This window comes from Pseudogulbenkiania sp. FW507-F1 (assembly GCF_058781125.1).
Genome location: NZ_JBYSWM010000007.1, coordinates 57,672 through 160,548, shown reverse-complemented (window position 1 = coordinate 160,548; position 102,877 = coordinate 57,672). Strand labels below are relative to the sequence as shown.

Sequence of the window (102,877 nt, the reverse complement as noted above, 5' to 3'; positions counted from 1 at the left end):
CTGAAGGGGGAATTTGGCGACGAAAATTCCCCCCCCCCGTCCGCCGGGCGGAACCGGCACCCCCCATTCTCACCAGCCATATAGCAATAGCCCATAACTTCGCCGAAAACGTTATTCCAGACCGTACCTCCGTAAACAACAACGCCCCGCCAGCGGACTGACGGGGCGTTGGAAATACGGAGGGAGAACGATCAGCCGACGTGCGGCGCCAGCGTATGCAGCAACTGCGCCAGCACCTTCGGGCTGCCGGCCACGATGTCGCCGGATTCCAGCCAGCCGTCCTCGCCCTTGAGGTCGGTGACGATGCCGCCGGCTTCCTGCACGATCAGGCTGCCCGCCGCGATGTCCCACGGCTTCAGGTTCAACTCCCAGAAACCATCGACACGGCCGCAAGCCACGTTGCACAGATCGAGCGCGGCCGAGCCCTCGCGGCGCACGCCGGCGGTTTTGCCCAGCACGTCCTTCAACATGCCCAGGTACTGGTCGATGTAGCTCTGGTCGGTCACCGGGAAGCCGGTGGCGATCACGCATTCGTTCATGGCAATGCGCTTGGAAACGCGGATGCGGCGGTCGTTGAGGAAGGCGCCGACGCCGCGCGAGGCGGTGAACAGGTCGTTGCGGTTGGGGTCATACACTACGGCCTGCTGGATTTGACCCTTGTGCATCAGGGCGATCGACACCGAGTATTGCGGGTGGCCGTGCAGGAAGTTGGTGGTGCCGTCGAGCGGGTCGATGATCCACTCGAACTCGGCGTTGCCCAGGCCTTGGGCGCCGGACTCTTCTGCTAGAATCCCATGCTTGGGGTAGGCGTCGAGAATGGTCGAGATGATGGCCTCTTCGGCGGCGCGGTCGATTTCGGAGACGAAATCGTTGTGCTGCTTCTTCTCGACGCGGATGGTGTCGACGTTGTGCGACGCGCGCTGGATGACGCTGGCGGCGCGACGGGCGGCTTTCACCGCGACGTTGAGCATGGGATGCATTGACGGCCTCTAGTAAAGACAACTACCCCGGCCTTCCCGGTAGGGAAAATCGTAGTAGGAAACAATCTGGGTTAAGGAACGAAAAAACCCGGCTCATGGACGGGCTTTTGATAAGCCGTCTATTTTAATGCGAAATGGCGAATGAAGAAACCCGAAGTCCCTGATTTTTTGAAGAACATTCGTGTGGTGCTGGCGCGCCCCAGCCATCCGGGCAATATCGGATCGGCGGCGCGGGCGATGAAGACCATGGGGCTGTCGCGGCTCTACCTGGTCGAGCCCAAGACCTTCCCCAGCCCCGAGGCCGACACGCTGGCCTCCGGCGCGGTCGACCTGTTGCAGCAGGCGGTGGTGGTCGACACGTTGGCCGAAGCCTTGTCCGGCGTCACCGTGGCCTGCGCCCTGACCAGCCGCCGCCGCGAGCTGACCACGCCGCTCTCCACTCCGCGCGAAACCACGCCGGAGCTGGTGGCGCGCGCGCGCGACGGCGAACAAGTGGCGCTGGTGTTCGGCAACGAGACCTTCGGCCTGTCGATCGACGAGGTCGAGCTGTGCAACCGGCTGGTGACCATTCCCGGCAACCCCGAGTATTTCTCGCTCAACCTGGCGATGGCGGTACAGGTGATGACCTACGAGCTGTTCAGCCACACCGGCGTCGACGTCGATTACCTGCGTCCGGAAGGGGAGAGCGCGACGCGCGACGAGGTGGAGGGCTTCTGCGGCCACCTCGACCAGACCCTGGCCGATATCGGCTACTACGAGCGGCGCAACGGCGAGCGCCTGATGCGCCGCCTGCGTACCCTGTTCAACCGCGCCAACCTGCTGCGCGAGGAAATCGACATCCTGCGCGGCTTCCTCAAGCAGGTGCAGCGCGTGGCCCAGCGCGATGACGGCCGCCGCCAGCAGTAGCACTTTCTACCTGCCCTACGCGCACCCGGCGGTGCGCGACCTGGCCTTTCTACTGACGGCGCCGGCGCCGTGGCTGACCGGCGCCGACATTCTGCCCGAGCGCCTGCTGGGCGACGCCGGACCGGGACTGTTGGCCGAACTCGACCGCGCCCCGGCGGCGCTAGTGGCCTGGCTCGCCGCCCGTCCCACCACCCGCCTTGGTCGCTACGCCGAAAACCTGCTGGCGTTCTGGTTCGAGCTCGCGCCGCACATCGAGTGCGTGGCGGCCAATCTGCAGGTGCAGAATGGCGAGCTGCGCACCATTGGCGAATTCGACTTCCTGCTGCGCATCGACGGCGAGCCGTGGCACCTCGAAACCGCCAGCAAGTTCTACCTGATGCTGGGCGAAGGGCGCCATACCCTGGTCGGCCCCAGCCTGCGCGATGCCTGGGCGCTGAAGGCGGCCAAGTTGCAGGATCAGCTCGCGCTGTCGCGCCACGCGGCGGCGCAACCCTTGTTGCCGCCCGGCTTCGTCGGCTGCCGCACCGCGGCCAGGCTGGCGGGCTGGCTGTTCTATCCCCATGCCGTGCTGCTCGAGCCGCCGCTGGCCCCCGACCTCCTCACCGGCTGGGCGCGCCCGCTGCTGGCGCCGTGGCCGCGGCGCTCGCTGGCGTCGCGCTGGGTGTGGCTGCCGCGCTTGCGCTGGCTGGCGCCGGCGCGGGTGGACGAGGCCGAGACGCTGGACGAGGACGCGCTGCGCCGCCACCTGGCGGCGGCAGAGGCGCCACAGCTGGTGGCCGAGGTCTTGCCGTTGGGGGGCGGGGACTGGGAGGAAGTGGCGCGCGGTTTTGTCTGCCCGCCGAACTGGCCGCCGCCGGCGCGACTGGCCGAGTTGCTCGACACGGTGCAGGAACTGACCAATGGCAAGGCGGGAAGCGGGGGGCGCTGAACGCCATTCATGCCGCGGTGGCCGGTGGGCCGCCCGCTGACGCTAGGACCGCGGGGGCGCGGAAGGGCTCAGAACCTGTTTACGATCTGCTGCGCTTCGGCGATACGGCGTTAAAAACGACTTTGGAATGCTCATTTACTACTTGTAAACTCCGCATCCTCAGCTGTTTTTGCCTTGTCTCGCTCTAGCTCGCGAGATCGTAAACAGGTTCTCAGTGGTTCGGCGTCGGGTGGGCGTTGGCGCAGCCGGCGACCAACTGCTTGAGCTGCTCGGGCTGCTCCAGCTGGATGTGCTTGTGGTCCACCGCGATCCAGCCCTGCTGCTGGAACTTGGACAGGGTGCGGCTCACCGTCTCCAGCTTGAGCCCCAGGAAGCTGCCGATCTCCTCGCGGCTCATGCGCAGGATGAAGTCGTTGGCGGCGAAACCGCGTACCGTCAGGCGCTGCGACAGGTTGATGAGGAAGGCGGCCAGCCGTTCCTCCGCCTTCATATTGCCCAGCAGCATCATCACGTTGTGATCGCGCACGATCTCGCGGCTCATCAGCCGGTAGAAGTGGTGTTGCAGCGAGGGAATCTCCAGCGCCAGGTTCTGCATGCGGCTGAACGGCAGCTCGCACACCTCGCTGTCTTCCAGCGCGACGGCGTTGCAGCCGTGCACGTTGGCCGAAATCCCGTCCAGTCCCATCAGTTCGCCCGACATGTGAAAGCCGGTGACCTGCTCGCGCCCGTCCTGGCTGGAGATGCAGGTCTTGAAGAAACCGGTACGTACCGCGTACAGTGACTTGAAGCCCTCGCCGTTGCGAAACAGCGCTTCGCCACGTTTCAGGCGCCGGCTCTGGCGGATCACCGCATCCAGTCGCGTCATTTCCTCACGGTTCAGACCCAGGGGCAGACACAATTCGCGCAGCGTGCAGTTGGAGCAGGAGACCTTGAGGGCTTGCAGGGGAACAACAGTCGAGTCAGTCATGCGGCATGTCCGCTTCTGTTAAGTAAGCCTTGATGTTGGTCAAAGCGTTGGGCCTTGATGTCGGTCAAAGCGTTTCTGGGAGGTTTGCCGCAAATTTACCAGTCCACCACTGGTTTTTCCATCGCGAGACATCATGAACACCACCCACCCACCGTTTTCGCCCACACGTTGCGAGTTCGACCGCGCCCTGATTGCCCGTCTCGACGGCGCCGGCCCGCGTTATACCTCGTACCCGACCGCAGACCGCTTCACCGACGACTTCAGCGCCAAGGACTACCGTCACTGGCTGCAGCAGCGCAAGATCGGCGCCAACAGCCGTCCGATCTCGCTCTACGTGCATCTGCCGTTCTGCAATACCGTGTGCTATTACTGCGGCTGCAACAAGATCATCACCAAGGACAAGAGCCGCGCCGACCGCTACCTCGATTACCTGGAGAAGGAAGTCGGCCTGGTGGCCGACGTGCTGGGGCAGCGCGAAAAAGTGATCCAGCTGCACTTCGGCGGTGGCACCCCGACCTTCCTGTCGGATGAACAGCTGGAACGGCTGATGGGGATACTCCGGACCCGCTTCGAATTCTTGGCGGAGGGAGAATATTCCATTGAGATAGATCCGCGCAAGGTGACGCGCGACACCGTGCTGCATCTGGCGCGCCTGGGCTTCAACCGGATGAGTGTCGGGGTGCAGGATTTCGAGCCGCGCGTGCAGCAGGCGGTCAACCGCATCCAGAGCGAAGAAGAGACGCGCGTGGTGATCGACGCCGCGCGCGAGGCCGGCTTCCGCTCGGTAAGCGTCGATCTGATCTACGGCCTGCCGCTGCAGACCCAGGAGTCGGTGGCGGCCACGGTCGACAAGGTCATCGCCATGGGGCCGGACCGCATCGCGCTCTATAACTACGCCCATCTGCCGACGGTGTTCATGCCGCAGCGGCGCATCAACGAGGCCGACCTGCCGCTGCCGCCGGTCAAGCTCGACATCCTGCAGCACTCGGTGGAACAGCTGGCCGCCGCCGGCTACGTGTTCATCGGCATGGACCACTTCGCCAAGCCGGAGGACGACCTCACCGTGGCGCTGCGCCAGGGCCGGCTGCAGCGCAATTTCCAGGGCTACTCCACGCACGCCGACTGCGACATGATCGGCTTCGGCGTGTCCTCCATCGGCAAGGTCGGCCCCTGTTACAGCCAGAACGAGAAGGATCTCGAGAGCTACTACGCCGCACTCGACGAAAACCGCCTGCCGGTGCTGCGCGGCATGGTGCTGGACGGCGACGACATCCTGCGCCGCTCCATCATCCAGGCGCTGATGTGCCGCTTCGCGCTGTCGGTGGAAGCCATCGAGCAGGTGCACGGCATCAACTTCGCCGAGTACTTTGCCGCCGAGATGCCGGCCATCCGCGAGTTCCAGCAGCAGGGCCTGCTCACTTTCGACGGCGACTTCCTGATGGTTGAGCCCAAAGGCCGCTTCCTGATCCGCAACATCGCCATGGCTTTCGACCGCCACCTGCGCGAGCGCCAGACCAAGGCGCGCTACTCGCGCACCATCTGATCCTTTCCCTTCCCGCCACGGCCGCCTTGCGGTCGTGGCGCGCTCTTGCCGCGGCTCTTCGTTGCGCCGCGACGACGTCGCCCCGTGTCAGCCGATGCGCCGCCACAGCCGCATCGTGCTTTTTCTCCCGACTTCCGCACCGTGCTCTTGCAGCCAGGCCTGCGCCCGCTCGCGCCCGGCGGCAAACAACTGCTGCACCAGGCCGTGATGCGGCGTGAGCTTGCTCAGGCTGTCGAGCGCGCCGGTGGTAGCGTCCGCATCGATATGGTGCAGGCGCAGCTGGCGCAGGTGTCGCTCCAGGCGGCCCAGGCCGAACAGACTTCTGCCGGCTTCGCGCTTGGCGATGGCCAGCCCTTGCAACTCGGTATGCAGCGACGAGCCGAAGCTGATGTCGTTGAGGCGGCGCTCGACCGCGCCGGCACGCCCAGGCGTCTCCTCCCACTGTTGCGGCACCAGCGTCACCAGCACGATATCGCGGGCGCGCCCCTGGTAGGCCAGCGGAAACAGCGGCGGGTTGGCGGTGAGGCCGCCGTCCCAGTAGGCTTCGCCGTCGATGTGTACGGTGTGGTGCAGCTGCGGCAGGCAGGCGGAAGCCAGCAGGTGCTCCACGCTCAGCTCGTGGGCATGGAACAGCTTGAGGCGTCCGCTGTTGACGTGGGTCGCGGCGATGAACAGCTGGATCGGGGTGGTGCGCAGCCGGGCGAAGTCGATGCTGCTGGCGATCAGCTCGCGCAGCGGGTTGTAGTCGAACGGGTTGAGCTGGTCCGAGGTCAGGAAGTGCGACAGCTGCAGCAGCCCTTGCAGCGCCACGGGCGGGGCGTGCGCCGCCGGCCAGGGGTAGAGCGCCGACAGCCGTTGCCAGAACTGTCCCAGCGCCTCGCGCGCGCCGTCGTAACCACCCTCCATCCAGCCGTAGGCCAGCAGCGCCGCGTTCATGGCGCCGGCACTGGCGCCGCTCAGCGCGGCGGGGTGATAGCGGCGTGTTTCCAGCAGCCTGTCCAGTACGCCCCAGGTAAAGGCGCCGTGCGCGCCGCCGCCTTGCAAGGCCAAGGCGATCTCAGTGGTCTTCATGGGTGTTCCCTTTCTCGAAGAAGCCAGCCTGCTACAGGCTAGAGCCGTTCTGTTGCGGGGATGTGTTGCCGGGGAATCTGCAACGCTGGGTGAGAGGTGGCGGGGCCGCTCAGGTGGCCATGGCATGACGCCGACCCGGTTTAGGCAAGCAAACTTCCGGCCATGTTCCGCAGAGGGGGCGATGTGTGGGGGATGCCGGCAGGGCAAAGTACGGCGGCAGACGTGGCCAGGCCGTCCCGGGCGATCGCCGCGGCCCGGTGGCGGGGAGAGCACAGGGCCAGAGCGGCCGATGGAGGGCGGGGAGAGCGGTGTCCAGTGCGGTGTCGCGCGGAGCGGCGCCGTGCCAGCGTCGAACCACCGGATAGGGCGGCGGAGGGCGTTAGGAGACGGTGCCCGGCTCCAGCGGACGGGGCCGGCGGTGCAGGCGGACGATGGCCTCGCCGGTCGGCGCGGCGACGGCGGAGGCCAGCGTGAAGCGGTTGAGCGCCTCGAAGAAGGCGGTGAGGCCGACGTCCAGCGCCGACTTGAGCTGGCAGCCGCTGCGCAGCGCGCAGGGCGGCTCGGCGCAGTCGATCAGGTCACTCATGCCTTCCAGGGTGCGGATGACGTCGCCCAGCCGGTAGTGATCGGCCGGGCGCGCCAGCGCCAGCCCGCCGCCCTTGCCTCGGGTGGTGACCAGCCAGCCCTGCTGCGCCATGAAGTGCACTACCTTGACCAGGTGGTTGCGCGACACGGCGAAGCGCTCGGCGATTTCCGGGATGGTGACCGGGGTGTCGCGTTCGCGGTGGGTCAGGTACATCAATACCCTGAGGCCGAGGTCGGTGAAGCGGGTCAACTGCATGATTCGTTCTGTCTCGAGTGATGCGGGCAGGATACCCCTCCCACCCGCGCGGCACAATCAGCCGGCTATGGTATGCGAGCCGAACACTTCGTAGTGGATGCGCCCGCCGTCCACCCCGGCCGCCAGCAGCCAGTCGCGCTGCGCCAGCATGAACGCCAAGGGGCCGCACAGGTAGTAGTCGGCATCCGGCAGCAGTACCTGCTCGCGCACAGCGCCCAGGTCGACGCGGCCTTGCTGGTCGTAGTCTTCGCCCAGGCGGTCTTCGGCACCCACTTCTTCGTAGAACACCACCTTGCTGACATTGTCGCATTCCGCCGCCAGCTGGTTGACGTGGCGCTTCATGGCGTGCACCGCACCGTTGCGACAGCCGTGGACGAAGGCGACGCGGCGCGGGCTTCGCGTCAGCACCAGATGGTTGAGCATGGCGAGCATCGGCGTCACGCCAACCCCGCCGCTGATCAGCACGACCGGGGTGCTGCGTTCTTCGTGCAGGAAGAAGTCGCCACCCGGCGGGGCCAGTTCGAGCTGGTCGCCTTCGTGCACGGTGTCGTGCAGCAGGTTGGAGATGCGTCCGGCCGGGGTGCTACCGTTGCCGGGTTCGCGCTTGACCGAGATGCGCAGGTAATCCTGGCCCGGTGCGTCCGACAGGCTGTACTGGCGCGGCTGCAGCAACCCCAGTTCCGGCACGAAACGCTTCAGCGTGATGTACTGGCCGGGACGGAAGCCGGGCACCGCGCCCTTGTCGGACGGGGAGAGGTAGAACGAGGTGATCTCACTGCTTTCCGCCACCTTGCGGGTGACGGTGAAGCTGCGCACGCCGGACCAGCCGCCGCGGCTCAGCGCGCCGTCGGTGTAGAGCTGTTGTTCCGCCCCGATCAGCAGGTCGGCAAGCTGGCCGTAGGCCAGGCGCCAGGCTTCCAGCAACTCGTCGCTGGCGGCTTCGCCCAGTACTTCGCTGATCGAGGACAGCAGGTGATGGCCGACGATCGGATAGTGCTCAGCACGGATGCCCAGGCCGACGTGCTTGTGGGCGATGCGCATTACCACCGGCGCCAGGACCGAAGGATCGTCGATGTGTTCGGCGTAGCCCAGTACCGCCAGCGCCAGCGCCTGCTGCTGCTGGCCGGCCTCCTGTTTGGCCTGGTTGAACACGTGCTTGAGTTCCGGGTTGTGGCTGAACATGCGGCGGTAGAAATGGCTGGTCAGGGCGACGCCGTGTTCGCGCAGAACCGGTACGGTGGCTTTGACGAGTTCGCGGTGCTGGCTGCTGAGCATGTGAAGTCCTTATAAGTTGTCAAAAAAATACATCTTATCGGCGATACCTATATCAGCATGTTCTGATACTAGACGCGCCGCCACTAAAGATGTATCAATAGTACATGTTTAAAAAGGGTGCTGTCACCTGGCACGTGCAGCGCCGTCGGCAAAAGGTGCGAATCATGCAACAAGGAATGGAACGTATTGCCCTGGTCACCATGCTGGTGTCGTTGTCGGTGTTCAGCGTCGGGGTCTACACCGCCTATTTCCGCGAAGCGGAGGTGGCGATGCCGCTGCTGATCGCCGCGCACCTGTCGCTGACGGTGGCGGCCGGCCTGTTCAAGGTGGGGGCGGTGGTGCTGATGGCCTGCCGCAAGGCGCGGCGGACGGCGTGACGAGGTTGGCCGAAGGGCTTCGGCCAACCTTGGGGATTTACTGGCGCGCGGTGCGCACGTTGGCCGGCGCCGGCTCTCCGCCATTGCTGCGGAAGGGATTGATGTCGAGGCCGCCGCGCCGGGTATAGCGCGCGTACACGGTGAGTTGCTGCGGCTGGCAGGCGCGCAGCACGTCGGTGAAGATGCGCTCCACGCACTGCTCGTGGAACTCGTTGTGCTGGCGGAAGCCGATCAGGTAGCGCAACAGGCTCTCGCGTTCGATGCGCGGTCCGATGTAATGGATCTGCACGCTGCCCCAGTCTGGCTGGCCGGTCACCAGGCAGTTCGACTTCAGCAGGTTGGAGCACAGCGTCTCGCTGACGATGTGCGACAGATCGGCCGAAAGCCGTGCTGGATCGGGGTGATAGTCGCTGACCTCGATGTCGAGGTCGTCGATGTACTCGCCGGCCAGCTCGTCGATCCGTTCTCGTGCAAAATCCTGCGGACTCGTCAGGCTGACGGCGACCGGGCCACCGGCCGCGCGCGACAAGTCCAGCGCGAGTTGGGCCTGCAATTGCGCCATGCTGTCGAGCCGGGTCTGGTTGTAACTGTTCAGGTAGAGCTTGAACGACTTCGACTCGATCAGGTTCGGGGTGTCGGCCGGGATACGGAAGGTGGCGATCGCCACCTGCGGCTTGCCGCGGGCGTTGAGCCACGACAGCTCGTAGCCGGTCCAGATGTCGACGCCGGCAAACGGCAGCGCCGAGCCGTCCACGCCGATCTCGTCGCGCTTTTGCTGGCGCGGAATCGGGAACAGCAGCTCCGGCGCGTACTGGTCCTGGTACTGCACGGTCTTGCCGAGCGGCGACTGTTCGGGGGTCTTGGTGTTACTCGCCATCGTCTCGTTACTTTCCTTTTCCGGACAGGGCCGGCCTTGGCCCTGTCCTGTTGCTCAGTGCTCGCGGCGCATGAAATCGCTGGGTCGGAAACCCTGCGCGAACAGCAGGCCGAAATACATCGCCACCCCGGCCATGATGATGGCCGACAGCCAGCCCACGCGCTGCCACGAGTGGCCGTGCCAGTTGATTGGCAGCCACAGTGCCGCCACCAGCAGCGCCGCCATGCCGCCCACCGCCACGCCCAGGCGCAGCAGGAAGGAGCGCCAGCCCGGCTGCGGTTCATACACCCCCTGCTTGATCAGCAGGTAGAGCAGCAGCCCAGCGTTGAGGCAGGCGCCCAGCCCGATCGACAGCGCCAGCCCCGCGTGTTTGAGCGGAAACACGAAGGCCAGGTTCATCAGCTGGGTCAGGAACAGGGTGACGATGGCGATCTTCACCGGCGTCTTGATGTTCTGGCGCGCGTAGAAGCCGGGCGCCAGCACCTTCACCAGGATCAGCCCCAACAGGCCGATGGCGTAGGCGATCAGGGCGCGCTGCGTCATCAGCGCGTCGTGCGCCGAGAACTTGCCGTACATGAACAGCGTCGCGATCAAGGGTTGCGACAGTACCGCCAGACCGACCGTGGCCGGCACCGCCAGCAGCAGCGACAGGCGCATGCCCCAGTCCAGCAGCTTGGAGTAGTCGTCGGCGGAATTGTTGGCGGCGTGCTTGGACAGCGACGGCAGCAGGATGGTGCCGAGCGCCACGCCCAGCACCCCGGTGGGGAATTCCATCAGACGGTCGGCGTAGTACATCCACGACACGCTGCCGGAGGCCAGGAAGGAGGCGAAGATGGTGTTGATCACCAGCGAAATCTGTGCGATCGACACGCCGAAAATCGCCGGCCCCATCTGGCGGATGATGCGCCATACCGCGGCGTCTTTCAGCGCCAGGCGCGGCCACGGCAGCATGCCCACCTGCTTCAGGTAGGGCAACTGGTAGGCGAGCTGCAGAATGCCGCCAATGAACACCGCCCACGCCAGCACCAGCACCGGCGGGTGGAAGTAGGGAGCCAGCAGCAGGGCGCACAGGATGAACGAAATATTCAGGAAGGTCGGCGTGAACGCCGGCACCGAGAAGCGGTTCCAGGTGTTGAGCACGCTGCCGGCCAGCGACGACAGCGAAATGAACAGGATATAAGGGAAGGTGATGCGCAGCAGCTCGACGGTCAGGTCGAACTTGCCGGTATCGTTGGCGAAGCCGGGCGCCGAGATCCAGATGATCCACGGCGCGGCCAGCATGCCGAGCGCCGTCACCACCAGCAGCACCAGCGCCAGCATGCCGGACACCGCGGCGAGAAAGTGCCGCGTCTCGTCCTCGCCGCGCTGCTGCTTGTATTCCGCCAGCACCGGCACGAAAGCCTGGGAGAACGCCCCCTCGGCAAACACCCGGCGCAGCAGGTTGGGGAGCTTGAACGCCACGAAGAAGGCGTCGGTGGCAAGCCCGGCGCCGAAGACGCGGGCGATGATGGCGTCGCGGACGAAACCCAGTACGCGCGACACCATGGTCATGCTGCTGACGGTGGCAAGAGCCTTGAGAAGGTTCATTGGGCGGAAAAACCGGTTGGGAGGATTTGCAAGCCGGCTAGTTTACGCGGGACGGATTGCTGTTGCAAAACCAGAGTATAGGGCTTAGAATCGCGGGTTTCAGATTCCGCTCATCAGGAGAAAGTTTCATGGCTAATAGCGCACAAGCTCGCAAGCGTGCACGCCAGGCTCTCAAGCAGCGCGCGCATAACGCCAGCCTGCGTACTGCGTTCCGTACCGCAGTGAAGAAAGTGATCAAGGCTGTTGAAGCCGGTGACAAGGCTGCTGCCAAAGACGTGTTCCAGGCTTCCGTTAAAGTGATCGACCGCATTGCCGACAAGGGCGTGTTCCACAAGAACAAGGCTGCTCGTCACAAGAGCCGTCTGTCCGCCCAGATCAAGGCCATGGCTGCCTGATCCGTCCGCAAGGACAGCGAATATGCAAAGGCCCCGCATCGCGGGGCCTTTTGTTTTTTGGAACCGTCGGCGCCGGCAGGGGGTCATACCTTCTTTTTTTTGCCGATGACGCCCATGTCCATTCTGCGCTGGCTGCCGGGTTTGCCGCTCCTGCTGCCGCTGATGAGCCATGCCGAGAGCGCCGGGGAGGCGCTGGGCCGATGCGCCGCCTTGCCCGCGGCCGAGGCGCGGCTCGCCTGCTTCGACGCTGCCGCCACGGCGGCCCGGCCGCCTGCCGCCGTCCTCGCCACCGCTCCGGCCTTGGCGGAGCCTGCCATAAACACCACCGAAGCAATGCCCGCGCCTGCTGCCATTCCTGCTGCAGCGGAAGAGCGTGCCGAGTCGGTGCCGGAGAGTACGGCGCTGGCCAAGCTGTGGGACCTGGATCAGGACGCTCCGCACCGTACCTTCCTGCTGCGCGGCCACCGGCCCTCGTATTTCCTGCCAGGCTGGTACCAGGTCGCTCCCAACACGGCCCCGTTCACGCCGACGCACGGCGCCACCGCGCAGGATCTCGACCACACCGAAGTCAAGTTCCAGCTCTCGTTCAAGAGCAAGATCTGGCAGAACGTGCTGGGCACGCCGGCCGACCTGTGGTTCGGCTATACCCAGCAGTCGCACTGGCAGCTCTACAACAAGCCGCAGTCGTCGCCGTTTCGCGAAACCGACTACGAGCCCGAAGTCATGGCCAGCCTGCCGGTCGATTGGTCCGTGCTGGGCTGGCGGGTGCGGCTGCTGGGCGCCGGCTTCGTGCATCAGTCCAACGGCCAGAGCGACCCGTTGTCGCGCAGCTGGAACCGGGTGTACGGCATGCTCGGCATGGAGCGCGGTCCGCTGACGCTGACGGCGCGCGTGTGGCAGCGGCTGCCGGAGCCGGTAGAGAGCGACGACAACCCCGACATCCTGCGCTACTACGGCTATGGCGACCTGCAGGCCCAGTATCGCTGGAACGACCATACCCTGGCGGCGCTGGCGCGCTACAACCCGTCGTCCGGCAAGGGGGCGCTGCAACTGGGCTGGACCTTCCCGCTCGCCGGCCGGCTGCGCGGCTACCTGCAGTACTTCAATGGCTACGGCGAGAGCCTGATCGACTACAACCACCGTAACCAGGGCATCGGCTTCGGCCTGATGCTCAACGACTGGGCGCAGGGCTGACGGCGGCGCTCAACCCAGCAGCAGGGCGGCGCTGCGCAGCATTTCGCCTTCCTCGTCGGTGGGAATCATCCAGGCGCTGCGCGGGCTGGCCGACGTCGTCAGGCGGCGCGCTTGCGCCAGGTTGGCCGAAAGATCCAGCTCGAAGCCGAGCCAGGCCAGCTGCTTGACGACGCGGGCGCGGATTTCCGGCGAGCGCTCGCCGATGCCGGCGGTGAAAATCACCGCGTCCAGCCCCTTCATCGCCGCCGCCAGCGCGCCGATTTCCCGGACCACGCGGTAGCAGAACAGCTCGACCGCCTCGCGCGCCGCCGGCACGTGGCTGGCGAGCAGTTCGCGCATGTCCGCCGACAGGCCCGACACCCCCAGCAGGCCCGAGTTCTTGTAAAGCTCGCGCCGCACCTCGGCCACGCCCATGCCCTCGTGCTCCATCCAGTACAGCAGCACTTCGGGATCGAGCGCGCCGGGGCGGGTGCCCATCAGCAGGCCGTCCACCGCGGAAAAGCCCATGCTGCTGGCGACGCTGCGCCCCTGCACCATGGCGCAGGCACTGGCGCCGCTGCCCAGGTGACACACCACCACCTTGGCTTCGGCCAACCCCAGTTCGGGCAGGCGGCGCGCGATGGCAGCGTAGGAGAGGCCGTGAAAACCGTAGCGCCGCACCCCTTCGGCATGCCAGTGGCGGGCGATGCCGAAACGCGTCGCCACCTCCGGCTGGCTGGTGTGGAAGGCGGTGTCGAAGCAGGCGATCTGCAGCAGCCGCTCGTCCAGCGCGGTGAAGGCGTCGATCACCGCCAGGCTCACCGGCTGGTGCAGTGGGGCGAGCGCGACGAATTCCTCCAGTCCGGCGCGCACCTGCGGCGTGAGCCGGACCGGTTCGCTGAAGCGGTTGCCGCCGTGCACCACGCGGTGCACTACCGCCGCGACCGTCATCTGGCGGTCGGCCAGGGCGTTGATCACCGCCGCCACCGCCAGGTCGCGGCCGTTGCCGGCCAGCTCCTGGTGCAGCAGCGGCAGCCCCTTGCCATCGGTCAGCGTCAAGCGCCCGCCGTCCTGGCCGAAGTGCTCCACCAGCCCCTTGACCAACAGGCCGTGGCCGTCGGCGCCGTAGGCGCGGAACTTCAGCGTGGCCGAGCCGGCGTTGATCGCCAGGTGCACTTTCTTCATGCCAGCGGCTCCCGCCTTTGCTTGCCGTGCGCCAGCAGGTTTGCCACCGCAGTGGAGGCGAGCCGGCCGTTGGAGTCGTCGGCGCGGCTGGTCAGCACGATCGGCACGCGCGCGCCCATCACGATCCCGGCGGAGGCGGCGGCGGCGAGGTAGGACAGCTGCTTGGCCAGCATGTTGCCGGATTCCAGGTCGGGCACCAGCAGGATGTCCGGGTCGCCCGCCACCGGCGAGACGATGCCCTTGGTCGCCGCCGCCTCGCGCGAGATGGCATTGTCGAAGGCGAGCGGGCCGTCCAGGATGGCGCCGGTGATCTGGCCGCGGTCGGCCATCTTGCACAGCGCGGCGGCGTCGATGGTGGAGCGCATCTCCGGGTTGATGGTCTCCACCGCCGCCAGGATCGCCACCTTGGGGCAGGCGATGCCCAGGGCATGGCACAGGTCGATGGCGTTCTGGCAGATGTCGCGCTTGGCGGTGAGGTCGGGCTCGATGTTGATCGCCGCGTCGGTGATGAACAGGTAGCGCGGGTAGCTCTCCACCTTCATGATGAACACGTGGCTGATGCGGCGCTCGGTGCGGATGCCGCTGCTGCGCGCCGTGACCTCGGTCATGAATTCGTCGGTGTGCAGGCTGCCCTTCATCAGGATGTCGGCGTAGCCGTCGCGCACCAGCGCCACCGCCTGCTCCGCGGCGGCGTGGCTGTGCGGCACGTCGATGGTCTCGAAGCGCGTCAGGTCGACGCGGAGTTCCTCGGCCAGTTTCTTCAGCTTGGCCTGCGGCGCGATCAGGATCGGCCGGGCGATGCCGTGGTCGGCGCTCTCCACCGCGCCCAAGAGCGCCTCGCGGCTGCACGGATGCGCCACTGCCATCGGCAGCGGCCCGAGCTGCTCGGCTTGTTGCAGGATATCGTCGAAGGCTTGATCGTCATGCGTCATGCTCGGTGTCTCTCTCAGGCCATGATGTGGTAGCCGCCGTCGACATAGAAGGTGTCGCCGGTCAGCGAACGCGCCGCGTCGGAAATCAGGAAGGCGCAGGTCTGGCCGACGTCCTCGATGTCCACCAGGCGGTTCTGCGGCGCGCGCGTGATGGCGTCGTCGATCAGCTGGTCGAAATGGGCGATGCCGGAGGCGGCGCGGGTCTTCAGCGGCCCCGGCGACACCGCGTGCACGCGGATGCCCTGGCTGCCCAGTTCGTGCGCCAGATAGCGCGTGACGCTCTCCAGCGCCGCCTTGACCGGTCCCATGATATTGTAGTTCTGCACCACTTTGTCGGCGCCGTAATAGCTCATGGTGATCAGCGTGCCGCCGTGTTTCATCAGTGGTTCGGCTAGGCGCGCGGTTTCGATGAAGGAATAGCACGATACCTGCATCGCCTGCTGGAAACCGGCCAGCGACACGTCGGTGACGCGCCCGTGCAGATCCTGCATCGGGCAGAAGGCGATGGAGTGGATGACGAAGTCCAGTTCGCCCCACTGCTGGCCGATGGCGTCGAACACCGCGGCGAGCTGGCCCGGCTGTTCCACGTCGAGCGGCAGCACCAGCGGCGACTCCAGCGTGTCTGCCAAGGGGCGTACGTATTTTTCGGCTTTGTCGTTGAGGTAGGTGACGGCGCACTCCGCTCCCAGCGCCTTGAGCACTTTGGCGCAGCCGTAGGCGATGCTGTGCTCGTTGGCGATGCCGATGATCAGGCCTTTCTTGCCGGCGAGCGGTGACTGGATGTTTTTCATGAGCTTCCCTTTTTCCTGCTGACGCGTTCAGACCACAGCTTCGCCGCGTGGGATTGCGGTGGTGTGACGAAACAGTATTTTTGTGTTGCACTGGCAGTCAGATATAATCACCCGTTTGTGAACAGCTGCTTGCGTTGCGGAGGGAATGTCCCCATCTGAGCGGAAGCCAGTACTGGCAAGCGTTCACTGTAGCAAGAAACATGCCGTCTATGCCATTGTCAATGGCAGGTGAAGGAGAGAAACATGCCGATTTATGCATACCGTTGCGATGCCTGTGGGGTTGCCAAGGAACACCTGCAGAAAATGAGCGATGCGCCGATTGCCGCCTGCCCCGAGTGCGGCAGCCCTGACTACCGCAAGCAACTGACGGCGGCCGGGTTCCAGCTCAAGGGTTCGGGCTGGTACGCCACCGATTTCAAGAACGGCAGTTCCTCGGCGCCGGCCGGCGGCCACAGCTGCGGCACCGGCGGCTGCGGTAGCTGCAGTTGATGCCGCGTCTGCAGCTTAATTTCAAGGGGCACCTGGTCACGGGCCTGCTGATCTGGCTCCCGGTGGCGGTGACGCTGTGGGTGCTGAACCTGATCGTCGGCACGCTGGACCAGACCCTGACCCTATTGCCGGAGCACTGGCGTCCGGAAGCCCTGATCGGGTTTCACATACCGGGCCTGGGCGTGCTGCTGTCGGTGTTGATCCTGCTTGGCACGGGCATGCTCGCCGCCAACGTGCTGGGTCAGCGCCTGTTCAGCTTCTGGGATGCACTGATTTCGCGCACCCCGGTGGTGAAGTCGATCTACAGCAGCGTCAAGCAGGTCAGCGACACGCTGCTGTCGGATTCCGGTCAGGCTTTCCGCCAGGCCCTGCTGGTGCAGTTTCCGCACCAGGGCTCCTGGACCGTGGCGTTCCAGACCGGCACCCCGGCCGCCGACGTGGCTTCGCACCTGGACGGTGAGGAATACGTCAGCGTGTACGTGCCGACCACGCCCAACCCGACTTCGGGCTATTTCATCATGGTGCCGAAGAAGGACACGCGCGAGCTCGAGATGAGTGTGGACGCCGCGCTGAAGTACGTGATTTCCATGGGGGTGGTTGCGCCCCCAGGCAAGGACGAATAAGAGCCCATCTCATTAGGCGGCTGCGCCTGTGCATCTTGAGCGCCAGCAGTACTGCGTGCGAATCCATCGCTGAGCAAGGCAAAGATTTGCACACAGTGATTCGCTCAGCGATCAGGAATCCTCATGTACTGCGTGTACATTCCGGTTCCTGAGCGCTGGTGGCACTCAAGCTGCTTTGGCTCGCTCGCCTACTGAAATAGACTCTGGGCCTTGATACCGAATTTTTACGATTCAATTCAGGATATTATGCGAACCAATTACTGCGGGCTGATTGACAAGGCCTATCTCGGCCAGACCGTGACGGTGAAGGGCTGGGTGCATCGTCGTCGCGACCACGGCGGCGTGATTTTCATCGACCTGCGCGACCGTGAGGGTCTGGTGCAGGTGGTGATCGATCCGGATACCCCGGAAGCGTTCAAGACCGCCGACAGCGCGCGCAACGAATTCGTGCTGTCGATCTCCGGCATCGTGCGCGAGCGTCCGGCCGGCACCGCCAACGCCCACCTGGTTTCCGGCGAGATCGAGATCCTGGCCAAGGACATCGAGATACTGAACACGGCCGCCACCCCGCCGTTCCAGATCGACGACGAGAACCTGTCGGAAAACGTGCGTCTGACCCACCGCGTGATCGACCTGCGTCGCCCGGCGATGCAGAAGAACCTGCGCCTGCGCTACCGCGTGGCGATGGGCGTGCGCCAGTACCTCGACCAGCAGGGGTTCATCGACATCGAAACCCCGATGCTGACCCGCTCCACGCCGGAAGGCGCGCGCGACTACCTGGTGCCGTCCCGCGTGCACCCGGGCGAATTCTTCGCGCTGCCGCAGTCGCCGCAGCTGTTCAAGCAGCTGTTGATGGTGGCCGGCTTCGACCGCTACTACCAGATCACCAAGTGCTTCCGCGACGAAGACCTGCGGGCCGACCGTCAGCCCGAATTCACCCAGATCGACCTGGAGACCTCGTTCCTGGACGAGGACCAGATCATGGACATCACCGAAGACATGGCGCGCCAGATCTTCCGCGACGTGATGGACGTGGAACTGGGCGACTTCCCGCGCATGAGCTACGCCGACGCCATGCACTACTACGGCTCCGACAAGCCGGACCTGCGCGTCAGCCTGCAGTTCACCGAACTGACCGACCTGATGAAGACCGAGGAATTCAAGGTGTTCCGCGGTGCCGCCGACCTGCCTAACGGCCGTGTCGTGGCCCTGCGCGTGCCGGGTGGCGCGGCGCTCTCCCGCAAGGAGATTGACGACTACACCCAGTTCGTTGGCATCTACGGCGCCAAGGGGCTGGCCTACATCAAGGTCAACGACAAGAGCAAGATCAGCAACGACGAGAACAGCGGCCTGCAGTCGCCGATCGTGAAGTTCCTGTCGGTGAATGCGCTGAACGAGATCATGGCGCGTACCGCTGCCGACAATGGCGACATCATCTTCTTCGGCGCCGACAAGGCCAAGGTGGTGAACGAGGCGATCGGCGCGCTGCGCATCAAGATCGGCCACGAGCGCGGCCTGGCGGGCGGCTACTTCGTCAAGGAATGGCGTCCGCTGTGGGTGGTCGACTTCCCGATGTTCGAGTACGACGAGGACGACGACCGCTGGACCGCCTGCCACCATCCGTTCACCAGCCCGAAACCAGGCCACGAGGACCTGATGGACAGCAACCCGGGCGCGTGCCTGGCGCGTGCCTACGACATGGTGCTCAACGGCTGGGAAATCGGTGGCGGTTCGGTGCGTATCCACCGCGCCGAGATCCAGGAAAAGGTGTTCGCCGCCCTGAAGATCACGCCGGAAGAACAGCAGAACAAGTTCGGCTTCCTGCTCGACAACCTGAAGTTCGGTGCTCCGCCGCACGGCGGCCTGGCGTTCGGTCTGGACCGTCTGGTCACGCTGATGGCCGGCGCCGAGTCGATCCGCGACGTGATCGCCTTCCCGAAGACCCAGCGCGCGCAGTGTCTGCTGACCAACGCGCCGGGCGCGGTGGACGAGAAGCAGCTGCGCGAACTGAACCTGCGTCTGCGTCAGAAGGCCGAGAGCAAGGCCTGAGCCTGTATCTCACCATGACAAACGGGAGCCTTGGCTCCCGTTTTTTTTTGGTGCTTGCAGCTTGTGCCTGGACGTCGTGCCGGCGTGCCGTGGTCGTCTCAGGCCTGGTGGGCAGGGCGGGCGGCTCGCTCGATCCACAACGGCAGCGAGGCGTAGCCGCTGGCCGGATAGCTCGCCCGCACCGGAGTCTTGCCTGCCACTGTTCCGATTCGCTCCGTTTGACTGAGCAGGGCTTCCATCACGATCCTCAATTCGAGCCGGGCCAGCGGAGCGCCGGGGCAGACATGAATTCCGGCGCCGTAGAGGAGGTTGTCGGCCGGATCGCGGTCAAGTCGGAATTCGTCGGCGTCGCCGAAGACGGTTTCGTCGCGATTGGCCGACGCCCATATCAGAGTGACGCGGTCGCCGGCTTTCAACTGGCAGCCGCCGATTTCCACATCCCGGGTGGCGATCCTGCGGTTGGCGATCAGGGGCGCATGGATGCGCAGGATCTCGTCGATGGCGGCCGGCAACAGCTCTGGCTGCCGTCGTAGCCGCTGCTGCAACTCGGCCCGTTCGGCCAGGTACTGGGTGAGAATCCCGACGCAGGAGGAAATGGTGGACAGCTCGCCGACCGTCCAGTTGCGCACGATGCTGACGATCTCGGCGTCGCTCAGTGTCCGGCCCTGCAGCGTTTCCCCGAGGAGGCGGCGGGTCACGTCATCGGGAGCCTGGTCACCCGCAGCCCGGCGGGCGTCGAGTTGCGCCCGGATGTAGCCGTCGAATTCGAGCGCGACGGCCGCCATGGCCGCGCGATCGGCCGCCAGGGTGGCTGCGCGATTGCGGTGGGTCCAGCGGCGCAGGGGGTCGTGCAGTGCCACCGGCCACCCCATGAAGGCGCACTGGATTTGCAGGGCGAAATCCTCGGCGAATTGGCCCATCAGTTCCACTTCACCCGCCGGCGGCAGCTCGCGCACCAGATCGGCGGCGATACGCCGGCACACCGGCTCGAATCGGGCCATGGCCTCGGGGGCAAAATAAGGTTCGATCAGCATGCGGTAGGCCGAGTGCTCGGGTGGGTCCATGCCATTGGGGATTGAGGGATAGCTGGAAACCGCGTTGCTGAAGGTCTTGGGGTCGGTCAGGGCCTGCATCACATCGTCGTGGCGGAACAGCGACCAGTTCAGGTACTCGCTGTAGGCTACCGGGCAACGATGTCGCATGTCGTCGTAAGCCCGGATTTGGTCCTGGAGGACGGCAGGGGCGCGGGCATCCCAGTCGGGGCTTGGCCGTTGCGCCCCGGCGTCCCGAGGCGGTGTCTGCTTCGTGTTCATGTGATCACCTTTCATTGCTGCGCTGAGTGGCGCCCGTCCGCCCCGACGAGGGAGCGGCATCGTCCATCGTGGAGGACTGGGGCTGCCGTGACAAAGGTCCGGGTAAGGCGCCGGTCGGGCCTGGTTGGCCTCCCGAAACGCGCGCGTCGACGCTGCGTAATGTTGAGTAATTTACTCGGATATTCGGCCGCAGCATTGACGCCGGTCAATGCTGTCCGGATCACTCACGAATTGACCGGCGGTGTTACCAGTGTGACCATCGCTTGCCGTCACTCCGCCAGGATCAGTGCCTCCGAGCAACCCGTCCTTGCTACCCGTGCATGGGGCATCGCTCCGTGCCCGGCGTCCTTTCCTGTCTTCAGGTGTGGACGTCGCGGTGGCCTGTTGCTCATGAGCGGAGGACCCGCCTTGGTGCCACTTGAAAAACCGCCGTGCGGGTACCACAACGATAAGACACCACTACGGTGACCATTATGATTGGCATTCGCTATCGGTATGATATGGAATTCCAATTGGCGGCGACCGTTCACCCTGATTTATAAAACCCCGCATTGACGATGGCCGCCCGCCGCTGGTGGACGGTCCATCCTGTGATGACCTGAAAGGAGCAATTCCATGGCTGTACTGGTAGGCAAACAAGCCCCGTTCTTCGATTGTGCCGAGAAGACCTTCGCCGCGGTTCAAGGCGATGGCCAGATCGTTGAAAACTTCAACTTCAAGAACGCTACCGCCGGCAAATACGCTGTGGTGTTCTTCTACCCGCTGGACTTCACCTTCGTCTGCCCGTCCGAGCTGATCGCCTTCGATCACCGCCTGGAAGAGTTCAAGAAGCGCAACGTGGAAGTGATCGGCGTGTCGATCGACAGCCACTTCACCCACGCCGCCTGGCGCAACACCCCGGTGGACAAGGGCGGCATCGGCGCCGTTGGCTACACCCTGGTGGCCGACATCCAGCACGAACTGTGCAAAGCCTTCGACGTGGAAGCCGACGGTGGCGTGGCGTTCCGCGGTTCCTTCCTGATCGACAAGTCGGGCGTGGTGCAGCACCAGGTGGTGAACAACCTGCCGCTGGGCCGCAACATCGACGAAATGCTGCGCATGGTTGACGCGCTGCAGTTCTTCGAAGAGAACGGCGAAGTGTGCCCGGCCGGCTGGAGCAAGGGCAAGAAGGGTATGCAGGCGAGCCCGGAAGGCGTGGCCGCTTACCTGGCGGAAAACGCCAAGGACCTGTAATCTGCGACGCGGAACACGGACCACGAAAAACCCCGCAGCGTGCTGCGGGGTTTTTTTACGTCCGGGTGCGGTGCCGTGCGCGTGGACGCCCCGCCTCAGGGCGCACCGAGCACGGCGGCGAACTGGGCCAGCCAGGCGGGATGGGCCGGCCAGGCAGGCGCGGTGACCAGGCGGCCGTCGGTGACGGCGGCGGTCATGGCGATCTCCATGTACTCCGCTCCGGCCAGCCGCACTTCGGGGGCGCAGGCCGGGTAGGCCGACACCTTGCGGCCGCGGATGACGTCGGCGGCGGCGAGCAGCTGCGCGCCGTGGCAGATGGCGGCGATCGGTTTGCCGGTGTCGGCGAAGTGGCGTACCAGGCGCAGCACCTGGGCGTCCAGGCGCAGGTATTCCGGGGCGCGGCCGCCGGGCACCAGCAGGGCTTGGTAGTTTGTGGCGTCGATCTGCTCGAAGCTGGCGTTGAGGGTGAAGTTGTGCCCCGGTTTCTCCGAGTAGGTCTGCGCGCCTTCGAAGTCGTGGATCGCGGTCTTGACCTGCTCGCCGGCCTGTTTGCCGGGGCAGACCGCATCGACGGTGTAGCCCATCGCCTGCAGGGCCTGGAACGGGACCATCAGTTCGTAGTCTTCGACGTAGTCGCCGCAGATGATCAGGATGCGCTGTGCCATGTAGTTCTCCTTGGTGAGTGCCGCTCGGGCTTCTTCACTGTAGAAGGTAAAGTACTGCGCCGGGTAGTCGGCGTGGCGGGGCGACTTCACAGGGCCGGTTGGCCGAAGACAGGCTCAGAACCTGTTCACGATCTTGCTGCGCATCCCTGATCGGGGCTCATGTGCTGCTCGGAATCCTCATGTACTTCAGTACATTCTGGTTTCTGCGCTGCTCTTCACCCCACTGAGGGCTGCTCACGACAGATCGTGAACAGGTTCTCAGGACAGCGGCAGCTTGGCTCGCACCGTTTCCATCATGCGCGGCTGCACTTCGGCACGCGGATGGATGCCGTCGGGCTGGAACTTGCTGGGATCGGCCTCGAAGTCGGTCATCAGGCGCGGGACGTAGTGCAACCGGTATTTCCTGGCGAGCGTCTCGTAGACGGCGTGGAACTCGGCTCCGTATTTCGGGCCATAGTTGGGGGGCAGGGTCAGGCCGACCAGCAGCACCTGCGCCTTGCCCTGCCTGGCGAGACGGATCATCTGTTCCAGGTTGTGCTGCATCGCGTCCAGCGGCAGGCCCCTGAGGCCATCGTTGCCGCCCAGTTCCAGCACCACCACGTCGGGGCGGTGGCGCTTGAGCGCGGCGGGCAGGCGCGACAGGCCGCCGGCGGTGGTTTCGCCCGACATACTGGCATTGATCACGCGATGGCGCGGTGCCAGACTGTGTTCCAGCAGTGTCACCCAGCCCTGGCCGGGAGAGAGGCCGTAGCCGGCCGACAGGCTATCGCCGAACACCAGTACCGTCGCCGCCTGCAGCGGCTGGGCCATCAACAACAATGCGATCAGACGCAGATAACTGAACATGCTCACATCCATCGATGACAAGGCGGTTTTGTCCGCCGTGGGGATAGCCAAGCAGGTGGAGTTTCACGGCGAATCGCTGTCCATCCTGCGCTCTGCCAGTCTGACCCTGTACGAGGGCGAAAGTGTCGCCATCGTCGGGGCGTCCGGTTCCGGCAAGTCGACCCTGCTGTCGCTCCTGGCCGGGCTCGATCACCCTTCCGCCGGCGAGGTGGCGCTGTTCGGGCAATCGCTGACCCAGTTGTCCGAGGACGATCGCGCGCGCCTGCGCCGCGACAAGGTCGGCTTCGTGTTCCAGAACTTCCAGCTTATGCCACAACTCACCGCGCTGGAAAACGTCATGCTGCCGCTCGAACTGGCCGGCCGGCGCGACGCGCGCGAGGCGGCCCGCGCCATGCTGGAGCGGGTCGGCCTGGGGCAGCGCCTGCAGCATTATCCGCGGCACCTTTCCGGCGGCGAGCAGCAACGCGTGGCGCTGGCGCGCGCCTTCGTCATCGAGCCCTTGCTGCTGTTCGCCGACGAGCCGACCGGCAACCTCGACCCGGCCACCGGGCGTCAGATCATCGACCTGCTGTTCCAGCTCAACGCCGAGCAGGGCACCGCGCTGGTGCTGGTGACGCACGACAGCGAACTGGCCGGGCGCTGCGACGCCATCTACCGGCTGGTGGACGGCAAACTCAACGGAGCCGGGCGATGACGTTCTGGGGGCGCTGCCTGCTGGCCTGGCGCTTCACCCGTCGCGAACTGGTGGCGGGCGAGCTGACCGTCCTCGGCCTGGCGCTGCTGGTGGCGGTGGCGGCGATGAGCAGCGTGGCCTTCTTCTCCGACCGCGTCGAGCGCGCGCTCACCGACCACGCCAGCCAGCTGCTGGCGGCGGACCTGGTGCTCAACAGCCCGGAGCCGGCGCCGGCGGCGATCCGTGCCGAGGCACAGCGGCGCGGGCTGACGCAGGCCGAAAACATCAGCTTCCCCTCGATGGTGTTCGCCAACGGCCAGGCGGCGCTCGCCACCTACAAGGCGGTCACCGACCGCTACCCGCTGCGCGGCGAGGTCAGCGTCAGGTTGGCCGAAGGCGGGGTGAGAAGCGGGGCATTGCACCCGCTGCCGGGCACCGCCTGGGCCGATGCGCGCCTGATCAGCCGGCTCAAGCTCAAGCTGGGCGATGCGCTCGAGGTGGGCAGCACGCGGCTGACGCTGGCGGGCGAGATCCTGCGCGAGCCGGACGGCACGCTCGACCTCTACAACTTCGTGCCGCGGCTGATGTTCAACCGCGCCGATCTCGCCGCCACCGGGCTGGTGCAGCCGGGCAGCCGCCTGCGCTGGCGGCTGATGCTGGCCGGCGACAGCGCGGCCGTGGCCGGCTTCCGGGTCTGGCTCGAACCACAGCTGAAAAGCGGCATGCGTCTGGAGAGCGTCGAGGAGGCACGCCCCGAGATTCGCACCGCCCTGGAACGGGCGCGCCGCTTCCTCGGCCTGACTGCCATGCTGACGGTGGCCCTGGCCGCCGCCGCGGTGGGCATGGCGGTGCGCCGTTACCTAGCGCGGCACTGGCAGCCGGTGGCGGTATTGCGCTGCCTGGGTCTCAGCGCCAACGAAGTATGGGGCTTGTTTGCCGGGCTGTTCCTGTTGCTGGGGCTGCTGGCCGGTGGGCTCGGCACGCTGGCCGGCTACGCCTTGCAAAGCGGGCTGATGCAGTTGGCCCAGCAGTGGGTCGGCGGCTTGCTGCCGGCCCCCGGACGGCTGCCGTGGCTGAGCGGGCCGCTGTCGGCGCTGGTGTTGCTGCTCGGGCTCGCCTTGCCGCCGCTGCTGAGCTTGCGCCGGGTGCCGCCGCTGGCGGTGCTGCGCGACGAGCTGCGTCCCTCGCCGTCGGGACGGCTCACGCCGCTGGCGGCGGTGGCGGCGCTGCTGGCCCTGACGGCGTGGCAGGTGGGGGATCTGACGCTGGCCGGCTGGTTGTTCGGCGGCCTCGCCGGCTTTCTCGCCGCGGTGGCGCTGGTGGCGTTCGTCGCGGTATGGCTGATGCGCCGCTTGCCCACCGGCGTGGGCGTCGGCTGGCGTTTCGGCATCGCCAACATGGCGCGCCGGCCGTGGCTGGCAGTGATCCAGATCGTGGCGTTGTCGGTCGGCCTGATGGCGCTGTTGACACTGACCGTGGTGCGTGGCGACCTGATCGCCGCCTGGCAGCAGAGCGTGCCGGCGGAGGCCCCCAACAAGTTCGCCATCAACATCCAGCCGGCGCAGATCGAGCCGTTCAGGAGCGCCTTCGTCGGCCACGCCTTGCCGGCGCCGGAACTGGCGCCGATGGTGCGGGCACGGCTCAGCGCCATCAACGACCGCCCGGTGCGGCCGTCGTCCTACGCCTCGGAGCGGGCCCAGCGTCTGGCCGAGCGCGAGTTCAACCTGTCCTGGCGCGCCACCTTGCCCAGCGGCAACCGTGTCAGTGCCGGGGAATGGTGGGGCGCGCATGCGGCACCGCAGTTTTCGGTCGAGCAGGGTCTGGCCGAGACCCTGGGCATCCGCCTGGGAGACACGCTCACCTTCACCCTGGGCGGCACCCCTTACTCGGCCCGCGTCACCAGCCTGCGCAAGGTATCGTGGGACAGCTTCCGCGTGAATTTCTTCGTGGTGGCGCCGCCCGCCTGGTTTGCCGACCAGCCGGCCAGCTACATCACCAGCTTCCGCCTGGCCCCCGCCGACGAGGACTTTATCAACCAGCTGGTGGCGCAGTTTCCCAACGTCACCGTGATCGACGTCAGTGCCATCCTCGCCGAGGTGCGCGCCATGGTCGACCAGCTGTCGCGCGCGATCGAGGCCCTGTTTGTGCTGGCGCTGGCCGCCGGCGTGCTGGTGCTATGGGCGGCGCTGGCCTCGACCCGTGACGAGCGGCTGTTCGACGTCGGCCTGATGCGGGCGCTGGGGGCCTCGCGGCGCCAGGTCCGCAGCGTGGTGCTGGCCGAGCTGATGTGGCTGGGGGCCCTGACCGGGCTGATGGCGGCGCTGGGCGCGACGGCGATCGGCGCCATCGCCGCGGTGAAGCTGTTCAACCTGCCGCTGTTCGTCAACCCCTGGCTGTTGCCGCTCGGGGTGATCAGCGGCATGCTGGTGGTCGGCCTGGCCGGCTGGCCGCTGGTGCGGCGGGTGACGCGCAGCGCGCCGGCGGCGGTGTTGCGTGCGCTGTGAGCAAGAAGGTTGGCCGAAGCCGGTTCGCAAGCCATAAATCAGAAGAGGCCCGTTTTCCGCAAAGGGGGCAGGGCGAGGAGGAGCAGGAATGGATGCTGCGGTAGTGGCGGGAATGGCCAAGTGGCCCAACGTCCCGGCCGTCTATGGCTGGCTCAGGCTCGATGCGCGCGGCCAGTGGTGGCTGCGCGAGGAGCGGCTCGAGCACGCCGTGATGGCCGAATTCTTCAACCGTAACTACAGCCGGGACGCGCACGGCCGCTATTACGTGCAGAACGGTCCGCAGAAGGTGTACGTCGCGCTCGACAAGGCCCCGTTCGTGGCGCGGCTCGAGGGCGAAGGCTGGCGCACCGTGCCTTATACCGAGGACGACCGCTCGCGCACCGTCTACCTGACCCCGGGCGGCGAACTCTATCTGGAAATCGGCGGCGAGCTGGCGCTGGTGGACGACCGCGACCTGCCGGCCATCTGCAGTGCCTTTCCGACGGATTGGGATGGCTTCGCCGCGTGCCTGCCCGCCTCCCTCGAGGTGGCGGGGCAGGTGCTGCCGCTGGTGATGATCGAGCCCGCCGCGCTGCTGGCGCGCTACGGTGTCGACTGCCACCCCGCCGCGCGCTAGCGACGGGGTTTCCTTGTCTCCCGTTCCCGGCCCCCGGCGAGCCAGCCGTGGGGCGTTGAGGCCGTCTGACGTTGCCCGGAGCGGGTTATCGGCTATCGTGAAGTGACTGCCGCCGCGGTCTGTCCCTGACGGTCACCCCGGCGCTTGCCCGCGCCGACTTCTCCCTCGGTCCCCTCATCATCAGGAGCCTGTCCATGTCGCTTTCCATGTACCAAGCCTCGATCCCGGTCCTCATCCGTGGCATCACCAACCTCGCCGCCATCCTTGACAAGGCCGCCGCGCACGCAGCGGCGAAAAATATCGCGCCGGAGGTCTTGCTCAACGCCAGGCTCGCCCCCGATATGTTCCCGCTGGTGCGCCAGGTGCAAAGCGTGTCCGACACCGCCAAGGGGTGTGGTGCGCGCCTCGCCGGGGTCGAGGTGCCGAGTTTCGCCGACACCGAAACCAGCTTCGCCGAACTGGGAGAGCGCCTCGCCAAGACGGTGGCGTTCTTGCAAACCCTGAAGCCGGAACAGGTCGACGGCAGCGAGGAACGGCCGATCACCCTCAAGGTGCGCAGCCAGGAAATCCATTTCACGGGCCAGAACTATCTGCTGGGGTTCGCCCTGCCCAACTTCTATTTTCACTTCACCATCGCTTACGGCATTTTGCGGCACAACGGTGTCGACATCGGCAAGGCGGATTATCTGGGCAGCGTCTGAGGCTGTTTCAAGGCAGAGTACGGGCGCTGCCGGAGGCGTGCCAGTGAGCAGCCTGCAGCCGCGCTGCTCTCTGCCCTGAAGCATCGAGGGGCATTGGTACGGCCCGCCGGGCGTCATCCGTCCGGCGGGCCGTGTGCTTGATCGCGGTTACCGCTACTTCTTGACCCACTGGCCGTCCGCGGAGCGGACGTAGGCCCCCGGCGCGGCCTTCTCGATGGCTTTCTGGCCGGCCAGGGCCGCCACCTGGTCCAGGGTGGCGCCGTTCTTCTTGGCGATGGCGTCGTAGGCGGCGCGCCGCTTGGCGTTGATGTCCGCGGCCAGTTCCACCGCCTGCGGCGTGGCCTTGACCACGCCCAGATAGCCGTTGGGCTGCTCCCCGACCAGCCCCTGCGACTTGGCGCCATCCAGATCCAGTGCCATGGCCAGTGTGCTGCAGACGAGCAGCAGCAGCGCCATCCCTCGTATCGTCGTCTTCATGGCGTGCTCCTAGAACAATGCGCTGTCTTCGCTGATGAGTTTATCGACATCCTTTTCCACCTTGAGGCGAATTTCGTGATCGATCTTCACGTTCAGATTGATCGTGATCGGTTCCTTGGGGGCCTCCAGTGCGACCCGGGGGGTACACGCGGCCAAGGGCAGCAGGGCCAGCAGCCAAACGGGGTTCATGATGAGTCCTCCAACGTCATGTCAGTGAGAACGCTCCGCCGGCTTTCGGTTCAATACCCGGCGGGAGAGTTCATCGCCGATACGCAGGCTGCGTAACAGCTCGAACAGATTTTCCCGATGCGTATAGTTTAGTACGACTGGTTGGCCATTTTGTTGCGGGTTCTGTCCCTTGATGGTCACCGCCGCGTCGAGCCAGCCGTCCGGCGGCATGTCCAGGCGGGCCTGGAAATCGTTGATCGCCAGATGGCCCAGTGTGTCCAGCGCCAGTTGCACCGCGCGGTTGGACTGGCCCATGGCGCCGACGCCGGCGGAGGGCTGGACCTTGAGCACCAGCGGGCCTTCGTTGCGGATCAGGCCCCCCTGCAGCGCCAGGGAGTCTTTCGTCAGCTGCAGCGGCAGCAGGCCGCCCACGCGGCCGGCGAGCTGCACGGTCGGCTCCGGATCGTTTTGCAGGGCGGCCACCTCGGCCAGGTCGATGTGGCTCACCGTCACCGGCTGATACTGCGGCGAGGGCCATTGCAGGCTGGCGGCGTTCATCTGCCCGCCCAGTACCTCGGCGTGGACATCGGCGAGCTGCCAGGTGCTGAGGTCGGATTGCGCCGTGAGGCGGACGTTGCGCACGCGCGTGCCGAGGTCGAGTTCGGCCAGCGTGATCGGGCCGGCGCTGGCCAGCTTCAGGCCCGCCTGACCGAATGCGACATGCGCACTGCCGCTGCCCCCCGTCGCCTGGATGCCGCCCCAGTCGAGCGCGACCCCGGAGGCCGAGAGCGTGCCTTGCATCTGTCCGCTCCCCAGCCACTGCCAGCGTCCCTGGCCGGTGACACGGCCTTGCTGCAGGGTGACCCCAAGGCCGCGACTCATGGCGGGCGACAACGGCGAGCTCAGTTCCAGCGTGCCTTGCACGCCGGTTTTCTTGGCTTGGGCAAGGCGCGTAGCGCTCACGGCGAGTGTGGATTGCCATGCCGGGATACGCAGGCTGGCGCGGCCCTGCATCCCGGCCGCGCTGAGTTGCCCGTCGAGCGGTGGCAGGGTTCCGCGCGTTGCCACGACGCCGTCGGCCTGCAGCCGCAACTCGCCGAAGACGCCTTGTGGGGATAAGCGCAGCGGCGTGCTGGCGCTGACGGCGATCGGCTTGACCAGAGTGCTGCCAATCAGCCCCTTGGCAAGCGTGACGCGGCTGCCACTATCTAAAAACCACCGTCCCTGTTCGCCGTGCCAGGGCAGGACCAACTTCAGCTCGCCGCCCTGAGTGTAGAACGGTAGCCGCGAGCGGCCATCCAGCGTACCTTGCCAGCGCTCTCGTTCGTAGCCGACCTGGAGCGTACCCTGGAGCGGGAACTGGCCATAGTGGCCATCGAACTCGACCGGCGCCGCCCAGCGCGGTGGGCGCAGGGCGGCCACCGGTACGCGCAGCGCCAGCTTGAGGTCGGGACGGCTCAGCGTGAGGCGGGCGGGAGCGCCGCTCAAGCCGCCGGCATCGATACGGCCCTGCCATGTCCCCGCGAGGTCGACGCCGGCGCTGTTGCCGGCGAGGTCGAGCCGTCCTTGCCACTCCCACCGGGCTTGCTGCCAGGACAGGCGGCTGTCGACGGTGTTGACGCGCAGATTCTGGTACTGCACTTCGGCAGTGATGGCGCTGTCGCCGCGCGCGGCCAGCGGCACGGTGAGGGGGCGGGGCCAGCTCAGGCGCAGCGCCCCAGGCAGCTGCAAGCTTGCCGGCAGCAGCTCCAACTGTTGCCGGCTCCAGCGCAGGGGCAGCTCGCCGGCCAGGGCGGGGCCGGTGAGCGTGAGCCGGCCCGGGCCGTGTGCCGCCCCGGCTCCGGCGGTATCGAGTTCGAGGCGTACCTTGCCTTGCGGACCGCTTGCCAGCAGGTCCAGATGCAGCGACTGCACCCCTTGCAGATCGCCACTGGCGTGCAGTCCTTGCCGGGCTTGCAGGCTCCAGTCCGCACCGAGTGCCAGCGGTGCGCCCAGTTCGGCGTCGAGCTGCCAGCGCCGGGCGGCGAGGCGGGCCGATAGCGCCGCGTCGGCGCGTCGGGCCTGACCGGCATAACCCAGCTGCCGACCCTGAGCCTGCAATGATCCTTCCAGACGCTGTTCCTGCCACACGCCCTGGCCGGATACGGCCAGCGTGCCCAGTACCGGCGAGGAGAGGTCGGCTGGCTGTATCTGTCCTTGCAGCGTCCAGCGCCCGGAGCCGCGCTCGTAGAGCGCACGGGCCTGGCTGTGACGGAACTGCACCTGCGCCTGCCAGCGTTGCGCGCGCTGGCTCACCGTCACCGCCAGCGGCGGTAGGCCGGGCAGGGTGAGGGCGTCGATGGCGAGGTCGAGCGGCGGCGTCCAGGGAGGCGGCGCCGGCTCCTGGAATGGTCCGGTGGCGCAGCGCGGCAGGCTCATACGGCTGACATGGAGCGTGAGCGGATACCAGCGCGTGACCCGCAGGCGTTCGCCCTGGGCCTGGACGCAGCCATTTTGCAGCCGCTGCCAGCCGGTCAGTTCCAGCCCGTCCTGCCAGCCCACTTGCTGGGCGCGCACGCCGAGGGCATAGGCGGCCGCCGCCACCGCCAGCAGGAGGCCGAGCGGGAGCAGCGCCAGCACGATCAGCCAGCGATAGCGGTGCAAAGAAGATGTCAGTCCAGAACCAATGCCCATGTACCTCCCATCCGTTGCGGGGTTGGCGAGGGGGAAGAAATTTGAGGCGAGCCGATGCTCACCCTGCTTTTGATGATATACGCGTGGCGACGGTCTGTTGCGTGATTGAGGCCCCATGACTCCGCCACGCCGTTGGGGGGGCAGGAGCGAGCTGCGGTGGACTCAGGCGGCGGTGCCGGAATCCCGCGCGCGCCAGCGGCAAACCCCCACCAGCACGCTGCCGAAGACCAGGTGGGTGAGCAGCGTCACGCCGCCGCGCGAGGCCGAGAACCAGGGAAAGAGCGCGGTGAAACCATACAGGTTGACGCCATAGATGAGCGCCCCGTAGCCGGCGCCGGCAAGGAGCTCGCCGCCCGCCCGCCGACGTCCGGCCAGCAGGCTCACCGGTACGGCGTAGGCGATGGACAGGGCGAAGTGGATCAGTGTCGCCAGCAGCCACACGTCCCCGCGCCACGCCGGCACCGTGGTGAGCACGCCCACTCCCATGACGATGGCGGCCGTCAGGCGCGCGTCGCGCAGCAGGGTCGCCAACAGGGGGACCGACGTCAGCCACCACAGCACCAGCTGCGCCGCGGTGGCGACGCTGCCGGCCACGAGGCCGGCGAGCACCGCCGTGGCGGGCCACGTCCGATGACGACGGGGTGGATGGTGGTGCTGCATGTCCCTCTTTTCCTCGTCCTGGTCGTTCCTGGCGGCCGTCGCAGGAGGCAAACCGGGTTGACCGCTCCGTCCTGGGAGGCGAGGGAGGAGACGGTTTCGACGTCGGACGGGGGAGGGGCTGCGACCGTCGGACGAAATCCGTATCCAGCCCCTTCCTTGCCGACGATGGGCTTAGCCGATGCGCGCCTCGGCACTGCCGACGCCGACGAAGTCGACACGGACCGTGACCGGCAGCCCCACCGGGTGCATGCCGTTCCAGGCCCCAGTCGCCACGATGTCTCCCGCCTGCGCCCCGCCGACGTGGTCGATCCACCACGGCAGGCAGAAGAACAGGTCGTCGAGCGGCGGGCGGCCTTGCGTTTCGGCGCGCACTCCGTCGTTGGCCGAAACACGCACGGTGAGCGCGGCAAAATCGCGCTCGCGCCACTGCGGTATGGCGTCGCCGACGATCAGGCCGCCATTCACCAGGTTGTCGGCCAGGCTCCACAGCGGACCGGCCACCTTGGGGGCGGCCAGCCGGGTGTCGATCAGTTCGATGGCGACGTGGACGCTGGCGATCGCGTCGAGAATCTCGTCGCGGGTGTAGCGCGTGGCGCGCTGCGGCAGGTCGCGGCCGAAGCGCACCGCGATTTCGGCCTCGACCCCCAGGCCAAGAAACGACGCGGCGGGCAAGTGGGCGCCAGAAGAGGCGATGCGGTGCGGAAAGATCGGCGCGGCGGTGGGTTCGGCCTCGCGCGTCGGGGCGCCTGCTTTCCATGCCGTGGGGCGGGCTTGGCCGACCAGGGTCTGCCAGATCGCCCGTTGCGTGGCGTAAGCCTGTTCGCGGCTGGCGGGGCCGGCGTCGGCGGCCACCGTCACGGCGCGATGCTCGCGGTAGGCCTGGAGCAGGGGAGCGGCGAATGTCGTGGTATCCATGCCCGGTATCATAGCGCGGCGGCGGCTGGCGCGGGTCGCCGCGAGGCGTTGCCGAGGGGACGAACTTGCCGCCCCCGGCCCGGTCCCATTCGGGTTCGCGGCGAAACGTGCGCAAGAGGCGGCATGGTATGATTGATGCTTTGCCAAACCTGCCGGACCCGCCGCCGGCCAGTCCATCCAACTTGATCTGAACATGATGCACAAGTTTTTCTTCCGCATGACTGCCACCCTGGCGGCACTGCTCGCGCTGTGGCTCGCCTGGGTGGTGGCCGTGCCGGTTCCGCTGCCCAAGGCGCCCTATAGTATCGCCGTCGGCGCCAACCGCACGCTGGGCCAGGTGGCGCGCGCGCTGGACCAGGACGGCATGATCCGCAACCGCTGGGTGATGGTGGCGCTGATGCGCATCAGCGGCACCGATCGCAAGGTGAAGGCCGGCCTGTACGAATTTTCCCGCCCGGTGGCGATGTGGGAAGTGCTGCGCCGCTTCGCCCAGGGCAATCCGGACCAGGCCAGCGTGACGGCGATCGAGGGCTGGACCTTCCGCCAGTTCCGCCAGGCCCTGGCCAGCGAGCCCGACCTGCAGCACGTCACCGCCAGCTGGAGCGACGAGCAGATCCTGCGCGAAATCGGCGCCAGCGAGGCTCATCCGGAAGGCCTGTTCTTCCCCAGCACCTATTTCTACGTCCCGGGCTCGAGCGATCTCGAGGTCTACCGCCGCGCCTACCGCACCATGCAGCAGCAGCTGGAGAGCATCTGGCTGGCGCGCCGTCCCGACCTGCCGTACGCCTCGCCCTACGAGCTGCTGATCATGGCGAGCCTGGTCGAGAAGGAAACCTCGCGCGAGAGCGACCGGGCGCAGGTGGCGGCGGTGTTCCTCAACCGCCTCAGGATCGGCATGCGCCTGCAGACCGACCCGGCGGTGATCTACGGCATGGGGGCCAGCTACCAGGGCAACATCGGCAAGGCCGGTCTGCGCCGCGACACCCCGTACAACACTTACACCCGCTCCGGCCTGACGCCGACGCCGATCGCGCTGCCGGGGCGCGCCGCGCTCGACGCCGCGGCGCATCCGGCGGACACGCGCGCGCTGTACTTCGTCGCGCGCGGCGACGGCACCACGCATTTCTCCGAAACCCTGGACGAACACAACGGCGCGGTGCGCCAATTCATCCTGAAGAAAGGCTCCTGATGCGGCGCGGAACATTCATCACGCTGGAAGGCGTGGACGGGGCCGGCAAGAGCACCCAGCTCGCGGCGGTGCGCGACTGGTTGGCCGAACAGGGCATCGACGCCGTGTTCACGCGCGAGCCCGGCGGCACGGTGCTGGGCGAGAAGCTGCGCGAACTCTTGCTGGCGGTGGACACCGAGGTGACGCTGGAGACCGAGACGCTGCTGATGTTCGCCGCGCGCCAGGAACACATCGCGCGCGTGATCGAACCGGCGCTGGCCGCCGGCCGCTGGGTGGTGTCCGACCGCTTCACCGACGCCACCTTCGCCTACCAGGGCGGCGGGCGCGGGCTGCCGTTCGCACGCATCGAGGCGCTGGAAGACTGGGTGCAGCAGGGGCTGCAGCCGGACCTGACGCTGCTGTTCGACGTGCCGCTCGACATCGCCGCCCGGCGCATGGCCGGTGGCGAGCGCGTGCTCGACCGTTTCGAGCAGGAGGCGGCCGATTTCCACGCCCGCGTGCGCGCGGCCTACCTGCAGCGTGCTTCGGCCAACCCGCGTATCGCGGTGGTCGACGCCAACCGTTCCCCCGAACAGGTGCGCGCCGAGGTCATGCGCCGCCTCGACGCCGTGCGGGAGCGCCGCTGATGCTCTATCCCTGGCAAGCCGCCGACTGGCAGCGCCTCAACCGCGAACGCGAGCGCCTGCCCAACGCCTGGCTGTTCACCGGCCCCAGCGGCATCGGCAAGCTGGCTTTCGCCGAACATTTGGCGGCCTCGCTGCTGTGCGAATCGCCGCGCCCCGACCACGCTGCCTGCGGCCAGTGCGAGGCCTGCCGCTGGTTCGCCCACGGCAGCCACCCGGACTTCCGCCGGCTCACCCCGCTGGGCGACGACGAGGACGAGGCCAAGGAAGGCAGCAAGCCGACACGCAAGCTGCCGGTGATTAAGATCGAGGCGGTGCGCGAGGTGATCGACTTCGCCCACCTTACCGCGCACCGTGCCGGACGGCGCATCGTGCTGGTGGAGCCGGCCGAGGCGCTCAATCCGGCGGCGGCCAACGCGCTCCTGAAGATCCTCGAGGAGCCGCCCGCCGAGGTGTTGTTCCTGTTGGTGGCGCACGCCCCGCAGCGGCTGCTGCCGACCATCAAGAGCCGCTGCCGCGCCTTTCCGCTGACGGCGCCGACGCAAGGGGAGGCGCTGGCCTGGCTGGACGCCGCCGGGGTGGACAACGCCCGCACCGAGCTGGCGCACCACGGCGGCACGCCGCTGTTCGAGCACGACGCGGCGCTGGCCAAGCTGCGCCAGCAGTTTCTCGACGGCCTGGCGCGGCCGACGCTGGCCGACGCCATTTCGCTCGCCGAGCAGATCGACCGCCACAAGCTGCCGCTGGCTCTGCCGCTGGAGTGGCTGCAGAAGTGGCTGCACGATCTGGCCGGTTTGAGGCTGGCGGGCCAACTCCGCTATTATCCCGATCATCAGGCGGCACTGCAGGCCCTGGCCGAGCGTGCCGATCTCGCCTTGCTGATGGGCTGCTACCAGAGCCTGATTCAGCTGGCCCCGTTCGGTCAGCACACGCTGAACGTACGCTTGCAGCTCGAAGCGCTGTTGATGGACTATCTGAACGTGTTCGCGGCCCGCACGGCCGCGCGCTGAAACCACTGCAAGGAAAGCCCGGCGCATGGAACTGGAGAAAGAGAACGTCGTTACCCGCCCGGACGGCAACCGCCCCGGCGTCATGTCGCTGCACATCAAGGAGCGCGGCGCGCTCTACGCAGCCTACATGCCCTTCCTGCGCAACGGCGGCATCTTCATCCCCACCGGCAAGGCGCTGGCGTTGGGCGAGGAGGTGTTCCTGCTGCTGACGCTGATGGACGACCCGCAGAAGGTGGCGGTGCAAGGCAAGGTGGTGTGGATCACCCCGGCCGGCGCCAACAACAGCCTGGCCCAGGGCGTCGGCGTCGAGTTCGCCGGCAGCGACGAGGGGCGCCAGGCGCGCAGCAAGATCGAGGCCTTGCTGGGCGGTGTGCTCAACTCCACCCGTCCCACCCATACCATGTAAGAACCTGTTCCCGATCTTGCTGCGCGTCCCTGATCGGGGCTCATGCGCTGCTCTTCAACCCGCTGAAGGCCGCTCGCGACAGATCGTGAACAGGTTCGAAGCGGCCCATGCCGCCTAGAGAACATAAGCGCCCGCCCGGCGGGCGCGCAGGATGCAACCATGCTTGTCGATTCGCACTGCCACATCAATTTTCCCGACCTCGCCGCGCGCCTGCCCGAAGTGCTGGCCAACATGCGCCACAACGGCGTCAGCCACGCCCTGGTGATCGGCGTCAGTCGTCCCAAGTACCCCGAGGTGCTGGCGCTGGCCGAGGCGCACGACAACCTGTACGCCACCGTCGGCGTGCATCCGGACGACCCGGACGCCGAGGAGTACAGCGAGGACGAACTGGTCGCGCACGCCGCCCACCCCAAGGTGGTCGGCATCGGCGAGACCGGGCTCGATTACCACTGGTGCCAGGGCGACCTTACCTGGCAGCACGAGCGCTTCCGCACCCACATCCGCGCCGCGCGCCGCGTCGGCCTGCCGCTGGTGATCCACACCCGCGAATCGGCCGCCGACACCGTGAAGCTGATGCGCGAGGAGAACGCCGGCGAGGCGGGCGGGGTGATGCACTGCTTCACCGAGAGCTGGGAGGTGGCGCAGCAGGCGCTCGACCTGGGCTTCTACATCTCCCTGTCCGGCATCGTCACCTTCAAGAACGCGCTGCAGGTGAAGGAAGTGGCGCAGAAGGTGCCGCTCGACCGCTTGCTGGTGGAAACCGATTCGCCCTACCTCGCGCCGGTGCCGTTTCGCGGCAAGACCAATGAACCGGCGTACGTGAAGCATGTCGCAGAACATATCGCCGAACTGCGCGGGCTGAGCTTCGAGGCGGTGGCCCAAGCCACCACCGACAACTTCTTCCGCCTGTTCGCCAAGATTCCGCGGCCGTGACCCGGCGCCTGACCGGCCCCGGCCTTCGGCCAACCCTTTGACCAGTGATTCCAGGAAACAGTCGAAACGAGACAAGGCAGCCCGGCAGGACGGGGTTCTACAAAGCTGAGGCGCAGGCAAAAGAACGCCGCCGCCGCTGTTGTCGTTTCTAGGTGGTACTGGAATGAAAGCGAGTAGTCGTGTCGAGTGTCGAACTGACCGTCCTCGGCTGCGGGTCCAGCTCCGGAACCCCTGCCATCGGCTGTGATTGCCCCACCTGCACCTCGCCTGACCCGAGGAACCGGCGCAGCCGCGCCAGCGCCTACCTGCGTGTCGGCGGCACCGCCTTCCTGATCGACACCGGGCCGGACTTGCGTCACCAGGCGCTGCGCGAGGGCATCACCCGGGTCGACGCGGTGCTCTATACCCACCCGCACGCCGACCACCTCAACGGCATCGACGATCTGCGCGCCTTCTGCTACGTGAAAAAAGGGGCAATCACGCTGTTCGGCAACAGCTTCACGCTGGCCAACGTTCGTTCCCGCTTCGACTACGCGCTGCACGCGCCGTCCAAGGCCTGGGACAAGCCGGTGCTGCTGACCGAGGAAGTGGGCGGGCCGTTCGGGTTCGGCGGCGTGGCGGTGACGCCGATCCCGCTGATGCACGGCAGCTGGCCCTGCCTGGGCTGGCGCATCGGCGACGTGGCCTGGCTCACCGACCTGTCCGACATCCCTGAGCACAGCCTGGAGAAGCTGCAGGGGCTGGAGGTGCTGTTCCTCGACTGCTTGCGACGCGAGCCGTATCCCTCGCACCTGTGCGTGGCCGACTCGCTGCGCTGGGCCGAGCGCATCGGCGCCCGCCGCACCATTCTGATCCACATGACGCACGGCCTGGAGTACCACGCGCTGTCGGCGGAGTGCCCGCCGGGGGTGGAAGTGGGCTACGACGGGCTGAAGGTCAGCGTGCCGCTGGCTTGATCCTCTGCCCTGAAACGCTTCGGCCAACCTTCCCGCTTGGCCGAAGCGTTTGGGGCCCTCACTGCGGCGTCTGTCGCGCCTGGTACAGCAGCATCTCGCTCGCGACGAAGTGCCCGATCAGGGTGCGGTACACCGCCGCGGTGAGTTCCGGGTCGGCGCCCAGCTCGCCCGCCAGCCGCGTCACGCGGCGTATCACCTGATCGACACGCTTGCCGCCCTCGACCTCGGCCGTGCTGTGCTTGAAGCCCGCCGCCTGCTGCACGTACAGTCCGCGCTCGGCGATCAACGCCACCAGCGCCTGGTCGATGCGGTCGATCTGCTCGCGCACCTCGTCCAGGTTCTGGCATTGGTAGATGAAATCCATGGCTACTCTCCTTCGCGATGTGAGTGTTTCGGCGCCGCCGCGCCACCTGCCTTGAGAGGGGCTGTGGCCCGGCCGGTATCGCGGCCGGTGCGACCGCCGCTAGTCGTGCGGCGCTCGGGATCAGTAGTAATTCAATCCCATCGCCCCCTTGACCTCGGCGAGGGTCACGGCCGCCACCTCGCGCGCCTTGCCGGTGCCTTCCTTCAGCAGGGCCAGCACCGCCGCCGGATCGCGGGCGTATTCCTCGCGGCGCCGGCGGATCGGCTCCAGCAGCGCCTGCAGCTTGTCTTCCAGCCGCGCCTTGAGCACCGAGTCGCCCAGCCCGCCGCGGCGGTAGTGCGCCTTCAGCTCGGCCACGGCCGCGGCGTCGTCGTCGAAGGCGTCGAGATAGCTGAACACCACGTTGCCCTCGACCTGGCCCGGATCGTCGACACGCAGGTGGTTGGGGTCGGTGTACATCATCTTCACCGCCTGGCGGATCTCGTCCGGGCTCGCCGACAGCGCCAGCGCGTTGCCGAGCGACTTCGACATCTTCGACTTGCCGTCGATGCCCGGCAGGCGCGCGCCGTGCTCCGGCACCACGGCGCGCGTCTCCACCAGCAGCTCCTGGCCGACGCTGGCGTTGAAGCGGCGCACGATCTCGTTGGTCTGTTCGATCATCGGCACCTGGTCGGCGCCCACCGGCACCACGGTGGCCTTGAAGGCGGTGATGTCGGCGGCCTGCGCCGCCGGGTAGGTCAGGAAACCGGCCGGGATGTCGCGCTCGAAGCCACGCTGCTTGATCTCATCCTTGATGGTCGGGTTGCGCTCCAGCCGCGCCACCGTCACCAGGTTGAGGTAGTAGGACGCCAGTTCGGACAGTTCCGGCACCAGGCTCTGGATGAAGATGGTGCTCTTGGCGGGGTCGATGCCGACGGCGAGGTAGTCGAGCGCCACCTGCAGCACGTTGTCGCGCACCTTGAGGTAGTTGCCCATGTTGTCGGTCAGCGCCTGGGCGTCGGCCAGCAGCAGGAACTGGGTGCAATGCTCCTGCAACAGGACGCGGTTACGCAGCGAGCCGACGTAATGACCCAGGTGCAACGGGCCGGTAGTACGGTCGCCGGTGAGGATGACGTCGTTCGGGCTGATGCTGTCGAGATTCATGCTGTGCTCCACTAGGGTTCAGGGAGACTGCCAGCAAGGAGGGGGTGGAAAACGAAAACCCCGGAGCGCCTGCTGGCAGCTCCGGGGTTTTCGGGTGTACGCAACCGCGGTGCCGCCTAGGACAGGCGCCACCAACCAAACGAGAAAGCGATTGCGAACGAGGTATTCATGTTTTTCATCAAACCATGCACTCGGCGGCGGAGTCAAGTCGGATGTATCACGGGCCTTTTCAGTCGGTGGGCGGGCCAAAGCAGGTTGAATGTCGACGGGGTGCTGGAACCGGAATCTACATGAAGTACATGAGGATTCCGCAGCGTTTTGAGCAAATCGCTGCGTGCCAATCTTCGATTGGTTCAGCGATAGATTGGCACGCAGTCCCGCCGGCATTCGAGAGGCGAAGGCGCCGCCGCCTAGTGGGCAGGCTCTAGAACCGCCGCGCCAGGGTGGCCTTGTGCATGATGGTCGAGGCGATCTCCTCGATCGACTTGTGCGTGGTGCTGATGAACGGGATGGCGTGGTGACGGAACATCGATTCCGCCTCGTTCACCTCGGAGCGGCAGTTCTCGATGCTGGCGTACTTGGAGTCGGGGCGGCGCTCGGAGCGGATGTGGTGCAGGCGCGCCGGGTCGATGGTCAGGCCGAAGATCTTCTGGCGGAACGGCAGCAGCATCTTGGGCAGCGTCGGGCTGCCCAGGTCTTCCGGGGTCAACGGGTAGTTGGCCGCCTTGATGCCGTACTGCAGCGCGAGATACAGGCAGGTCGGGGTCTTGCCCGAGCGCGACACGCCGACCAGGATCACGTCGGCCTCGTGCAGGTCCTTCAGCTTCACCCCGTCGTCGTGGTTGAGCGAGTAGTTCACCGCCTCGATGCGGTGATCGTACTGCGACTCGTTCATCATGCCGTGCGCCTTGCCCACCGACAGCGTGGCCTTCTGGTGCAGTTCCGCCTCCAGTTCGCCGATGAAGGCCTCGAAGAAGTCGATCACCAGCGCATGGTCGACGCGCAGCGCCTGGCGTACCTCGGCGTTGACGATGCTGGTGAACACCACCGGCTTCTGGTGATCGTCGGCGGTACGCTGGCGGATCATCTCGGCCACTTCCTGTGCCTTTTCCACCGTGTCGACGAAGGGGATGGTCTCGCGCTTGAATTCGATGGTGTCAAACTGCGTCAGCAAGGTGTTGCCCAGGGCCTCGGCGGTGATGCCGGTGCGGTCGGAAACGAAAATGGCGGAGCGGAGGTGTGGCATGAATGCACCTGTCGAAAAAAATGGCGGAGAGTCGTGGGGCGATTATACCCGTCCCGCCGCCGCCGTCAGCGTTCTCACCGCGCAGCCCGGCGGCAAGGGGGCTAATCTCCCGCCCCGTTTGGCTTTACAGTAGTGTTAACACTACATGACAAAAGGCTTTTTCCCGCCGGGCGGGTGCGATGGTGCCAGAACGGCGGGATGGAAGTCCTTGATTAAGGGCAAATCCTTACCTTGTGCAATGCAAAAGACGCTACGCAAGCTGGGCGTTAATCGGCTAGAATGCGGCTTTCTATCGTCTCCAATCCAATACAGGAAGTGAAGTGATGGCAGAGAACTACGTCATCTGGTTCGAGAAGCTGCGCATGACCGACGTTGAACAGGTAGGTGGCAAGAATGCCTCCCTGGGCGAAATGATCAGTCAGCTGGCTAACTCGGGTGTCCGTGTACCCGGCGGTTTCGCCACGACGGCGGATGCCTATCGTGATTTCCTGCAGCACAACGGCCTGGCCGAGCGCATCAGCGCCGCGCTGGCCAAGCTGGATATCGACGACGTGACCGAACTGGCCCGCGTCGGCAAGGAAATCCGCCAGTGGATTATCGATACCCCGTTCCCTGCCAAGCTTGATGCCGACATCAAGGAAGCCTGGGACAAGATGGTGGCCGATTCCGGCGGCGCCGACATCTCGGTAGCCGTGCGCTCCTCCGCCACCGCGGAAGACCTGCCGGACGCCTCGTTCGCCGGTCAACAGGAAACCTTCCTGAACATCCGTGGCCTGGACAACGTCAAGGAAGCCATGAAGCACGTCTTCGCTTCCCTGTACAACGACCGCGCCATCTCCTACCGCGTGCACAAGGGCTTCGCCCATGACGTAGTGGCTCTGTCGGCCGGCGTGCAGCGTATGGTGCGTTCCGACTCCGGCGCCGCCGGCGTGATGTTCACCATCGATACCGAATCCGGTTTCGAAGACGTGGTCTTCATCACCGCTTCCTACGGCCTCGGCGAGACCGTGGTGCAAGGCGCCGTGAACCCGGACGAATTCTACGTTCACAAGCCGACCCTGAAGGCTGGCCGTCCGGCCATCCTGCGCAAGACCCTGGGCTCCAAGCTGATCAAGATGGAGTTCACCGACGCCTCGCAAGCCGGCCGTTCGGTCAAGACCGTCAACGTCGAACCGGCGCTGTGCAAGCAGTTCTCCATCAGCGACGCCGAAGTGGAAGAGCTGGCCCAGTACGCGCTGATCATCGAGAAGCACTACGGCCGCCCGATGGATATCGAGTGGGGCCGTGACGGCACCGACGGCAAGCTGTACATCCTGCAGGCCCGTCCGGAAACCGTGAAGTCGCAGGAAGACCGCAAGGACACCCTGCGCCGCTTCCGCCTGAAGACCAAGTCCACCGTGCTGTGCGAAGGCCGCGCCATCGGCCAGAAGATCGGCCAGGGCACCGTGCGCCTGATCAAGGACGCGTCCGAGATGGACACCGTCAAGGCCGGCGACGTGCTGGTGACCGACATGACCGACCCGGATTGGGAACCGGTGATGAAGCGTGCCGCCGCCATCGTGACCAACCGTGGTGGCCGTACCTGCCACGCCGCCATCATCGCGCGCGAACTGGGCATCCCTGCCGTGGTCGGCTGTGGCGATGCCACCGACGTGCTGCGTGACGGCATGCAGGTGACCGTGTCCTGCGCCGAAGGCGACACCGGCAACATCTATGATGGCCTGCTCGAAGTCGAGATCATCGACCTCGAACTGGACAAGATGCCGGAATCCCCGGTCAAGATCATGATGAACGTCGGCAACCCGGAACTGGCCTTCGACTTCGCGCAGCTGCCGAACGAAGGTGTGGGCCTGGCGCGCATGGAGTTCGTGATCAACCGCCAGATCGGCATCCACCCGAAAGCGCTGCTCGAGTTCGACACGCTGCCGGCCGAGCTGAAAGCCACCATCACCGACCGCATCGCCGGCTACAAGAGCCCGGTCGACTTCTACGTCGACAAGATCGCCGAAGGCGTGTCGACGCTGGCGGCCGCGTTCTACCCGAAAAAGGTCATCGTGCGCATGTCCGACTTCAAGTCGAACGAGTACGCCAACCTGATCGGCGGCCAGATGTACGAGCCGCACGAAGAGAACCCGATGCTGGGCTTCCGTGGTGCCGCGCGCTATGTGGCCGAATCGTTCCGCGACTGCTTCGAGCTGGAATGCCGCGCCATCAAGAAAGTGCGCGACGTGATGGGCCTCACCAACGTGGAAGTGATGATCCCGTTCGTGCGCACCCTGGCCGAAGCTGAAAAAGTGATCGAGATCCTGGCCGCCAACGGCCTGAAGCGTGGCGACAACGGCCTGCGCCTGATCATGATGTGCGAACTGCCGACCAACGCGGTACTGGCCGAGCGCTTCCTGGAGCACTTCGACGGTTTCTCCATCGGCTCCAACGACATGACTCAGCTCACCCTGGGCGTGGACCGCGACTCCGGCGGCCCGATCGCCTCGACCTTCGACGAGCGCAACGACGCCGTGAAGGCCATGCTGCACATGGCGATCCAGGCTTGCCGCAAGCTGAACAAGTACGTCGGCATCTGCGGCCAGGGCCCGTCCGATCATCCGGACTTCGCCAAGTGGCTGGTGGAAGAGGGCATCGAGACCATCTCGCTGAACCCGGACACCGTGGTCGAGACCTGGATTTACCTGGCCAAGGAACTGAACGCCTGAGTCGTCGCCCGTCGATGACCCACAAAACCGCCCCTCGAGGGCGGTTTTTCTTTGTCCCCCGCGCCAGAAGGTGCACAGGCTGGGCCTGGGCTTCCGCGTTGGCGAGCGTGATCGACCGGGCATGGTTGGCGGGAGGGATTCGAATCGTCCTGCATTTGTCGTTGCGGACGCTATGCTGAAGTTGTGCCCGCCTGACGGGCTTTCCTCATCACCCAGGAGAACAGCATGAGCAAGCATGTCTACAAGATGGTGGAACTGGTCGGTTCCTCCTCCGAGGGCTGCGATGATGCCATTCGCACCGCCATCGCCAAGGCCGGCGCCACGCTCAAGCATATCGACTGGTTCGAGGTGCTGGAAACGCGCGGCCATGTCGTCGACGGAGCCATCGCCCACTGGCAGGTCACGATCAAGGTCGGGTTCCGCGTCGAGGACTGAAGCTCGGGCGCACAAACTGCCCTCTGTGGCGCTGTCAGGTCTGGACTTAGCTTCACCAAGGCCTGCTTTTTTCGCCTTGAGGCAGGCCATTGGTCAGGCCGGTGTGGTGGATAACATCGCCGCTAGGGATGGGCTCCGTCCTCGCCCAGGAAGGCGCGCAGGCGCGGCACCACCCTCTGCAGGAAGGCTTCGTATTTCTTCGGCATCGGATGGCGGTAGGGATAGACCAGGAACACCGGCCAGCCGGAGGTGCGCCAGCCGGGCAGCACGGGGCAGAGCTCGCCGCGCGCGAGCTGCGGGCTGACCACGTACTGCGGCAACAGGCCGATGCCCACGCCGGCACAGGCGGCGTTGGCGATCACGGCGTACTGGTCGCACAGCAGCGTCGGCCGGATGGCGAGCGAAACGAACTGGCCGTCCTTTTCCAGCCGCCAGTCGAGGCCGGTTTCGTTGTAGCTGTTGTGCAGCAGCTGGTGTTTGAGCAAGTCATCCGGCGTCTGCGGCATGCCGGCCCGCTCCAGATAGGCCGGCGCGGCGTACAGCTCTTCCCAGACCAAACCGATCGATTTGGCCACCAGCCGGTCGTCGTGCACCGCCCGGGTGCGCAGGCAGAAGTCGAGGCCGGCCTCCACCGGGTCCTGCAGCCGGTTCTCGGCCACCAGCTCCATTTCCAGCGCGGGGTGGAGCTCGGCCAGCTCGCCCAAGAGCGGCGCCAGCAGGTACTGCGCGAACGACATGGTCGAGCTGACGCGCAGTGGGCCGCCGATGGCGCCCTGGGCTTCCTCGATGTCCGGCCGCACCTTGTCGAGCATGCTGCGTAGCTGCGCGGCGTGGCAGGCCAGGCGGCGCCCGGCCTCGGTCAGCGCCACGCGGCGGGTGTTGCGCAGCACCAGCACCGTCCCCAGATCGTGCTCCAGATCCTTTACCAGTTGGCTGATCCGGCTCTTGGCGCAGCCGATGGCCTCGGCCGCCGCGGTGAAGCTGCCGAGGCGCGCCAGGGCATCGAAGGCGAGCAGGGCGTCCGGGGAGGGGATGTGCGAGGTTGTTTTCATGTCAGAACAATGTGTTGCTGTTACCGCTATTTTTACTAGTTTAACGGCTGTCTATGCTTTATGCATGGCTACTTTCTGAACAGTGAGGGCATCCTGTTCCGGGCTGTTCCCTGTGCGATCAGGGCCGGCCAGCGACCGATTTCTTCTGTGGCACCGGTTTCGCTGCGGCCTTCCGGCTGGCAGCGCCGGTGTGCCCTGCTCGAGCTGCACCTGCCGCCGTCGTCCGCGACAGAGCAGCGGGTATGCCGTCTACGTTCGACAATCGCCAGCCGTCTTTGCGACAATACACTTGTCTATTCAACTCGGCCACCTCAGCCTGGTGGCCGCTTTTGTCATTCTTCAAGGACCGTCATGCTGCCGTACCTGGCCCTGTCGCTCGCCATGCTGTTGTGGGCAAGCTCGTTCATCGCGCTGAAATACGTGTTTTCGGTATTCGACCCGATGGTGGTGCTGTTTGCCCGCATGGTGATCGCCACGCTTTGCCTGCTGCCGCTGATGCTGCGTCCCGGCGTACGACGGCGTTATCAGCAAGGCGACTGGAAGTGGCTTGCCGCGCTGGCGCTGGCCGAACCCTGCCTGTACTTCCTGCTCGAGGCGCGCGCGCTGGTGTATACCAGTGCCTCGCAGGCCGGGCTGATCACCGCCACGCTGCCGCTGTTGACCTCGCTTGGCGCTTTGCTGTTTCTCAAGGAACGGCTGGGGCGTACGGTCTGGCTGGGCATCGCGGTATCGTTCGCAGGTGTGTTGTGGCTGACGCTGACCGGCGAGCAGAGCGCCGACGCACCGAACCCCCTGCTCGGCAACGCGCTGGAGTTCCTGGCGATGGTGTGCGCCACCGGTTATATCCTGATCGCCAAGAAGCTGTCGGTACGCTACTCGGCGCTGGTGATCACCGCGGCGCAGACCGTGCTCGGCATGCTGTGGTTCGGCGCGCTGCTGTTCACGCCGTGGGTGACGCTGCCGCAGACCTTGCCACTGTGGCCGAGCCTGTGGGTGCTGTACCTGGGGGCGGGGATCACGCTCGGCGCCTACGGGCTCTATACCTGGTCGGTGAGCCGGGTGCCGGTGGCGATGGCGGGGGCCTTCGTCAACCTGATCCCGGTGTTCACGGTGCTGCTGGCCTGGATCATCCTGGGGGAGACGCTGTCGGCTCAGCAGCAGCTCGCCTGCCTGCTGGTGTTCGGCGGGGTGCTGATCAGCCAGCGCAAGCCGGGGGCGAGCGTCCAAACCACGCAGGCTTGATTCGCCACGCGGCGGGTCGCTACAGTTCGGCATGACAAAACGCTGAACAAGGAAACCCGCTTCATGACTCGAACCGTTTCGCTGACGGCCCGCCTGCTGGCTGGCGGCCTGGCGCTGCTGATTGGCACGGCCCAGGCCGCCGAATCGCCCTCCATCGCTCCCCAGGCCGCGCCGGTATCCGTCTACGCCGACGAACATGGCCACGGTTCCGAGCTGGCCCAGGTGAAGGGAGCGGTCGACGCCATTATCAACGCCAACCTGCGCTACATGCGGACGCACGCGCCGGGCTACTTCGAGCGCTTCGCCGACAAGCAGACGCCGCGCGCCACGGTGATTACCTGCTCCGATTCGCGGGTGCAGGCGGACGCCTTCTCCGCCGACGCCGTCAACGACCTGTTCATGGTGCGCGACATCGGCAACCAGCTCGCCGCCGCCGAGGGCTCGGTGGAGTACGGCGTGCGCCATCTGCACACGCCGCTGCTGCTGATCGTCGGCCATGCCGTGTGCGGTGCGGTGAAGGCGGCCTCCGGCGACTATTCCGGCATCGAGCCGGCCATCGCCAAGGAACTCGCCACCATCAACATTCCCAAAGGGATCGACGTCACCGACGGCGTGCTGCTCAACGTCAACAACCAGGTGGACGCCGCGCTGCTGAAGTTCGCGGGCGAGGTGGAGTCGGGCAAGCTATCGGTGATCGGCGCCTTCTATGACTTCCGCAACGATCTGCGCCAGGGCTACGGCAAGCTGGTGATCACCAACATCAACGGCGAGACCGATCCGGCGCGCATCCGCGATCTCGTCAATAGCGGCCGCTTCTTCCAGCTCGGCGCGGCGCAGCCGTAATGGCCCCTTGCTCTCCCGACGACACGCCCGGCTGCAGGCCGGGTTTTTTCATGTCAGCGCTAGCGCCGCCTCCAGCCGGATGGCGAGTTCCGCCGCCTGCTGTTGCAGCGCTTCGACGAAGTGTTCGGCCAACTGCGAGGAGGGGCGGTGCTCCGGGCGCACCACGCTGACGGTGAACGGAATCGAGACCGTGAAGCGGCGCATGGCGAGGCCATGCCCGGCGTAGTCGAGCGCGGTGAGCGGGTTGACCACGGCCACGCCGAGCCCGGCGCGCACCATGGCGCACACCGAGGCGGCGCTGTGCGTCTCCACCACCAGGCGGCGCTCGATGCCGGCCTGGCCGAACAGGCTGTCGAGCTGCTGGCGGTAGGGGTCGGTGGCGGAGAGACTGATGAAGTTCTGGCCCGCCAGGTCGGCCGGAGCGAGCGCCGTCCTGGCCAGCAGGGGATGGCCGTCCGGCAGTACGCACACCTCGTCGGCGCGCATCAGCGGGGCGATGCGGGTGCCGGCCGGGGCGGTGCCATGCTCGGTCAGGCCCAGGTCGTGGCGCTGCGCCGACAGCCATTCTTCCAGCAGCGGCGACTCCTGCGGCACGATGGAGAGGCTGACCTCGGGGTAGACCGCGAGGAAGCGCCGGCACACCTCGGGCAACAGCGATTGCGAGAACGCCGGCAGGCAGGCAATGGAGAGCTGGCCCTGCTGGAACTGGCGGATCGAGGCGGCGGTGTTGCGGATGCGCTCCAGCCCGAAGTAGGAGCGCTGCACTTCCTCGAACAGCATCAGCGCCTGCGCCGTGGGTTGCAGCCGGCCGCGCACGCGGTCGAACAGGGTCAGGCCGGTCAGCGTTTCCAGCCGCGCCAGCTCGCGGCTGACGGTGGGTTGCGAGGTGTGCAACAAGTCGGCGGCGCCGGTGACGCTGCCGGAGGTCATCACGGCCCAGAAGATTTCGATGTGGCGCAGGCTGAGGGACATGGGGTAGCGTGGTGGTAGTGGATCAATCCATATCGTACATGAATGGATATGGTGAAAAACGATATTTTATGAAATGGCATCGCTCGGGCATGATGGCGGGTATGTTCCGGCACCCCATGCCGCTTCTTGACTGACCGCGCCGCGCTGCACCGTGGCCCAGGAGCTTTTTCGAATGACTATCCGCAATCCCGAGCTGCTCAATGCCGTCGCCCGCCAGTACGGCACCCCGGTGTGGCTCTACGACGCCGCAGTGATCCGCGAGCGCATCGCCCAGCTGCGCGCCTTCGACGTGATCCGCTTCGCGCAGAAGGCCTGCTCCAACACCCATATCCTGCGCCTGATGCGCGAGCAGGGCGTGGTGGTGGATGCGGTGTCGCTGGGCGAGATCGAACGCGCCCTGGCCGCCGGCTTCTCTGGCCGCGGCGACGAGCCGTCCGGCATCGTGCTGACCGCCGACCTGCTCGACCAGGCCACGCTGGCGCGCGTGGTGGCGGAGCAGATTCCGGTCAACGCCGGTTCCATCGACATGCTGCGCCAGTTGGGCGCGGCATCGCCGGGCCATCGCGTCTGGCTGCGCATCAACCCGGGTTTCGGCCACGGCCACAGCAACAAGACCAATACCGGCGGCGAAAACAGCAAGCACGGCATCTGGCACGAGCAGCTGCCGGACGCGCTGCAGGTGATCCGTGAACATGGCCTCACCCTGGTCGGCCTGCACATGCACATCGGTTCCGGCGTGGACTACGGCCACCTGCAGCAGGTGTGCGGCGCCATGGTCGATCTGGTGGCCGGCATGGGCCACGACCTCGAGGCGATCTCGGCCGGCGGCGGGCTGTCGATCCCGTATCGCGACGGCGATGCGCGCATCGATACCGCGCACTACTTCGGGCTGTGGGACGCGGCGCGCAAGGAGATCGAGGCCAAGCTGGGCCATCCGGTGCGCCTCGAGATCGAGCCAGGCCGCTTCCTGGTGGCCGAGTCCGGCGCCCTGCTGGCCGAGGTGCGCGCGGTCAAGGACATGGGCAACCGCCACTTCGTGCTGGTGGACGCCGGCTTCAACGACCTGATGCGGCCGTCGATGTACGGCAGCTACCATGGCATCTCGCTGGTCGCGCAGGGCCGGCCGCAGCCGGCGGACGACGCGCTGGTGCCTACCGTGGTGGCCGGGCCGCTGTGCGAATCGGGTGACGTGTTCACCCAGGAAGACGGCGGCGTGGTGGTGACGCGCGATCTGCCGCCGTGCCAGGTGGGCGACTACCTGCTGTTCCACGACACCGGCGCTTACGGCGCGTCGATGTCCTCCAACTACAACAGCCGCCCGCTGTTGCCGGAGGTGCTGATCGACGGCGATGCGGTACGCCTGATCCGCCGCCGCCAGACCATGGCGGAGCTGTTGGCGCTGGAAGCGGTGTAAGAACCTGCTCATGGTCTTGCTGCGCGTCCCTGATCGGGGCTCATGTGCACTGCGTGCGAATCTATTGATTCGCTCAGCGATCAGAAATCCTCATGGACTCATGTCCATTCCGGTTTCTGCGCTGCTCTTCACCCCGCTGAGGGCCGCTCGCGACAGACCCTGAACAGGTTCCCAAGCCCTGCGCGTTTTCCACAAAAAAGCCGTGCCCCCTGGGGGGGGCACGGCTTTTTTGATTCTGCGCTCGGCTTTCGGCCAACCTCTTTGCGCGGGCTACTGCAGTTCCTTCAGCAGCTCCTTCACCCGCACCACGCGCAGGCCGACGTCGTCGACTTTGACCTCGACGCGCAGCTTGTCCTGGCCGGCCAGCTTGTAGTTCTTCTTGCTCTGGATCAGCGTGATGATCTTCATCGGGTCGATCGGCGGGTTCTTGACGAAGCTGAGCTGGATGCCCGCCTCGCTGGCGTCGAGCTTCTGCACCCCGAGCCGGCGCGCCGCCAGGCGCAGGCGGTGGCTGTCGACCAGGGTCTTGACGGTCTGCGGCGGCAGGCCGAAACGGTCGATCAGTTCCTCGTGGATGGCGTCGATGTCGGCTTCGCTCTCGCAGCTGGCGAGCCGCTTGTACAGCACCAGCCGCTCGTGCACGTCCGGGCAGTAGGCGTCGGGCAGCAGCGCCGGGCTGTGTAGGTTGATCTCGGTGGTGACGCCCAAGGGCGCGTCGAGGTCCGGCGTCTTGCCTTTCTTCAGATCGCGCACCGCCTGCTTCAGCATCTCGGTGAACAGTGCGAAGCCGACTTCCTGCATCTCGCCCGACTGGCCCTCGCCCAGCACCTCGCCGGCGCCGCGGATTTCCAGGTCGTGCATCGCCAGGTAGAAGCCGGCGCCCAGTTCCTCGGACAGCTGGATCGCCTCCAGCCGCTTCTGCGCGTCGCGCGTCATGCCGTCCGGCGTCAGCAGGTAGGCGTAGGCCTGGTGGTGCGAGCGGCCGACGCGGCCGCGCAACTGGTGCAGCTGGGCCAGGCCGAACTTGTCGGCGCGGTTGATCAGGATGGTGTTGGCGTTGGGGATGTCGATGCCGGTTTCGATGATGGTCGAGCACAGCAGCAGATTGAAGCGCTGCTGGAGGAAGTCGCGCATCACCTGCTCCAGCTCGCGCTCGCGCAGCTGGCCGTGCGCCACGCCGATGCGCGCCTCGGGCAGCAGTTCGGCCAGTTTCTCCTGCATGTTCTGGATGGTGTCGACCTCGTTGTGCAGGAAGAACACCTGGCCGCCGCGCTTCAGCTCGCGCAGCACCGCCTCGCGGATCACGCCGTTGGCGAGCGGCGAGATGAAGGTCTTCACCGCCAGGCGGCGGCTCGGCGCGGTGGTGATGGCGGAGAAGTCGCGCAATCCTTCCAGCGCCATCGACAGCGTGCGCGGGATCGGCGTCGCGGTCAGCGTCAGCACGTCGACGTTGGCGCGCAGGCGCTTGAGCTGTTCCTTCTGGCGCACGCCGAAGCGGTGCTCCTCGTCGATGATGACGAGGCCCAGGTTCTTGAACTGCACGTCCGGCTGCACCAGCTTGTGGGTGCCGATGACGATGTCCACCGTGCCTTCGGCCAACCCTGCGAGCGCCGCCTTGCTTTCCTTGGCGCTCCTGAAGCGGGACAGCTCGGCGATCTTCACCGGCCAGTCGGCGAAGCGGTCGGAGAAATTCTGGAAGTGCTGTTCGGCCAACAGCGTGGTCGGCACCAGCACCGCCACCTGCTTGCCGCCCAGCACCGCGACGAAGGCGGCGCGCAACGCCACCTCGGTCTTGCCGAAGCCGACGTCGCCGCACACCAGGCGATCCATCGGCTTGCCCGAGCACATGTCGGCGATCACCGCCTCGATGGCGCTGGCCTGGTCCGGGGTCTCCTCGAAGCCGAAACCGGCGGCGAAGGCGTCGTAGTCGTGGTGGTTGAGCGAAAAGGCATGCCCCTCGCGCGCGGCGCGCTGGGCGTACAGGTTCAGGAGTTCCGCGGCGGTGTCGCGCGCCTTCTCGGCGGCCTTCTTCTTGGCCTTGTCCCAGGCCGGGCTGCCGAGGCGGTGCAGCGTCAGCTGCTCGGTGGCGCCGCCGGCATAGCGGCTGATCAGCTGCAGCTGGCTCACCGGCACGTAGAGCTTGGCGCCGTCGGCGTACTCCAGCTGCATCAGCTCGGTCTCGCCTTCGCCCAGGTCCATCGACACCAGGCCGAGGTAGCGTCCGATGCCGTGCTGCTCGTGCACCACCGGGTCGCCGACCTTGACCTCGGCCAGGTCGCGCAGCATGGCGTCGGAGCCGGCACGGGCGCGCGCCCGGCGCGTGTGGCTGCGGGCCACGTGCTGATAGAGCTCGCTCTCGGTGACGATGGCGAGCTGCGATTCGGCCACGGCGAAGCCGCTGAACAGTGGCGCCACGGTGAGCGCCAGCTTCATCGTGCCGCCGGCAAATTCCGCCCAGTTGTCGACCGGCACCGGCTTGATGCCGTTCTCGCTGAGGAACTGGTACATGGTCTCGCGCCGCCCCAGGCTCTCGGCGGAGAGCAGCACGCGGCCGGGGTGGCCCGCCAGGAAGTCGGCCAACTTCTGCAAGGGGTTGTCGGTGCGGCGCTCCACCGCCAGTGGCGGCAGGCCGGACGGGGCGGGCTCGGCCGGGCACTCGAAGCGCGGATAGGGCTTGAGCGCGGCCATCAGTTCGTCCGGGCGCAGCACGATCTCGGCCGGCGCCAGCACCGGGCGCTCGGTGTCGCCGCGCGCCATCTGGTGGCGCTCCTGGACCTCGCGCCAGAAGGTGTCGGCCGCCCCCGCCACGTCGCGGTGGGTCACCACCAGCGCGTCCTGGCCGAGGTAGTCGAACAGCGTCGAGGTGGTATCGAAGAACAGCGGCAGGAAGTACTCGATGCCGGCCGGCGACATCCCGGCGCTGACGTCGCGGTAGATGCGGCTCTTGGACGGGTCCCCCTCCATGCGCTCGCGGTAGTGCTGGCGGAAGGCGGTGATGCCGGCTTCGTCGCTGGGGTACTCGCGCGCCGGCAGCAGGCGGATCTCCGGCACCGGGTACAGCGTGCGCTGGCTGTCCGGGTCGAAGGTGCGCAGGGAGTCGATCTCGTCGTCGAACAGATCGATGCGGTAGGGCAGCGCCGAGCCCATCGGGAACAGGTCGATCAGCCCGCCGCGGATCGAGAACTCGCCCGGCGCCATCACCTGGGTGACGTGGGCGTAGCCGGCGGTGACCAGGTCGGCGCGCAGCTGGTCGGCATCGAGCCGGGTCTTGGCCTTGAGGAAGAAGGTGCGTCCCAGCAGGTAGCCCACCGGGGCCAGCCGCGTCATCGCGGTGGAGACCGGCGCGATCACCACGTCGCACTCGCGCTGGCGGATCTGCCACAGCGTGGCCAGGCGCTCGCTGACCAGATCGGCGTGCGGCGAGAAATGATCGTAGGGCAGGGTTTCCCAGTCCGGCAGCAGCGCCACGCGGCAGTCCGGGGCGAAGAACGGGATTTCCGCCTTCAGCCGTTGTGCGCTCTGGGCGTCGGCCGCCAGTACCAGGACCAGCCGGCCCTGGCCGGCGAGACGGGCGAACAGGGCGGCGTCCAGGCCCTCGGGCAGGGGGGGGAGTCGGGTCTTCTGGCCGGCCGGCGGCAGCGGGGGAGGTGTGGTCAACATACGACTTCACAAGAAGGGGACTCGCGGTATTATACCAGCCTGTCATCCCGTACAGCCGGGCGCCATGCGAGGACGACACGACGATAACAACAGAACCCAGGGCCCGCCGGGACGGCGGCTCGCGACAAAGGATTTATGGTGAACAGAAAGGAGTGGCTGGCTTCCTGCCTGGCGCTGCTGGTATTTCTTCCCTCGCTGCTGCTGTGGCCGCACGCCGCCACCTCCGCGCCGGGGCCGGCCAGTTTCATTCCGCACGGCCTGTTCCTGCTGTGGGCGGTGCGCCATCCCGCCCGTTCCGTCTGGTTGTGGCCGCTGCTGGCCTGGGGGCTGGCGAGCCAGTGGGCCGGGCCGCTGTGGGCCGGCGGGCTGGCGCTGTCGCTCTATCTGGTGGCCGGGGCCGCCCGGCTCGCCGGCATCCACCACGCCCGGCTGACCCTGAACTCGCTCTCGTCGCTGCTGCGGCTGCTGTCGTCGCTACTGCTGGCGCCGGCCGCGGCGGCGGCGCTGTTGCTGTGGGGTGTGCCGGCATTTTCCGGTGTCGGGTTGCCGCTGGCTCAGGCCCTGCTGCAATACGGGGCGCTCGCCCTGGCGCTGGTGCTGTGCGTGCCGGCCGCGTTCGCCGGGGTCGAATACAGCCGGCGCCGCTACCTCGAGTTGCTGCTCATCGCGCTGGTGACGGTGTCGCTGTTGGCCGCCGTGTTCGTTGCCGGCCACGTGTCCCTGGTGCCCATCCATCTCTTGCTCTACCCCTGCCTGTTGTGGGCGGCCTGCCGCGCCGGCATCGGCGGCGCGACGCTGCTGGGGCTGCTGATCCTGGTGCTGGCGGCGTTCCTCGACGGGCCGTCGTTCCAGCCCGTCCCCCTGCCGGCCAACGGCATCGTGCTGAACCTGGCGCTGGTGTTGTCGGCACAGCTGGTGGCGACGCAGTCGGAAGCGGCGGTACGCCGCATCCGGCAGCTGCAGGACTCGCTGGCGCGTTTCGAAGCCTGGCTGCGGAACAGCCCCAACGTGATGTCGCTGAAGGACCTGGAGGGGCGTTACCTGCTGGTCAACCGCGCCTACTCGCGGGCGCTGGGCAAGGCCCCGGCCGAGCTGATCGGCAAGAAGAGCGCCGATTTCCTGCCGCCGGAGGAGGCGCGGGCGACGGCCGAGCAGGACCGTCAGGTGCTGAGCGCGCTGGAGTCGCGCCAGTACGAGCAGACGCTGACGCTGGACGGCTTGCCCGGCGATTTCCTGGTGACCAAGTTTCCGCTGTTCGACGCCGACGGCCTGCCGGCCGGCATCGGCTGCATCGCCACCGACATTACCCAGAGCAAGCGCGAGCGGCAGGCCAAGCAGGAGGCGGAAAACCGTTATCACGCCCTGATCGAGCAGTCGCTGGTCGGTATCTACATCCTGCAGGACGAGTGCCTGGCCTACGTCAACGACAAGCTGGCGGAGATGCTCGGCTACCCGGGCGAGGAATTGCAGGGGGAGCGGATCGAGACGGTGCTGGCGCACGAGGAGCGCCAGCGGCTGCGTCAGCAGATCACCCAGCGCCTGAGCGAGAACATCTCCATCATGCACTTCTCGGCGCGGCTGGTGCGAAAGGACGGCCAGTTGCTGGACGTGGAAATCCACAGCCGGCTGTTCGAGTATCGCGGCCGCGCGGCCATCATCGGCGTGGTGGTCGACATCTCCGACCGGGTGCAGGCCGACGCCAACCAGAAGCTCGCCAGCAAGGTGTTCGAGAACGCCGCCGAGGGCATCCTGATCACCGGGGCCGACTACCGCATCATCGCGGTGAACCAGGCCTTCACCCGCATCACCGGCTATCAGTCGGAGCAGGTCATCGGGCGCGTGTCGCGCATCTTCCGCGACAATACCAGCTGGAGCGTGGCGATGCTGGACGGGCTGGCGCGGCACGGCCACTGGCAGGGCGAGATGCTGGACCGGCGCCGCTCGCACGAGTGGTACCCGGCCGAGCTGTCGATCTCGGCGGTGCGCGACGACGCCGGCGCGATCACCAACTACGTCGGCGTGTTCGCCGACATCACGGTGCGCAAGCAGGCCGAGGAGCGGCTGCAGTTCCTCGCCAACCACGACCCGCTGACGCGCCTGCCCAACCGCAGCTGGCTGATCGCGTGCCTGGAAGACCGCATCCAGCAGATCGCCAGTTCCGGGCAGCAAGTGGCGGTGATGTTCCTCGACCTCGACCGTTTCAAACTGATCAACGACTCCTTCGGCCACCAGACCGGCGACGAGCTGCTGCGCGAGACCGCCAGCCGCCTGGAGCAGGTGGTGGGGGGGCGCGGCCAGATCGCCCGCCTCGGCGGTGACGAGTTCACGCTGCTGGTCAGCCATTTCGCCTCGCAGGCCACCTTGTCGACGTTGGCCGAAGACATCCTGGCGGTGCTGGCGCAGCCCTTGTGGCTGGAGGGGCAGGAGCTGATCGTCACCGGCAGCCTCGGCATCAGCGTCTACCCCCACGACGGCAGCGACGCCCGCACCCTGCTCAAGAACGCCGACGTGGCGATGTACCGTGCCAAGGAGGCCGGCAAGAACACCTACCAGTTCTTCGCCGCCGAGATGAACGCCCAGGCGATCGAACGGCTGCAGTTGGAACGCGGTTTGCGCCAGGCGCTCGAGCGCGGCGAATTCGAGCTCCACTTCCAGCCCATCGTGGCGGCGGCGACGTATCGCCTGGAGGCGCTCGAGGTGCTGCTGCGCTGGCGCCACCCCGAGCTGGGGCTGGTGTCGCCGGTACGTTTCATCCCGTTGGCCGAGGAGACCGGCCTGATCCGCCCGATCGGCGACTGGGTCATCCGCCAGGCCTGCCGCCAACTGGCCGAGTGGGATTGCCTGGGCCTGCACGTGCCGCGCCTGGCGATCAACCTGTCGGCGCGCCAGTTCGAGCAGCAGGGGCTGATCGTGCAGGTGGCCGGCGCGCTGGCCGAGGCCGGCATCGCCGCCGGCCGGCTGGAACTGGAAATGACCGAGAGCATGGTGATGCAGAACCCGAGCGAGGCGGTATCGCTGCTGGGCGAGCTCAAGGCGCTCGGGGTGCGGCTGTCGATCGACGATTTCGGCACCGGCTACTCGTCGCTGTCCTACCTCAAGCGCTTCCCGCTCGACACGCTGAAGATCGACCGCTCCTTCATCGAGGGGTTGCCGGGCGACGGCGACAACGCGGCGATCGCCGAGGCGATCCTGGCGATGGCGCGCAAGCTGTCGTTCAGCGTGGTGGCCGAGGGGGTGGAAACCGAGGCGCAGGCGGCTTTCCTCTGCGCCAAGGGCTGCCAGCTGCTGCAGGGCTACCTGTTCAGCCGGCCGCTGCCGGCGGCAGAGCTGCCGGCCTTCCTGCAGCAGCGAAGCCCGCAGCCACTGACGGTCGGCCGCAGTGCGATAGTGCGCTGAGGCGCGGCGATGGCGGTACAATAGCCGCCATTTCCGTTTTCAGGCTTTTCCCTCATGAGCAACAAGCGCCTCATCCACGGCTTCCACGCCGTCAACGCCCGGCTGTGGCAGAACCCCAAGAGCCTGCTCGAGATCTGGCTCGCCGGCGGCCGTCAGGACGCCCGCGCCCAGGCGGTGCTCGACAAGGCCGCGGCGGAAAACATCAAGCTGCACATTGTCGACAAGGCGCGCCTGGACAGCATGAGCGGCAACGCGCGCCACCAGGGCGTGGTGGCGATGATCGACGCCAGCCGCAGCTACGTCAGTCTGGACGACGTGCTGGAAAACCTGTCCGAACCGCCGCTGCTGTTGATCCTGGACGGCGTCACCGACCCGCACAACCTCGGCGCCTGCCTGCGCGTCGCCGACGCCATGGGCGCGCACGCGGTGATCGCGCCCAAGGACCGCTCCGCCACGCTGAACGCCACCGTCTCCAAGGTGGCCTGCGGCGCCGCCGAAGTGGTGCCCTACATCACCGTCACCAACCTGGCGCGCACCCTGCGCGACCTCAAGGACGCCGGGGTGTGGATCGCCGGCACCACCATGGAGGCCGACACCGACCTCTACCACTTCGACGCCGCCGGTCCGCTGGCCTGGGTGATGGGCTCGGAAGGCGAGGGCATGCGCCGCCTGACGCGCGAGCATTGCGACGTGCTGGTGTCGATTCCGATGTTCGGCAGCGTCGAGAGCCTCAACGTCTCGGTGTCGTCCGGCATGGTGCTGTCCGAGAGCCGGCGCCAGCGCGTGCTGAAGGGCGAGGCCAAGGGCTGAGCCTGCTCCCGCCCGGCCTTCGACACCCCCGCCTTGCGCGGGGGTGTTTCGTTTCGGCCAACGTTGAGCGGCGTGCCGCTTCCCCGGAACTTTTTGTGTTGGCGCGGTATCTTTCAAAATACCCTGTAGGGGTATATGATTCGAGAGAACCGAGAAGGAGAACCGCATGCACCGTCGTCGTTTCCTGGAGTTGTCGCTGGGGCTGGCCGCCCTGCCGCTGATCGTGCGCCAGGCCTGGGCCGCCACGCCGCCCGCCATGCCGGGCATGGACCATGGCGCGCATGCCGGCCATGACATGGCCGCGATGGCAGGCGATGCCGGCGTCACGCTGCCCGAAGGGCGGCCGCTGCCGCCGCTGCAGCGGCTCGTCAATCGTGGCGGCGCCGGACGCGTGAGCGGCGAATTGGTCGTCGCGCCGATCAAGCTGCCGCTGCTGCCGGGGCGCCAGCCGACCACGTTCTGGGCCTACAACGGCAGCGTGCCGGGGCCGCTGATCGAAGCCTACGAGGGGGACACGGTCGAGATCGCCTTCACCAACCGGCTCGCCCAGCCCACCACCATCCACTGGCACGGCATGCCGGTGCCGGCCGAGCAGGACGGCAACCCGCACGACCCGGTGCCGCCGGGGGCTTCGCGCCACTACCGTTTCACCCTGCCCAAGGGCTCGGCCGGCACCTACTGGTACCACCCGCACCCGCACGGCTACACCGGGCAGCAGGCCTACATGGGGCTGGCCGGGACCTTCATCGTGCGTCGTCGCGACGACCCGCTGGCGCACTTGCCCGAACAGTTGCTGGTGCTGTCCGACCTCAAGCTGGATGGCGACGGTAGCATCGCTGCCAACTCGATGGCCGACCATCACGACGGCCGTGAAGGCCAGTTCGTGCTGGTCAACGGCGCGCTTCGGCCAACCCTGGCGCTGGCCGAGGGCGAACGCCAGCGCTGGCGCCTGTGGAACGCCACCAGCGCGCGCATCCTGAAGATCGCGCTGCCGGCGCACGAGGTGCACCTGGTCGGCACCGACGGCGGGGCCATCGTTTCGCCGCGCCGCATCGAGCACCTGCTGCTGTCGCCGGGCGAGCGCGCCGAGCTGGTGGTGACCGGGCGTTTCGGCACCGGCCAGACGCCCGGCCTGGTGGCGCTGCCGTACGCGCGAGGCAAGGCGATGCACCCGGAGCAGGACACGGTGCTGCCGCTCATGACGCTGAGCCGTCACGGCCGCCGTGCCAGTGCCCCGTTGCCGGCCCGTCTCGCCGAGGTGCCGGTGCTGCCGGCGCCGGCCGTGAAGCGGCGCGTGGAGTTCTCCGAGAACATGGCCGATCCGAAGGCGATGTTCCTGATCAACGGCAAGACCTACGACATGGCGCGCATCGATTTCGAAGGCAAGGTCGGCCAGGTGGAAGAGTGGGAGATCGTCGGCAACGCCCACATGGACCACCCCTTCCACCTGCACGGCACGCAGTTCCAGGTGCTGGCGCGCACCGAGGACGGCCAGTGGCGTGACGAGCCGTTCCTGGCCTGGCACGACGTGGTCAACGTCGCCGCCGGCGAGAGCGTGCGGCTGCGCTTCCGCCAGGATATGCCCGGCCTGCGCATGTTCCACTGCCACATTCTCGAGCACGAGGACCAGGGCATGATGGGGCAGCTGCTGGTGCGCGCCTGAGTAGCCGCCGGCCTAAACTGATAACAGGGGGCGCCCTTTGACCAGGGCGCCGGATACGTCACAATGCCGGATTGCCTTTCCCTCCGAGGAGTCGTCATGCAGCAGTGCTGTGACCATGAACCCCCGGGCAGCGACAAGCTGGTCGTGCAGCCCAACAAGAGCGCCTTGCTCAAGCGCCTGGCGCGGATCGAAGGGCAGGTGCGCGGCATCAGCGGCATGATCGACGGCGACCGCTACTGCGTCGACGTACTGACCCAGATCGCCGCGGTGAAGTCGGCGCTCGACGCGGTGTCGCTGCAACTGTTGGAAAACCACATGAAGGGCTGCGTGGCGCAGGCGCTGCGCGCCGGCGACGCCACCGGCGTGGTGACCGAGCTGATCGACGTGGTGAAGAAGGTGCGCTGATTCCAAAAAGCATTAGGAACGCGAACGCGAAGGCAAGTGAGCGGGGCCGCAGACAGTACAGATAGTGCGGCCAGTGCTCGCTGAGCGAATCTCTGCGATAGATTCGCACGCGGTCCGCGCAACGCCGCCGCCAAAGTTATCGTGTCTAAGGCGCATTGGAATGACGCCGCCCAGGGCGGCGGGAGGTAAACATGGACAGGCTGGTGCGCGCGCTCATGCTCGCGCTGTGGTGCGGGCCGCTCGTCACGGTGGCGGCGCCGATTCCGTTCAGCGTTTTCATCCGGCTCGATACCGGCATGAGCGAGGCCGAGGTGCTCGAGCTCACCGGGCCGCCCGACTACGTCAGCGACGGCGGCTCGGTCCGTTACCGCACGCGGCATGGCTTTGCCTGGGGCGACCGCAAGTCCATGACCTGGTACGCGGATGGCGTCGAGCCGCATACCACCACCATCACCTTCCGCAACGGGCGGGTGAGCGATATCGAACGCTACAAGAAATTCTGAGAAAGGAAGCTTCATGGAAAAAATCATCCTGCACGTCGAGGGCATGACCTGCAACGGTTGCGCCAACAGCATCAAGAACGCCCTGGGTCAGCTGGAAGGGGTGCGCCAGGTGGAAGTGGACCTGGCGAGCGGCAAGGTCGAAGTGTTGTGCGACGCCGGCATGCCGACGCGCGGCATGCTGGCCGAGGCGGTGAGCGATGCCGGCTACGACGTGGTCGGCTGAGCGCTTGTGAATAAATCTGCTGCGCGCTCCAATCCCGGCCCTGCGATACTCGCCGTACCATTTGTACGGCTGCGCTTCTCAAGCCGGCCTTGGGTCGCTCGCGACGATTTCTTTCACAAGCGCCGCCCATGATTTGATCGTTTCGGCAACGACGCCACAGCCGCTGGCCCAAATCCATGGGGCGGCGGCTGTTTTTCGTTGCCCTGTCCGGTAAAGGTGCGTAGAATTCTGCGGTTCTCAACCCTTGCCTTTCTGCTACCGCATGGCGGAAAGGCTTTATAGCCACAAGGAGTTCACATGCGTCATTACGAAATCGTGTTCATCGTCCATCCGGACCAGAGCGAACAGGTTCCGGCCATGATCGAGCGCTACAAGGGCATGGTTCTGGCCGCCGAAGGCAAGATCCATCGTCTGGAAGACTGGGGCCGCCGTCAACTGGCTTACCCGATCCAGAAGCTGCACAAGGCTCACTACGTTCTGATGAACGTCGAGTGCCAAGCAGAGACCCTGGCCGAGATCGAACACGCGTTCAAATTCAACGACGCCGTTCTGCGCCACCTGACCATCAAGCTGGACCGCGCCGTGACCGAAGCGTCCCCGATGATGAAGGACGAGAAGGCCAAGAATCTGCTGGAACCGCAACAGCCGGCCGCCGAGGCTGAAGTCGCTGCCTGATCGCGACTCCACCTTGCAGAACCAGCTGGTACTGACCGCCGCTGTCGAACGCGAAGACGCCCTGAGATACACCCCCGCCGGCCTGCCGGTGCTGGAAATGTGGCTCAGGCATCAGTCCCGGCAGCGTGAAGCGGGGTTCGAAAGGGATGTGAATTGCGAAGTGCAGGCACTCCTGATCGGCGAAGCGGCCCGGAAGTTTTCCGGCAGTCTGGCAGGCAAGATGGTCACCGTCAGCGGTTTCCTCAGCCAGCGCAGCCTGCGCAACCCGCGGTTAGTACTGCATATCGAACACGTTGAATTTGTAAAAGGTTAGTCAAAATGGCTCGTCAACTCTTCAAGCGCAAGAAGTTCTGCCGTTTCACGGCAGAAGGCATCAAGGAAATCGACTACAAATCCGTTGATCTCCTGAAGGATTTCATCGCCGAAAACGGCAAGATCATCCCGTCCCGCATCACCGGTACCAAGGCCCGTTATCAGCGTCAGCTGACCACCGCGATCAAGCGCGCGCGTTTCCTGGCCTTCCTGCCGTACACCGACCAACACTAAGCCGGGAAAGGATACGACAAGATGCAAATCATTCTGCTCGAAAAAGTGGCCAACCTGGGTCAACTGGGTGACGTGGTTAAGGTCAAGGACGGTTACGCTCGTAACTTCCTGATCCCGCAGGGCAAGGCCAAGCGTGCCAACGCCGCCAACCTGGAAGCTTTCGAAGCTCGCCGCGCCGAACTGGAAGCCAAGCAAGCCGAAATCCTGGCCGACGCTCAGGCTCGTGCCGAGAAGCTGACCGACGCTACCATCACCATCGCCCAGAAGGCCGGTGTGGATGGCCGTCTGTTCGGCTCCGTAACCAACGTCGACATCGCTGAAGCCGTGACCGCCTTCGGCGTGCCGGTGAAGCGTTTCGAAGTTCGCCTGCCGAACGGCCAGCTGAAGGCCATCGGTGAATACGACCTGGAAGTCGCCCTGCACCACGACGTGGTTGTGGCGATCAAGGTTGTCGTGGTACCGGAAGCCTGATTCCCGGTTATACCGGAATCGTTAAAAAGCCCGCACATGTGCGGGCTTTTTTCATGCTTGCGCGAGGGGCGCCGTAGCTCATTCGCCCTGCAGCACGAGGCGCGCCTTGAGGCCGGGGGCGCCGCCTTCGGCGATGGCCAGCAGGCGGTCGATATTGGGGTGCTTGCCGGGGTTGAGGCGGGCGTCGGCGGTGTGCTCGGCGTAGAGCGCCAGCCCTTCTGCCGCCGCGGTGTGGTCGATGTGGCCGAAGCGCTGCACCAGCGCGTAGTAGACCTTGACCGAGCCGGCGGTACCGGGCTGGTTTTCCAGGCGGGCCTGCGGTTCGTCGTGTTCGTCGAGCAGCACCAGTGCGGCGATGCCGGCGGTGTCGGGCAGAGTAGCCAGAATGTCCTTGAAGCTGGCGGATGTGGTCATTGCGTTTTCCTTGATGTCATCGGGGTGTCGGGGCGCTCGCTGCTGGCGCCAGCCCTGTCGGCGCTCAGCATGCCTCGAGTGGGATTTCGGCGGTAGTTTACCATCGTGTTGGCAGCAACCGTTTCGCTGCGGACTCTGCTCCGGAGGCGGTGCTGGGCGGTCAGTGAAGTCGTGGGCCGTGGGCTCGTGGCAGCGTGTCGGTCGCCGTCAGCACATGGCCGCAGGGCGTTGAAGAAAGGACTGACGCGCTGGGGATGCCTTGGCCGGCCGTTTACAGATGTCCTGGCACGATTTTTGCTGAATAGGCTGTGGTTATCCAGCGTGCCGCCGCTTCGATGCGGGGTAAAGGGGAGGGTTGCACCTGTTTGGCGCCTTTTCCTGCGTCGTTATGGTGATGAATGCACCATGGTAGTGCATGCAGCAGAGCCAAGTCTGCACTTCTGCTCGACAGGGCCGGAAGTGGAAGTAATAGAGGAGAACTAGAACGGCTCAGCCGTCATCTCGAGAAAGACAAGGTTGGCCGAAGCCGCTTCGGCCAACCTTTCGTTTTTTCTGGCCCGCCGTCTCGTCCCGAATGACCTTTCCGCCTCAGGGTTGTACGCCCTGCAGATAGCGCTTGCTCATGCTGCGGAACAGCTCGGAGCCGGCTTCGCGCAGCATTTCGAACAGCACCATCTCGCGGCTCACCAGCACCGCGCCGGCGTCGCGCATGCGTTGCAGGCCGAGTTCGAGATCGCGCGCCGAGCGGCTCGTCACCGCGTCCGCCACCACGAACACCTGTTTTCCCGCCGCCAGCAATTCCAGCACCGTCTGCAGCACGCAGACGTGGGTTTCCATGCCGCACACGATAACCTGGTCGCGCGTCAGCAGCGTCTCCGGCAGGCAGTCGCCGGCGACGCAGGAGAAATGCCGCTTCGCCACCACGGGGGCGGCGGGGGCGGCCGCCAGCAGTTCCGGCACGGTGTGGCCGAGGCCCTGCGGATACTGTTCGGAAAACACCACCGGCAGGCCGGTATCGTGGGCCACGCTGAGCAGCCAGCGCACCCGTGCCACCACCCCGTCGGGATCGATCACCGCCGGCACCAGTTTCTGCTGGATGTCCACCACCAGCAGCGTGGCCTTGTCGCGTTGCATCAGCATGGTCGTCTCCTTTTCCCGAAGTGTCAGCCGTGAGCCTAGCAGCCGTGCCGCGCTGGCGGCAAGACCGCACCGGACCAAGGGCTATCCCTTGATGGGCCGAAGGATGAAATGTGGCACCATCGCGTTCATCGACACGATAGAACGCGTGCGGGCGCTGGCGGTCCGCTACGCAGGAGGAGACAGGGCCATGTTGCAGGGAGCGTATCGCGAGTTTCACCACCGCTTGCAGGAGCAGATCGAGCCGCGGCGGATCTACACCGATCCGCTCTCCACGCTGGCCTACGGCACCGACGCCTCCTGCTACCGGCTGACGCCCAAGATCGTGGTCAAGACCCAGTCCGAGGCCGAGGTGCAGGCCATCCTGGCGCTGGCGGCGGAACTCGCGCTGCCCGTCACCTTCCGCGCCGCCGGCACCTCGCTCTCCGGCCAGGCGGTCAGCGACTCGATCCTGGTGGTGGCGAGCTACGGCTGGAAGGGGCTGGAGGTGCTGGAGAACGGCGCGGCGATCCGCCTGCAGCCGGGCGTGGTCGGCGCCGCCGCCAACGCCGCGCTGGCGCCGTTCGGACGCAAGATCGGCCCGGACCCGGCGACCATCAACTCCGCCATGATCGGCGGCATCGTCAACAACAACTCCAGCGGCATGTGCTGCGGCACGGCGCAGAACAGCTACCAGACGCTGCGCGCGATCCGCGTGGTGCTGGCCGACGGCAGCGTGCTCGACACCGCCGACGCCGCCAGCGTGGCGGCGTTCCGCGCCAGCCACGCCGGCCTGCTTGGGCAACTGGCGGCGCTCGCGGCGCGGGTGCGGGGCGACGCCGAACTGGCCGCCCGCATCCGCCGCAAGTACAAGATGAAGAACACCACCGGCTACAGTCTCAATGCCCTGGTGGACTTCGCCGACCCGCTCGACATCCTTACCCACCTCATCGTCGGCAGCGAGGGCACGCTGGCCTTCGTCTCTGAGGTGACCTACCACACCGTGGTGGAGCACCCGCACAAGGCCTCGGCCCTGGTGTTCTACCCCACCATCAAGGCCGCCTGCGACGCGGTGCAGGTGCTGGCGCAGCACAAGGACGTGGTGGCGGCGGCGGAGCTGCTGGACCGCGCCAGCCTGCGCTCGGTGGAGAACAAGGCCGGCGTGCCGGCGCTGATCAAGACGCTGTCGGAGGACGCCGCGGCGATCCTGATCGAGACCCGCGCCGCCGACCCGGCCGCGCTGGCCGCCAACACCGCGGCGATCGCCGGCTTCATCGGCCACATCGACACCCTGACCGGGGTGGCCTTCACCGACGTCGTCAGCGAGTACACCCAGCTGTGGAACATCCGCAAGGGCATGTTCCCCAGCGTCGGGGCGATGCGCGCCGCCGAGACCACAGTGATCATCGAGGACGTGGCGTTTCCGATCGAGCACCTGGCCGAAGGCACGCTGGCCCTGCAGGCGCTGTTCAAACAGTTCCACTACGACGAGGCGATCATCTTCGGCCACGCCCTGGAGGGCAACCTGCACTTCGTGTTCACCCCCAACTTCTCCGGCGCCGAAGAAGTCGCGCGCTACGAGGCCTTCATCGAAGCGGTGTGCCGGCTGGTGGCGGTGGACTACGAGGGTGCGGTCAAGGCCGAGCACGGCACCGGCCGCAACATGGCGCCGTTCGTGGAGATGGAATGGGGGCCGGTGGCGTACCGCGTGATGCAGGAGATCAAGGCGATCTTCGACCCGCAGGGCATTCTCAACCCGGACGTGATCCTGACCAGCGACGCGCTGCTGCACGTCAAGGACCTCAAGCCGATCCCGGTGGTCGACGCGCTGGTCGACAAGTGCATCGAGTGCGGCTTCTGCGAAGTGATGTGCCCGAGCCGCGCCATCACCCTGACGCCGCGCCAGCGCATCGTCGCCAACCGCGAGATGGCGGCGCTGCGCAGCGCCGGGGACGCGCCGGACCGCCTGGCCGAGCTGGAAGCGCTGTACCAGTACGCCGGCGACGACACCTGCACCACCTGTGGCCTGTGCGAAACCGCCTGCCCGGTCGGCATCAACACCGGCAAGCTGACCACGCAGATCCGCCAGGGCCACCAGAGCGACACCGGCTGGGCGGCGGCAAACTGGCTGGCCGGACACTACGATAGCGCCACGCGCGGGGCGCGGCTCGGCCTCAAACTGCTCGATGCGACCCACGCCGTGGCCGGCGACGCCGCCACCGGCGCCGTGATGCGCGGCCTGCGCCGCGTGTTCGGCCGGCGTGTGCCGCACTGGACACCCTACTTCCCGCGCGCGGCGGCCAAGCCGCGCCTGGGCGCCGGCGCCGCCGGCAGCGCGCGCAAGGTGGTGTACCTGCCGTCCTGCCTCACCCGCACTTTCTCCCCGTCCACCGCCATGCCCGACCCGCGCCCGCTCAACGAGGTGGTGGCCTCGGTGCTGGGCAAGGCGGGCTACCAGCTGCTCTATCCGGCGGGCTTGGACAATCTGTGCTGTGGCACGCCGTTCAAGTCGAAGGGGGCGCTGGACGCCGCCACCGCCAAGCTGGCCGAGCTCAAGGCGGCGCTGTTGGCGGCGAGCGACAACGGCCGCTGGCCGGTGATCGTCGACAACGGCGTGTGTACCGCAGCGATGCTGGAGGGCATCCAGGACGCGCGCCTGCGCATCGTCGACGTCACCACCTTCATCGAGACCGAGGCCGCCGCCCACCTGCACTTCACCCCGCTCGACGAGCACGTGGCGCTGCACGTGGTGTGCTCGATGAAGAAGCTGGGCCAGGGCGCGACGCTCAACGCGCTGGCGCGGCGCTGCTCGAGCCGGGTCACCGAGCCCGCCGGCATCACCTGCTGTGGTTTCGCCGGCGACAAGGGCTTCACCTATCCGGAACTGAACGCCTCGGCGCTGACCGGGCTGAAGGAGCAGGTGGGCGGCTGCTGCGGCGGCTTCTCCACCAGCGCCACCTGCGAGATCGGGCTGTCGGAACACGCCGGCATTCCCTACCAGCACCTGATGTACCTGGTGGACCGCGCCACGCGCCGCCCCGGCTGAGCGCGCCGAGAGCCTGGTACCAGCCGCCTGCGGGCGGCTTTTTCGTGCCCTCCGCGCGCGGGACCCGTCCTGGCTGGGCGGGACGCGGTTTTTATGTCATGGTCGAACGCCGGGCTGGCGCGGCGCGACCCGCGGCGTTGCCCGCTGTTCCCTTCTCGAGGAGATCCCATGAGCTACCCCATCCGCCGTGCCGACGTCGCCGACGCCCCCGCCTTGCAGGCCCTGTTCAGCTGTCCCTCGGTGGTGCGCAATTCGCTGCAGCTGCCGTATCCCTCGCTGTCGCACTGGCAGACGCGCCTGGCCGAGCTGCCGGACAGTACGCACGCGCTGGTGGCGTGTGACGCGGAGAACCGTGCCATCGCCTATGGCGCTGTGATGCGCCCGCCGCAGCTGCGCCGCGCCCACACCGCCTCGCTGGCGCTGGCGGTGCACGAAGACTGGCAAGGCAAAGGGGTGGGGCGCGGGTTGCTGGGGGCGCTGCTGGAGTACGCCGACAACTGGCTGGGACTGACCCGGCTCGAACTGCACGTCTATGCCGACAACGAGCGCGCCATCGCGCTGTACCGGCAGCTGGGGTTCGAGGAGGAGGGGCGCCTGCGTGCCGATTCGTTCCGCGACGGCGAGTTCGTCGACGGCCTGCTGATGGCTCGCCTGCGCGGTCCTCTGTGTGGGCGTAGCTGAGGCGCCAGCGGCCAGCACCGGGCCCTCGGGGAAAACCGTCCGCCCCAGCGCCCGAGGCACAAAAAAAGCGCCATCGAACCGTGGCGCCAATACTGACGGAGGAGAAAGACAGGAGGTCAGCGCTTGCCGAAATGGTAGGGCGACAGGCGATAGAACGGGTTCATCGGATGGTAGCCGGCGTAGGCCTTGCGCTGCTCGGCAAAGCGCGCCCGCAGCATGCCGCCGAGGAAGGCCAGCGCGCCGCCCAGCATCGGCAGCAGCAGGAAATAGAGCAGGCAGATAGCGATCAGGGTACGCATGGCAGGGTTCCTTCGATTGACTGGATACATTGTTCCAGCTCGACGCGCCAGAGTCGTTCACGATCAGGACATTGTTATTGTGCATTGCGACATTTTTTCCGGGCGGCCCGGCGTGACCATGAAAAAACCCGCCTCGTTGCCGGGGCGGGTTGGCGTTGTCAGGTTGGCTGAAGCTGCTGTTACAGGTCCTGTCCCTCGACAATGCCGTCGTGGGTGGCGGCGTGGCGCGGCAGGATCAGGTTCAGCACAATCGCCAGCAGCGAGCACAAGCCGACACCGGCCAGCCCGAACGAGCCCAGCTTGATCTCCAGGCCGCCGATACCGGCGGTCAGCACCACCGAGATGATCACCAGGTTGCGCGGCTCCATCAGGTCGACCTTGGCTTCGATCAGCGTCTTCAGGCCGATCGAGGCGATGGTGCCGAACAGCAGCACCATGATGCCGCCCATCACCGGCATCGGGATCGACTGCAGCAGCGCGTTGAACTTGCCGAAGAACGCCATGGCGATGGCGAACAGCGCCGCCCAGGTCATCACCACCGGGTTGAAGTTGCGCGTGATCATCACCGCGCCGGTCACCTCGGCGTAAGTCGTCACCGGAGGCCCGCCGATCAGGCCGGCCAGGCACACGCCCAGGCCGTCGCCCGACAGCGTGCGGTGCAGCCCCGGGCTCTTGGTGTAGTCACGGCCGGTGACGCCGCCGATCGCCATCACGCCGCCGATGTGCTCGATGGCCGGGGCGATCGCCACCGGCAGCATGAACAGCGCCGCCGCCCAGTTCACCTCCGGGCTGTGGAATTGCGGCACGGCGAACCACGGCGCGTTGGCCAGCTTGGCGAAGTCGACCACGCCCAGCAGCGCGGCGACGATGTAGCCGACGGTGACGCCGGCCAGGATCGGCACCAGCTTGAACATGCCGCGCGCGAAGATCGACACCACGATGGTGGTGGCGAGCGATACCGCGGCCAGCAGCAGCGAGGTCTCGTACGGCATCACCTGCTGGCCGCCGGCGCGGCCCATCGCCATGTTCGACGCGGCGTTCGCCACCGAGAGGCCGATGATCATGATCACCGGGCCGATCACCACCGGTGGCAGCAGGCGGTTGACCAGCGCCATGCCGCGCCATTTGACGATGGCGGCGAACACGAAATACATGAAGCCGGCGCAGAACAGGCCAAACATGGTGGCGCCCATGCCCCAGGTCTGCATCGAATAGATGATCGGGCCGATGAAGGCGAACGAGGAGCCGAGGAAGATCGGCACCTGGCGGCCGGTGCACAGCTGGAACAGCAGGGTGCCGACGCCGGCGCCGAGCAGGGCCATGGCCGGATTGAGGCCGGTCAGTAGCGGGACCAAAACCAGTGCGCCGAAGGCGACGAACAGGATCTGGGCACCCGAGACGGCCAGTTTTACATGCTGGAACATGATGGATTTTTCCTTGTTATGCAAATAGCGCGGCAGTCGCGCCGGGTGTCAGACGGTGCAGTACATGACAGCCTGGGCGATGATGTTGTTCTGGTCCGCGGCGAGCCGGCTGTGCCGGCGGAATTCGCGCACCATCTCCTGCACCCGCTGGTAGGTCTCGTAGTTGGGACGAGCCTGGTAGGCGATGTCGATGCCGAGTTTGGCGGCCAGCTTCTTGATGGTGGTCGGCTTGATGCACACCTGCCGCTCGGGATCGCTGTAGGCCAGAAAGCAGGTCACCACCGGCCATTTCGCCGCATTGGCCCTCGGGTCGTGCCGGCACAGCGTCAGGACATCGACGAAAGCCTCGAAGTGCTCGGGCGAAAAATGGTGCAGCACGTCGTTGAGCGCCGCCACGAAAGGCAGGTGAACCTCGCCATACCCCAGGTAATGGCGGAACGCCATCTTCTCGAAGGTGCTGACGGTACTACAGCGGCCGATGATCTGGCGGCAGCACTCGATGACGGCGGCCGTGCTACCGGTGGAGATGGCCCGCTGTAGCACGGTTTCGGTCAGCCCTTCCCGGCACAGGCGGATCACAACGTCGATACTGCGGTGCTTCTTGCCCAGTGCGAGCCAGTCAGGGTCGCTCAGGGCACCGGGAAAACGCAGCAGGAAGTCGTGATCAATCTGTTTGAACGCGTCCATGCGTCGCCTTTCGTCGTGGGGCCGGAGAGAGCAGACCGCACCTGGCCTGCCACGCGGCGCTGGCGGGCCATCGGTGCGTCAGCCGTGCTTGGTGCCGAAGATCTTGTCGCCGGCGTCGCCCAGGCCGGGGATGATGTAGCCGTGCTCGTTGAGGTGGCTGTCCAGCGAGGCGGCGACGATCTGCACGTCGGGATGGGCCTCGTTCACCACCTTCACGCCTTCCGGTGCCGCCACCATCACCACCGCCTTGATCTGCTTGCAGCCCTTGCGCTTCAACAGGTCGATGGTGGCGACCATCGAGCCGCCGGTGGCCAGCATCGGGTCGATGATGATGGCGATGCGCTCGTCGAGACTGTCGACGAACTTGTCGAAGTAGGGCACCGGTTCCAGCGTTTCCTCGTTGCGGTACAGCCCGACCACGCTGATCTTGGCCGACGGCACCAGGTCGAGCACGCCGTCGAGCATGCCGAGGCCGGCGCGCAGGATCGGTACCACGGTGACCTTCTTGCCCTTGATCTGCTGCACCTCGATCGGACCGCACCAGCCCTCGATGGTGACGGTTTCCAGCTCGAAATCGCGGGTGGCCTCGTAGGCCAGCAGACGCGCCAGTTCCTGGGTCAGCTGGCGGAATTTCATGGTGCTGATGGCGCCTTCGCGCAGCAGCCCGAGCTTGTGCTGTACCAGCGGGTGGTGCACTACGGTGATGTTCATGCGGCTTCCTTCGCTCGTGAAAAAACAGCCGGGTCGTCCCGTTTCGGGATACCGGCTGTTTGGCATTGTGTCCGTGAACGGCAGGGTCGCTGTCGTTCACGCGGGATTAAACGGGTGTTTACACCATGACGCGATTTTAGCCCTTTTCCCACTGGTAAATCCACGGCAACAAGCCTTCCGCAGGCAGCGGGGCCGAGCACAGGTAGCCTTGCACCGCATCGCAGCCCAGTTCGCTTAGGAGCGCCAGGTCGGCGCTCTCCTCGATCCCCATGGCTACCGTGAACAGGCCGTGCCGCTGCGCCAGGAGCAGGTTCTCCTGCAGGATGGCGCGCAGGTGAGGATTGCTGCCGGCGCCGTGCACGAAGGCGCGGTCGATCTTCATCGTCGAGAAGTGCTCGCCGTTGAGGCGCGTCGCCAGGCCGCTGCCGATGCCGTATTCGTCGACGGCCACGCCGAAACCGCGCTCACGCAGCTGGCCGAGCTGCGGTTCGGCCAACTCCCAGTGCTGGCGCAGGGTGTTTTCCGACAGCTCAAGGATCAGGCTGGAGGACGGCAGGCCGGCGATGCGGCACTTGCTTTCCAGCAGCCCCGGCAGGTTGTGGTCGGTGAGCGACAGGGCGGACAGGTTGATCGACACCGTGAGCTTCCGGCCGTGATCGAGCCAGTCGCGGCAGGCGTACAGCGACTTTTCCAGGATCAGTTCGGTCAGTTCGCGGATCATGCCGCGCTCTTCCATGATCGGCACGAAGGTCACCGGCGACAGCACCCCCAGTGCGGGATGGCGCCAGCGCGCCAGGGCCTCGACCCCGAGCACCTTGCGCGAACGCAGCTCGACCACCGGCTGGAAGTAGGGCACCAGCTGGTCGTTGACCAGCGCCCGCCAGATTTCGTCGATGGACATGGCGCTGGCAGACATCAGGCGCTCGGTGGTGTCGTCTTGATAGGGCAGAAATTCGTCAGTCATGGCGTCGGGCGATGCGGGAGGCACATACAAGCTTTTCATTATATGACGAATGAAAAACCCTGTCTGGTGCGGGCAACAAAAAACCCGGCGCGGCGACCGGGTTGTGGCGTCTCAGGCGCATGGTCACGCCTGGGCGATATCCTTCAGCAGTTCCTGCAGTTCGCCGGACTGGAACATCTCGTACATGATATCCGAGCCGCCGATGAATTCACCCTTGACGTAGAGCTGCGGAATGGTCGGCCAGTTGGAGAAGTCCTTGATGCCCTGGCGGATTTCCGGATTCTGCAGCACGTCGACGGTCATAAAGTCGTCCACGCCGCAGGCCTTGACGATCTGCACGGCGCGCGCGGAGAAGCCGCACTGCGGGAACTGGGCCGAGCCCTTCATGAACAGTACGACCGGGCTGCTGCTTACGGTTTGCTTGATGGTTTCCTGGATATCCATGGATGGCAGAATCCTTGCGTTGGTTGAGGCTGGCGCTCCGGAACAGGCAACCCTGTCTGGCGACGCAATACCCGAGCGTTTCAATAGGTTATTTTACGGTCCAGCTGGCGGCGGGTCAATTTGCGCGCGGACACGGCGCTCATCTTGTCGCCCCGGCGGCGGCATGAACCCTTCCGACAACTGATGGTACAGCGCGGGACTGATGCGGGCGCTGATGAAGCGTGCCAGCACGCAGGCCGCCATCAGGCTGATCACCATGCCATGGTTGTCGATCATTTCCATCATGATGATGGCCGAGGTGAGCGGCGCCTGCGTCACCGCGGCGAGGAAGCTCGCCATGCACAGCGCGATGATGACGTGCTGGCCGGCGAGCGGAAAGAACCAGCTCGCCAGGTCGTTGCCGATGCCGGCGCCGACCGCCAGCGAGGGGGCGAAGATGCCGCCCGGCACGCCCATGAAGTAGGTGACCAGGGTGGCGCCGAAGCGCAGCAGCGGGGCGTGCCAGGGCAGGGTGGCGCTGCCGTCGATCAGGTGCGAGGTGGCGGCGTAGCCGCTGCCGAACGAGCTGCCGCCGCTCAGCCAGCCCATCAGCGCCAACAGCAGCCCGCACAGTCCGGCGAAGCGCACCGGGTGGACGGCGCGCCAGCGCCACAGGCGGCTCCCGGCGTAGCGTTGCGGCCACAGCATGGCACGGCTGAACAGCGCGCCCAGCAGGCCGCAGCCAATGCCGCAGACGATGATCGGCGTGACGATGGCGCTGCTCAGCGCCGGGATGTGCAGCGAGCCGAAGTAGCTGTAATTGCCCAGCAGCGAGATCGCCATCAGGCCGGAGAGGATGATGGTGGACAGCAGCACGCCGCTGGTGCGCGACTCGAGGCGCCGCCCCATTTCCTCCACCGCGAACACGATCCCCGCCAGCGGGGTATTGAAGGCGGCGGCGATGCCGGCGGAACTGCCCGCCAGGATCAGGTCCTGCGGCCGGATGGCGCGGCCGTGCGGCAGCCAGCGGTGCGCGGCGTGCATGATGCTGGCCGCCACTTGCACCGACGGCCCTTCGCGCCCGGCCGAGATGCCGCCCAGCAAGCCGAAACAGCCGACCAGGATCTTGCCCAGGGCGATGCGCAGCGAAACCAGCTGGTGTACCGGCTGGCGCTCGCTGCTCAGGCGGATCGCGGCGATAGCCTGCGGAATGCCGCTGCCCTGGCTGCCGGGGAAGTAGCGCCGGGTCAGCCACACCGCCAGCATCGGCACCAGCACCGGCAGCAGCCAGGCGCACAGCGGGTTGAACGCCACCAGGCGCAGGAAGGCGTGCTGGGCTTGTTCGGACAGCACCGCGAAGCCCGCCACCACCAGCCCGGCCAGCGCGGCGGTGAGCCAGAGGGTGAGGCGGGTGCGCCAGCGGAAGTGGTTGATCAGGTCGTGCAGCAGCACCAGGCGGCGGTCGCGGCGGCGCCATTGGGGGGCGATGTATGACATGGTGGTCGAATAACGCAGGCCGCCTCGCGGGCGGCCTGTTGTCGGGCGGGTGGATGAAAACCTATATCAGGGTTTCATCATAGACTCACGGCTTTTGTTTGGCCAGCACGGCGGCGAAGAAGCCGTCGGTGTTGTGACGGTCCGGACGCAGCGCCAGGTAGTCGCCCATCTCCAGCGGAATCTTCTGTTCCGCCAGCACGTCCGACACCGGCACCAGCGTGAAGTCGGGGTGCTCGGCCAGGAAGGCTTCGACGATGGCCTGGTTTTCCTGCGGCAACAGGCTGCAGGTGGCGTAGACCAGGCGCCCGCCGGCCTTCACCAGGCGGCTCGCCGAGGCGAGGATGGAGGCCTGCTTGGCGTTGAGTTCGGCCACGCTCTCCGGGCTCTGGCGGAATTTCAGGTCGGGGTTGCGGCGCAAGGTGCCGAGGCCGGAGCAGGGGGCGTCCACCAGCACCCGGTCGGCCTTGCCGGCCAGGCGCTTGACGCGGGTGTCGTTCTCGTGCGCGATCAGCTGCGGATGCACGTTGGACAGGCCGGAGCGGGCCTGGCGCGGCTTGAAGTTGGCGAGGCGCTTTTCCGACACGTCGAAGGCGTAGAGGCGGCCGGTGGAGGCCATCTGTGCGCCCAACAGCAGCGTCTTGCCGCCGGCGCCGGCGCAGAAGTCCACCACCATCTCGCCGCGGCGCGCGCCGGTGATCAGGCCCAGGAGCTGGCTGCCTTCATCCTGCACCTCGATGCTGCCGTCCTTGAACAGCGGGTGGCGGTTGAGCGCCGGCTTGCCCTTGAGGCGGATGCCGATGGGCGAAAACGGCGTCGGTTCGGCCTCGAAACCGTCGCGGCGCAAGGCCAGCAGGGCGTCGTCGCGCTTCATCTTCAGGGTGTTGACGCGCAGGTCGAGCGGCGCGCCCTCGATCATGCCGCGCCCCAGCGCGATGATCTGTTCCGGGGTGTCTTCGGCCAACCTTTCGATCACCCAGGCCGGCAGTTCGGCCTGCACAGCCAGTTCGTCCGGCAGCGCCTTGCCCTTGAGCTCGGCCACCCAGTTGCGTTCCTCTTCCTTCAGGCTGCCGCCGAATTCCTTCAGGTTGAGCCCGCGCACGCGCGCCAGCGTGGCCAGCGCCAGACGGCGCGGGGTGGGCTTCTGCGGTGCGATCACCGCCTTGAGCTGGCTGAAGCGGCGCAGGCAGGCGAAGGCGGTTTCGGCGATGACGTGGCGGTCGTTGGCGCCGAGATTGGCGTGCTCGCGGAAGTAGGCGCTCAGCACGGCGTCGGCGGGACGGTCGAAACGGACCATCTTGCCGAGCACGGTTTCGATGTGGAAGAGCTGGGTCTGGTTGATCATCGTGGTTCCGTTAGGGGTTTTCCGACAGAGACCAGACGGTCTTGCCGTTGATGTCGATGCGGCGGGCGCGCTGGTCCAGTGTCTTGTCCTTGTCGATGCGCAGGATGCGCACCGGCAGGTTGGCAAAGTCCGGCGCCAGCCAGAATTCGGTCACGTCGTCGCCGTTCTTGGCGCGGAACACGACCACGCGCAGCGTGCCGTGGTCGGGCGGGTAGCGGGTTTCGCCAGCCGGCGCCAGCGGGTAGTCGTACACCTTCTTGCCGGTGGTGATGCGTTGTTGCGGCGGCAACAGGCTGCCGCCGGTCAGCGCCAGCTGGTAGCCCAGGCTCAGGATGTCCTGCGTGCCCGGGGCGAGTTCGGCCTGCTTGTCGCCGTGGTCGCCGTAGGCGAGGGTGTTGGCGCTCCAGTCGAAGCGCGCCGATTCGCGTTCGCTGTCGCCGCGCCAGGCCTGGTAGGCGAGCGGAGTCAGCCCGCGCTTGCCGACGCTGCCGCGCGACTGGTAGCGCAGGTGGGGGCCGATGATCGGCGTCAGGCGCGCGTCCAGGGTGTAGTTGGCGCCGCTGCGTTGCCAACTGATCTCGCCGTGGCCGGCCATTAGGCTGCCGTAGTAGATCTGGTAGTCGACGCGCGAGTTGTCGGGAAAGTGGCGCGTCTTGGCGGCGCCCTTGGCTTCCAGAGCGCTGCTGTCGTCGGCTTGCGGCGGCGGTGCGGCGGGTTCGCTGTTGCCGTTGGCCTGCTGCTCCGCCGGCGGCGCGGCCGGGCTGGGCTCGGTGGTGGCCGGCGCGTCTTTGGCGGCGGGGGCTTCCGTGGCGGCGGCCAGCATGTCTTTGGCCGCTGGGGGCGCTTCGGCGACGGGGGCGGATGCGGCATCGGCGCGGTGCGCGACGCGGGCGCGGTGGTGGCGCTTGACGCCCGGGGTGTGCGCGGCCGGGACGGCCACCAGCCCGCTGGACGGGGCCGCGGCCGGCACGGGGCCGGCTTCCGGGGCCAGCGTCATCGCCTGCATCGCCACCGACAAGGGCTGCAGCTTGGCCGGTTCCGGCAGGCTCGCCGCGTGCGGCAGATGGCCTGACAGCAGCACGCCCAGGTGCAGCAGCAGCGAAAGCGCCAGCGCCAGCAGCAGGGGACGGTAGAGTCGCATGGCTATTCGAGCGGCGTGGGAGGCAGGACGTTCCCGCCAAGCGCCATGGCTCAGTTCAGGGAGGGCGAAATCAGCCATTGTCCGGCGTCCTGGGCGCGGCCTTTGACGCGGCCGTCGACGATGGCCAGCTCACCGGCGACGAAGCGGCGCACCGCCTCCGGGTACAGCTGGTGCTCGATCTTCAGCACGCGTGCGGCCAGAGTGTCCTCGCTGTCGTCGTCCAGCACCGGCACCACGCCCTGCGCCACGATCGGACCGTGGTCGAGATCGGCGGTGACGAAGTGCACGGTGCAGCCGGCCACCTTGCAGCCCATGTCGATGGCGCGCTGGTGGGTGTGCAGGCCGGTGAACGAGGGCAGCAGCGAGGGGTGGATGTTCAGCATGCGGCCTTCGTAACGGCGCGTGAAATCCGGGGTCAAAATGCGCATGAAGCCGGCCAGCACCACCAGGTCCGGGGCGTAGCCGTCGATCAGCTCGGCCAGCGCGGCATCGAACGCCTCGCGGCTGGCGAAGGCCTTGTGGTCGAGCGCGGCGGTGGGCACCCCGCGTTCGGCGGCCCAGGCGAGACCCGCGGCGTCGGGGCGGTTGCTGATCACCGCGGCGATGTTGGCAGCGGGAATCTGCGCCTCGACGATGGCCTGCATGTTGGAGCCGCGCCCGGAAATCAGGATGACGATGTTTTTCATGGTGCTTGAACGTGGGCAAGCGTCCTTGCCGCAGTCAGTCTACCAAAGACAAACGCCGCCAGCCCGTCAGCCAGCGGCGTTGTGTTTCAAACGGGGACACTCAGTTTACCTGGGTCTGGTGCTCGTCGCCGTTACGCGCGCGGATCACGCCGATGCGCGATACCGTTTCGCCCTGCTCGGTCAGGATGGCCGCGGCCTGGTCGGCGTCGGCGGCATCCACGATCACCACCATGCCGATGCCGCAGTTGAAGGTGCGGTACATTTCCTGGGCGTCGACATTGCCTTCGGCCTGCAGCCACTGGAACAGCTTCGGCAGCTCCCAGCTCTTGGCGTCGATCTGCGCCACGGTGTTTTCCGGCAACACGCGCGGCGTGTTCTCGGTGATGCCGCCGCCGGTGATGTGCGCCATGCCCTTGACGTTGAGCTGCTGCATCAGCGCCAAGAGCGGCTTCACGTAGATGCGGGTCGGGGCGATGATGGCTTCGCGCAGGGTCTTGCCGCCGTCGAACTCGGCGTCCAGGTCCGGCTGGGCGCGCTCGATGATCTTGCGCACCAGGCTGTAGCCGTTGGAGTGCACGCCGTTGGATTTCAGGCCCAGCACCACGTCGCCCGGCTTGATGTCGCGGCCGGTGATGACCTTGCTCTTTTCCACCACGCCGACGGCGAAACCGGCCAGGTCGTATTCGCCCAACGGGTACATGCCCGGCATCTCGGCGGTCTCACCGCCGATCAGCGCGCAACCGGCCTGCTCGCAACCCGCGGCGATGCCCTTGATCACGTCGGTGGCCTGGGGAACGTCGAGCTTGCCGCAGGCGAAGTAGTCGAGGAAGAACAGTGGCTCGGCACCCTGCACCAGGATGTCGTTGACGCTCATCGCCACCAGGTCGATGCCGACGGTGTCGTGCTTGTTCCAGTCGAAGGCGAGCTTGAGCTTGGTGCCGACGCCGTCGGTGCCGGAAACCAGCACCGGTTCCTGGTATTTCTTGGAGATTTCCACCAGTGCGCCGAAACCGCCGAGGCCGCCGAGGACTTCCGGGCGCATGGTGCGCTTGGCGAACGGCTTGATGTTTTCGACGAGCGCGTCGCCGGCGTCGATGTCGACGCCGGCATCACGGTAACTGAGGGACGTGGTGTTCAAGGTCAGCTCACTTTCTGTTCATAATCTTGCTGCGCGGCCCGGGTCTGGGCTGCTGCGCCGTGCGACAGCCTCATTGACCGGTTCAGTCAATTCCGGCGTCTGTGCTCTTCCCCCCGCGGGGCCCGCGCACAGAGGAGTCCGAGTCGGCGCCAGGCGCCGGTTTCAGCTCCCGGGAGGCGCTCGCCGGGTGAAACAAACCGATTGGGGTATCCGCCGGCAACGGGTTTTCCGGTCGCGGGCGAAAAAAAGCGCCTGTATTTTAACCGAATTTTGCCGGGAACGCTGCTGTGCCGCCGCTTTTTTGCCGTCGCGGACGCGCTGGGGCGTTGCGAGTGTGGCCTGCGGGTTTCGCGACCCCGTCGGATCAGCGTAAAATCAGGCTTTTGACGACTTGCAGCCTATTTCAGCAAGCGAGCGAGCCAAAGCAGGTTGAGTGCTGCCAGCGCACAGGAACCGGAATGTACATGAAGTACATGAGGATTCCGAGCACTGCCGGCGCTCGAGATGCGAAGGCGCAGCCGCCTGATGAAATGGGCTACTTAATTCCGGCCCTGCGCTTATTTTGGACCAGCTGATTCTCGATCTCACGCCCACACCGCTTCCCGCCTTCGACAATTTCGTCGCCGAACGCAACCGGGAAGTGATCACGGCGCTCACCCATCCGGGCGACGAGCGGTTCATCTACCTCTGGGGCGAACCGGGTAGTGGCAAGACCCACCTGCTGCAGGCCTGGATCGCCCACGCCGAGACGCTGGGGCGCGCCTCGATCTACCTCGACGGCCAGCGCGAGCACCTGCCGGACTTCGCGCGCGAAGCCAGCTTCATCGCCGTCGACCACGTCGACGACCTGGCGCCGGACGACCAGATCACGCTGTTCTCGTTCTACAACTCGCTGAAAGAGGGCGGCGAGAGCCGCCTCTTGATGGCCGGGCGCCTGCCGCCGATGGCGCTGGCGGTGCGCGACGACCTGCGTACCCGCCTGGGCTGGGGATTGGTGTTCGAGGTCAAGCCGCTGTCCGACGCCGACAAGCTGGCGGCCTTGCACGCCCACGCCGCCGAGCGCCAGCTGGCGATTCCCGACGACGTGTTCCGCTACCTGCTCACGCACTGGCGGCGCGACCTCTCCAGCCTGATCGGCATGCTCGATCTGCTCGACCGTTACTCGCTGGCGCTACGCCGTCCGATCACTGTGCCGCTGGTCAAGAATATCCTTCACACCGCCCCGACGGAACCATGAACCTCGCCCTTTTCGATCTCGACAACACCCTCATCGCCGGCGACTCCGATACCGAGTGGCCGAAATTCCTGATCAAGCGCGGCCTGCTCGACCCCGAGCACCACGCGCGTCAGAACGACTACTTCTACGAACAGTACAAGGCCGGCACGCTCGACATCTACGAATTCCTCGACTTCCAGCTGCAGCCTCTGACGCGCTTCAGCCGCGAGGAACTGGCCGCGCTGCACGCCGACTATCTGGAAGAGCACATCAAGCCGATCATCCCGCTGAAGGCGCGCGAACTCCTGGCCGCGCATGAGGCGCAGGGCGACGTGGTGCTGATCATCACCGCCACCAACCGCTTCATTACCGGGCCGATCGCCGCCGAACTGGGCGTCGAGCACCTCATCGCGGTGGAACTGGAAGTGGACGAGAACGGCCACTACACCGGCAAGCCCACCGGCGTGCCGAGCTACCAGGACGGCAAGATCACCCGCCTCAACGACTGGCTCGCCCAGCGCGGCGAAACGCTGGCGAGCTACGACCAGAGCTTCTTCTACAGCGACTCGCGCAACGACATCCCGCTGTTGTCCATCGTCAGCCACCCGGTGGCGGTCGACCCGGACGCCACGCTGCGCGCGCACGCCGAGGAAAAGGGCTGGCCGGTAATCACGCTACGCGACTGAGCATAAGGCGGCTGCTCCTGCGCGTCTCGAGCCGACGTTAGGATGGGTGGAGGCAGTCGCTGCGGTAACCCATCAGTTGAGCGATGGGTTTCGCCTTGCTCCGCCCATCCTGCGTTTGGGGTCGCACTCCAACTGCTGTGACTCGCGCCGCGGCCGGAACCGTTTGTAAGATTAAGGCCGGGTAACCGGCCTTTTTTACGCCCTCCGTTTGCGCTTCGCCAGGCCAACCTTCAAGAGAAAGAACGAGACCCATGGACAAGCTGGAATCCTTCCTCACCCGCGCCGAAGCCCTGCTGGCGCGCCTCGAGCCGCTGCTGCCGCCAGCCCGCCCCGAGCCGGACTGGAGCGCCCGGGCCTTCCGCTGGCGCCGCCAGGGCATGGCGGGCTGGCTCGAAGCGCTGCCCGCGCCACATAGCGTGCGCCTCTCCGACCTTACCCACATCGACCGCCAACTCGCCCAGCTGGTGCGCAACACGCGCCAGTTCATCGAGCGCCGCCCAGCCAACAACGTGCTGTTGTCCGGCGCGCGCGGAACCGGCAAGTCGTCGCTGATCAAGGCGCTGCTACCGGAGTTCGCCGAGCAGGGGCTGCGCCTGATCGAGGTCGACAAGGACCACCTCGCCGACCTCGCCCAGATCGTCGACCTGGTGGCCACCCGTTCCGAGCGTTTCATCCTGTTCTGCGACGACCTGTCGTTCGAGGAAGGCGACGACGGCTACAAGGCGCTCAAGACCGCGCTCGACGGCGGCCTGGCGCGCCGTGCCGACAACCTCTTGGTGTACGCCACCTCCAACCGCCGCCACCTGCTGCCGGAGCGCATGAGCGAAAACCGCCAGACGCAGCAACACGACGGCGAAATCCACCCCGGCGAGGCGGTGGAGGAGAAGGTGTCGCTGTCCGACCGCTTCGGGCTGTGGCTGTCGTTCTACCCCTTCGACCAGCGCGCCTACCTCGCGGCGGTGGGGCAGTGGCTGCAGCACTTCGGGCTGGCGATGGACGCCGAGGCCGAGCGTGCGGCGCTGCAGTGGAGCCTGACGCGGGGCAGCCGTTCCGGACGGGTGGCATGGCAGTTTGCCTGCGACTGGGCGGGGCGCGGGGAGGAAGAGCGGCGGGCGGAGTAATAGCCCTCGTTGATTGACATTTTAGGATTGCATCCTTTTCTTATGACATTAAGGGTTTGCCGGTCCCGCCCGGCTGGCGGGCAAGGAGGCTTTGCGTGGCCAAAGCCCCCTTGCATCCCCAAAGGCCACCCCGACAAGCCGCCCTTCGGGTTCCCTCGCAAAACGCTTTGGCAAGGCGCGGCTGGAACTAGCCGGGCGCTAACGTCGCCCGGCGTCGAATAGCCAGCCTCTTAAAACCTTGCCAAAGCGTTTTACTCGGCGGCTTGTGAGGGGCGCTGGTCACGGTGGTGCGGTCATGGTGTCCCAGCAGTTGGGAGTTTTGGCCAACTTTGTGAGTGTCTAGAGTGCGTTGGTCGGTAGCTAGGGTTGGCCCTCTTGATCCCCGCCGGGCGCAAGCTGGCTGGCAAGGTTTTAAGCTGGCGGCTGTTTGAGCCATTCGACGCTGCGAATGGCGAGTTCCGCCAGCGCCTTGCCAGACGGCTTGTGACCGGGAACCCGAAGGGCGGGGATCGTGGGGGTGGCCTTGGGATTGTCAAGGGAATTGGCCACTCAATTCCCTTGACCCGCCTGCCGGGCGGGACCGGCAAGCCCAGCCAATCAGCCGCCTTCAAAAAGGTCTGCCTGCATTTAACGAGGCAATGCTGGGCTTCACTGTGTTCAGCCCAACCTACCCAGCCGCCCGGCAATAGCTATGCACCACCACTCCCGACGGAAACACTCGACTGTCCGTCAGCCGCAACACCGTCTTGTCGGGCGAGTCGGGAAACAGCCGCCGGCCGCTGCCGAGAAGCACCGGAAAGATCATGATGCGGTACTCGTCGACGAGATCGTGCGCCATCAGCGTGTGCACCAGCATTCGGCTGCCGATCACCAGCATCGGTCCACCCTCTTGCTGCTGGAGCCGGGCGATTTCCCCGGCGACGTCGCCGCCGATCACGTGGGCGTTGTTCCACTGTGGATCGCGCAGCGTGGTGGAGACGACGTGCTTGGGCATGGCGTTCATCTTGTCGGCGAACTGCTGCATCTCGCTGCGCTGCTCGGCCACTCGCTCCAGGTCCGGGTCGGCGCCGTGGCCGGGCTGCGAGCGTTGCGGCCAAGCCGCGGCGAATGATTCGTAGGTGATCCGCCCGATCAGCAGCGATTCGGCCTCGAGCACTTCGTCGAGCTTGTAGCGCAGCTGCTCGGGGCCCATGAAGTCGCGCACCCAGCCGCTGTGCGGGTGGCCGGGTTCGCCGCCGGGGGCTTCCATGACGCCGTCCAGCGTGACGAACTCGGATACGATGATCTTTCGCATGAGGGCTCCTTTTCGCGCCCGCCGCGAAGGCGTGGGCGCTTTTGATCGTCGCGCTCGCGTGGGCCAGGGACTGACCTGGCGTCAGCGCGGGGTGTCCGTGACGACCCGGTAGCTGAGGTGCGTGGCGAGCGGGGAGTGGCTCACCGCCGTCTGCTCGACCCGGAGCTGCTCAGGCGTGAGCGGCTCGAACAGCCGCGCTCCACCGCCGAGAAGCACCGGCGCGAGGTGCAGGGTGAACTCGTCGACGAGGCCGGCGGCGAGGTACTGGCGGATGGTGTCCGCACCGCCGGAGATGCGCACGTCCTTGCCGGCGGCGGCGGTGCGCGCCTGGGCGAGGGCGCTGTCGATGCCGTCGGTGACGAAGTAGAAGGTGGTGCCACCGGGCCGCACCCACGGTTCGCGCGCGGTGTGCGTCAGCACGAACACCGGGGCGCGGAACGGCGCGTTCTCGGGCCAGCCGACTTCGCCTTCGTCGAACATGCGCCGGCCCAGCACGTAGGCGCCGGCGCGCTCGAACACGTGATGCACCAGCGCGTCGTCGGGCGAGCGCTCGCCGCCGCCGCTGCCGAGGCGTTCGTGGAAGGTGGCAGTCTGGAACATCCACTGGTGCAGCCCGAGACCGCCGTCGCCCAGCGGGTTGTGCGGGTGGGCATGGGGCCCGGCGATGTAGCCGTCGAGCGAGACGGCAACGTCGAAGAATACTTTGCTCATGGGGCGGTCTCCTGCGGCGCGGTTCGGCCATCGTTCAGCCTATGCCACGGCGGCGGCTTCGGCCAACCTTTCCGTGTGCGGCCTCGACCGAGCGGAGAATCCTGCTAGAACCGGTACTTATCCGCCCCGTCCGACACAAAGCCGCCCCGACGCGCTATCATTCCGGCCATCCATCGCTTTCCGGTTCCCCCATGCAGTCCGATCACAAAATTATTCCCGTCGTCGCCGGCGCGCTGATGCGCCCGGACGGCTCGTTCATGCTCGGCAGCCGTCCCGAAGGCAAGCCCTACGCCGGTTACTGGGAGTTTCCCGGCGGCAAGGTCGAGCCGGGCGAGGCGCCGTTCGCGGCGCTGGTGCGTGAGTTCCACGAGGAGATGGGCATCACCGTCACCCACGCCACGCCGTGGCTGACCAAGGTGCATCACTACGAGCACGCCTCGGTGCACCTGACCTTCTACCGCATCTGGGCCTGGGACGGCACGCCGCAGCCGCACGAGGAGCAGGACTTCGCCTGGCAGCAGCCGGGGCACTACACCGTGGGGCCGATGCTGCCGGCCAACGGGCCGATCCTGAAGTCGCTGGAGCTGCCGGACGTGTACGCCATCAGCTGCGCGCACGAGATCGGCGTCGAGGCCTTCCTAGAGGCGCTGGAAGCGCGCCCCGAACTGCAACTGATCCAGCTGCGCGAGCCACAGCTGGGGCGCGACGAACTGGCGGCGCTGGCCGAGCGTGTAGCGGCCATCGTGCACCCGCGCGGCGGCAAGGTCGTGGTCAACGCCGACCCGGCCTGGCTGGCCGGCTGGCCGGTGGACGGCGTGCACCTGAACGGCAAGAGGTTGGCCGAAGCCACGGCGCGGCCGGCGTTCGCTTGGGTGGGGGCGTCGGTGCACTCGACCGCGGAATTGAACCAAGCCGCCGGGCTGGGGCTGGACTACGCCCTGCTGGGCCACGTCAAGGCCACCGCCAGCCATCCGGGCGCGGCGCCGCTGGGCTGGGACGGCTTCGAGTGCCGGCTGGCCGGCGGCACGCCGCTGCCGGTGTACGCGCTAGGTGGCCTGAGCGCCGCCGATCTGATCGATGCCCGCGCGCACGGCGCGCACGGCGTGGCGCTGATGCGAGGGGCGTGGCGATGACCCGCACCCAGCTGAAGTGGGCCACCATCGGCGTGGCGCTGGTGTTGCTGGGCGCGGTGAAGTTCGCGCTGATCAGCTGGTACCTGAGCCGTCCGGCGGAGGCGGCGGTGCAGGAGGTGGCGTGCGACCCGGCCCAGAGCAGCTGCCGTCTGCCCAACGGCATGCAGCTGCAGTTCGCCAGCCCGGCCAAATCGGGGCAGCCGTTCCAGATCCGCCTCACCGGGGCGGCCAAGGAGGCGCCGGGAGCCGAGTTCAGCATGCGCGACATGGACATGGGCTTCAACCGCTATCGCTTCGTGGCCGCGCCGGGCGGCTGGCAGGCGCGCGTGACGCTGCCGATGTGCGTGAGCCAGCGCCAGGACTGGATCATGACGCTGGAGGTGGAGGGGCAGCGTTATCGCCTGCCGTTCCAGACATCGTGAGAGCTTAAGGCGTAGCAGGGGGTAATGCGCAGTGCCGTAACCCACCGTCAGCGCGTGATGGGTTGCGTTACGCTTCATTCACCCTACATAGACAAAAACGGGCCGTCTGGCCCGTTTTTCTTTTCCGACTCGGACAACTCAGCGCAGCAGGAAGTCCAGCACCAGTCCGGCGAAGATCGCCGCGCCGACGCGGTTGTTGTCGAGGAAGGACTTGAAGCAGCGCTGGCGGCCGCGGCCGCGGATGGCTGCTGGCCCTCAATAGCACCGCCACCCCCTGCCCGGCAGGGTAGGTGATGCCGAGTCGGCCTCCTGACCCTCCTGTGCCATGAGTACTACGGAAAAATGCCAATGTATTTATTGGGCCAAGAGTGAAATAATGCGCGTCTTTATAACCCTAAGGATGTTTGCCATGAAGAAAATTTGGGTCGCCGTAATGCTGATGGTTTCTGCATCTTGTGCGAATGCCTTACCCTCTGCGGAGTTTCGCCTATGTGTGCAAAGGGCTGGCAGCAAGGATGTACAGCGCTCAGTATGTTATCAGCAGGAAATGGCTGTGCAGGATGCCCGACTAAACCGCGCTTACCAGGCGGTGATAAAAGGAAGCTCGTCTGTTGACAAAGTGGCATTACGTCAACATCAGCGCAGCTGGATACGGCAACGTGATAACGAATGCAAGGAAGAACTGGGTGGTGAGACAGTGATCAATTCCCGCTGTGTCATGGAAAAAACAGACCAGCGTGCCGATGAGCTGGAAAGTAAGCTTTCATACTGAGGGAGAATGAACAAAATCGTAGAGGGTGACGTCGGCGAGTTGATGTACCCGGGCGGTCCGTGCATGCTCGGCAGCCATATATTTAGGTACAGGTCCTTCGCATGGAAGTACACCGTGGGGCTGATGATGCCGGCTAGTGGCCGATCCTGACGTCGTTGAAACTGCCGTATATGTATGCTGCCAGCTGCGTGTACGAAATCGATGTCGAGGCCTTCCTTGAGGTGCGAACGGCGAGGTCTGAATTGGTACTGGTTCAGCTGCGCGAGCCACTGCTCGGCGGAGACGAGCTGACCGTGCTGGCCGACTTGACTCCTCACCTTCCAACAAAAACGGGCCGTCTGGCCCGTTTTCCTTTTCCGACTCGGACAACTCAGCGCAGCAGGAAGTCCAGCACCAGCCCGGCAAAGATGGCCGCGCCGACGCGGTTGTTGTCGAGGAAGGACTTGAAGCAGCGCTGGCGGTCGCGGCCGCGGATGGCGAAGTACTGCTGCACCATCAGCAGCGCGGAAACCGCCAGCCCGGCGTAGTAGGCGGCGCCCAGGTGTGCCTCCTGACCCACCAGCACCATCAGCGCCAGGAACACGGCGTGGCACAGCATCACCGCCGCCACGTCGTAGTCGCCGAAGGTGATGGCCGAGGTCTTGATGCCGATCTTGAGGTCGTCCGGCTTGTCGGTGATGGCGTATTCGGTGTCGTAGGCCAGGGTCCAGAAGGTATTGGCCAGCAGCAGCAGCCAGGCGATCATCGGCACGTGACCGGTGAGCGCGGCGAAGGCCATCGGGATGCCGAAGGAGAAGGCGATGCCCAGATACGCCTGCGGAATCGGCAGAAAGCGCTTGGTGAACGGGTAGCTGCCGGCGAGGAACACCGCCGGCACGCTCAAGAGCAGCGTCAGCGGGTTGAGCGGCAGCACCAGCAGCAGGGAGATCAGCGACAGCCCGGCGGCCAGCAGCAGCGCCTCCTTCTTGCTCACGGCGCCGCGCGCGAACGGGCGCGCCTTGGTGCGTTCCACCTTGCCGTCGAAGTCGCGGTCGGCGTAGTCGTTGATGACGCAGCCGGCCGAGCGCATCAGGAAGGTGCCGGCGATGAAGATCGTCACCACCAGGGCGTCGGGGCGGCCGTTGCCGGCCAGCCACAGCCCCCATAGCGTCGGCCACAGCAACAGCAGGGTGCCGATCGGCTTGTCGATGCGCATCAGCTGGCTGTAGACGGTGAAGCGGTCGGCGAGGCGGGCGTTCATGGCAGGAATCTCTCCAGTGCCGGCAGGAACAGCTCGCACACGATCAGCGGGGTGTTTGCCAGCAGGAAGCGCGAGCGGCGCGCGGGGTAAAGGTTGGCCGAAGCCGGGTCGTGCGCCTGCGCCAGCGCGAACAGCGGGTGGGAGGCGTCGATCTCGCGGTAGGCCAGCGGCTCGCGCACGATGCCGGCGTGGCCGCCGAACAGGGTGAAGCCGAGCGAGCGGCTGCCGCGTTGCAGGATCGGGTGCCAGGCCGGGCAGGCGAGGCGGGTGACGCTGCGCGCCACCACCACCGGGGTGTCGTCCAGCGTCAGTGCCACGTGACGGGCGTAGAGCGCGGCGCCGGCGGGCAGCCCGAGCAGTTCCACCTCGTCGGCGTGGACGCGGTCGTCGCCCTGCGCCAGCACGCGGACGGCGAAAGCGTGGCCGCAGTGCATCAGCCGCTCGGTGAGCGAGCCGGGCTCGGTCAGGCAGCTCGACAGGGCCGGCGGCAGGGAGGGGGGCGTGGCAGCCCAAGCGGTATCCGGAAGCATGGCGCGCATTATGCCAAAGCCGCCGAACGCTGTCCTGTTTCCGCCTGCGGCACGGCACGTGGTGTCGCGTGCGAGGGTTAACCCGCGGTCGTGCAGACGCGGTGATTTTGTTATGGTGGAAGGCCCGTCGCGGGAGCCGGCGGCGCCTGGCGTCTTGGGCGCTCCGGGAGGGGCGGAAGCGCGTTCCCGGCTGACGCGGTGCAGATTGCTCGGTGGGCACCGGCCCCCCGCAGTGTCTCTGCGCCCCGGCGGCTTCGGCCCGCTCGCCTGCCGGAGTGGGCGTTACCTCTGTTGACCTTGATTGGATCGAATCGTGATCGAAACCCTGATCTGGCTGATCGGCTACCAGCTCGCCGGCGAGCTGATCTGTCGCAGCCTGGCCTTGCCGCTGCCCGGTGCCGTACTCGGCATGCTGCTGCTGTTTCTGACGCTGTGCGCGAAGAAGGGCATCCCCGTCAGCCTGAACACGCACGTGCCGCAGCTGCTCGGCCATTTCTCGCTGCTGTTCATCCCGGCCTGCGCCGGCGTGATCGTCTACTGGTCGTTGCTGACGGCACACGGCTGGTCGCTGCTGGCGACGCTCGCCGGCGCCACGCTGATCACGCTGCTGGTGCCGGCGGTGCTGCTCAAGCTGCTGCTGGCGCGCCGGCGGCGGGGGGGCGCGGCATGAACGTCACCCCGGCATTGGAATGGCTGCGCGGCTCGCCGCTGCTCGGCCTCGGCCTGACGCTGGCCGCCTACCGCCTGGCGCTGTGGCTCAACCGTCGCGCCCATGGCCATCCGCTCACCAACAGCGTGCTGATCGGCAGCCTGCTGGTGATCGCGGTGCTGCTGGGCTGCGGCATCTCGCCGGCCGAGTACATGAAGGGGGCGCAGTTCATCCAGCTGTTGCTGGGCCCGGCCACGGTGGGGCTGGCGATTCCGCTCTACCACAATCTGTCGCGGCTCAAGCGCGCCGCACTGCCGTTGTCGCTGACCCTGCTCGCCGGCAGCCTTACCGGCATCCTCAGTGCGGTGGGACTCGGCGCGGCGTTCGGCTTGCCGCACGAAATCCTGCTGTCGCTGATGCCGCGCGCGGTGACCACGCCGATCGCCATCGGCATCGCCGAGCACATCGGCGGCATCCCGGCGCTGGCGGTGACCTTCGTCATCGTTTCCGGCATCTTCGGGGCGGTCGTCGTCAAGCCGCTGTTCTCCCGGCTGCGCCTCGACGACGATCTGGTGATGGGCGTGGCCACCGGCATCGCGGCGCACGGCATCGGAACCGCGCGCGTGTTCCTGCTGTCGGAAACGGCGGGCGCCTTCGCCGGCCTGGCGATGGGCCTGAACGGGCTGGTGACGGCGGTGCTGGTGCCGATCGTGCTCGGCTTCATGCACCTTTAAGCGCGTTGACACCAAGCTGACATCCGGTCTGGTTACACTGCCCGTCTGCCTGCCCCGGCGCTATGCTGGAACGGGGCGATAACGACAAGGAGCGAGGAGGACGACATGGACCTGATTTTGTGGCGCCACGCCGAGGCCGAAGACGGCGCGGACGATCTGGCGCGGCGCCTGACGCGCAAGGGGCAGCAGCAGGCGCACCTGATGGCGGCCTGGCTGCGCGTGCGCCTGCCGCGCGAATTCACCCTGCTGGCGTCGGAGGCGCGCCGCTCGCAGCAGACCGCCGCCTTCCTGATGAAGAGTTACGAAGTGCTGCCCGAGATCAATCCCGACGCTTCGCCGGAGAGCGTGCTCGAGGCGGCCGGCTGGCCCGAGCCGGGCAAGACCGTGGTCGTGGTCGGGCACCAGCCCTACCTCGGCCGGTTGGCGGCACAGCTGATGTCGGGCCAGCCCGACCTGTGGAGCGTGAAGAAGGGGGCGATCTGGTGGCTCAACCACCGCGAGCGCCACGGTTTCGAGTCGGTGCGGCTCAAGGTCATGATGACGCCGGGCATGCTGACCAGCAGCGAGTAGGTTCCGCTCCGGTTCGGGCATGAACACAGGGCAGCGTCGTGCGACGCTGCCCTGTGTTCATATTGCGGCGCGGCTCAGGCCACGGTTTCGGCGAGGCGGGCGCGCAGGCGGCGCGCCACCGCCACCATGTGCGCCAGCGCCGCTTCCACTTCCGGCCAGCCGCGCGTCTTCAGGCCGCAGTCGGGGTTGACCCACAGCCGCTCGGCCGGGATCACCGCCAGCGCCTTCTCCAGCAGGGTCTCGATCTCCTGCTCGCCCGGCACGCGCGGGCTGTGGATGTCGTACACCCCCGGCCCGATCTCGTTGGGGTAGGCGAAGTCGCCGAAGGCGCTCAAGAGCTCCATGTCGGAGCGCGAGGTCTCGATGGTGATGACGTCGGCGTCCATCGCGGCGATCGCGGGCAGGATGTCGTTGAACTCCGAATAGCACATGTGGGTGTGGATCTGCGTGGCGTCGTCGAGACCGGCGCAGCAGAGCCGGAACGCCGCGCTGGCCCAGGCCAGGTACGCCGGCCACTCGACGCGCTTCAGCGGCAGGCCCTCGCGGTAGGCCGGCTCGTCGATCTGGATCACGCGGATGCCGGCGTTTTCCAGCTCGAGCACCTCGTCGTTCAAGGCCAGCGCGATCTGTCGGCACACCTCGCTACGCGGCAGGTCGTCGCGCACGAACGACCACTGCAGCATCGTCACCGGGCCGGTCAGCATGCCCTTGAGCGGGCGCGAGGTCAGGCTCTGCGCGTACACCGCCCAACGCACCGTCATCGCGGCGGGGCGTTCGACGTCGCCGTAGATGATCGGCGGCTTGACGCAGCGGCTGCCGTAGCTCTGCACCCAGCCGTAGCGGGTGAAGGCGTAGCCGGAAAGCTGCTCGCCGAAATATTCCACCATGTCGTTGCGCTCCGCTTCGCCGTGCACCAGCACGTCGAGGCCGAGCGCTTCCTGGCGGCGGATGGCGAGTTCAATCTCGCGGCGCATCGCCGCGTCGTAGCCGGCGGCCTCCAGCTCGCCTTGCTTGAAGGCGGCGCGCGCGGCGCGTATCGCGGCGGTCTGCGGGAATGAGCCGATGGTGGTGGTGGGCAGCAGGGGCAGGTCGAGCCAGGCGCGCTGCGCGGCGGCGCGTTGCGGGTAGGGGCGGTGGCGCTGGTCGCCGCCGCCGGCGAGCGCCGCCAGCCGTGCCTGCACCGTCGGGCGGTGGATGCGCGGGCTGGCGCGGCGCGAGGACTGGGCGTGGTCGCTGCCGGCCAGTTCCGGCGCGATGGCGTCGCGGCCGTCGAGCAGGCCGCGCTTCAGCAGCTTCAGCTCGTTGAGTTTCTGCACCGCGAAGGCGAGCCAGGTCTTCACCTCGACGTCGAGCGCGAGTTCCTGCGCCAGGTCCACCGGGCAATGCAGCAGCGAGCAGTTCGGCGCCAGCCACAGCCGTTCTCCCAGTCGTGCCCGTGCCGCTTCGAGCGGCATCAGCAGGGCGTTGAGGTCGGCGCGCCACACGTTGCGCCCGTCGATCACCCCGGCGGACAGCACCTTGTCCGCGGGCCAGTCGGCGAGGAAGGCGTCGAGCTGCTGCGGGGCGCGCGCCAGGTCGAGGTGCAGCCCGGCCACCGGCAGGGCTTTCAGCAGCTCGGCGTGCTCGGCCACGCTGCCGAAGTAGCTCGCCAGCAGCAGTTTCACCGGGGCTTCGGCCAACCTTTGATAGCTCGGCGCGAACGCGGCGAGCCAGTCGGGCGGCAGGTCGAGCGCCAGGATCGGCTCGTCGAGCTGCACCCACTCGGCGCCGGCGGCGGCCAGCGCGGCCAGCAGCTCGCGGTAGCACTCGAGCAGCGCCGGCAGCAGGCGCAGGCGGTCGAACGCGGCGCCCTTGACCTTGCCCAGCCACAGCAGGGTCAGCGGCCCCAGCAGCACCGGCTTCGCCTTGAGGCCGAGCGCCTGCGCCTCGCCCAGCTGCGCCAGCAGCGCCGCCGGGTTGGCCGAAAACGCCGTGCCTGCATGCCATTCCGGTACCAGGTAGTGGTAGTTGGTGTCGAACCACTTGGTCATCTCCAGCGCCGGCTGGTGGGCGTTGCCGCGTCCCAGCTCGAAGTACTGCGCGGTGGTGAGGGCGGCGGCGTCGAAGCCGAAGCGCGCGGGCAGGGCGCCCACCAGGATCTGCGCGTCGAGCACGTGGTCGTACAGCGCAAAGTCGCCGACTGGCGCCAGCTCGACGCCGGCGCCCTTCTGCAGCAGCCAGTGGCGCTGGCGCAGCTCGCGCGCGCCCTTGAGCAGTGCGGCCTCGTCGATGGCCTGCTGCCAGTAGCTTTCCTGCAGTTGCTTTAGTTCGCGCCGGGCGCCGATACGCGGGAAGCCGAGCAGATGGATAGTAGTCATGGCAATGCTCCTGTGGAGCCTGCTCCATTAGGCGGCTGCGCCTTCACATCTTGAGCGCCGGCAGTGCTCGGGTCCTCATGGACTACGTGTCCATTCCGGTTCCTGTGCGCTGGCGGCGCTCAAGCTGTTTTGGCTCGCTCGCCTACTGAAGCAGGCTTGTCATCGATTGGGAAGGCAAAGGCGGAATCGAAAATCGTTGGAGCCAAGCATGAGCGGTTTTTCTGTATGATACAAACTCATTATTTTGACGTTTTGTATCGATTTCATTCATGAACAACAGTGCCCTGGAAATCCGCCATCTCAAGACCCTGCTGGCGTTGGCCGAAACCGGCAGCGTGTCGCAGGCGGCGCGGCGCGTGTTCCTGACGCAGTCGGCGCTGTCGCACCAGCTCAAGCAGCTTGAAGAGCACTACGGCCTGGCTTTGTTCGAGCGCAAGAGCCAGCCGCTGCGCTTCACCCTGGCCGGCGAGCGGCTGCTTACGCTGGCGCGCGAGCTGGTGGGCAAGGTGGCGGCGGCGGAGCGCGACCTGGTGCGGCTGCGCCAGGGAGAGGCGGGGGAGTTGCGCGTGGCGGTGGAGTGTCACACCTGTTTCGACTGGCTGATGCCGGCGATGGATACCTTCCGCCAGCACTGGCCGGCGGTCGAGCTCGACATCGTGTCGGGCTTTCATGCCGACCCGGTCGGCTTGCTGCTGACGCAGCGCGCCGACCTCGCCATCGTCTCCGAGGCCGAGGCGCAGCCCGGCATCGTGCACCAGCCGCTGTTCGCCTACGAGATGGTGGTGATCATGGCGCGCGACCATCCGCTCGCCGAGCGGCGCAGCTGGTCGGCCGCGGACTTCGCCGGCGAGACGCTGATCAGCTACCCGGTGCCGGACGACATGCTGGAGCTGGTGCGCAAGGTGCTGGCACCGGCCGGCGTCAACCCGGCGCGCCGCACCAGCGAACTCACCATCGCCATCATCCAGCTGGTGGCGAGCCGGCGCGGCGTGGCGGCGCTGCCGTTCTGGGCAGTCAAGCCCTACCTCGAGCGCGGCTACGTGGTGGCGCGGCCGATCGGTGCGGCCGGGCTCAACAGCGAACTCTACGCCGCGCTGCGCGAGGACGACGCCCAGAGCGCCTACATGCAGGACTTCCTCGCCACGGTGCGCGAAACCAGCTTCGCCACGCTACCGGGGCTGACGGTGTTGTAGTCTGCCTGGCAAACAAAACCGCCCGCGGTACTGACGGCGGGCGGTGAGGGGAAACTTCCCATTGCGGGGTCGGGATGGGCGAGGGCGCTCAGCCGTGGTTCATTTCCTCGCCGTGTGCCGCTTCCATGCCCAGCTCCTGGATCTTGCGCGTCAGCGTGTTGCGGCCCCAGCCCAGCAGGTGCGCCGCCTCCACCTTGCGCCCGCCGGTGTGCGCCAGGCCGCTGCGGATGCAGGTCTCCTCGAAGCGCCGCGTCAGATCGTCGATGATGCCGATCTCGCCGGCGCGCAGGCGGCGCGCCACCTCGTCGGCCAGGCCCTTCATCCAGTCGCCGCCGAACACCGTGGCCGGGCCGGCCACGCCCTCGGCGCCGGCTTCCAGCACCGGGTGCAGCGCCGGGTCGCGGATGTCGGCCGGCAGGTCGCTCAGCTCCACCGTCTGCCCCGGCGCCATCACGGTGATCCACTGGCATAGGTTTTCCAGCTGGCGCACGTTGCCGGGGAAGGGGTAATGGCGTACCAGTTCCATCGCCGCGTCCGACAGGCGCTTCGGCTCCACCCCCAGGTTCTTGGCGCTGCGCAACAGGAAGTAGCGCGTCAGGATCGGGATATCCTCGCTGCGCTCGCGCATCGGCGGCAGGCGCAGGCGGATCACGTTCAGGCGATGGAACAGGTCCTCGCGGAACTGGCCGCTCTTGACCCGCTCCTCCAGGTTCTGGTGCGTCGCCGCGATCACGCGCACGTTGGCCTTGATCGGGGTGTGGCCGCCGACGCGGTAGAAGTGCCCGTCGGACAGCACGCGCAGCAGGCGCGTCTGCAGCTCGATCGGCATGTCGCCGATCTCGTCGAGAAACAGCGTGCCGCCCTCGGCCTCCTCGAAGCGGCCGCGGCGCGACGCCAGCGCGCCGGTGAAGGCGCCCTTCTCGTGGCCGAACAGCTCCGACTCCAGCAGGTCTTTCGGGATCGCGGCGGTGTTGAGCGCGATGAACGGCTTGCTGGCGCGCACCGAATGACGGTGCAGCGCCTCGGCCACGCGTTCCTTGCCGGTGCCCGATTCGCCGGTGATCAGCACCGTCACGCTCGACTGGCTCAAGCGGCCGATGGCGCGGAACACGTCCTGCATCGCCGGGGCCTGGCCCAGCAGGGCCGGCATCTCCTCCTCGCCGTTCGGCGCCTCGGAGGGGCCGCGCGTCTCCGCCAGCGCCCGCTCGATCAGCGCGGTCGCCTGGTCGACGTCGAACGGCTTGGGCAGGTACTCGAAGGCGCCCCCCTGGAAGGCCGCCACCGCCGAATCGAGGTCGGAGTGCGCGGTCATGATGATGACCGGAATCTCGGGATGTTCCAGCTTGACCCGCGACAGGAACTTCAGCCCGTCGGTGCCGGGCATGCGGATGTCGCTGATGATGACGCGCGGGCTGGCGTCGTACAGCGCGTTGAGCGCATCGTCGGCGCTGGCGAAACTCTCGAAGCCGATGCCGCCGCGTGCCAGGGCCTTTTCCAGGACCCAGCGGATCGCCTTGTCATCGTCAATGATCCAGACCGGGTTTGTATGCATGGTGTCCCTCTCGGTGTTGTAGAGCTGCCAACAAACCCCTCTTGGCGTTGTTGCGCTCGCGTGCGAATCTTTGATTCGCTCAGCAAACTCTTGCCGTACTGCTTGTACTGTCTGCGGCCGCGCGCCTAGCCAAGACTGCTGCGCGGGGGTTTGTTGGCCGCTCTTGAGTGTGAGCAGCGGTCGGGCTAGGTGCCCAGCGGCAGCATCACGGTGAAACAGGTGCAGCCCGGGCGGGACTCGAACTCGATGCTGCCGCCGTGCTGGTGGACGAAGGCCTGCGCCAGCGTCAGACCGAGGCCGGTGCCCTCGGCGCGCCCGGTGACCAGCGGGTAGAAAATGTGGTCGCGGATCTCTTCCGGGATGCCCGGGCCGTTGTCGATGATCTGCAATTTCAGTGCCAGGGTGTAGCGCTTGCGCGCCAGCGTGACCTGGCGCGCCACGCGCGTGCGCAGGATGATCTCGCCCTTGCCCTTCATCGCCTGGATGGCGTTGCGGGTGATGTTGAGCACCACCTGGATCAGTTGTTCCTTGTCCGCCACCAGCGTCGGCAGGCTGATGTCGTAGTCGCGCCAGATGATCAGCCCCTGCGGGTATTCGGCCAGCACGATGCTGCGCACCCGCTCCAGCACCTCGTGGATGTTGATCTCGCTCGAGACGTGACGGCGATGCGGCGCCAGCAGGCGGTCCACCAGCGACTGCAGCCTGAGCGCCTCTTCCTTGATGACTTCGGTGTATTCCTTGAGATCGTCGCGCTCGCCCAGCTCGTGCTCCAGCAGTTGCGCCGCACCGCGGATGCCGCCCAGCGGGTTCTTGATCTCGTGCGCCAGGTTGCGGATCAGTTCGCGGTTGGCCTGCTGCTGCAGCAGCAGCCGTTCTTCGTTGGCGATTTTCAGTTGCTGGTCGAGCGGGCGCAGCTCCACCAGCGCGCGCGAACCGTCGTTGTCGATCGGCGTGATCGACAGGGCGACGTGCAGCGGCTGCTCGTTGTGCAGCAGTTTCAGTTCGAGGTCGTGTTCGATGAAACTGACGTTGTTCTTGAACGCGGTATCCAGCGCCTGCTTCAGCGCTGCACTGTTTTGGAACAGTCCGGTCAGTTGATGGCGCAGCAGTTCGCGCCGTCCCAGTGCCAACAGGTTTTCACTGGCGGGATTGACGTAGTCGAGCGAACCGTCGGTCCGCACGATCAGCACCGGGGTGTCGAGCAGTTCGAGCCCGGCAAAGCTGGATGGTGTCATGGAAATCCGGTCGTGAAGAGTGTGTCCGCTATCCGTATAGCAATATCCACGCCAGCGCTGCAAGCGGACCCAAGCCTCTTTACCGGAATGCTATGCCTTATTTTGGTGCATTGGAAGCGGACTGCCCCAACTCGCGCCGCAAGGCTTCCACGTTCTTCTGGTGCTCGGTGACCTGGTTCTGCAGTTGCTGCACCCGGTCGAGGTATTTCTGGTAGTTGCGCTCGTTGCCAAGCCGGGTGGCCCGGCCTTCCTCCAGCGCCTTCTGGGCCTCGGCCAGCGCCTTCTGCTCGTTGGCCAGCTCCTGTTCCAGGATCTTGCGCCGGCCGTTGTCGCGCTGCTGCTGGGTGGCGTTGTCGACGTTGGGATAGCGGCCGCTGCTGAAGGGCGGCGTGCTGGGAGTGGTGGACGGCGCCGAGCTGCTCGACTTCGCCTCCTCGCTCGAATACGTCGACAACGGCGACAGTTTCACCGGCACGCCGCCTTTCATCGGGGTATTCGAGAAGGTGACGTGACCGCTGGGGTCGACGTACTTGTAGATGGTCTGCGCCTGCGCCAGGCTGCACGCCAGCAACAGGCCGAAAATCATGGTCTTCATGGGTGGGGGGAAACCTGCATGGTCTATCCTGATAGGTGATTTCATCATAAGCAAATCCGCGTCATCCGTCACATGGGGATAAGCCGGCGCCCGCCGGCGGGCCGTGCAGCTGGGCAGAAAAACAAAAAACGGCAGCCGAGGCTGCCGTTCGATTCGGGTACGGGCCGTGAATTACAGGCTGTAGTACATCGAGAATTCCACCGGGTGGGTGGTCATGCGGGTCAGGTTCACTTCCTGCATCTTCAGTTCGATGTAAGCGTCGATCCACTCGTTGGAGAACACGCCACCACGGGTCAGGAACTCACGGTCGGCGTCCAGCGCGGCCAGGGCTTCGTCGAGCGAGGCGCACACGGTCGGGATCAGCTTGTCTTCTTCCGGCGGCAGATCGTACAGGTTCTTGTCGGCGGCATCGCCCGGGTGAATCTTGTTCTGGATGCCGTCCAGACCGGCCATCATCAGCGCGGCAAAGCACAGGTACGGGTTGGCCAACGGATCCGGGAAGCGGGCTTCGATACGACGGCCTTTCGGGCTGGCCACGTGCGGGATACGGATCGAGGCGGAGCGGTTCTTGGCGGAGTAGGCCAGCTTCACCGGCGCTTCGTAGTGCGGAACCAGACGCTTGTACGAGTTGGTGCCCGGGTTGGTGATGGCGTTCAGCGCCTTGGCGTGCTTGATGATGCCGCCGATGTAGTACAGGGCGGTTTCGGACAGGCCGGCATAGCCGTCACCGGCGAACAGGTTCACGCCGTCTTTCCAGATCGACTGGTGCACGTGCATGCCCGAGCCGTTGTCGCCGACGATCGGCTTCGGCATGAAGGTGGCGGTCTTGCCGTAGCTGTGGGCCACGTTGTGCACCACGTACTTCAGGATCTGGGTCCAGTCGGCACGCTGGGTCAGGGTGCTGAACTTGGTGCCGATTTCGTTCTGGCCGGCGGTAGCCACTTCGTGGTGGTGCACTTCGACCGGCACGCCCAGTTCTTCCAGCAGCAGCACCATGGCGGAACGCAGGTCTTGCGAGGAGTCGACCGGCGGAACCGGGAAGTAGCCGCCCTTCACGCCCGGACGGTGGCCCATGTTGCCGCCTTCGAACTGTTCGGCGGACGCCCAGGCAGCTTCTTCAGCCTGGATCTTGACGTGGCAGCCGGACATGTCGGCGCCCCAGGTCACGGAGTCGAACACGAAGAATTCCGGTTCCGGACCGAAGTAGGCGGTGTCACCGATGCCGGAAGCCTTCAGGTAGGCTTCTGCGCGCTTGGCGATGGAGCGCGGGCAGCGGTCGTAGCCCTTGCCGTCGGCCGGGTCGATCACGTCGCAGGACATGAACACGGTCGGCTCGTCGTAGAACGGGTCGATCTTGGCCGTGGCCGGGTCGGCCATCAGCAGCATGTCGGAAGCCTGGATACCTTTCCAGCCGGCGATCGAGGAGCCATCGAAAGCGTGGCCGTGCTCGAACCACTCTTCGCCGTCATCGAGAACGACGTGGGCCGGGATGGAAACGTGCTGCTCTTTACCGCGGGTATCGGTAAAGCGAAGATCTACAAATTTGACGTCGTTGTCCTTGATCAGTTTCAAAACGTCTGCAACCGCCATGGTGTTCTCCTGTTGGGCTACGTGCATCAGAGTATGCGTTGTACTAAGGGTTTGCGACTAAAACTAGCAGGAAGCGTGCCAGCCCGTTCCGGCGGGCTTGCCCATTGTGGCACAAGCCTCGCCGGACTTGCACGTGCCATGGCAGGCTCCGGTTTGGTGCGTCACATTATTGCCATGCTCGATATTGGTGCATTCGGCATGGTTTGCGCCGGAGCGGGGCTTTCCCGATAATCACTGTAAACAAATAATGTAATCCCCTTGCAAGGAGAGTGATGATGAGCAAGATCAACGAGATTCTGCACCGGGCCGGCGAGCGCGGCAGTTCCCAAGGGTTGCCTTATGCCGGCGCGGTGACGCCGGACGAGGCGTATGAACTGTTGCAGGGCATTCCCGAAGCGGTGCTGGTCGACGTGCGCAGCCAGGCCGAATGGCAGTTCGTCGGCGTGGTGCCCGACGCGCTGCGCATCGAATTGCGCAGCTTTCCCGGCATGGTGCCCAACCCGAATTTTGCCAATCAGCTGATGCAGCAGGTGGACAAGGAGAAGGTCGTGCTGTTCCTGTGCCGTTCCGGAGCCCGCTCCGACGAAGCCGCGCGCCTGGCCACGGCGTCGGGCTACGCCACGGTTTACAACGTGCTGGAAGGATTCGAGGGCGACAAGGACGCCGAGCAGCACCGCGGCCGGATCAATGGTTGGAAAGGGCGTGGTTTGCCCTGGATTCAGGGATAAATGGTTGATGTTTGTCGGGCTTCGCGGCAAAGTGCAGAGTTGAAAGAATTACCATTAATGACGTCGCCGCGCGCTGCAAGCGTATTGGCCGTCGTTGAGCAATATCGAGAAAGCAGAATCATGACCGACCGTTACGCCGTCATCGGCAACCCCATCTCCCACAGTCAGTCTCCGTTCATCCATACGGAGTTCGCCCGCGCCTGCCAGCTCGACATCCAGTACGAGAAGCTGTTCGCCGAACTCGACAAGTTCGATCAGGTCGTCGCCGAGTTCGTCGCGGCGGGCGGCAAGGGCATGAACGTCACCCTACCGTTCAAGGGCAACGCCTATCGCATGGCAACCGAACTGACCGCGCGCGCGCGCGCCGCTGAGGCGGTGAACACCCTGACCTTCCGCGACGGCAAGGTCTACGGCGACAACACCGACGGCGTCGGCCTGGTGCGCGACATCGTCGAAAACCTCGACTTCCCGATCGCCGGTCAGCGCGTGCTGATCCTGGGCGCGGGTGGCGCGGTGCGCGGTGTGCTGGCGCCGATCCTGGAGCAGAAGCCGGCCGCGCTGACCATCGCCAACCGCACCCTGATCAAGGCCGAGGCGCTGGCGCACCAGTTTGCCGCCTGGGGCGAGATCAACGCCACCGGATATGAAGGACTGGAAGGCAAGACCTTCGACCTGGTGATCAATGCCACCTCGACCAGCCTCAGCAACGAGCTGCCGCCGGTCCCGTACGGCGTGTTCACCGCCCGCACTCTGGCCTACGACATGGTTTACAGCAAGGGCCTGACGCCGTTCCTGAAGCGCGCCCAGTCGGAAAACGCCGGCATGCTGGCCGACGGCCTGGGCATGCTGGTCGAGCAGGCCGCCGAATCGTTCTCGATCTGGCACGGCGTGCAGCCGGAAACCCGCAAGGTCACCAACATGCTGCGAGACGTGCTGGCCTGATGCGTCTCCTGCTCAAGATCGGGGCGGCCCTGGTGGCCGCCCTTGTGCTGTATAACCTGTGGATTTTCGGGCACGTGCTGTACTGGCGCACCAACAACCCGTCCGCCAGCGCCTTCATGAACGAGCAGCTGGCGCGCCTGCAGGAAGAGAACCCGGACGCCGAGCTGCACCACAAGTGGGTGCCGTATCAGCGCATTTCGGCCAACCTCAAGCGCGCCATCATCGCCGCCGAGGACGCCAAGTTCGTCGACCACGAGGGCTTCGACTGGGACGGCATCGAGAGTGCCTTCGAGAAGAACATGAAACGGGGCAAGATTGTCGCCGGCGGCTCGACCATCAGCCAGCAGCTGGCCAAGAACCTGTTCCTGTCCGGACACAAGACTCCCTGGCGCAAGCTGGAAGAAGCCGTCATCACGGTGATGCTGGAAGCGGTGATGGACAAGCGGCGTATCTTCGAGATCTACCTCAACGTGATCGAATGGGGTAACGGGGTGTTCGGCGCCGAGGCGGCTTCCCGCTACTACTACCGCACCGGAGCCAGCAACCTGTCCGCGTCGCAAGCCGCCAGGCTGGCCGCCATGGTGCCGAATCCGCGCTATTACGACGAGCACCGCGGAGCGCGCGGCCTGGCGCGCAAGGCGCATATCATCCAGCGCCGCCTTTCCTACGCCGAATTGCCCTGATCCGGCGTGTTTTCCCCGGGTTTCCGGCTGGAACCCGGGGCCTTCACGTGCTAGAATCCCGCCTTTCTTTTCGTTTGGCCGTGCCGCGCACGGCATTAACGCATGGACTTACCCAGTTATCCTGTAACGAAATCCCGTTACTCTATTATCGAATAATCCCCGCCTTCAGGACCGCAGTGCGCGTGCACTTCCGCTGAGGCGGAAGGAGGCGTGCATGACGGTTGTCGAAAAGAAACAACCCACTGATCGTCTGCAGGAAAACCTGAGCCAGGTGCAGCGCCTGATCGAGCGCCACCGGCTGGTCGAAGACTTGGTCCATCGCCAGGAGATGGAAAAGCACGACCTGGTCGAGAACCTGGTTCACAAGCAGAACCTGGTCGAACTGCAGCACAAGCTGAGCCAGCTCCACCCCGCCGACGTCGCCCACATTCTGGAGGCGCTGCCGCTCGAAGACCGTTTGCTGGTATGGGATCTGGTCAAGGCCGAGCAAGACGGCGAAATCCTGCTGGAAGTCTCCGACGCGGTGCGGGAAACCCTCATCGAGTCGATGGAGCAGCACGAGCTGGTGGCCGCCGCCGAGCAGCTCGACACCGACGAACTGGCCGATCTTGCCGCCGACCTGCCGCGCCAGGTGGTGTACGAGGTCATGGGCAGCCTCGACGAGCAGGAGCGTGCCCAACTGCAGTCCGCGCTGTCCTACGACGAGGACCGGGTCGGCGCGCTGATGGACTTCGAGCTGGTCAAGATCCGCGCCGACGTCAGTTGCGAGGTGGTGCTGCGTTATCTGCGCCGTTTCGACGAACTGCCGTCGCACACCGACAAGATCTTCGTGACCGACGAGGAGGGCGTGCTCAAGGGCGTGCTGCCGGTGCGCAAGCTGCTGGTCGCCGACCCGGACGCCCAGGTGCAGGAGGTGATGGCTACCGAGGTGGTAACCTTCCATCCCGAGGAAGAGGCCGCCGACGCCGCGCTGGCGTTCGAACGCTACGACCTGGTGACGGCGCCGGTGATCGACGACAAGGGCCTGCTGATCGGCCGTCTGACCGTGGACGAGATGGTCGACGTGATCCGCGAAGAGTCGGAAAGCGAAGTGCTCAACCTGGCTGGTCTGAAGGAAGAGGAAGACCTGTTCGCCCCGGTGATCGACTCGGTGAAGAACCGCTGGGCCTGGCTGGCGATCAACCTGTGCACCGCTTTCGTCGCCTCGCGCGTGATCGGCGCCTTCGAGGGCTCCATCCAGAAGATCGTCGCGCTGGCCGCGCTGATGCCGATCATCGCCGGCATCGGCGGCAACTCCGGCAACCAGACCATCACCATGATCGTGCGCGCTTTGGCCATGGGGCAGTTGCAACCCGGGCAGGCGGCGCGGCTGTGGCGCAAGGAGCTGGGTGTCAGTGCCATGAACGGGCTGGTGTGGGGCAGCGTGTTGGGCCTGCTGGCTTGGGCCCTGTACGGCAACCTGGCGCTGGGCTTGGTGATGGTGGCGGCGACCACCCTCAACCTGATGTTGGCCGCGACCATGGGGGTGTATATCCCGCTGACCATGGAAAAACTCGGCAAGGACCCGGCGGTCGGCTCCAGCGTGATGATCACGGCCTGCACCGACTCCGGCGGGTTCTTCATCTTCCTCGGTCTGGCGACCCTGTTGCTGCTGTAAGCCATCATGACCATCGACGAAGCCCTGCGCCGTTATCCCTTGCCGCGACTGGAGTCGCGTCTGCTGCTGATGCAGGTCACCGGTTTCACCCCGGCCAAGCTGGTCGGCTATCCCGAGCTGGAGCTGAGCCCGGTGCAGGAGGTGGCCTTTGTCGCGCTGGCCGAACGGCGTCTGAGCGGCGAGCCGATCGCCTACCTGCTGGGCGAGCGCGAATTCTACGGCCGTCTGTTCCTGGTCTCGCCGGCAGTGCTGATCCCGCGTCCGGAAACCGAGCACCTGGTCGAGGCGGCACTGGCCAGGGTTGGCCGAAGCCCGGCACAGGTGGTCGATCTGGGGTGCGGATCCGGTGCGATCGCGGTGACGCTGGCGCTGGAGGCACCGCAGTGGCAGGTGAGCGCGGTGGACGTGTCCGACGCCGCGCTGGCGATCGCGCGTCAGAACGCGGCGCGGCTGACGGCACCGGTGACGTTCTTCCAGGGTAGCTGGTATGCTCCGCTGCCTCCGGCCGCAGTCTTCGACCTGATCGTATCCAACCCGCCCTACATCGCCGCGGCAGATCACCATCTGGAGCAAGGCGATGTGCGCTTCGAACCGCGCCTGGCGTTGACCGACGAAAACGACGGGCTGAGCTGCCTGCGCGAAATCGCCCGCGGCGCTCCGGAGCGGCTGGTGCCGGGCGGCTGGCTGATGGTCGAGCACGGCTACGACCAGGGCGACGCCGTGCGTGCGCTGTTCCACGCCGTCGGTCTGGCCGAGGTCGAGACCCTGCCCGATCTGGCGGGGCTCGACCGGGTGACGCTGGGGCGCAAGGCAACCTGATGATGCCGCGGGCCTGCCGCCTGTGGCCGCTGCTGCTCGTGCTGCCGGCCGCCATACTGGCACTGTGGCCCGACTGGAACCAGCACCTCTTCCTGTTTTTGCACCAATCGGCCCGCCGGCTGCCGGGGGCGTTCTGGCGTCTCTCCAGCGTTTTCGGCGACTGGAAAACCGTGATCGCGTTGTTGCTGCCGCTCGCCTGGCGTCAGCCTCAGCGCTTGCCGGCACTGATCGCAGGGTCATTCTTGGCGATTCTCCTGGCGATCTTGCTCAAGGCTTTCTTCGCGGTACCGCGCCCGCCGCTGGTTCTGCCGGCAGGGGCGGTGCAGTTGCTGGATGCCTTGCCCCGCAACGGGTCCTTTCCTTCCGGTCATGCCATGGCGTCGGCGTTGCTGGCAACGGCCTGGAGCGCCGACCCGAAGGCGGGGCGCTGGAGCACGGCATTGCTGATCGTGGCTGCGGCGCTGGTCGGATGGTCGCGCCTTGCGATCGGCGTGCACTGGCCGCTCGATGTGCTGGCCGGGGCATTGCTGGGCTGGGGGGCGATGCTGCTGGCGCTGCACCATGCCTGGCCGCAAGGATGGCCGGCGAGGGTGACGGAACGGCTGCTGCTGGTGCTGAGCGGGCTATTGCTGCTGGTGATGGCGTTTGCGGCCGTGCGAGGTTGGCCGAAGCATCATGAGGAATACGAGGTGAGGCTGGCGATCGGAACCGGCGTCGCCCTGCTGGGCTTGCTCCGGTTCCGGCGCTGAAGCAGGCGGCATGAAGGCCGCCCGGGATCAGTGGTGGTGGCCGTGTTCGCCGTGGGCGTGGCCGTGGCTGACTTCGTCGGCGCTGGCGGCGCGGATTTCCACCACCTTGGCGACGAAGCGGATGGTCAGGCCGGCCAGCGGGTGATTGGCATCGACCACGGCCTTGCCGTCGGCGATGTCGGTGACACGGAACAGCAGAACATCGCCGGTTTCCGGATCGTCGGCCTCGAACATCATGCCCACTTCGACGTCGGCCGGGAACACGTCCAGCGGTTCGACGCGGACCAGCTCTTCTTCCGGCGTGCCGAAGGCATCATCCGGCTCCATCTTCACGTCGATGGAGTCGCCGACCACCTTGCCTTGCAGTGCCTCTTCCACCAGCGGGAAGATGCCGTCGTAGCCACCGTGCAGATAGCTGATGGGCTCCTCGGTTTTGTCGAGGAGGGTATTGTCAGCGTCGAACATCTCATAGTGGAGGGTAACGACGGTATTTTTGGCGATTTGCATGAGAGTTGTCCGTGCAATAAATAGATAAATTCGACAGGCGCGGAACGCCTAGCGTTCCCTGCGCCTGCAGCAAACAGATGCTGGGCGGTACCGCCTGAAGCGTATTGTAAACCATTGCAGCACCCGCTAACCGAGAAACTGCCATGACTCCCCTGAGCCTCCTGGGCGGCATCACGCCCGAACAATTCCTGAAAGAATACTGGCACAAGAAGCCCCTGTTGATCCGTGGCGCGCTCAAGGAGGTCGGACCGCACGTCGATTTCGACTGGCTGGCCGAACTGGCCATGCAGGACGATGTC

101 protein-coding genes (1 of these 101 running past the window's edge) are annotated in these 102,877 nt (G+C 66.4%); 54 read left to right on the top strand and 47 right to left on the bottom strand.

Going from position 1 to position 102,877, the window contains the following annotated elements:
- Window positions 1-191 precede the first annotated feature (191 nt).
- A complete protein-coding gene (locus tag AC3WG5_RS06750) occupies window positions 192-980 on the bottom strand; it encodes an inositol monophosphatase family protein (RefSeq protein ID WP_294864450.1) in 789 nt (262 codons plus the stop codon).
- Between the two features lie 141 nt (window positions 981-1,121).
- Here AC3WG5_RS06750 and AC3WG5_RS06745 point away from each other — a divergent pair, with 141 nt between their 5' ends.
- Both AC3WG5_RS06745 and AC3WG5_RS06740 read left to right on the top strand, forming a co-directional pair.
- On the top strand, window positions 1,122-1,886 hold the full coding sequence (locus AC3WG5_RS06745; RefSeq protein WP_492568213.1) for an RNA methyltransferase: 765 nt from the start codon (window positions 1,122-1,124) through the stop codon (window positions 1,884-1,886).
- Window positions 1,864-2,814: a DUF1853 family protein gene (locus AC3WG5_RS06740; protein WP_492568212.1), complete on the top strand. Its 951-nt coding sequence runs from the start codon at window positions 1,864-1,866 to the stop codon at window positions 2,812-2,814. Before AC3WG5_RS06745 ends, AC3WG5_RS06740 begins: the two co-directional genes overlap by 23 nt.
- A 211-nt stretch (window positions 2,815-3,025) precedes the next feature.
- On the opposite strand, the gene fnr is transcribed toward AC3WG5_RS06740, so the two are convergent.
- Window positions 3,026-3,781 carry a fumarate/nitrate reduction transcriptional regulator Fnr gene (gene fnr, locus AC3WG5_RS06735; protein WP_008953367.1) on the bottom strand — a complete coding sequence of 252 codons (756 nt, stop codon included), beginning with the start codon at window positions 3,779-3,781 and terminating at the stop codon, window positions 3,026-3,028.
- A gap of 133 nt (window positions 3,782-3,914) precedes the next feature.
- On the opposite strand from fnr, the gene hemN reads away from it, so the two are divergent.
- A complete protein-coding gene (gene hemN / locus AC3WG5_RS06730; RefSeq protein ID WP_492568211.1) occupies window positions 3,915-5,324 on the top strand; it encodes an oxygen-independent coproporphyrinogen III oxidase in 1,410 nt (469 codons plus the stop codon).
- Window positions 5,325-5,411: 87 nt separating this feature from the next.
- Here hemN and AC3WG5_RS06725 read toward each other — a convergent pair whose 3' ends face one another.
- The 3 genes from AC3WG5_RS06725 to hmpA form a co-directional block, all read right to left on the bottom strand.
- Entirely contained in the window at window positions 5,412-6,395 is a 984-nt protein-coding gene (locus AC3WG5_RS06725) for a patatin-like phospholipase family protein (RefSeq protein WP_482583228.1), read from the bottom strand.
- A gap of 379 nt (window positions 6,396-6,774) precedes the next feature.
- The gene (locus AC3WG5_RS06720; RefSeq protein WP_008953364.1) at window positions 6,775-7,236 is read right to left on the bottom strand and encodes an RrF2 family transcriptional regulator; all 462 of its coding nucleotides are present in this window, start codon (window positions 7,234-7,236) and stop codon (window positions 6,775-6,777) included.
- Window positions 7,237-7,293: 57 nt separating this feature from the next.
- On the bottom strand, window positions 7,294-8,511 hold the full coding sequence (gene hmpA, locus AC3WG5_RS06715; protein WP_482583227.1) for an NO-inducible flavohemoprotein: 1,218 nt from the start codon (window positions 8,509-8,511) through the stop codon (window positions 7,294-7,296).
- A 164-nt stretch (window positions 8,512-8,675) separates the two neighbouring features.
- Here hmpA and AC3WG5_RS06710 point away from each other — a divergent pair, with 164 nt between their 5' ends.
- Window positions 8,676-8,888, top strand: coding sequence for a hypothetical protein (locus AC3WG5_RS06710; protein ID WP_008953362.1), 213 nt, complete (start codon window positions 8,676-8,678; stop codon window positions 8,886-8,888).
- A gap of 37 nt (window positions 8,889-8,925) precedes the next feature.
- On the opposite strand, the gene queF is transcribed toward AC3WG5_RS06710, so the two are convergent.
- On the bottom strand, window positions 8,926-9,765 hold the full coding sequence (gene queF / locus AC3WG5_RS06705; protein WP_482583226.1) for an NADPH-dependent 7-cyano-7-deazaguanine reductase QueF: 840 nt from the start codon (window positions 9,763-9,765) through the stop codon (window positions 8,926-8,928).
- Window positions 9,766-9,819: 54 nt separating this feature from the next.
- A complete protein-coding gene (gene murJ, locus AC3WG5_RS06700; protein WP_492568210.1) occupies window positions 9,820-11,352 on the bottom strand; it encodes a murein biosynthesis integral membrane protein MurJ in 1,533 nt (510 codons plus the stop codon).
- Between the two features lie 128 nt (window positions 11,353-11,480).
- Between murJ and rpsT the strand changes: the two genes are divergently transcribed.
- On the top strand, window positions 11,481-11,747 hold the full coding sequence (gene rpsT / locus AC3WG5_RS06695) for a 30S ribosomal protein S20 (protein ID WP_008953359.1): 267 nt from the start codon (window positions 11,481-11,483) through the stop codon (window positions 11,745-11,747).
- A 114-nt stretch (window positions 11,748-11,861) separates the two neighbouring features.
- Window positions 11,862-12,941, top strand: coding sequence for a phospholipase A (locus AC3WG5_RS06690; protein ID WP_482583224.1), 1,080 nt, complete (start codon window positions 11,862-11,864; stop codon window positions 12,939-12,941).
- 9 nt (window positions 12,942-12,950) lie between these two features.
- On the opposite strand, the gene AC3WG5_RS06685 is transcribed toward AC3WG5_RS06690, so the two are convergent.
- The 3 genes from AC3WG5_RS06685 to fabI are packed head-to-tail and all read right to left on the bottom strand — an operon-like array spanning window position 12,951 to window position 15,828.
- Window positions 12,951-14,105 (bottom strand): acetate/propionate family kinase, encoded by a 1,155-nt coding sequence (locus tag AC3WG5_RS06685; RefSeq protein WP_482583223.1) that lies wholly within the window; start codon window positions 14,103-14,105, stop codon window positions 12,951-12,953.
- Complete coding sequence (locus AC3WG5_RS06680; protein WP_482583222.1) at window positions 14,102-15,037, bottom strand: phosphate acetyltransferase; 936 nt, start codon at window positions 15,035-15,037, stop codon at window positions 14,102-14,104. The genes AC3WG5_RS06685 and AC3WG5_RS06680 overlap by 4 nt, the downstream gene beginning before the upstream one ends.
- A gap of 14 nt (window positions 15,038-15,051) precedes the next feature.
- The gene (gene fabI, locus AC3WG5_RS06675; RefSeq protein ID WP_492568209.1) at window positions 15,052-15,828 is read right to left on the bottom strand and encodes an enoyl-ACP reductase FabI; all 777 of its coding nucleotides are present in this window, start codon (window positions 15,826-15,828) and stop codon (window positions 15,052-15,054) included.
- A 243-nt stretch (window positions 15,829-16,071) separates the two neighbouring features.
- Here fabI and AC3WG5_RS06670 point away from each other — a divergent pair, with 243 nt between their 5' ends.
- From AC3WG5_RS06670 to aspS, 3 genes are all read left to right on the top strand, one after another.
- Window positions 16,072-16,317 carry an FmdB family zinc ribbon protein gene (locus tag AC3WG5_RS06670; RefSeq protein WP_008953354.1) on the top strand — a complete coding sequence of 82 codons (246 nt, stop codon included), beginning with the start codon at window positions 16,072-16,074 and terminating at the stop codon, window positions 16,315-16,317.
- Window positions 16,317-16,940: a DUF502 domain-containing protein gene (locus AC3WG5_RS06665; protein WP_008953353.1), complete on the top strand. Its 624-nt coding sequence runs from the start codon at window positions 16,317-16,319 to the stop codon at window positions 16,938-16,940. The genes AC3WG5_RS06670 and AC3WG5_RS06665 overlap by 1 nt, the downstream gene beginning before the upstream one ends.
- A 246-nt stretch (window positions 16,941-17,186) precedes the next feature.
- Window positions 17,187-18,989, top strand: coding sequence for an aspartate--tRNA ligase (gene aspS, locus AC3WG5_RS06660; RefSeq protein WP_008953352.1), 1,803 nt, complete (start codon window positions 17,187-17,189; stop codon window positions 18,987-18,989).
- A 98-nt stretch (window positions 18,990-19,087) separates the two neighbouring features.
- On the opposite strand, the gene AC3WG5_RS06655 is transcribed toward aspS, so the two are convergent.
- Window positions 19,088-20,302, bottom strand: coding sequence for a cytochrome P450 (locus tag AC3WG5_RS06655; RefSeq protein ID WP_492568208.1), 1,215 nt, complete (start codon window positions 20,300-20,302; stop codon window positions 19,088-19,090).
- Window positions 20,303-20,917: 615 nt separating this feature from the next.
- Between AC3WG5_RS06655 and AC3WG5_RS06650 the strand changes: the two genes are divergently transcribed.
- A complete protein-coding gene (locus AC3WG5_RS06650; RefSeq protein WP_014086044.1) occupies window positions 20,918-21,535 on the top strand; it encodes a peroxiredoxin in 618 nt (205 codons plus the stop codon).
- Window positions 21,536-21,630: 95 nt separating this feature from the next.
- On the opposite strand, the gene AC3WG5_RS06645 is transcribed toward AC3WG5_RS06650, so the two are convergent.
- Together AC3WG5_RS06645 and AC3WG5_RS06640 are read right to left on the bottom strand one after the other, a co-directional pair.
- Entirely contained in the window at window positions 21,631-22,290 is a 660-nt protein-coding gene (locus tag AC3WG5_RS06645) for a DJ-1/PfpI family protein (protein WP_492568207.1), read from the bottom strand.
- 168 nt (window positions 22,291-22,458) lie between these two features.
- A complete protein-coding gene (locus AC3WG5_RS06640; RefSeq protein WP_492568206.1) occupies window positions 22,459-23,046 on the bottom strand; it encodes an arylesterase in 588 nt (195 codons plus the stop codon).
- On the opposite strand from AC3WG5_RS06640, the gene AC3WG5_RS06635 reads away from it, so the two are divergent.
- From AC3WG5_RS06635 to AC3WG5_RS06620, 4 genes are all read left to right on the top strand, one after another.
- Window positions 23,045-23,740, top strand: coding sequence for an ABC transporter ATP-binding protein (locus AC3WG5_RS06635; protein ID WP_014086047.1), 696 nt, complete (start codon window positions 23,045-23,047; stop codon window positions 23,738-23,740). The genes AC3WG5_RS06640 and AC3WG5_RS06635 overlap by 2 nt on opposite strands.
- Complete coding sequence (locus AC3WG5_RS06630) at window positions 23,737-26,223, top strand: ABC transporter permease (protein ID WP_492568205.1); 2,487 nt, start codon at window positions 23,737-23,739, stop codon at window positions 26,221-26,223. The genes AC3WG5_RS06635 and AC3WG5_RS06630 overlap by 4 nt, the downstream gene beginning before the upstream one ends.
- An 88-nt stretch (window positions 26,224-26,311) precedes the next feature.
- A complete protein-coding gene (locus tag AC3WG5_RS06625; protein WP_492568204.1) occupies window positions 26,312-26,839 on the top strand; it encodes a DUF2946 family protein in 528 nt (175 codons plus the stop codon).
- 194 nt (window positions 26,840-27,033) lie between these two features.
- The gene (locus AC3WG5_RS06620) at window positions 27,034-27,540 is read left to right on the top strand and encodes a DUF1993 domain-containing protein (protein ID WP_492568203.1); all 507 of its coding nucleotides are present in this window, start codon (window positions 27,034-27,036) and stop codon (window positions 27,538-27,540) included.
- A gap of 153 nt (window positions 27,541-27,693) precedes the next feature.
- Here the strand turns inward: AC3WG5_RS06620 and AC3WG5_RS06615 are convergent, their stop codons facing one another.
- From AC3WG5_RS06615 to AC3WG5_RS06595, 5 genes are all read right to left on the bottom strand, one after another.
- Window positions 27,694-28,017: a YdbL family probable chaperone protein gene (locus AC3WG5_RS06615; protein WP_008953343.1), complete on the bottom strand. Its 324-nt coding sequence runs from the start codon at window positions 28,015-28,017 to the stop codon at window positions 27,694-27,696.
- 9 nt (window positions 28,018-28,026) lie between these two features.
- A complete protein-coding gene (locus tag AC3WG5_RS06610; RefSeq protein WP_008953342.1) occupies window positions 28,027-28,206 on the bottom strand; it encodes a YnbE family lipoprotein in 180 nt (59 codons plus the stop codon).
- A 21-nt stretch (window positions 28,207-28,227) separates the two neighbouring features.
- Complete coding sequence (locus tag AC3WG5_RS06605) at window positions 28,228-30,858, bottom strand: intermembrane phospholipid transport YdbH family protein (RefSeq protein WP_492568202.1); 2,631 nt, start codon at window positions 30,856-30,858, stop codon at window positions 28,228-28,230.
- Between the two features lie 162 nt (window positions 30,859-31,020).
- The gene (locus AC3WG5_RS06600) at window positions 31,021-31,569 is read right to left on the bottom strand and encodes a hypothetical protein (RefSeq protein ID WP_492568201.1); all 549 of its coding nucleotides are present in this window, start codon (window positions 31,567-31,569) and stop codon (window positions 31,021-31,023) included.
- A gap of 120 nt (window positions 31,570-31,689) precedes the next feature.
- Complete coding sequence (locus AC3WG5_RS06595; RefSeq protein WP_492568200.1) at window positions 31,690-32,433, bottom strand: 2-keto-4-pentenoate hydratase; 744 nt, start codon at window positions 32,431-32,433, stop codon at window positions 31,690-31,692.
- Between the two features lie 193 nt (window positions 32,434-32,626).
- Here AC3WG5_RS06595 and mltG point away from each other — a divergent pair, with 193 nt between their 5' ends.
- The 6 genes from mltG (at window position 32,627) to AC3WG5_RS06565 (ending at window position 37,550) form a co-directional block, all read left to right on the top strand.
- Complete coding sequence (gene mltG / locus AC3WG5_RS06590; RefSeq protein ID WP_294867386.1) at window positions 32,627-33,622, top strand: endolytic transglycosylase MltG; 996 nt, start codon at window positions 32,627-32,629, stop codon at window positions 33,620-33,622.
- Window positions 33,622-34,248, top strand: a complete 627-nt coding sequence (gene tmk, locus AC3WG5_RS06585) for a dTMP kinase (protein ID WP_482583210.1) — start codon at window positions 33,622-33,624, stop codon at window positions 34,246-34,248. Before mltG ends, tmk begins: the two co-directional genes overlap by 1 nt.
- Window positions 34,248-35,255 (top strand): DNA polymerase III subunit delta', encoded by a 1,008-nt coding sequence (locus AC3WG5_RS06580; RefSeq protein ID WP_492568199.1) that lies wholly within the window; start codon window positions 34,248-34,250, stop codon window positions 35,253-35,255. The genes tmk and AC3WG5_RS06580 overlap by 1 nt, the downstream gene beginning before the upstream one ends.
- Window positions 35,256-35,280: 25 nt before the next feature.
- Window positions 35,281-35,661, top strand: a complete 381-nt coding sequence (locus tag AC3WG5_RS06575; RefSeq protein ID WP_008953335.1) for a PilZ domain-containing protein — start codon at window positions 35,281-35,283, stop codon at window positions 35,659-35,661.
- Between the two features lie 159 nt (window positions 35,662-35,820).
- On the top strand, window positions 35,821-36,594 hold the full coding sequence (locus AC3WG5_RS06570) for a TatD family hydrolase (protein ID WP_482583208.1): 774 nt from the start codon (window positions 35,821-35,823) through the stop codon (window positions 36,592-36,594).
- 179 nt (window positions 36,595-36,773) lie between these two features.
- Window positions 36,774-37,550, top strand: a complete 777-nt coding sequence (locus AC3WG5_RS06565) for an MBL fold metallo-hydrolase (protein ID WP_492568198.1) — start codon at window positions 36,774-36,776, stop codon at window positions 37,548-37,550.
- A gap of 58 nt (window positions 37,551-37,608) precedes the next feature.
- On the opposite strand, the gene AC3WG5_RS06560 is transcribed toward AC3WG5_RS06565, so the two are convergent.
- The 3 genes from AC3WG5_RS06560 to ppsR form a co-directional block, all read right to left on the bottom strand.
- Window positions 37,609-37,914, bottom strand: a complete 306-nt coding sequence (locus AC3WG5_RS06560) for a chorismate mutase (RefSeq protein ID WP_492568197.1) — start codon at window positions 37,912-37,914, stop codon at window positions 37,609-37,611.
- A gap of 120 nt (window positions 37,915-38,034) precedes the next feature.
- Window positions 38,035-39,057: a tryptophan--tRNA ligase gene (trpS, locus tag AC3WG5_RS06555; protein WP_492568196.1), complete on the bottom strand. Its 1,023-nt coding sequence runs from the start codon at window positions 39,055-39,057 to the stop codon at window positions 38,035-38,037.
- A gap of 424 nt (window positions 39,058-39,481) precedes the next feature.
- Window positions 39,482-40,303: a posphoenolpyruvate synthetase regulatory kinase/phosphorylase PpsR gene (gene ppsR / locus AC3WG5_RS06550; RefSeq protein ID WP_482583205.1), complete on the bottom strand. Its 822-nt coding sequence runs from the start codon at window positions 40,301-40,303 to the stop codon at window positions 39,482-39,484.
- Between the two features lie 323 nt (window positions 40,304-40,626).
- On the opposite strand from ppsR, the gene ppsA reads away from it, so the two are divergent.
- Together ppsA and AC3WG5_RS06540 are read left to right on the top strand one after the other, a co-directional pair.
- Window positions 40,627-43,014, top strand: a complete 2,388-nt coding sequence (ppsA, locus tag AC3WG5_RS06545) for a phosphoenolpyruvate synthase (protein ID WP_014086061.1) — start codon at window positions 40,627-40,629, stop codon at window positions 43,012-43,014.
- A 225-nt stretch (window positions 43,015-43,239) separates the two neighbouring features.
- Window positions 43,240-43,449, top strand: coding sequence for a dodecin (locus AC3WG5_RS06540; protein WP_008953327.1), 210 nt, complete (start codon window positions 43,240-43,242; stop codon window positions 43,447-43,449).
- Between the two features lie 122 nt (window positions 43,450-43,571).
- Here the strand turns inward: AC3WG5_RS06540 and AC3WG5_RS06535 are convergent, their stop codons facing one another.
- Complete coding sequence (locus tag AC3WG5_RS06535) at window positions 43,572-44,501, bottom strand: LysR family transcriptional regulator (RefSeq protein ID WP_492568195.1); 930 nt, start codon at window positions 44,499-44,501, stop codon at window positions 43,572-43,574.
- Window positions 44,502-44,852: 351 nt separating this feature from the next.
- Here AC3WG5_RS06535 and AC3WG5_RS06530 point away from each other — a divergent pair, with 351 nt between their 5' ends.
- Window positions 44,853-45,743, top strand: coding sequence for a DMT family transporter (locus tag AC3WG5_RS06530; protein ID WP_492568194.1), 891 nt, complete (start codon window positions 44,853-44,855; stop codon window positions 45,741-45,743).
- 63 nt (window positions 45,744-45,806) lie between these two features.
- Window positions 45,807-46,586 carry a carbonic anhydrase gene (locus tag AC3WG5_RS06525; RefSeq protein WP_492568193.1) on the top strand — a complete coding sequence of 260 codons (780 nt, stop codon included), beginning with the start codon at window positions 45,807-45,809 and terminating at the stop codon, window positions 46,584-46,586.
- 48 nt (window positions 46,587-46,634) lie between these two features.
- Here the strand turns inward: AC3WG5_RS06525 and AC3WG5_RS06520 are convergent, their stop codons facing one another.
- Window positions 46,635-47,558, bottom strand: coding sequence for a LysR family transcriptional regulator (locus AC3WG5_RS06520; protein ID WP_492568192.1), 924 nt, complete (start codon window positions 47,556-47,558; stop codon window positions 46,635-46,637).
- Window positions 47,559-47,730: 172 nt separating this feature from the next.
- Between AC3WG5_RS06520 and lysA the strand changes: the two genes are divergently transcribed.
- Window positions 47,731-48,972 (top strand): diaminopimelate decarboxylase, encoded by a 1,242-nt coding sequence (gene lysA / locus AC3WG5_RS06515; protein ID WP_492568191.1) that lies wholly within the window; start codon window positions 47,731-47,733, stop codon window positions 48,970-48,972.
- A gap of 270 nt (window positions 48,973-49,242) precedes the next feature.
- Here lysA and mfd read toward each other — a convergent pair whose 3' ends face one another.
- A complete protein-coding gene (gene mfd, locus AC3WG5_RS06510) occupies window positions 49,243-52,632 on the bottom strand; it encodes a transcription-repair coupling factor (protein WP_492568190.1) in 3,390 nt (1,129 codons plus the stop codon).
- 135 nt (window positions 52,633-52,767) lie between these two features.
- Here mfd and AC3WG5_RS06505 point away from each other — a divergent pair, with 135 nt between their 5' ends.
- The 10 genes from AC3WG5_RS06505 to rplI all read left to right on the top strand — a co-directional run bounded on the left by AC3WG5_RS06505 (window position 52,768) and on the right by rplI (window position 61,324).
- Window positions 52,768-56,028 carry a sensor domain-containing protein gene (locus AC3WG5_RS06505; protein ID WP_492568189.1) on the top strand — a complete coding sequence of 1,087 codons (3,261 nt, stop codon included), beginning with the start codon at window positions 52,768-52,770 and terminating at the stop codon, window positions 56,026-56,028.
- Between the two features lie 54 nt (window positions 56,029-56,082).
- Window positions 56,083-56,838 (top strand): 23S rRNA (guanosine(2251)-2'-O)-methyltransferase RlmB, encoded by a 756-nt coding sequence (gene rlmB, locus AC3WG5_RS06500; protein WP_014086069.1) that lies wholly within the window; start codon window positions 56,083-56,085, stop codon window positions 56,836-56,838.
- Between the two features lie 166 nt (window positions 56,839-57,004).
- On the top strand, window positions 57,005-58,501 hold the full coding sequence (locus AC3WG5_RS06495) for a multicopper oxidase family protein (protein ID WP_492568188.1): 1,497 nt from the start codon (window positions 57,005-57,007) through the stop codon (window positions 58,499-58,501).
- Between the two features lie 96 nt (window positions 58,502-58,597).
- Window positions 58,598-58,906, top strand: a complete 309-nt coding sequence (locus tag AC3WG5_RS06490; protein WP_008953317.1) for a metal-sensitive transcriptional regulator — start codon at window positions 58,598-58,600, stop codon at window positions 58,904-58,906.
- 191 nt (window positions 58,907-59,097) lie between these two features.
- Entirely contained in the window at window positions 59,098-59,409 is a 312-nt protein-coding gene (locus tag AC3WG5_RS06485) for a hypothetical protein (RefSeq protein ID WP_482583195.1), read from the top strand.
- A gap of 13 nt (window positions 59,410-59,422) precedes the next feature.
- On the top strand, window positions 59,423-59,632 hold the full coding sequence (locus AC3WG5_RS06480) for a heavy-metal-associated domain-containing protein (RefSeq protein ID WP_008953315.1): 210 nt from the start codon (window positions 59,423-59,425) through the stop codon (window positions 59,630-59,632).
- A 297-nt stretch (window positions 59,633-59,929) separates the two neighbouring features.
- Entirely contained in the window at window positions 59,930-60,307 is a 378-nt protein-coding gene (rpsF, locus tag AC3WG5_RS06475) for a 30S ribosomal protein S6 (RefSeq protein ID WP_008953314.1), read from the top strand.
- A 13-nt stretch (window positions 60,308-60,320) separates the two neighbouring features.
- Complete coding sequence (gene priB, locus AC3WG5_RS06470) at window positions 60,321-60,620, top strand: primosomal replication protein N (RefSeq protein WP_492568187.1); 300 nt, start codon at window positions 60,321-60,323, stop codon at window positions 60,618-60,620.
- A 5-nt stretch (window positions 60,621-60,625) separates the two neighbouring features.
- Window positions 60,626-60,853: a 30S ribosomal protein S18 gene (gene rpsR, locus AC3WG5_RS06465; protein ID WP_008953312.1), complete on the top strand. Its 228-nt coding sequence runs from the start codon at window positions 60,626-60,628 to the stop codon at window positions 60,851-60,853.
- A gap of 21 nt (window positions 60,854-60,874) precedes the next feature.
- On the top strand, window positions 60,875-61,324 hold the full coding sequence (rplI, locus tag AC3WG5_RS06460; RefSeq protein WP_008953311.1) for a 50S ribosomal protein L9: 450 nt from the start codon (window positions 60,875-60,877) through the stop codon (window positions 61,322-61,324).
- 78 nt (window positions 61,325-61,402) lie between these two features.
- Here rplI and AC3WG5_RS06455 read toward each other — a convergent pair whose 3' ends face one another.
- Together AC3WG5_RS06455 and AC3WG5_RS06450 are read right to left on the bottom strand one after the other, a co-directional pair.
- Complete coding sequence (locus tag AC3WG5_RS06455) at window positions 61,403-61,738, bottom strand: DUF2322 family protein (protein WP_492568186.1); 336 nt, start codon at window positions 61,736-61,738, stop codon at window positions 61,403-61,405.
- A gap of 588 nt (window positions 61,739-62,326) precedes the next feature.
- A complete protein-coding gene (locus AC3WG5_RS06450) occupies window positions 62,327-62,878 on the bottom strand; it encodes a hydrolase (RefSeq protein ID WP_492568185.1) in 552 nt (183 codons plus the stop codon).
- A gap of 187 nt (window positions 62,879-63,065) precedes the next feature.
- Here AC3WG5_RS06450 and AC3WG5_RS06445 point away from each other — a divergent pair, with 187 nt between their 5' ends.
- Window positions 63,066-65,900: an FAD-binding and (Fe-S)-binding domain-containing protein gene (locus AC3WG5_RS06445; RefSeq protein WP_492568184.1), complete on the top strand. Its 2,835-nt coding sequence runs from the start codon at window positions 63,066-63,068 to the stop codon at window positions 65,898-65,900.
- A gap of 168 nt (window positions 65,901-66,068) precedes the next feature.
- The gene (locus tag AC3WG5_RS06440) at window positions 66,069-66,581 is read left to right on the top strand and encodes a GNAT family N-acetyltransferase (RefSeq protein WP_492568183.1); all 513 of its coding nucleotides are present in this window, start codon (window positions 66,069-66,071) and stop codon (window positions 66,579-66,581) included.
- Between the two features lie 116 nt (window positions 66,582-66,697).
- Here the strand turns inward: AC3WG5_RS06440 and AC3WG5_RS06435 are convergent, their stop codons facing one another.
- The 11 genes from AC3WG5_RS06435 to purM form a co-directional block, all read right to left on the bottom strand.
- Window positions 66,698-66,880, bottom strand: a complete 183-nt coding sequence (locus AC3WG5_RS06435) for a hypothetical protein (RefSeq protein WP_492568182.1) — start codon at window positions 66,878-66,880, stop codon at window positions 66,698-66,700.
- A gap of 179 nt (window positions 66,881-67,059) precedes the next feature.
- The gene (locus AC3WG5_RS06430; protein ID WP_294866389.1) at window positions 67,060-68,304 is read right to left on the bottom strand and encodes a uracil-xanthine permease family protein; all 1,245 of its coding nucleotides are present in this window, start codon (window positions 68,302-68,304) and stop codon (window positions 67,060-67,062) included.
- Between the two features lie 48 nt (window positions 68,305-68,352).
- Window positions 68,353-68,991, bottom strand: coding sequence for a hypothetical protein (locus AC3WG5_RS06425; protein WP_492568181.1), 639 nt, complete (start codon window positions 68,989-68,991; stop codon window positions 68,353-68,355).
- Between the two features lie 78 nt (window positions 68,992-69,069).
- On the bottom strand, window positions 69,070-69,702 hold the full coding sequence (gene upp, locus AC3WG5_RS06420; RefSeq protein ID WP_008953303.1) for a uracil phosphoribosyltransferase: 633 nt from the start codon (window positions 69,700-69,702) through the stop codon (window positions 69,070-69,072).
- Between the two features lie 136 nt (window positions 69,703-69,838).
- Window positions 69,839-70,666: an EAL domain-containing protein gene (locus AC3WG5_RS06415; RefSeq protein WP_492568180.1), complete on the bottom strand. Its 828-nt coding sequence runs from the start codon at window positions 70,664-70,666 to the stop codon at window positions 69,839-69,841.
- Window positions 70,667-70,789: 123 nt separating this feature from the next.
- Complete coding sequence (gene grxD, locus AC3WG5_RS06410; RefSeq protein WP_294866383.1) at window positions 70,790-71,110, bottom strand: Grx4 family monothiol glutaredoxin; 321 nt, start codon at window positions 71,108-71,110, stop codon at window positions 70,790-70,792.
- A 93-nt stretch (window positions 71,111-71,203) separates the two neighbouring features.
- Window positions 71,204-72,586, bottom strand: a complete 1,383-nt coding sequence (locus AC3WG5_RS06405) for a chloride channel protein (RefSeq protein ID WP_492568179.1) — start codon at window positions 72,584-72,586, stop codon at window positions 71,204-71,206.
- A gap of 85 nt (window positions 72,587-72,671) precedes the next feature.
- Window positions 72,672-73,925 (bottom strand): RsmB/NOP family class I SAM-dependent RNA methyltransferase, encoded by a 1,254-nt coding sequence (locus AC3WG5_RS06400; protein WP_492568216.1) that lies wholly within the window; start codon window positions 73,923-73,925, stop codon window positions 72,672-72,674.
- Window positions 73,926-73,938: 13 nt separating this feature from the next.
- Window positions 73,939-75,069, bottom strand: a complete 1,131-nt coding sequence (locus AC3WG5_RS06395) for a DUF3108 domain-containing protein (protein ID WP_492568178.1) — start codon at window positions 75,067-75,069, stop codon at window positions 73,939-73,941.
- A 50-nt stretch (window positions 75,070-75,119) separates the two neighbouring features.
- A complete protein-coding gene (gene purN, locus AC3WG5_RS06390; protein ID WP_492568177.1) occupies window positions 75,120-75,755 on the bottom strand; it encodes a phosphoribosylglycinamide formyltransferase in 636 nt (211 codons plus the stop codon).
- Between the two features lie 100 nt (window positions 75,756-75,855).
- The gene (purM, locus tag AC3WG5_RS06385; protein WP_492568176.1) at window positions 75,856-76,893 is read right to left on the bottom strand and encodes a phosphoribosylformylglycinamidine cyclo-ligase; all 1,038 of its coding nucleotides are present in this window, start codon (window positions 76,891-76,893) and stop codon (window positions 75,856-75,858) included.
- A 562-nt stretch (window positions 76,894-77,455) separates the two neighbouring features.
- Here purM and hda point away from each other — a divergent pair.
- The 3 genes from hda (at window position 77,456) to AC3WG5_RS06370 (ending at window position 79,916) form a co-directional block, all read left to right on the top strand.
- Window positions 77,456-78,130 (top strand): DnaA regulatory inactivator Hda, encoded by a 675-nt coding sequence (gene hda / locus AC3WG5_RS06380; RefSeq protein ID WP_041702815.1) that lies wholly within the window; start codon window positions 77,456-77,458, stop codon window positions 78,128-78,130.
- Window positions 78,127-78,795 (top strand): histidinol-phosphatase, encoded by a 669-nt coding sequence (locus AC3WG5_RS06375; protein WP_482583187.1) that lies wholly within the window; start codon window positions 78,127-78,129, stop codon window positions 78,793-78,795. Before hda ends, AC3WG5_RS06375 begins: the two co-directional genes overlap by 4 nt.
- Before the next feature lie 251 nt (window positions 78,796-79,046).
- Window positions 79,047-79,916 carry an ATP-binding protein gene (locus AC3WG5_RS06370; protein ID WP_008953293.1) on the top strand — a complete coding sequence of 290 codons (870 nt, stop codon included), beginning with the start codon at window positions 79,047-79,049 and terminating at the stop codon, window positions 79,914-79,916.
- Between the two features lie 667 nt (window positions 79,917-80,583).
- On the opposite strand, the gene AC3WG5_RS06365 is transcribed toward AC3WG5_RS06370, so the two are convergent.
- Together AC3WG5_RS06365 and AC3WG5_RS06360 are read right to left on the bottom strand one after the other, a co-directional pair.
- The gene (locus AC3WG5_RS06365; RefSeq protein ID WP_492568175.1) at window positions 80,584-81,210 is read right to left on the bottom strand and encodes a dihydrofolate reductase family protein; all 627 of its coding nucleotides are present in this window, start codon (window positions 81,208-81,210) and stop codon (window positions 80,584-80,586) included.
- Between the two features lie 81 nt (window positions 81,211-81,291).
- On the bottom strand, window positions 81,292-81,921 hold the full coding sequence (locus AC3WG5_RS06360; protein WP_492568174.1) for a dihydrofolate reductase family protein: 630 nt from the start codon (window positions 81,919-81,921) through the stop codon (window positions 81,292-81,294).
- Between the two features lie 191 nt (window positions 81,922-82,112).
- Between AC3WG5_RS06360 and AC3WG5_RS06355 the strand changes: the two genes are divergently transcribed.
- The 3 genes from AC3WG5_RS06355 to AC3WG5_RS06345 all read left to right on the top strand — a co-directional run bounded on the left by AC3WG5_RS06355 (window position 82,113) and on the right by AC3WG5_RS06345 (window position 84,248).
- Window positions 82,113-83,054: a Nudix family hydrolase gene (locus AC3WG5_RS06355; protein ID WP_492568173.1), complete on the top strand. Its 942-nt coding sequence runs from the start codon at window positions 82,113-82,115 to the stop codon at window positions 83,052-83,054.
- On the top strand, window positions 83,051-83,476 hold the full coding sequence (locus AC3WG5_RS06350) for a hypothetical protein (protein ID WP_492568172.1): 426 nt from the start codon (window positions 83,051-83,053) through the stop codon (window positions 83,474-83,476). Before AC3WG5_RS06355 ends, AC3WG5_RS06350 begins: the two co-directional genes overlap by 4 nt.
- Window positions 83,477-83,885: 409 nt before the next feature.
- Window positions 83,886-84,248 (top strand): lysozyme inhibitor LprI family protein, encoded by a 363-nt coding sequence (locus AC3WG5_RS06345; protein ID WP_492568171.1) that lies wholly within the window; start codon window positions 83,886-83,888, stop codon window positions 84,246-84,248.
- Between the two features lie 370 nt (window positions 84,249-84,618).
- On the opposite strand, the gene ubiA is transcribed toward AC3WG5_RS06345, so the two are convergent.
- Complete coding sequence (ubiA, locus tag AC3WG5_RS06340; RefSeq protein ID WP_482583181.1) at window positions 84,619-85,488, bottom strand: 4-hydroxybenzoate octaprenyltransferase; 870 nt, start codon at window positions 85,486-85,488, stop codon at window positions 84,619-84,621.
- Entirely contained in the window at window positions 85,485-86,018 is a 534-nt protein-coding gene (locus AC3WG5_RS06335; RefSeq protein WP_232503521.1) for a chorismate--pyruvate lyase family protein, read from the bottom strand. Before AC3WG5_RS06335 ends, ubiA begins: the two co-directional genes overlap by 4 nt.
- Before the next feature lie 313 nt (window positions 86,019-86,331).
- Between AC3WG5_RS06335 and AC3WG5_RS06330 the strand changes: the two genes are divergently transcribed.
- The 3 genes from AC3WG5_RS06330 to AC3WG5_RS06320 all read left to right on the top strand — a co-directional run bounded on the left by AC3WG5_RS06330 (window position 86,332) and on the right by AC3WG5_RS06320 (window position 87,971).
- Window positions 86,332-86,688, top strand: a complete 357-nt coding sequence (locus AC3WG5_RS06330) for a CidA/LrgA family protein (RefSeq protein WP_294866363.1) — start codon at window positions 86,332-86,334, stop codon at window positions 86,686-86,688.
- Window positions 86,685-87,401, top strand: coding sequence for an LrgB family protein (locus AC3WG5_RS06325; protein WP_492568170.1), 717 nt, complete (start codon window positions 86,685-86,687; stop codon window positions 87,399-87,401). The genes AC3WG5_RS06330 and AC3WG5_RS06325 overlap by 4 nt, the downstream gene beginning before the upstream one ends.
- A gap of 105 nt (window positions 87,402-87,506) precedes the next feature.
- A complete protein-coding gene (locus AC3WG5_RS06320) occupies window positions 87,507-87,971 on the top strand; it encodes a SixA phosphatase family protein (RefSeq protein WP_008953283.1) in 465 nt (154 codons plus the stop codon).
- Window positions 87,972-88,045: 74 nt separating this feature from the next.
- Here AC3WG5_RS06320 and metE read toward each other — a convergent pair whose 3' ends face one another.
- Window positions 88,046-90,328 carry a 5-methyltetrahydropteroyltriglutamate--homocysteine S-methyltransferase gene (metE, locus tag AC3WG5_RS06315; RefSeq protein ID WP_492568169.1) on the bottom strand — a complete coding sequence of 761 codons (2,283 nt, stop codon included), beginning with the start codon at window positions 90,326-90,328 and terminating at the stop codon, window positions 88,046-88,048.
- Between the two features lie 269 nt (window positions 90,329-90,597).
- Between metE and AC3WG5_RS06310 the strand changes: the two genes are divergently transcribed.
- On the top strand, window positions 90,598-91,521 hold the full coding sequence (locus AC3WG5_RS06310; protein WP_492568168.1) for a LysR family transcriptional regulator: 924 nt from the start codon (window positions 90,598-90,600) through the stop codon (window positions 91,519-91,521).
- Window positions 91,522-91,609: 88 nt separating this feature from the next.
- On the opposite strand, the gene ntrC is transcribed toward AC3WG5_RS06310, so the two are convergent.
- The 4 genes from ntrC to glnA form a co-directional block, all read right to left on the bottom strand.
- Window positions 91,610-93,073 carry a nitrogen regulation protein NR(I) gene (ntrC, locus tag AC3WG5_RS06305; RefSeq protein WP_492568167.1) on the bottom strand — a complete coding sequence of 488 codons (1,464 nt, stop codon included), beginning with the start codon at window positions 93,071-93,073 and terminating at the stop codon, window positions 91,610-91,612.
- A 185-nt stretch (window positions 93,074-93,258) separates the two neighbouring features.
- Window positions 93,259-94,308: a nitrogen regulation protein NR(II) gene (glnL, locus tag AC3WG5_RS06300; protein ID WP_008953279.1), complete on the bottom strand. Its 1,050-nt coding sequence runs from the start codon at window positions 94,306-94,308 to the stop codon at window positions 93,259-93,261.
- Window positions 94,309-94,405: 97 nt separating this feature from the next.
- Window positions 94,406-94,903, bottom strand: coding sequence for a DUF4124 domain-containing protein (locus AC3WG5_RS06295; protein ID WP_482583175.1), 498 nt, complete (start codon window positions 94,901-94,903; stop codon window positions 94,406-94,408).
- Window positions 94,904-95,074: 171 nt separating this feature from the next.
- Window positions 95,075-96,493: a glutamate--ammonia ligase gene (glnA, locus tag AC3WG5_RS06290; protein WP_482583174.1), complete on the bottom strand. Its 1,419-nt coding sequence runs from the start codon at window positions 96,491-96,493 to the stop codon at window positions 95,075-95,077.
- 272 nt (window positions 96,494-96,765) lie between these two features.
- On the opposite strand from glnA, the gene AC3WG5_RS06285 reads away from it, so the two are divergent.
- The 6 genes from AC3WG5_RS06285 (at window position 96,766) to AC3WG5_RS06260 (ending at window position 102,071) form a co-directional block, all read left to right on the top strand.
- Window positions 96,766-97,221, top strand: coding sequence for a rhodanese-like domain-containing protein (locus AC3WG5_RS06285; protein ID WP_367180146.1), 456 nt, complete (start codon window positions 96,766-96,768; stop codon window positions 97,219-97,221).
- 120 nt (window positions 97,222-97,341) lie between these two features.
- Window positions 97,342-98,163, top strand: coding sequence for a shikimate dehydrogenase (aroE, locus tag AC3WG5_RS06280; protein ID WP_492568166.1), 822 nt, complete (start codon window positions 97,342-97,344; stop codon window positions 98,161-98,163).
- Complete coding sequence (gene mtgA / locus AC3WG5_RS06275; RefSeq protein ID WP_014086103.1) at window positions 98,163-98,846, top strand: monofunctional biosynthetic peptidoglycan transglycosylase; 684 nt, start codon at window positions 98,163-98,165, stop codon at window positions 98,844-98,846. Before aroE ends, mtgA begins: the two co-directional genes overlap by 1 nt.
- 214 nt (window positions 98,847-99,060) lie before the next feature.
- Window positions 99,061-100,503 (top strand): magnesium transporter, encoded by a 1,443-nt coding sequence (gene mgtE / locus AC3WG5_RS06270; RefSeq protein ID WP_492568165.1) that lies wholly within the window; start codon window positions 99,061-99,063, stop codon window positions 100,501-100,503.
- A 6-nt stretch (window positions 100,504-100,509) separates the two neighbouring features.
- Window positions 100,510-101,322, top strand: a complete 813-nt coding sequence (prmC, locus tag AC3WG5_RS06265) for a peptide chain release factor N(5)-glutamine methyltransferase (protein ID WP_492568164.1) — start codon at window positions 100,510-100,512, stop codon at window positions 101,320-101,322.
- On the top strand, window positions 101,322-102,071 hold the full coding sequence (locus tag AC3WG5_RS06260; RefSeq protein ID WP_492568163.1) for a phosphatase PAP2 family protein: 750 nt from the start codon (window positions 101,322-101,324) through the stop codon (window positions 102,069-102,071). The genes prmC and AC3WG5_RS06260 overlap by 1 nt, the downstream gene beginning before the upstream one ends.
- A 27-nt stretch (window positions 102,072-102,098) precedes the next feature.
- Here AC3WG5_RS06260 and AC3WG5_RS06255 read toward each other — a convergent pair whose 3' ends face one another.
- Window positions 102,099-102,578, bottom strand: coding sequence for an FKBP-type peptidyl-prolyl cis-trans isomerase (locus tag AC3WG5_RS06255; protein ID WP_482583170.1), 480 nt, complete (start codon window positions 102,576-102,578; stop codon window positions 102,099-102,101).
- Between the two features lie 143 nt (window positions 102,579-102,721).
- Here AC3WG5_RS06255 and AC3WG5_RS06250 point away from each other — a divergent pair, with 143 nt between their 5' ends.
- Window positions 102,722-102,877, top strand: the 5' end (the start) of a protein-coding gene (locus AC3WG5_RS06250; protein ID WP_492568162.1) for a ribosomal protein uL16 3-hydroxylase. Its footprint extends 978 nt past the window's final position; the window shows 156 of its 1,134 coding nt (coding positions 1-156); the start codon lies at window positions 102,722-102,724; its stop codon lies off the right edge, out of view.

Coding starts and splice junctions, on each gene's coding strand:
- AC3WG5_RS06750 (WP_294864450.1), bottom strand. CDS start 980: ATGCATCCCATGCTCAACGTCGCGGTGAAAGCCGCCCGTCGCGCCGCC.
- AC3WG5_RS06745 (WP_492568213.1), top strand. CDS start 1,122: ATGAAGAAACCCGAAGTCCCTGATTTTTTGAAGAACATTCGTGTGGTG.
- AC3WG5_RS06740 (WP_492568212.1), top strand. CDS start 1,864: ATGACGGCCGCCGCCAGCAGTAGCACTTTCTACCTGCCCTACGCGCAC.
- fnr (WP_008953367.1), bottom strand. CDS start 3,781: ATGACTGACTCGACTGTTGTTCCCCTGCAAGCCCTCAAGGTCTCCTGC.
- hemN (WP_492568211.1), top strand. CDS start 3,915: ATGAACACCACCCACCCACCGTTTTCGCCCACACGTTGCGAGTTCGAC.
- AC3WG5_RS06725 (WP_482583228.1), bottom strand. CDS start 6,395: ATGAAGACCACTGAGATCGCCTTGGCCTTGCAAGGCGGCGGCGCGCAC.
- AC3WG5_RS06720 (WP_008953364.1), bottom strand. CDS start 7,236: ATGCAGTTGACCCGCTTCACCGACCTCGGCCTCAGGGTATTGATGTAC.
- hmpA (WP_482583227.1), bottom strand. CDS start 8,511: ATGCTCAGCAGCCAGCACCGCGAACTCGTCAAAGCCACCGTACCGGTT.
- AC3WG5_RS06710 (WP_008953362.1), top strand. CDS start 8,676: ATGCAACAAGGAATGGAACGTATTGCCCTGGTCACCATGCTGGTGTCG.
- queF (WP_482583226.1), bottom strand. CDS start 9,765: ATGGCGAGTAACACCAAGACCCCCGAACAGTCGCCGCTCGGCAAGACC.
- murJ (WP_492568210.1), bottom strand. CDS start 11,352: ATGAACCTTCTCAAGGCTCTTGCCACCGTCAGCAGCATGACCATGGTG.
- rpsT (WP_008953359.1), top strand. CDS start 11,481: ATGGCTAATAGCGCACAAGCTCGCAAGCGTGCACGCCAGGCTCTCAAG.
- AC3WG5_RS06690 (WP_482583224.1), top strand. CDS start 11,862: ATGTCCATTCTGCGCTGGCTGCCGGGTTTGCCGCTCCTGCTGCCGCTG.
- AC3WG5_RS06685 (WP_482583223.1), bottom strand. CDS start 14,105: ATGAAGAAAGTGCACCTGGCGATCAACGCCGGCTCGGCCACGCTGAAG.
- AC3WG5_RS06680 (WP_482583222.1), bottom strand. CDS start 15,037: ATGACGCATGACGATCAAGCCTTCGACGATATCCTGCAACAAGCCGAG.
- fabI (WP_492568209.1), bottom strand. CDS start 15,828: ATGAAAAACATCCAGTCACCGCTCGCCGGCAAGAAAGGCCTGATCATC.
- AC3WG5_RS06670 (WP_008953354.1), top strand. CDS start 16,072: ATGCCGATTTATGCATACCGTTGCGATGCCTGTGGGGTTGCCAAGGAA.
- AC3WG5_RS06665 (WP_008953353.1), top strand. CDS start 16,317: ATGCCGCGTCTGCAGCTTAATTTCAAGGGGCACCTGGTCACGGGCCTG.
- aspS (WP_008953352.1), top strand. CDS start 17,187: ATGCGAACCAATTACTGCGGGCTGATTGACAAGGCCTATCTCGGCCAG.
- AC3WG5_RS06655 (WP_492568208.1), bottom strand. CDS start 20,302: ATGAACACGAAGCAGACACCGCCTCGGGACGCCGGGGCGCAACGGCCA.
- AC3WG5_RS06650 (WP_014086044.1), top strand. CDS start 20,918: ATGGCTGTACTGGTAGGCAAACAAGCCCCGTTCTTCGATTGTGCCGAG.
- AC3WG5_RS06635 (WP_014086047.1), top strand. CDS start 23,045: ATGCTCACATCCATCGATGACAAGGCGGTTTTGTCCGCCGTGGGGATA.
- AC3WG5_RS06640 (WP_492568206.1), bottom strand. CDS start 23,046: ATGTTCAGTTATCTGCGTCTGATCGCATTGTTGTTGATGGCCCAGCCG.
- AC3WG5_RS06630 (WP_492568205.1), top strand. CDS start 23,737: ATGACGTTCTGGGGGCGCTGCCTGCTGGCCTGGCGCTTCACCCGTCGC.
- AC3WG5_RS06625 (WP_492568204.1), top strand. CDS start 26,312: ATGGATGCTGCGGTAGTGGCGGGAATGGCCAAGTGGCCCAACGTCCCG.
- AC3WG5_RS06620 (WP_492568203.1), top strand. CDS start 27,034: ATGTCGCTTTCCATGTACCAAGCCTCGATCCCGGTCCTCATCCGTGGC.
- AC3WG5_RS06615 (WP_008953343.1), bottom strand. CDS start 28,017: ATGAAGACGACGATACGAGGGATGGCGCTGCTGCTGCTCGTCTGCAGC.
- AC3WG5_RS06610 (WP_008953342.1), bottom strand. CDS start 28,206: ATGAACCCCGTTTGGCTGCTGGCCCTGCTGCCCTTGGCCGCGTGTACC.
- AC3WG5_RS06605 (WP_492568202.1), bottom strand. CDS start 30,858: ATGGGCATTGGTTCTGGACTGACATCTTCTTTGCACCGCTATCGCTGG.
- AC3WG5_RS06595 (WP_492568200.1), bottom strand. CDS start 32,433: ATGGATACCACGACATTCGCCGCTCCCCTGCTCCAGGCCTACCGCGAG.
- mltG (WP_294867386.1), top strand. CDS start 32,627: ATGATGCACAAGTTTTTCTTCCGCATGACTGCCACCCTGGCGGCACTG.
- tmk (WP_482583210.1), top strand. CDS start 33,622: ATGCGGCGCGGAACATTCATCACGCTGGAAGGCGTGGACGGGGCCGGC.
- AC3WG5_RS06580 (WP_492568199.1), top strand. CDS start 34,248: ATGCTCTATCCCTGGCAAGCCGCCGACTGGCAGCGCCTCAACCGCGAA.
- AC3WG5_RS06575 (WP_008953335.1), top strand. CDS start 35,281: ATGGAACTGGAGAAAGAGAACGTCGTTACCCGCCCGGACGGCAACCGC.
- AC3WG5_RS06570 (WP_482583208.1), top strand. CDS start 35,821: ATGCTTGTCGATTCGCACTGCCACATCAATTTTCCCGACCTCGCCGCG.
- AC3WG5_RS06560 (WP_492568197.1), bottom strand. CDS start 37,914: ATGGATTTCATCTACCAATGCCAGAACCTGGACGAGGTGCGCGAGCAG.
- trpS (WP_492568196.1), bottom strand. CDS start 39,057: ATGAATCTCGACAGCATCAGCCCGAACGACGTCATCCTCACCGGCGAC.
- ppsR (WP_482583205.1), bottom strand. CDS start 40,303: ATGCCACACCTCCGCTCCGCCATTTTCGTTTCCGACCGCACCGGCATC.
- ppsA (WP_014086061.1), top strand. CDS start 40,627: ATGGCAGAGAACTACGTCATCTGGTTCGAGAAGCTGCGCATGACCGAC.
- AC3WG5_RS06540 (WP_008953327.1), top strand. CDS start 43,240: ATGAGCAAGCATGTCTACAAGATGGTGGAACTGGTCGGTTCCTCCTCC.
- AC3WG5_RS06535 (WP_492568195.1), bottom strand. CDS start 44,501: ATGAAAACAACCTCGCACATCCCCTCCCCGGACGCCCTGCTCGCCTTC.
- AC3WG5_RS06530 (WP_492568194.1), top strand. CDS start 44,853: ATGCTGCCGTACCTGGCCCTGTCGCTCGCCATGCTGTTGTGGGCAAGC.
- AC3WG5_RS06525 (WP_492568193.1), top strand. CDS start 45,807: ATGACTCGAACCGTTTCGCTGACGGCCCGCCTGCTGGCTGGCGGCCTG.
- AC3WG5_RS06520 (WP_492568192.1), bottom strand. CDS start 47,558: ATGTCCCTCAGCCTGCGCCACATCGAAATCTTCTGGGCCGTGATGACC.
- lysA (WP_492568191.1), top strand. CDS start 47,731: ATGACTATCCGCAATCCCGAGCTGCTCAATGCCGTCGCCCGCCAGTAC.
- mfd (WP_492568190.1), bottom strand. CDS start 52,632: ATGTTGACCACACCTCCCCCGCTGCCGCCGGCCGGCCAGAAGACCCGA.
- AC3WG5_RS06505 (WP_492568189.1), top strand. CDS start 52,768: ATGGTGAACAGAAAGGAGTGGCTGGCTTCCTGCCTGGCGCTGCTGGTA.
- rlmB (WP_014086069.1), top strand. CDS start 56,083: ATGAGCAACAAGCGCCTCATCCACGGCTTCCACGCCGTCAACGCCCGG.
- AC3WG5_RS06495 (WP_492568188.1), top strand. CDS start 57,005: ATGCACCGTCGTCGTTTCCTGGAGTTGTCGCTGGGGCTGGCCGCCCTG.
- AC3WG5_RS06490 (WP_008953317.1), top strand. CDS start 58,598: ATGCAGCAGTGCTGTGACCATGAACCCCCGGGCAGCGACAAGCTGGTC.
- AC3WG5_RS06485 (WP_482583195.1), top strand. CDS start 59,098: ATGGACAGGCTGGTGCGCGCGCTCATGCTCGCGCTGTGGTGCGGGCCG.
- AC3WG5_RS06480 (WP_008953315.1), top strand. CDS start 59,423: ATGGAAAAAATCATCCTGCACGTCGAGGGCATGACCTGCAACGGTTGC.
- rpsF (WP_008953314.1), top strand. CDS start 59,930: ATGCGTCATTACGAAATCGTGTTCATCGTCCATCCGGACCAGAGCGAA.
- rpsR (WP_008953312.1), top strand. CDS start 60,626: ATGGCTCGTCAACTCTTCAAGCGCAAGAAGTTCTGCCGTTTCACGGCA.
- rplI (WP_008953311.1), top strand. CDS start 60,875: ATGCAAATCATTCTGCTCGAAAAAGTGGCCAACCTGGGTCAACTGGGT.
- AC3WG5_RS06455 (WP_492568186.1), bottom strand. CDS start 61,738: ATGACCACATCCGCCAGCTTCAAGGACATTCTGGCTACTCTGCCCGAC.
- AC3WG5_RS06450 (WP_492568185.1), bottom strand. CDS start 62,878: ATGCTGATGCAACGCGACAAGGCCACGCTGCTGGTGGTGGACATCCAG.
- AC3WG5_RS06445 (WP_492568184.1), top strand. CDS start 63,066: ATGTTGCAGGGAGCGTATCGCGAGTTTCACCACCGCTTGCAGGAGCAG.
- AC3WG5_RS06440 (WP_492568183.1), top strand. CDS start 66,069: ATGAGCTACCCCATCCGCCGTGCCGACGTCGCCGACGCCCCCGCCTTG.
- AC3WG5_RS06435 (WP_492568182.1), bottom strand. CDS start 66,880: ATGCGTACCCTGATCGCTATCTGCCTGCTCTATTTCCTGCTGCTGCCG.
- AC3WG5_RS06430 (WP_294866389.1), bottom strand. CDS start 68,304: ATGTTCCAGCATGTAAAACTGGCCGTCTCGGGTGCCCAGATCCTGTTC.
- AC3WG5_RS06425 (WP_492568181.1), bottom strand. CDS start 68,991: ATGGACGCGTTCAAACAGATTGATCACGACTTCCTGCTGCGTTTTCCC.
- upp (WP_008953303.1), bottom strand. CDS start 69,702: ATGAACATCACCGTAGTGCACCACCCGCTGGTACAGCACAAGCTCGGG.
- AC3WG5_RS06415 (WP_492568180.1), bottom strand. CDS start 70,666: ATGACTGACGAATTTCTGCCCTATCAAGACGACACCACCGAGCGCCTG.
- grxD (WP_294866383.1), bottom strand. CDS start 71,110: ATGGATATCCAGGAAACCATCAAGCAAACCGTAAGCAGCAGCCCGGTC.
- AC3WG5_RS06405 (WP_492568179.1), bottom strand. CDS start 72,586: ATGTCATACATCGCCCCCCAATGGCGCCGCCGCGACCGCCGCCTGGTG.
- AC3WG5_RS06395 (WP_492568178.1), bottom strand. CDS start 75,069: ATGCGACTCTACCGTCCCCTGCTGCTGGCGCTGGCGCTTTCGCTGCTG.
- purN (WP_492568177.1), bottom strand. CDS start 75,755: ATGAAAAACATCGTCATCCTGATTTCCGGGCGCGGCTCCAACATGCAG.
- AC3WG5_RS06375 (WP_482583187.1), top strand. CDS start 78,127: ATGAACCTCGCCCTTTTCGATCTCGACAACACCCTCATCGCCGGCGAC.
- AC3WG5_RS06370 (WP_008953293.1), top strand. CDS start 79,047: ATGGACAAGCTGGAATCCTTCCTCACCCGCGCCGAAGCCCTGCTGGCG.
- AC3WG5_RS06365 (WP_492568175.1), bottom strand. CDS start 81,210: ATGCGAAAGATCATCGTATCCGAGTTCGTCACGCTGGACGGCGTCATG.
- AC3WG5_RS06360 (WP_492568174.1), bottom strand. CDS start 81,921: ATGAGCAAAGTATTCTTCGACGTTGCCGTCTCGCTCGACGGCTACATC.
- AC3WG5_RS06355 (WP_492568173.1), top strand. CDS start 82,113: ATGCAGTCCGATCACAAAATTATTCCCGTCGTCGCCGGCGCGCTGATG.
- AC3WG5_RS06350 (WP_492568172.1), top strand. CDS start 83,051: ATGACCCGCACCCAGCTGAAGTGGGCCACCATCGGCGTGGCGCTGGTG.
- AC3WG5_RS06345 (WP_492568171.1), top strand. CDS start 83,886: ATGAAGAAAATTTGGGTCGCCGTAATGCTGATGGTTTCTGCATCTTGT.
- ubiA (WP_482583181.1), bottom strand. CDS start 85,488: ATGAACGCCCGCCTCGCCGACCGCTTCACCGTCTACAGCCAGCTGATG.
- AC3WG5_RS06335 (WP_232503521.1), bottom strand. CDS start 86,018: ATGCTTCCGGATACCGCTTGGGCTGCCACGCCCCCCTCCCTGCCGCCG.
- AC3WG5_RS06325 (WP_492568170.1), top strand. CDS start 86,685: ATGAACGTCACCCCGGCATTGGAATGGCTGCGCGGCTCGCCGCTGCTC.
- AC3WG5_RS06320 (WP_008953283.1), top strand. CDS start 87,507: ATGGACCTGATTTTGTGGCGCCACGCCGAGGCCGAAGACGGCGCGGAC.
- metE (WP_492568169.1), bottom strand. CDS start 90,328: ATGACTACTATCCATCTGCTCGGCTTCCCGCGTATCGGCGCCCGGCGC.
- AC3WG5_RS06310 (WP_492568168.1), top strand. CDS start 90,598: ATGAACAACAGTGCCCTGGAAATCCGCCATCTCAAGACCCTGCTGGCG.
- ntrC (WP_492568167.1), bottom strand. CDS start 93,073: ATGCATACAAACCCGGTCTGGATCATTGACGATGACAAGGCGATCCGC.
- glnL (WP_008953279.1), bottom strand. CDS start 94,308: ATGACACCATCCAGCTTTGCCGGGCTCGAACTGCTCGACACCCCGGTG.
- AC3WG5_RS06295 (WP_482583175.1), bottom strand. CDS start 94,903: ATGAAGACCATGATTTTCGGCCTGTTGCTGGCGTGCAGCCTGGCGCAG.
- glnA (WP_482583174.1), bottom strand. CDS start 96,493: ATGGCGGTTGCAGACGTTTTGAAACTGATCAAGGACAACGACGTCAAA.
- AC3WG5_RS06285 (WP_367180146.1), top strand. CDS start 96,766: ATGATGAGCAAGATCAACGAGATTCTGCACCGGGCCGGCGAGCGCGGC.
- aroE (WP_492568166.1), top strand. CDS start 97,342: ATGACCGACCGTTACGCCGTCATCGGCAACCCCATCTCCCACAGTCAG.
- mtgA (WP_014086103.1), top strand. CDS start 98,163: ATGCGTCTCCTGCTCAAGATCGGGGCGGCCCTGGTGGCCGCCCTTGTG.
- mgtE (WP_492568165.1), top strand. CDS start 99,061: ATGACGGTTGTCGAAAAGAAACAACCCACTGATCGTCTGCAGGAAAAC.
- prmC (WP_492568164.1), top strand. CDS start 100,510: ATGACCATCGACGAAGCCCTGCGCCGTTATCCCTTGCCGCGACTGGAG.
- AC3WG5_RS06260 (WP_492568163.1), top strand. CDS start 101,322: ATGATGCCGCGGGCCTGCCGCCTGTGGCCGCTGCTGCTCGTGCTGCCG.
- AC3WG5_RS06255 (WP_482583170.1), bottom strand. CDS start 102,578: ATGCAAATCGCCAAAAATACCGTCGTTACCCTCCACTATGAGATGTTC.